This window comes from Aeromicrobium sp. Leaf289, from assembly GCF_001423335.1.
Lineage (GTDB): Bacteria > Actinomycetota > Actinomycetes > Propionibacteriales > Nocardioidaceae > Aeromicrobium.
In genome coordinates this window covers 500700-613406 of record NZ_LMNK01000002.1, presented here as the reverse complement: position 1 = coordinate 613406, position 112707 = coordinate 500700, and the positions used below count along the sequence as shown (strand labels likewise).

Here is a 112707-nt window from a genome sequence, read left to right as displayed (position 1 = left end):
GAGGCCACGTCGGGCTCGGTCATGGCGAACGCGGACCGGATCTCGCCGGCGAGCAGCGGCTTCAGCCACTGCTCCTTCTGCTCGTCGGTGCCGAACATCGTCAGCACCTCCATGTTGCCCGTATCGGGCGCGGCACAGTTGATGGCGGCCGGAGCCAGCTGGATGGATCGGCCGGTGATCTCGGCGAGCGGGGCGTACTGCAGGTTCGTCAGCCCGCCCTCCTCCGGGTGGCCGGCGAGGAAGAAGTTCCACAGACCGCGCTCGCGCGCCTCGGTCTTCAGACCGTCGAGCACGGCCGGCGGGTCCCAGCGGTCCTCGTCGTACAGGGCCTTGATCTGCTGCTCGGCCTCGTGCTCGGCGGGGTAGACCTTCTCGTCCATAAAGGTCTCGAGCTTCTGGATGAGCTCGGTGGTGGTCTCGTCGAAGGCGAAGTGCATCTCAGGCACCGGCCATGACGTAGATGACCTCGGCGATGCACACCGGCTTGTCGGAGCCCTCGCGCTCGACGACCACGTTGACGATGCCCTGGGTGCCGATCGGGATGTCGCGGGTCTCGACGAGGGTGGCGGTGGCCCGCAGCCGTGAGTCGACCGGGACCGGGGCGGGGAAGCGCACCTTGTTGGCGCCGTAGTTCATGCCGAACGCCAGGCCCTGGATCGAGTAGATCTGCTCGACGAAGACCGGCAGCAGCGAGAGCGTGAGGTAGCCGTGCGCGATGGTGCCGCCGAACGGGCCCGACGCGGCACGCTCGGGGTCGACGTGGATCCACTGGTGGTCGCCGGTGGCGTCGGCGAACGTGTTGATCTGCTCCTGGGTGACGGTGACCCAGTCGCTGGTGCCGAGCTCCTCCCCAGCGGCTGCCTTGAAGGCGTCGAGACTGTCGAACACGCGGACCATGGGGGTACCTCCGGAAGTGGCGTCGGGCTAAGCGCTTGCTTAGTTCGCACCCTAGTGCGTGACCCAGGTCCTGGCTAGACCGCCACGAGGAGCACCACCGGGACGGCGGCGAGCAGGGCTCCCCCGACCGCGACGGCCACGTCGAGCCCGGTCCACGGCGCCGGCTCGGCCCACGACCGGCCGTGGGCCGACGCGAAGCCGCGCGCGTCCAGGGCGATGGACTGGCGTGACGCACCGCGCAACGAGGAGACGAGCAGGGCGAAGACCAGGCCGCCGCCGTACCGGGAGCGGGCGACCGGGCCACCGGCCGGCCCCGCGCCCCGGGCCCGGCGCGCTCGCACGAGCTGCTGCCAGGTGACCAGCAGACCGGCGGCCTGCTGCAGCGCCGACGTCACCGCCACCACGGGCCGCGCCGGCAGCCGGAGGTTCTGCGCCAGGTGGTCGCCGAGCCGGGCCGGGTCGACGAACACCGCCACCACGGCGCCCGGCCAGGCGAGCACCACGATGCGCAGGCCCGCGGTGAGGGCGAGCGTCTCGTCGTGCCCGCCGAGACGCCACGTGGAGTAGGCGACCGTGAGGCCCGCGAAGGCCGCGAGCGCCAGGCACAGCAGCGTGTACCGCACCGACGGGACCACCAGCAGGAGCACGACGGCGTAGACCGCCACGGTCACCAGGGCGATCGGCAGCGTCCGCACGGCGAGCGACCCGGGCACGGCAGCGACGCCCACCACGGCGAGCGCCAGCGGGTTCACGTGCAGCAGGAGCGACCGTCGACCGGTGGGAACGCTGTGCCGGGTCGTCATGCGAGCCGCCCTCCGTCGAGCCGGTGGACCCGGTCGGCGAGCGCCACGAGGTCGGCGTCGTGGCTGGCGGCTGCCGCGACGGCCCCGGCGTCCGCGGCGGCACGCCACCAGCCGGCCACGGTCGCCCAGGTGAGCCGGTCCTGGCCGACGGTCGGCTCGTCGAGCAGCACCGAGCCTGGCCGGTGCGCCAGCGCGGCGGCGAGGGCGAGCCGTCGCTGCTCACCACCGGAGAGCCGGTAGGGGTTCCGGTCCGCATGGGCACCGAGCCCGAGGTGCTCCAGCACGGCGTCGACGTCGACGGATCGGCCGAGACGACCCGCCGTGAAGGCGACCTCCTCGCGCACCGTGGTGGTGAGCAGGCCGTGCTCGGGGACCTGCGGCACCCAGCCCGAGACGGCGGCCAGTGCCGACGACCGCATCCGGTGCAGTGGCTCCCCCGCGCGCTCGACCGCTCCCGAGGTGGGGGCCTGCAGACCGGCGCACGCCGCGAGCAGCGTGGACTTGCCCGCCCCCGACGGACCGACGACGGCGTGCGCGGCGCCGTCGACCAGGCGCAGGCCGACGTCGTCGAGGGCGCGGGTGCGGGTGGTGCCGCGCCAGGAGCGACGCACCAGCTCGACCGTGAGCCGTTCGACGTCGAGCGGCACCGCGTCGTCGTCCGGCGCCACCAGCCCCCGGTCCGGGAGCACCGGGACAGGAGTCGCGAGCCCGGGCATCCAGACCCCGGCCGCGCCGAGGGACTCACGGTGCGCGGCCACGAAGGTGGTCGGATCCGTGTCGGCGAGCACGCCACCGTCACGGCCGAGGACGACCACCCGGTCCACGAGGTCGAGCCAGGGCCCGATGCGGTGCTCCACCACCACGAGCGTCGCACCCGTCGACGCCACGGCGTCGGTGACCGCCCGTCGGACCTCGGCGGCCGAGACCTCGTCGAGCATCGAGGTCGGCTCGTCGAGCAGCAGCAGACCGGGGCGCAGGGCGAGGGCGCCGGCCAGGGCCAGACGTTGGGTCTCTCCCCCGGAGAGCGCGTCGGTGGGGTGCTCACGACCGTAGGCCAGTCCGACCGCGTCGAGCGCCGCGTCGACCCGGCGCCACGTCTCGTCGTGGTCGAGACCGAGGTTCTCGGGCCCGAAGGCGACGTCGCGGCCCACGCGGGCCGACACCACGGCGTCGCCGGGCTGCTGCGTCACGAGCCCCCGCACGCCCTCGGCGCGGACCGATCCCGAGAGGTCCCCGGGCACGGACTCGCCCAGCGCACCGGCAAGCGCCAGCAGGAGGGTCGACTTCCCGGCGCCGCTCGGGCCCGCGAGCAGCACCCGCTGGCCCGCTGGGACGTGCAGGTCGAGGTCGGCCACGACGGGTCGGGCGTGACCCACCGGCCGCCACCCGAACCCGTCGAGGCGGACCTCGACGGGTCGGGTGGTGGTCAGGGCGGTCAGGCCTGCACGCCCTCTCCGGCGACGTCGCGACCGGCGCCGAAGGAGTCGAGCGCCCCGGTGCCCGCGAGCGAGCGGACGAGCATCCAGCCGAGCAGACCGGCGACGACCGCTCCCGACACGGCGAAGAAGCCGAGGTGGGCGACCTTGTAGGCGAGGCCCCAGTCGACGTAGTAGAAGTTCCACTCGTAGACGGAGGCGAACACGGCCGACAGCACGCCCGCGAGGACGGCCACGCCGAGACCCCACCGGCGGTAGCGACCGAGGGCGAAGCCCAGCTCGGCGCCGGCGCCCTGCACGAGGCCCGAGAGCAGGACGGTGAAGCCCCACTCGGTGCCGCCGAGCACGAACATCGAGATCGCGGCGGCCACCACCTCGGTGCCGAACGCGGCACCCGGCCGGCGGATGACCAGCCCGCCGACGACCCCGGCGAGGAGCCAGCCGCCGCCGAGCAGCGCGCCGGCCGGCGGGTAGCCGATCGTCGCGGCCAGGTCGAGGAGGCCGTAGAGCTTCCCCCAGGCCCAGAAGATGACCCCGAACGCGACACCGAGCGACGCGATCGTGACGAGGTCGATGGTGCGATAGGACAGACGTGCCCGACCCTCGGTCGGTGTACGCGTGGATGCAGAACTCATCGTGACTCCCTTCGCCGGTGCTAACCGGAGCAGGTTCAAGGGTCTGCGGCTGATCCGCACTCTCAGCGCCCTCTGCGGCGGCGCTCCCCTGTCGTGGTGGTGCCAGCCTAGCCGCCCACGGGCCACCGCGCCCAGCCCGTCCGGGCCGCGAGCCGGGGTCAGGCCAGGAGGTCCTCGCGTCCGAACATCGCCGCGGTCTCGCGGGCCGTCGGGTGACCGGCGTCCGGGTCGGCCCCGGCCTCGAGCAGGACCCGCACCACCGCGTCCTCGCCCTTGAACACCGCACCGGCCAGCGGGCTCTGGCCGCGGTCGTTCAGCGCGTCGACGACGGCGCCGCGGGCGGTGAGCGCGGCCACCGTCACCGCATGCCCGTGGTAGGCCGCGAGCATGAGCAGCGTGTTGCCCGAGGCATCGGTGAGCTCGACCGGGACGCCCGCGTCGAGGTGCTGCACCAACCGCTCGGTGCGACCCTCGCGGGCGTCGTCCAGCAGGTCCTGCGCCAGCGCCACGGCCCGCGGGTCGAGGGCCGTGTGGTCAGGGGTGGTGGCGTCGTCCGACGGGTCCATCCCTCGACCGTAGGGCGGGGTGACGTCGGTCGCAGGTCGGCCTACGCTCGAGGCATGACCGTGGCTCGCGACCTCCTGCTCGTGGCGCTCGACCCGGAGTCGGGCAAGGTGCGGCTGCCGTCGATGGCCGCCGAGCCCGCGCTCGGTGGCGCGGCACTCATCGACCTCGTGCTGCTCGGTCGCCTCGAGCTCGTGGGCACGGGACGGAAGGCCCGCGTGGCCGTCGCCGACCGCACGCCCGTGGACGATCCCGACCTGCAGGCCGCCTTCGAGCGCGTCTGGCAGAAGGGCGACCAGGCGCCGAAGGCGATCGTGACCCGCCTGGGCAAGAAGCAGCGCAAGGCCGTGCTCGCGTCCCTGGAGGCCGGCGGGCTCGTGCGGGACGAGCAGCGCCGCGTGCTGGGCATCCGGCTGGAGCGGTACGAGCTCGTCGACGTCGCACGACGCGACCAGCTCGTCGGCGCGATGCGGCAGGTGCTCCTGCACGACCAGCCGGCCGACCAGGTCACGGGTCCGCTCGTCGGCCTGCTCCTGGCCGCCGACCAGCTCGGGCTCGTGGTGGAGAAGCGGGAGAGGAAGGCCGCGAAGGCGCGGGCCAAGGTCGTCGCCGACGGCGACTGGGCCAGCGAGGGCGTCCGCAAGGCGATCCAGGACGCCCAGGCCGCCATGACCGCCGCGATGACGGCCAGCATCGCGGCCTCCACCACCGCGTCGAGCTCCTGACGAGGGGCCGTCCCGCCGGGGCGGCACGGCTGACGCCCACGCGTGGGGGAGGATGACGCCATGGCGTCCGTCCGCACCCCTGACCCCAATCCCGGCTGGCTCTCCGAGATCGCGCTCGACGAGACCCGCTCGCGCGTGCCGATCCTCTACGTCGAGGGGATCCCCGTCCGGGTGGACGCCCACGGCCAGGTCGAGCACCTGGGTCTGCTGCTGCGTGGTTCACCCACCACCGGGGCCATGACGCGCACCTTCGTCTCCGGACGCGTCACCCACGGCGAGTCGGTGCGCGACGCGCTGCTGCGCAACCTCGAGAAGGACCTCGGCCCCACCGCCTTCCCGCAGCTGTCGGCGTCGATCGTGCCGTTCACGGTGGCCGAGTACTTCCCGCTGCCGGGTGTCACGCCCCTGCACGACCCCCGCCAGCACGCGGTGGCGCTCGTGTACGTCGTGCCGGTCACGGGTGAGTGCAACCCGCGCCAGGACGCCCTCGAGCTCAGCTGGATGACGCCCGAGCAGGCCCTCGACCCGGCCGTCCTCGACGAGATGGAGGGCGGGCGCGGGATGCTCGTCCGGCAGGCCCTCGCCCACGTCGGCGCCCTGGCCTGACCCCCCTGCCGGCACCGGTCGGCGCGGGCGGACCATGGTCCGGTGACCACCCCGAACCGCTGGTTGATGCTCGCGGTCGGCATGCTCGCGCAGGCGTCGGGGACGGTGGCCGCGAACGCCGCCGTCTTCCTCATCCCCTACCTGCACCTCGAGCGGGGACTCCCCCTCCCGCAGGCCGGCGCGCTGGCGTCCGCCTCGCTGCTCGGCACCACCGTCTCGCTCGTGGCGTGGGGCGTCGTCGTCGACCGGTGGGGTGAGCGACTGACCCTCACGCTCGGTCTGGTGGTCACGACCGGCGGCACCGTCGCCGCCGCGTTCGTGGACGGCTACCCCGCCCTGGCGGCGTGCTGGTTCGTCGCCGGCGTGGGCGTGGCCAGCTCCAACGCCGCCAGCGGTCGACTCGTGGTGGGCTGGTTCCCGGCCGAGCGCCGCGGCACCGCCATGGGGGTGCGCCAGACCGCGCTCCCGCTCGGGGTCGGGGCCGCGGCGGTCTTCGTTCCGACGACGGTGCAGGCCACCGACCTGCGCACGACGCTGCTGTGCATCGCCGCTCTCAACGCGGTGGTCCTCGTGGCCTGCGCCCTGCTGGTGGTCGATCCACCACGACGGTCCCGCGCCGACGCCGACGACGCAGGCGAGACGGGCAGCCCCTACCGGGGCGACGTCACGCTCGTGCGCATCCACGCCGCGTCGGCCCTGCTGGTCGTCCCGCAGTTCACCGTGTGGACCTACATGCTCGTCTGGCTCATCGACGAGCGCGGCTGGGCCGCCGGCGCAGCCGGTGTGCTCGTGGCGTCCACCCAGCTGCTCGGCTCTGCCGGCCGCATCGGGGTGGGCTGGTGGTCCGACCGGGTGGGCAGTCGCATGGGACCCATGCGGATCGTCGCGGTCGGGGCGGCGCTGACGATGCTGGCGCTCGGCGTGCTCGAGCCGACGCCCCTGGCCGTGGTTCTCATCGTCGTGGCCACGGTCGTGACCGTCGCCGACAACGGCCTGGCCTTCACCGCCGTGGCCGAGCGGGCCGGGCCGTGGTGGTCGGGCAAGGCGCTGGGCGTCCAGAACACCGGCCAGTACCTGGTGAGCGCGGCCGTCCCGCCGGTCGTCGGGCTCACCGTGGCCGGGCTGGGCTACGGGTGGGCGTTCGCGCTCGTGGCCCTCTTCCCGCTCGTCGCGATCCCGCTCGTCCCGCGCGATCGATGACGAACGACTCACACCACGCCGACAGGACAAGGCGGCGCCGCCCGGGATAGCCTTTACCTACCCACCGGTAACCGACCGCTGACCTGCACGACCTTTGGGTGGCCTTACCCCGCGGACCCGCTCGCGAGGGGCTACTGTCAGCCCAACTGTCACGGTCGTCGCCCCAAGGATTGAGGCTCCATGCAGCTCGTCGCGATCATCGTCTCGTTGGCCGTCACGGCCATCACGATCCCCGTCACGGTCGTCGCCGTGCGCCGGATGACCGCCGTCATCCGTGCCGGTGGCCCGGCACCCGGCCGCACGGACGACCCCGCCGCGCGCACGGTGAACATGCTCAAGGAGACGTTCCTCCACACGCGCATGCTCCAGTGGAGCTGGATCGGTGCCCTGCACTGGTTCGTCTACCTCGCGTTCCTGGTGCTCGCGACGGCCGTCGCCCAGGCGTTCTTCCAGCTGTTCGACCCGGAGTTCGTCTGGCCGATCATCGGCCACTTCTTCCTCTACGAGTGGATCAGCGAGGCCATCGGACTGCTCGGCGCGCTCGCGATCATCCCGCTGGCGGTCTACCGCCAGGTCAAGCACCCCAAGCGCCTCCAGCGCCAGAGCCGGTTCTTCGGCTCGCGGATGGGTCAGGCCTACTTCGTCGAGTTCATGGTCTTCCTCGAGAGCGCCGCGATCCTGTTCATCCGCGGCGCCGAGTACAACCTGCTGCAGGCCCGCGGCGGTGAGGACTCCGAGTACGCCACCGGCTTCCACTTCCCGATCGCCCAGTTCTTCGGCAACCTCTACCCGACCGGCGCCGAGAACATCGACACCCTCGAGAACATCATCGTCGTCATCGCGATGATCAAGGTGACGTCGGCGATGATCTGGCTGCTCGTCATCTCCACCAACCTGACGATGGGCATCGCCTGGCACCGCTTCACCGCCTGGCCGAACATCTGGTTCAAGCGCGAGTCCGACGGTGGCACGGCCCTCGGCGGCCTCGAGCCCATCCGCATCAACGGCAAGGCCCTCGACATGGAGGCCATGGAGGACCTCGAGGAGGAGGACTTCGAGAAGCTCGGCGTCGGCAAGGTCGAGGACTTCTCCTGGAAGGGCCTGCTCGACTTCACGACCTGCACCGAGTGCGGTCGCTGCCAGAGCCAGTGCCCCGCCTGGAACACCGAGAAGCCGCTCAGCCCCAAGCTCCTGGTCATGGGCCTGCGCGAGCACGCCTACGCCAAGATCCCCGCCCTGGCGATCCCCGAGGACGAGCGCACCGAGGAGCAGCAGAAGGAGGTCGAGCGTCCGCTCATCGGCGACGAGGAGATGTACGGCGTCATCGACCCCGACGTCCTGTGGTCGTGCACCAACTGCGGCGCCTGCGTGCAGCAGTGCCCCGTCGACATCGAGCACGTCGACCACATCGACGACATGCGCCGCTTCCAGGTGCTCGTGGAGTCCAACTTCCCGGCCGAGCTCAACAACATCTTCAAGGGCCTGGAGCGCAAGGGGAACCCGTGGGGGATGAACCCCAAGCACCGCATGGACTGGGCCAAGGACCTCGACTTCGAGGTCAAGCAGGTCGGTGTGGACGTGGAGAGCCTCGACGAGGTCGAGTGGCTGTTCTGGGTCGGCTGCGCCGGCGCCTTCGAGGACCGTGCCAAGAAGACCACGCAGGCCGTGGCCGAGCTGCTGAACACCGCCGGCGTCGACTTCGCCGTCCTCGGTGACGGCGAGACCTGCACCGGCGACCCCGCGCGTCGAGCCGGCAACGAGATCGTCTTCATGCAGCTGGCCATGGAGAACGCCGAGGTGCTCAAGGAGACCAAGGCCAAGAAGGTCGTCTCCACCTGCGCCCACTGCTTCAACTCGCTCAAGAACGAGTACGCCGAGTTCGGCGTCGAGCTCGAGGTCGTGCACCACACGCAGCTGCTCAACCGCCTCGTGCGCGAGGGCAGGCTGACGCCGGTGGCCGGCAAGGCCGGTGCCGCCGCGGCCGAGCCCGAGAAGACGATCACCTACCACGACCCCTGCTTCCTCGGCCGCCACAACCAGGTCTACGAGGCGCCGCGCGAGCTGCTCAGCGTCATCCCCGGCGCGAAGTTCGCCGAGATGCCGCGCAACTCCGAGCGCTCCTTCTGCTGCGGCGCCGGTGGCGCGCGCATGTGGATGGAGGAGAACCTCGGGTCGCGGATCAACGTGAACCGCACGCAGGAGGCCGTGGCCACCGGTGCCGACCAGATCGCCGTGGGCTGCCCGTTCTGCCGCGTCATGCTGTCGGACGGCCTGACCGCCCAGCAGGCGGCCGGCGAGGCCCGCGAGGAGGTCGAGGTCCTCGACGTCGCGCAGATGCTGCTCGCCGCCGTGAAGCGGGCTCCCGAGCCGACGGCCGAGGAGTCCGCCGACGTCGTCGACGAGGCCGAGGCGGCCACCGCCGCGGCCGCGGCCGCCGGGTCCTCCGACCAGGCCACGGACGCCGAGCCCGACGCGACCGACCAGGCCGACGACGCCTCGATCAGCGACACCGAGGACGCCGCGCCGGCCGCGGACGCCCACGAGGAGCCCGAGGCGACCGACGTCCCCGACGACGAGCCGCAGGACGAGCCCGCCACGACGTCGCGCGAGGAGGACGCCGAGGTCGCCGCCAAGCAAAACATGGACGTCGACGAGCAGGGTCGCGCCGCCGACACCTCCGGCAACGCCGGCCAGGCGCCCGGTGCGGACGAGGTCGAGGCGGACAACGCCAAGGCCTCTACCGAGAGCGACGAGTCCGGGGACGCGACGCCCGACGAGGCGCCCGCCGCCGAGACGTCGAAGGCCGACGAGACCGGCGCCGACGGTGACGAGGCCGAGACCGAGAAGGACGAGCCCGTCCAGGTCGACGCCCCGCCGCAGCCGGCCAAGCCCGCCACCGACGGCAAGGCCGAGGAGGGTGGGGACGAGCCGAAGGCCGAGTCCACCACCTCGTCCGACGGTGCCCCCGAGCCCGACCCGGAGCCCGAGCCCGGCGACACCACCGACCCCGAGGTCGAGACCGTCCCGAGCAATGGTGCTGGGGGCGACGACGAGGCCAGCCCGGCCACCGCCGACGAGCCCGCACCCGCCGAGGACGAGCCCGTCGACGGCGGTGTGGTCGAGCAGGGGGCCCGCGAGGAGGAGGCCGACGCCGCAGGCGACGTCCAGGCCAAGGCCGACACCGACGGTGAGGAGTCCGAGACCGAGAAGGACGAGCCCGTCCAGGTCGACGCTCCCCCGCAGCCGGCCAAGCCCGCCACCGACGACAAGGCCGAGGAGGGTGGGGACGAGCCGAAGGCCGAGTCCACCACCTCGTCCGACGGCGCCCCCGAGCCCGACCCGGAGCCCGAGCCCGGCGACACCACCGACCCCGAGGTCGAGACCGTCCCGAGCGATGGTGCTGGGGGCGACGACGAGGCCAGCCCGGCCACCGCCGACGAGCCCGCACCCGCCGAGGACGAGCCCGTCGACGGCGGCGCGCGCGAGGAGGAGGCCGACGCCACCGACGTGGAGGCCAAGGCCGACACCGACGGAACCGGCGCGGCCAAGGACGAGGCACCGTCGGAGGTCGTCGCCGTCGAGGACGCGCCGAACGCCGACCCGGAGTCCGACGACGTCGCGCCGCTGAGCGACGCGAACCCGTCGGGCACGGACGTCTCGACCGCGGCCACCGACGCGGCCAAGGACGAGGAGCCCCAGGGCGAGGACGAGCCCAAGGCCTGACGCACGACCGATCCCAGCCGAGAGGGCGCCCGCACCACGCGGGCGCCCTCTCGTCGTCTTCGTCCCCGTGCCACGCCCCGACAGGCGGACGGGAGCCGTCGCACGGTGCCGGCCGCGGGAGGTAGGTGGCCCGCGCAACCCCGGCACCCCGAGGTAGGTGCCACGCGGATACGCGCCTCCTATCCGCGCGCCACCTACCTCTGACGAGTCGATTCCGCGCGCCACCTACCTCTGACGAGTCGATTCCGCGCGCCACCTACCTCTGACGAGTCAAGGCCGGGGGGAGAGGGCCTGGTCGACGGCGTCGCCCAGGGGGCCGCGCCAGGCCGGGCCATGACCGGGGGCGATGGTGTCGGCGTCGAGGGCGCGCAGCCGCTCCAGCGAGCGCTCCGCCTGCACGCCGTCGGCCGTGAAGAAGCCGGGCAGCTGCTGGGGGCCGCGCCGACGCGAGATCGCGTGGCCCGTCACCAGGGCGTCGCCGGTGACCAGCACGCCGGCCGCGGGGAACAGGTACGCCGCGTGTCCGCTGGTGTGGCCCGGCGTGTGCACCGGGACCGGGGCGCCCGGCACGTCGAGCGGCGCACCGTCGGTCCACGCGCGGGCGTGGGCGAAGGTCTGGTGCGACGTCGCGCCCAGCCGGGAGATCCGGGCAGCCCACAGCGCCGTCCGCGGGCGCCAGGCCCGACGCGCGACGTCGAGGGTGGTGGCCGACTCGGCCCGCTCCCCCGTCGCGTTCGGCACCTCGTCGGCGTGCATCAGCACCGGCACCCCGTGGTGCTCCCACCAGCGCGCCACGCTGCCGACGTGGTCGACGTGCGCGTGCGTCACCAGCACGGCCGAGACGTCGCCGGGCACGAGACCGAGCTCCCGCACCGAGGCGTCCAGCCGGTCCGCGTCCCCGGGGTAGCCGGTGTCGACGACCGTCAGGGCGTCGCCGTCCTGCACCAGCACCCAGTTGACGTCCGTGCCGCCGGACAGGTGCACCCCGTCACCGATCTGCGTGAGCATGCGTCGACGCTACCCCCGCAGGCGTCAGCGTTGGCAGCCCCGAGTCGGGACCTTCGTCCCCGTGACCCACCTCACGGTTGCTCGTTGCAACCTGTACCCGCGTACCAGTCGAGGAGCCACCGTGCGTCGAGCCGTCCTGACCGCCCTGTCCGCCGTCCTCGTCCTGGCCGGGCTCGCCGCCGCACCCACCGCCACGGCTGCTGCCGCGCCGTACACCGTCACCTCGCTGTGGTTCCGCGTGACCGTCGGGGAGAAGAACGACCAGAAGTGCACCATCGTGGCCGACCAGTACCTGCCCCGCACGGCCACGGCGAGGAAGCCGGTGCCGGCCATCCTCACGACCAACGGCTTCGGCGGCTCCAAGGACGACCAGGCCGGTCTCGGACGCCTCTTCGCCTCCCGCGGCTACGCCGTCATCAGCTACTCCGGGCTCGGCTTCGGCGGCTCGGGCTGCCCGATCTCCCTCGACGACCCCGCGGTCGACGGCAAGGCCGCCAGCCAGATCATCGGCTACCTCGGCGGCGCCACCGGCACGGCCTACCTCGACGCCGGCCTCACGAAGAAGGCGCCCGCCCTGACGGTCGTGAAGCGCGACGCGAGGAACCAGCTCGGGACGGTCTCGCGGAACGACCCACGCGTGGGCATGGTCGGCATCTCCTACGGCGGTGGCATCCAGTTCGCCACCGCCGCCATCGACCCGCGCCTCGACACGATCGTCCCCGGCGCCACGTGGAACGACCTCAGCTACTCCCTCTCGCCCAACAACACCTCCCAGACCGGGGTCAGCTCGGCCACCCCCGGTGCCGCCAAGCTCGTCTGGGCGCTCGGCTTCGTCGGCAAGGGCGCTCTCGACGGCTTCACCGGAGCGCCGCAGGACCCCTCTCGCATCGCGGGCTGCCCGAACTTCGTGGCGTTCGTGTGCCCGGCCGTGGTCACCGCCGGCGTCACCGGGACGCTCGACCAGGGCACCGTGCAGGAGCTGCGCAGGCGCTCCGTGGCCAGCTACGTGAAGCAGGTGCGCATCCCCACCCTCCTGCTGCAGGGTCAGTCGGACACGCTGTTCAACCTCAACGAGGGCACCGCCACCTTCCAGGCGCTCCGGAAGCAGAAGGTGCCCACCAAGCTCGTGTGGATCAACGGCGGCCACTCCGGCCCCAACGCGCCGGGCGAGATCGACTTCGACGCCCCGAGCATCTCCGGCCAGCACCTCACCGCGCGCCTCAGCGCCTGGTTCGACCACTACCTCAAGGGGCAGAAGACCGACACCGGGCCGCTGTTCTCCTACTTCCGCGACTGGGTCCCCTACACCGGCAACGCCCGTCCGGCGTACGCGACGAGCTCGACGTTCCCCATCGGCTCACGCACGCCGTTCTACCTCTCCGGCACGGCACTCACGCGCTCGAAGGGTGCCGTGGCGAAGGGGTCGCAGACCCTGCTCACGGGACCCGCCGGCGCACCCACCTCCCTCGGCACGATCGACGTCGTCGGCTCGCAGGTGCCGATCGCGCTGCCGGAGCTGGACCTGCCCGGGACGTCCGCGAGCTGGACCACCCCCGCCCTCACGGCACCGCTGACGGTCGTGGGCTCCCCCACGCTCGACCTGTCCGTCACCGCACCCACCGCGGCTCTCACACAGGCCCTCGACGCCGGCAAGGTCGTGGTCTTCGTGAAGGTCCTCGACGTGGGCCCCGACGGCAAGGGCACCGTCGTGCGCGACCTCGTCGCGCCGGTGCGGGTGCCCGACGCCGGGCAGCCGTTCACCGTGACCCTCCCCGGCATCGCGCACCGCTTCGAGAAGGGTCACGCCCTGCGCCTCGTGGTCGCCGGCGGTTCGGTCAACTACCGCGGCGGCCTCGTCTCGGCGCCGGTGACGATCACGACCGGATCGGCGAACCAGGTGCTCACGCTGCCGCTCGTCTGAGCAGGTCAGGCGCAGCCGACGGCACCGAGCGCGGCGAGTCCCACCCGGTCGCCCGGGCCCCACGCGTCCCGCGGGCTGCTCGGGTGCATGAGCTCTCCGAGGTCGTCGACGTGGTCGAGGCCGAGCACGTGGGCCAGCTCGTGCATGAGCACCCCGGTCGCGACGTCGCCACCGTTCCCGCGGCGCACCAGGTCGGGGGCGTCGAGCATGATCTCGCCGGTCACGTAGGTGCGGCGGTCGTCGCGCTCGACCCAGGTGCTGCCGCCGAGACCACCCACGCGACCCTCCAGCTCGGCGACCTCGTCGGCGTCGGTCCAGCTGATCTGCACCGGACGCCAACCCTCCCCGTCCTCGGGGTCGTCCTCATGCGCGAGCGGCGCGTCGGTGGTCGTGCCGACGACCCGCAGGTCGAGCCCGCTGGCGTCCTCCACCTCCGCCACGGCTCTCCGGAGCACCGCGTCGGCGTCGTCGGGGGCGCGTCGCTCGTTGACGACGATCCGCACGGGCGTGCACGGGTCGTAGGCCACCGGCGTCTCACCGTCGGCCTGCGTCTGCAGGAACGCGTACGACCCGCCCCCGGGAGCCGCGCGGGTCTGGCCGGACGTGGCGGAACCCCGGTCGGGGAAGACCGTGCCGGTGGACTCCGGGGCGATCACGATCCACGCCATGAGCACGCCGAGCATTCCCACCAGCACGCTCACCGCGAGGACGGCACGCGAGCGCGGGTCGCGCCGCCACGAGACGCCCTGTCCTGTCACCCGGACAGGATGACACCGCATGGCCCACGAGTCAGGGCGAGTGGTGGCGAGCGACGCTCAGCGCGGGACCAGCGGCACGCCGTCGGCGCCGGCGACGAAGGTGTAGCCGGAGGCCCCGGGGGAACGCTCGAGGATGCTGACGAACCAGTCACCGGGCCCCGGCGCCGCCACGGTCACCCGGTCCGGAGCAGCGTCGTGGTCGGCGTACGTGGTGACGACGCCGCCCCGGAAGTCGCGGGCGTCCTCGGGCGAGCGGTAGTAGGCCACCACGTACACGCGGTGACCGGTGGCGGCCACGTGCTCGGTCCCCTCGACGATCACCCGCCGCCGAACCGGCGCCGAGCGCGGTCCCCGGACGTGGCGGCGTCGAGCCGGCAGCGCGAGCGACATGATCCCCTCCCTCGTGAGGCCGATCCCTGGGCGGTCCCACGGATCGATGAAACCTCAACCACCCGCGTTCTGGCCAGCGATTCTCGAAGAACTGTCACGGAACCGCAATAAATGGCCCGATAGGACTACTGATTCCGCAACTTCCGGGCAAGTTCGCGCCGGATGCTCACCGCGGGGGTCGCGCGCCGAGCGCGGCGATGCACCGCTCCGCGGCCGACCGGCCGGCCTCCAGGGCCGGCACGGGGTCGTGCCGACGCACCCACACCGACAGGAACCCGGCCGCGAAGGCGTCGCCGGCTCCCGTCGTGTCCACGACCGACGTGCGGGGCGCGGTCAGCTGCTCGCGCACGGGTGCACCGTCGACGGAGCCGATGAAGGCCGCGCCCATCGAGCCGAGCGTCACCACCACCGCCCCGAAGCGACCCGCCAGGGCGTCGAGGTCGATCTGCGGCCCGCGCGCGTCGACGAGGACGCGCGCCTCGTCGATGTTGGGGAACGCGAGGTCGGCGCCGTCGACCCAGTCGAGGAACGTCGCCCCGCCGCACGCCCGCAGGAACGACACCGTGCTGGGGTCGATGCTGACCCCGGCGCCTCGTGCCCTCGCCTGCGCCACGAGCCCGAGGGCCATCGACCGGGTGCCCTCGTCGAAGAACGAGTAGCCGGTGAGGTGCAGCCAGGTCACGCCGTCCCAGGCCTCGGGCGGGACGTCGGCCGCCCCCAGCCGCGTGTTCGCACCCCTGTCGACGAACATCGTCCGCTCCCCGACCTCGTCGAGCTGCAGCAGGATGGTGGCGGTCGGCAGCTCGGGGTCGGCCGCCAGGCGGACGTCCACGCCGTGCGCCTGCAGGGCCGCCGCGTGGCGCTCGACCGCGTCGGCGCCGACCCGGCCCACGAACCGGGTCGGGACGCCGAGGCTGCCCAACCACGCCGCCACGTTGGCCGCCGAGCCACCGGGTGCCATCCGGATGGTCGCCGGCGTGTCGCTCGCCGGGGTGACCTCGGCGAGCGGCTGCACGCTGATGTCGTCGACCACGTCGCCGACGACCAGGATCGTCATCGGCTACAGCGCGGCCCAGGCCGACGCGATGTCGGCCGCCACCCTGATGTTGTTCTCGACGATCCGCAGGTTCACGGACAGGCTCTCCCCGTCGGTGAGCTCGACGATGGTCGAGAGCAGGAAGGGGGTGACCTCCTTGCCCTCGATGCCCTTCTCCTCGCAGCGGCGCAACGCCTCGGCGAGCACCCGGTCGTGCAGGTCGGGGTCGAGCTGCTCATCGACGGGGAGCGGGTTGGCCACGACGATCGCGCTGCACAGCTCCAGCTGCTCGCGCGACTCCATGACCGCGGCGACGGCGCCGCCGTCGGGCACCGTCCAGTCCAGCGGCTCGCCGGACGACCGCAGCCAGAAGCTCGGGAACTCCTGCGTGCCGTAGCCGAGCACCGTGATGCCGAGGGACTCCATGCGCTCCAGCGTCGCGCCGATGTCGAGGACCGACTTCACGCCCGCGGAGACGACCGTGATCGGCACCTCCGAGAGCGCCTTCAGGTCGTTGGACTCGTCGAAGGTGCTGCCCGCTCCTCGGTGCACCCCTCCCAGGCCGCCGGTGGCGAAGACCCGGATGCCCGCGTGGTCGGCGATGAACGACGTGGCCGCCACCGTCGTGGCACCGCTGCCACCGCGAGCCAGCACCACGGGCAGGTCGCGCATGCTCAGCTTGGCGACGTCCTCGGACGCGACCCGCTCCAGCTCGGCGTCGGTCAGCCCGGCCTTCAGCTGGCCGTCGAGCACCGCGATCGTGGCCGGGACCACGCCGCGATCGCGCAGCATCTGCTCGAAGTGCCGCGCGGCCACGAGGTTGTCGGGGCGGGGCAGGCCGTGGGAGATGATCGTCGACTCCAGGGCCACGACCGGACGCCCGGCCGACAGTGCCTCGGAGACCTCGGTGCTGATCGAGAGGGGTAGGGACATGGGGGATCGCCCTCGGCTCTAGATGCGTGTCTGGTGGAAGTTGGCGTGGGACCGCGACGCCGTCGGTCCGCGCTGCCCCTGGTAGCGGGACCCGTACTTGGCCGATCCGTACGGGTTCTCGGCCGCTGAGGACAGCCGGAAGAAGCAGAGCTGGCCGATCTTCATGCCCGGGTAGAGCTTGATCGGCAGCGTGGCGACGTTGGCCAGCTCGAGCGTCACGTGGCCCGAGAAGCCGGGGTCGATGAAGCCCGCCGTGGAGTGGGTCAGCAGGCCGAGCCGACCGAGCGACGACTTGCCCTCGAGGCGGGCCGCGACGTCGTCGGGCAGCGTCACGAGCTCGTAGGTGGACCCGAGGACGAACTCGCCCGGGTGCAGCACGAACGTCTCGTCGCCCTCGACCTCGACGGGGCGCGTGAGGTCGGACTGGTCGGCTGCCGGGTCGATGTGCGGGTACTTGTGGTTGTCGAACACCCGGAAGAACTTGTCGAGCCGCACGTCGATGCTCGACGGCTGGATCATCGAGCGCTCGAGCGGGTCCAGACCCACGCGTCCCGCATCGATCTCGGCCAGGATGTCGCGGTCGCTCAGCAGCACGGCAGCAACGTAACCCATCGCGGGAGCGCGAGCGACCAAGGCGCCCGGTCCCGGACGGGGCGGGGCGACGAGCGGCGTCGTCAGGACGCGAGGGGTCGTTGGAGCTCGGCGACCCAGCGGCCGTCGGCAGACAGCGTGCGGGTGTGCTGCAGGTGCGCCCGCTGGGCGAGCCAGGGGACGGCGTCCAGACCGACCACGGCCCACGGGAACGGCTCTCCGAGGGTGCCGTCGACGCGCAGGCGGCGCGACTCCTGCAGGATCGCCCCGTGCTCCTCGACCTCGACCAGCACGGTGCCGCCCGGCACGACGAGCTCTCCGACGCGGCGCAGCAGACGGTCGGGACGGCCGCCGATGCCGATGTTGCCGTCGGCCAGCAGCGCGTGCTGCCAGCCGCCCTCCCCGGGCAGCCGCTCGAACAGGTCGCGCCGCAGCACGAGGGAGCCCCGGGCGCGGGCCAGCCCGATCGCCGAGCGCGAGCTGTCGACCCCGAGCGCGTCGAGGCCCCGCGCCAGCAACGCCTGCACGAGCCGACCCGGACCGCAGCCCAGGTCGAGCGTGGGTCCGACGCACGGGTCCACGAACAGCGTCAGGTCGGCAGCGTCGGCGTCGGCGGCCCAGCGGTGGACCGCCAGACGCTCCTCGGCGCCGTGGTCGTCGACGAAGTGCGAGTCACCGGACGTGAAGACCGGGTCGAACAGCGAGTCGTCGAGCGTCATGCCACCGCCTCCGCGCATCGGGCGACGGCCGCGGCGAACCGCGAGCCGGGCACGTCGGCGGCGACGCGCTGGGCGTCGGGCCACTCGTCGACGTCGAGCAGGGGGCGGAGCAGGTGCACGTCGCCGCCCAGCGCCTCGACCGTCCGGGTGCCCGTGTCGCCGCGCGACATCGGCACCGCACGCAGCGCGTCGGCGTGCGTGGGATCAGGCAGCCCGAGGAGCCACCAGCCACCGTCCTCGGCCGGGCCCAGCACCTGCGTGCCGTCGCGGAGGAGCTCGCCCGCTGTGACCAGGTCGTCGGAGGTGACCTGGGGGGTGTCCATGCCGATCTGCACGGTGCCCCACGCGGGACCGGACGCCGACAGCACGCCGCCGGCGTCGACGTGGGCGTGCGCCAGGCGGGCACCGAAGTCGTCGCCGCGCTGGGGCACCACGGTCACCCGGGCCAGTGCGTCCTGGACGGCACGCGACCGTGCGGCCTGCTCGAGGTCACCGGTCAGCGCGACCACGACCGGCCAGCCGGTCACGTCGTGGGCGGACGAGACGGCGTCGAGGGTGTCGAGCAGGGCGGCGGCGGCCACGTCGGCGGCCCGCTGCGGGCCGGCCACGCGACCGAGCCGCGTCTTGGCCAGACCCGGAACGGGCGCCTTGGCCACGACGAGCAGCACGGGGACGATCGTTCCGCTGTTCATCGCAGCACCTTCGCGAAGTCCTGCACGACGCGCGCGGTGCCCTTGACGGAGCCCGAGACCTTCGAGCGGGTCCCGGCGGCGCGCGGGCGGTAGTCGATGTCGAGCTCACGGACGGTCCAGCCGGCGCGCGAGGCCTTGACCATCAGCTCGAGCGGGTACCCGAAGCGTCGGTCGCGGACGTCGAGGTCGAGCAGGTCCTGGCGGCGGCACACCCGCATGGGCGCGAGGTCGTGGATGCCGAAGCCACTGGATCGGCGGATCCACGTGGCCAGGGCCAGCGTGCCGGCACGGGCGTGCCACGGCCACACGCCGCGGGCGACGGGCCGACGTCGGCCCACCGCCATCGTCACGCCGCCGTCACGCACGGCGTCGAGCATGGGGAGCAGGTCGACGAGCCGCATGGAGTCGTCGCCGTCGATCACGCCGACGTACTCGGCGGTGGCGGCCTCGATGCCCGCGTGGACAGCGGCCCCGTACCCGGGTCGGGGCTCGTGCACGACGCGCGCGCCGAGCTCGCGAGCCACGTCGGCGGTGCCGTCGGTCGAGCCGTTGTCGACCACGATCGGGCGGAGCCCGGCGGGGAGGTCACGCAGCACGAGGGGCAGCGCCGCGGCCTCGTCACGGCACGGGATCACGACGTCGCACGCCCCGAGGTGATCCTGCATCCCCCGAACCTAAGCCGCGCAGGGCCCGCTCGCACGTCAAGGGGTCCTGCGACAGGCGCTCGACCACGTTCCCCCGGGACGGCCATGCGTCCCCTGGGTTCGCCGGATAGCGTGGCGCCATGCTGGCCCGCCCCCGCACGGCCGTGCTCTCGGCACTGGTCGGCCTCGTGCTGGTGATCGCCGCGATGGCGGTCCCGGCCGTCCTCTCCGACGACGTGCGCGTGCACTGGCCCCCGCTCCACGCCTTCTGGGGCCCGCGGTTCGATCCCCTCCTCCTGGTCGCCGTCGCGACGGCCGTGCTGCTCTGGTCGGCGCTGCCCCGGGCGTGCCGCGATCTCCCGTGGCGCGTCGTCGTGGTGCTCGCGACCGTCTCGTCGTGGCTCTGGACGTGCGCGCTCGGGCTCAGCGACGGGCGCTACGGCTTCAGCCGCGTGTACGGACGCAAGAGCGAGTACCTCAACGACGCGACGGAGGTCCGCGACGTCCCTGCCGCGCTGCACGACTTCGTCGAGCGCATCCCCTCGGCCGCCGACGACAACTGGCACACGCACGTGGCCGGGCACCCTCCAGGCGCCTTGCTGTCCTTCGTCGGTCTCGACCGCGTCGGGATCGACGACCCCTTCTGGGTCGCCATGGTCGTCGTGACGATCGGCGCCACGTCGGTGGCGGCGGTGCTGCTGACCCTCGACCTGCTCGGCAGCCGCGACCTGGCCAGGCGCGCTGCTCCCTGGCTCGCCCTGGCGCCGCTGGTCGTGTGGGCGGGGGTCAGCGCCGACTACTACTTCGCCGCGGTGGCGGCCTGGGGCCTGTACCTGCTCGCCCGGGCCGCGGTCGCGGTCGGACCCCGGTCCTGGGCGCTCGGCGTCGGGGCGGGGCTGCTGCTCGGGTGGTGCGTGTTCCTGTCGTACGGGCTCGTGCTGCTCGGCATCCTCGCCCTGGCCGTCCTCTGGCTGGCGCACGGCCGCGACGCTGAGCGACCGCGTGCGGGCTGGCGGGTGCTGCCGTGGGCCGTCGGCGGGGCCCTGGTCGTGACGGCGGCCTTCTCGGCGTACGGGTTCCACTGGTGGGAGGCCTACCCGGTGCTGCGCGAGCGCTACTACGAGGGCATCGCGTCCGAGCGCGCCTACGGCTACTGGGTCTGGGCCAACGTCGCGGCCTGGACCTTCACCGCAGGTCTCGCCGTGTGGGCCGCGTTCCCTGCCGCCGCCGACGCCGCTCGCCGTCGCGTCCCGCTCGCCGTGCTGGCCGGCGCGGGCGTGGCCACGATCGTCGCGGCCACCCTGTCGGGCATGAGCAAGGCCGAGGTCGAGCGCATCTGGCTGCCGTTCACGATCTGGGTCGTCGCGATCCCCGCCCTCCTGCCGGACCGCTGGCAGCGCCCTCTCCTCGCCTCCCAGCTCGTCCTCGGCCTCCTCGCCCAGACCCTGCTCATCACCCGCTGGTGACGGCCGAGCCGGCCCTCGTCTCGGACCGTTGCGGGGCGGTTCGGAGCCCGCGGACGCCCCACAGGTGTCCGAATCGGGGGGCGTAGACCCTCAGCGGCGACGGAGCGGGTCGGTGGCCAGGCGGGCGATGCCGTCCTCGGGCGCGATCTCGGCGCGGAAGCCGAGACCCTCGGCGGCCTTGTCGGGCGAGGCGAGCACGTGCCGGACGTCGAAGACCCGCGCGTCGCCCGTCACCTCCGGCTCGGGTCCGTCGACGGCGCGCGACAGCACCTGCGCCATCTCGCCGATCGTGAACGGTCGCCCCGACGCCACGTTGTAGGCCGTCACGCCCACCGGGTGCTGCGCCACCTGCTCCACGGCCAGCGCGTTGGCCAGCGCCACGTCGTCGACGTGCACGAAGTCGCGCACCTGGGCGCCGTCCTCGAAGACGCGCGGCGCCTCGCCCCGCTCGAGCGCCGACCGGAAGATCGCGGCCACGCCCGAGTAGGGGGTGTCCGCGGGCATCCCCGGCCCGTACACGTTGTGGTACCGCAGGGCGACGGCGTGACCGGACTGCAGCGTGCACCACGCGTCGGCGAAGTACTCCTGCGCGATCTTGGACGCCGCGTACGACGTGCGCGGTCGGATGGGCGCGTCCTCGGTGACCCGGCGCCACGTCACGTCACCACCGCACACGGGGCAGCGCGGGTCGAAGCGGCCGGCCGCCAGGTCGTCCTCGCGGCGCACCGCGGGCGGCACGTCGCCGTGGTCGGGGCAGTCGTAGCGACCGTCGCCGTAGACGACCATCGACGAGGCGAGCACGAGGTCCTGGACCCCTGCGCGGGCCATGGCGGCGAGCAGGCGTGCCGTGCCGAGGTCGTTGTGCTCGGCGTAGCCGGGCAGGTCCTGGGCGTCCACGCCGTTGCCGACCATGGCCGCCTGGTGGCACACGACGTCGACGTCGGCCAGGACGTCGTCGAGGTCGTCGGTGCGCAGGTCGAGCAGGTGCACGTCGGCGGGCGCGTCGTCCCGGGCGTTCGGTCCGTGCGCCATCGGCAGGTACGCGTCGAGCGCGACGACGTCGTGGCCGCGCTCGTCCAGCCGCAGCGCGATCCGCGACCCGATGAACCCGGCCGCACCGATCAGCAGGACCTTCACGGCAGCTCGAAGGGCAGGGTCATGCCGTCCACGGCCGATGCACAGGCGCAGTCGCGCTCGCCGATCGAGCCGACGACCCCGGCCAGCGTCGACTTGAGGGTGTCGGTGTGCTCCCGGAACACCTGGAACACCGCTTCCATGCTCACGGAGTCGCTGGCGTCGACCCCGGCGTCGTGGTCGGTGACCAGTGCCACGGTGGCGTAGCAGAGCGCCAGCTCGCGAGCCAGGATCGCCTCGGGGTGGCCGGTCATGTTGATGACGGCCCAGCCGTTCTCGGCGTACCAGCGCGACTCGGCGCGCGTGGAGAACCGCGGGCCCTCGATGACGACCATGGCGCCGCCGTCGGTCGGGTCGTGGTCGGCGAGACCCTCGAGCAGGTGGCCACGCAGGCGGTCGCAGTAGGGGTCGGCGAAGGAGACGTGCACCGCGCCGGTGTCGTAGTACGTCTGGGTGCGCGCGGTCGTGCGGTCGACCAGCTGGTCGGGGACCACGAAGCTGCCCGGGCCCAGCTCGGGTCGCAGACCGCCCACGGCGCAGGGGGCGAGCACCTGGCGAACGCCCAGCGAACGCAGCGCCCAGAGGTTCGCTCGGTACGGGACCTGGTGGGCGGGGAAGCGGTGGTCGGCACCGTGCCGCGGCAGGAAGGCGACCGTCCGGTCCCCCACCTGGCCGACCGAGATCGGCGCCGACGGCGCGCCGAAGGGGGTGTCGACCTCGACCTGCTCGGGGTCGTCGAGGAAAGTGTAGAAGCCGGAACCGCCGATGACGGCGACGTCGGGTGTGGTCATGACCCCACCCTCCCAGCGCGCGGCGGCGCACGCACGCGGTGGGGTCGAGGAGGGGTCGTCGGACCCTCGCGGGTCGCGCCGGACCGGACTACCGTGGCGACATGTCAGAGACTCCCGGCCCCGAGAACTCGTCGATCGACGTCACGGTCAAGCCCTCGGGCGCGGGGTGCGTGGAGTGCCTCGCGGAGCCCGACGGGTGGTGGGTGCACCTGCGGCGGTGCGCGCAGTGCGGCCACATCGGCTGCTGCGACAGCTCACCCGCCCAGCACGCCACGGCCCACTTCCGCGAGTCCGGGCACCCGGTCGTGCAGAGCTTCGAGCCCGGCGAGGACTGGTTCTGGGACTACGCCTCCGAGACCGCCGCGAGAGGTCCCCGGCTGGCCGACCCGCAGTCGCACCCGGGCGACCAGACCGCACCCGGTCCGGCCGACCGCGTGCCCGAGGACTGGCGCGACCGCATCCACTGACCCTCGGCGGGCTTCTCCCGGCTCAGCGCGTCCCGACGCCGCCGATGCTCAGCACCTCGACCGCAGGTGCTCCGCAGCAGCCACCACCGTCGGCCGACTCGTCGTCGAACGTGCCCGCGCCCCCGCACACCCCGGTGTCCGGGAGCGTCAGCTCGACGCGCGCCGCCGCCTCGTGGTCGCCGGCGAGGGCCGCCGCGACCGACCGGGTCTGCTCGAAGCCGGTGAGCGCCAGGAACGACGTGGCTCGGCCGTACGACTTCATGCCGACCGGGTAGTACCCGACCTCGGGCTGGGCCAGCTCGGCCACGCCGTGCGGGTAGACGGTGCCGCACGAGTGCTCGTTGGGGTCGATGAGCGGGGCGAGGGCGCGCGGTGCCTGCAGCACGGGATCGAGGTCGAGGCGCAGCTCGTCGGTCCACCCGAGGTCGGGGCGGAACCCGGTGAGGGCGAGGACCTCGTCGACTTCCTCGACGACCTGCCCGTCGAACGCGACGAGGTCGAGGCGGTCGTCGTCGCGTCGCCGGACCTCGGCGGTGCGGAAGCCGGTGCGCGTGGTGACGGGGCCACGGTCGACGGCGGCCCGGGCCAGCTGACCGAGGGCGCCGCGCTGGGGCAGCTCGTCCTGGCCCGACCCGGCGAAGGCCGCACCCACGCGGCTGCGGCGCACGAGCCAGGTGATCGTCGTGCCGGGCTCGCTCTCGGCCAGTGCCGTGAGCGCCAGCAGGGCGCCCTTCGCGGAGGCTCCGGTACCGGCGACCACCACGTGCCTCCCGGCGAACCGGGAGCGCTGGACCGCCTGGTCGAGGTCGGGCACGCGGTAGCCGATGCGGTCGGCGCTCTCGCGCTCGCCGAGGGCGACCACGCCGTCGCCGCCCAGCGGGTTCGGCGTGCCCCAGGTCCCCGTGGCGTCGACGACGGCTCGGGCCGCCAGGTGCTCGGTGCCGGCGGAGGTGCGCAGGTGGAGGGTGAACGCCGACCGGTCCCGGCCCGAGCTGACGAGGCGGTCGCGACCGTGGCGGGCGACGGCCGTGACCCGGGTCCCGTAGCGCACGGCCGGAGCGAGCACCTCGGCCAGCGGGCGGAGGTAGTCCTCCACCCAGCGGGCGCCCGTCGGGTAGCGGTCGGGGTGCGGCGGCTCCCAGCCCTGCTCGAGCAGGAGCTCGCGGGCGACCGGGTCGACCAGCTCGCGCCAGGGCGAGAACAGCCGCACGTGGCCCCACTCGGCGACCGCGGCGCCGGGGCCCTCGCCGGCCTCGAGCACGAGGTGCGCCACGCCACGACTCCTGAGGTGCGCCGCCGCGGCCAGGCCGATGGGGCCGGCGCCCACGACGACGACGGGCAGGTCGGACGGTGCGGTGCTCATGTGCGCTCCTTCGGCGGTCCATCGACAAGTATCGATGTGCAGACCCTACCCATCCATCGATGGATGTCAATGGATGACGGATCTCTCACGCCAGCGAGGCGATGAGCTCCTCCACGCGGCCGCGGATCTCGTCACGGATGGGCCGCACGGCGTCGATGCCCTGGCCGGCGGGGTCCTCGAGCACCCAGTCCTCATAGCGCTTGCCCGGGAAGTAGGGGCACTCGTCGCCGCAGCCCATCGTGATGACGACGTCGGAGGCCTCGACGGCCGAGTCGGTCAGCTTCTTCGGCTGCTCGCCCGCAATGTCGATGCCGACCTCGGCCATCGCCTCCACGGCCACCGGGTTGATCGCGTCGCCGGGCATCGAGCCGGCCGACAGCACGTCGATGCGGTCACCGGCGAGATGGTTCAGGAAGCCGGCAGCCATCTGGGAGCGTCCGGCGTTGTGCACGCAGACGAACAGGACGCTGGGACGGGCGGAAGGGTTCACGAGGTCTCCTGGGTGGCGAAGAAGCGGCGCGCCCAGAGGGCGACGTAGACGAGGCCGACGAGCACCGGGACCTCGATGAGGGGACCGACGACACCGGCGAGGGCCTGGCCCGACGTGACCCCGAAGGTGCCGATGGCCACGGCGATCGCGAGCTCGAAGTTGTTGCCGGCTGCGGTGAAGGCGAGGGTCGCGGTCTTGGCGTAGCCGAGGCGCAGCGCGTGGCCCAGCACCATGCCGAGGGCGAAGGTGATCGCGAAGTACGCCAGCAGCGGCAGGGCGATGCGCACGACGTCGAGCGGACGGCTCGTGATGGCGTCGCCCTGGAGGGCGAACAGCACGACGATCGTGAACAGCAGGCCGTAGAGCGCCCAGGGGCCGATCCGCGGCAGGAAGGTCGACTCGTACCAGTCGCGGCCCTTCGTCCGTTCGCCGATCGTGCGGGTGGCCCAGCCCGCGACGAGCGGGATGCCGAGGAAGACGAGCACGCTGACGGTGATCGACCAGATGGAGAACTCCGCCGACGTGGTCTCGAGGCCGAGCCATCCCGGCAGCGTCTGCAGGTAGAACCAGCCGAGGGCGGCGAAGGCGAACACCTGGAAGACGGAGTTGACCGCGACCAGCACGGCCGCCGCCTCGCGGTCGCCGCAGGCCAGGTCGTTCCAGATCAGCACCATCGCGATGCACCGGGCGAGGCCGACGATGATGAGGCCCGTCCGGAACTCGGGCAGGTCGGGGAGCATCAGCCACGCGAGGGCGAACATGAGGGCCGGGCCGACGAGCCAGTTGAGGACGAGGGAGGCCAGCAGGAGCCGCTTGTCGCCGGTCACGCGCGAGGTCTCGTCGTAGCGGACCTTCGCCAGCACCGGGTACATCATCACGAGCAGGCCGATCGCGATCGGCAGCGAGACCGAGCCGATCGAGACCGACTCGAGGGCCTCGTCGAGACCGTCGATCGTGCGGCCGAGCGCCAGGCCGACGACCATCGCCAGGACGATCCACACCGGCAGGAAGCGGTCGAGCCTCGAGAGCCTCGCGATCACGTCCTCGTCGGTCGACGCGTTCTCCATCGCCGTGCGGTCCACTCGTTGCTCCTCGGGTCGCCGTCCGACGCAGACGAACTGCATCGACGTCGGTCTATGTACAGGTCACCGTAGCGGTCGATCCGCGGCGTTGTCAGGCTCGGGGCGGACCACGGCGGTGAACATCGGGTGAACGCGCCCGGGGGTCCGCTCGGGCCGGCCCGGGGTCACCGTGACTGGGGCATACTCGCCTCATGGCCCAGACCGTCCCCGCGCCGCCGAGCGGCTGTGGAACGCCGCTGACGTCGGCACCCATCGAGCGTGACGAGGCCGTCGAGCTGGCCCGCACGTTCAAGGCGCTCGGCGACCCGACGCGGGTGCGACTGCTGTCGCTCGTGGCCGCGCACGAGGGCGGCGAGGCCTGCGTCTGCGACATCACCGAGCCGGTCGGGCTGAGCCAGCCCACCGTCTCGCACCACCTCAAGGTGCTGGTGGAGGCGGGCCTGCTGGCACGCGAGCAGCGCGGCACGTGGGCCTACTACTCGCTCGTGCCGGGTGCGCTCGCGCGCGTGGCCGGCGTGCTCGCCGACGCCGACGTCGACGCGACCGTCTGACCCGCCTCCCCCGTGCAGCGCTCGGAGATCACGCTGGTCCCCCTGACGGAGCGCCACTGGCCGCAGGTCGAGAGGATCTACGCCGAGGGCATCGCCGCGGGCAGCGCGACGTTCGAGACCGAGCCGCCGTCGTGGCGGGACTTCGACGCCTCCCGCCTGCCCGGCCATCGGCACGTGGCCCTGCGCGGCGACGGTGACGTGGTGGGTTGGGTCGCCTGCTCCCCCGTCTCCACCCGCGCCGTCTACGCCGGCGTGGTGGAGCACTCGGTGTACGTCGCAGCGTCGGCGCGGGGCCGCGGCGTCGGCGGGCTGCTGCTCGGCGCCCTCGTCACCTCGACCGAGGCGGCCGGCATCTGGACCATCCAGTCCAACGTGTTCCCCGAGAACGAGGCGAGCCTTCGGCTGCACGCCGCCCACGGCTTCCGCGTCGTCGGCACCCGCGAGCGCATCGGCCGGGCCGCGGTCGGCCCGTACGCGGGACACTGGCGCGACACGGTGCTGGTCGAGCGGCGGAGCCGTAGGGCGGGGCTCTGAAGTCTCGGCGCGATGAAGCCGATGACGAAATCCCTCAGGGGCCACTTCGCGGCGTGGAGCCGATAACGGGATCCCTCGCGGGGCGCCTTCGGCGCGGAGGGGGGCCCGACTCGATTCCCGACATCGGCGAGGGAGCGCCTTCGGCGCGATGGAGCCGATGACGGGAATCGAACCCGCGTGTCTTGCTTGGGAAGCAAGCGCTCTGCCATTGAGCTACATCGGCCGGTGACGTCAGGGTACCCAACCGGCGGGCGAGCGGCGACGATGGGAGCGTGCCCGCCCCGCCGTCAGCCCGCATCCTGGCCGCGGTCGACGCGCTCCCGCTCGAGCCCGGGATGCGGGTGCTCGAGATCGGGTGCGGTCCCGGAGCGGCCGCCCGCGAGGTCGTCCGACGCCTCGGACCCGACGGCTTCGTCCTGGCCACCGACCGCTCCGCGACCGCCGTCGACCAGTGCCGACGTCACGCTGCCGCGGAGGTCGCGGCCGGGCGGCTCGACGTCCGGCAGGTCGCCGTCGAGGACCTCCTGCTCGAACCCGACGAGGCGCCGTACGACCTCGCGTTCGCGCTGCGGGTGGGCGCCCTCGACGGCCGCCACCCCGCTCTCGCGTCGCGGGCTCTTCCTCGTGTCACGGCCGCCCTCCTGCCCGGCGGACTCCTCCTCGTGGGCGACGGCGCCGACCTGCGCGACCCCCGCGGCTGACGCGTGAGACCGCTCACCTGACCTGCGCGATCACCCGACCGTTGCTTCACTTGGTGATCGTGACGACGTTCGACTACTCCAACCTGAGCGATCGGCCGCCCGGGCCGGTGGTCTCGAAGCTCGCGCTGGTGCTCCCCGGCGTGCGCAGCGTCATGGGCCAGGTGGAGCCCTACGCGCGGTGGTGGGAGGACAGCAACCGTCGCGCTCTCGGCTCGGGCCGGCCGTTGTGGGTCGCGCTCGGCGACTCCATGACCCAGGGCATCGGCGCCAGTGCTCCGGACCGCGGCTGGGTCGGCCAGATCGCGGCCGACCCGCCCAGGAGGATCCGCGACGCCGCCGTGCTCAACCTGGCGTTCAACGGTGCACGCGTGCTCGACGTGCTCGAGCGGCAGCTCCCGGCGCTGGATCAGGTCCGCGAGCAGGGCCACGAGATCGCGCTCGTCACCCTGCTCATCGGCAACAACGACCTCATGAGCCCCAAGTGGAGCAGGCTGCTGCCCTCGGCGATCGAGACGCTGCTCGACGCCGTGCCGCACGGCACCGTCGTCGCGACCCAGCCCGGTCTGCAGCGCTCCGCCGCTCGCTTCAACCGGGCCGTCGACGCCCACGAACGGGCCGGGGAGATCGTGATCGCCGACTTCCGGGTCCCCCACATGCGCGACTGGCGCGGGCGCCTCGCCGAGGACCGGTTCCACCCCAACGACCGCGGCTACGCCGGCATGGCCGACGTCATCCGGCACGCCCTCTGAGGCGTCCCGCCGGTACGGTCGCCGCATGTCCTACGTGCTGCTGGAGTCCGACGGTCCGCTGCGGACCATCACGCTGAACGACCCGGAGCGGCTCAACGCGCTCGACTGGCCACTGCTCGACGAGCTGCGTCAGGCGGTGGCCACCGTGGCCGCCGACGAGGAGGCCCGCGCCCTCCTGGTGACCGGCGCCGGCCGGGCGTTCTGCTCGGGCGCCAACGTGGGCAACCTGTTCGGTGACCGCACCCGGCCCGTCGACGAGCTGCGCGACCACCTCATGAAGGTCTACGCCTCGTTCCTGCCCATCCGCGACCTGACGATCCCGACGATCGCCGCGGTCCACGGGCCCGCGGTGGGAGCCGGCCTCAACATCGCGCTCGCGTGCGACGTGATCGTCGCCGGGCCCAAGGCGGGGTTCGGACCGACCTTCACCCAGATCGGCCTGCACCCCGGCGGCGGCTGCACCTGGATGCTCACGCAGCGCATCGGCTCGGCCAACACGGCCGCCGCGCTCTACGCCGGCGACGTGATCGGGGCCGACCACGCGCTGCGGCTCGGCATCGCCCAGGAGCTCGTGGACGACGCGCCGACCCGCGCCCGGGAGCTGGCCCTGAGCTGGTGCGAGCGCAACCCCACCCTGATGGCGCACGTGAAGGAGTCCGTGCGCGTCGCGTCGACGTCGGACCTCGCCGCGTCGCTCGACGTCGAGGCGCAGTTCCAGGCCGAGTCGCTCTCGAGCCCGGAGTTCGAGCGCTTCGCAGCCCGATTCTCGAAGTCCTGACACCTGCACGGTTCGCCTACGTCTGCACGGGAAGCAACCCGTGCAGACGTAGGGGAAACCGTGCGGACCGGAAGATACCCAGGTCGACCTGGGAATCTGCGGTCAGGCGGCGCCGTGGGCGTCGGCGACGAGCCGCGCCTCCTCGCGCAGGGCCTGGACGACGAGGCGGACGGAGGGGCGCTCGAAGCGGTCGGGACGCAGCACGGCGGAGATGTCGCGGCGGGCGCGGACGCCGATGAGGGGGCGGGTGACCAGGCCGTTGCTGTGCTCGCGGGTGGTGAAGCGCGGGAGGATCGCCAGGCCGTGGCCGCCGGCGACCATCGCCTCCACCACCCCGTTGTCGGCGAAGCGCTGCGCCACCCGCACCGGCTGGCCGGTGGCGACCACCACCTGCTCCAGCACCCGGTCGAAGGGATAGCCGGGCGGGACCCCGATCCACGTCTCGTCCACCACGTCGCGGGGCGACAGGCTCGCCTTCCGCGCGAGCGGGTGGTCCTCGGGCAGGGCCACGTCGAGCGGCTCGCTCATGAGCGGCACCACCTGCAGTCCGCGCTCGTGCCACGTGGCCGACGTCGTCGGCGCGTCCGACAGCACCACGTCGTGGTCGGCGGTCAGGTCACCGGCCGCCTCGGGGTCCTCCAGGTCGGTGCACACCAGCTCGACGTCGGGCCGCTCGGCCATGCGGGTCAGCAGGCCCGGCAGCAGCATCTCGCCACCTGTCGGGAAGGTCACGAGGGTGACGCGGCCGGCCGGCTGCTCCATGAAGGCGCGCCAGTCCCCCTCGGCGCGCTCGATGGCCACGGCGATGTCGGTGGCTGCTCGGGCCAGCGCCCGCCCCGCCTCGGTCAGGGCGACGCCGCGGCCGGCGGCCTCCACGAGCGGGTAGCCGGCCTCCTTCTCGAGCGCCTTCAGCTGCTGGGAGACCGCCGACGGTGTGACCCTCATCGCGTCGGCGACGGCCCCGACGGAGCCGCGTTCCGACAATTCCCTGAGAACCATGAGGCGGCGCACGTCCATGTAGAGATGCTACACGTTACATGTAGTTCTCTTCGCTTGTCCTTGACGATGAGCAGGGTCATCCTGAGAGGGAAGAACCACCCCCCGACCCTCCCGAGGAGGCCCCCACCATGCTCGCTCTCTCCGTGCTCGGCGCGATCGTCGTCACCATCGGTGTCACCAAGACCGCCTACCTCGTCGCGACCGACGGCTACGGCCGCATCCCGACCATCCGGCGCTTCTGACGCGGTCGCCGGTCCGCCGCCCGCGTCCCGGCAACCCCCCCACCCACGTCTGACCGCACGACGTCCGCGGCCGGGTCCCGACGCCCCGGCCCTGCGGCCTGCAGGTCAGCATCACTCGCAGCCACCGTCCACCCCTGGGACGGTGGCTGCGTAGTCTTCACGACGTGAGCCGCCTCGTCGTCGGGTTCGACCTCGACATGACGCTCGTCGACTCCCGTCCCGGCATCGGCGCCACCTACCGGGCGCTGTCCGCCGAGACCGGCACCCCCATCGACGTCGACCTCGTGACGTCCCGCCTGGGTCCGCCGCTCGAGCACGAGCTGGCGAACTGGTTCGCGGCCGAGGACGTCCCGGCCGCCGCCGACCGCTACCGCGCCCTCTACCCAAAGCTGGCGATCCCCCGCGTCGAGCTGCTCCCCGGCGCGCGCGAGGCGGTGCAGGCCGTGCTCGACGCCGGCGGCGAGGCGTTCGTCGTCACCGGCAAGAACACCCACAACGCCCGCCTGCACCTGCAGCGCCTCGACGTCGAGCTCGACGTCGTGGGCGACGTGTGGCGCGAGGGCAAGGCCGACGTCTTCCGCGAGCGGGGCGTCGCGGCCTACGTCGGCGACCACGTGCACGACATGGACGCCTGCCGCTCGGCCGACGTCGTCGGCATCGCCGTGCCCACCGGCCCCTGCACCGCCGACGAGCTGCGTGCCGCCGGCGCCACCCACGTCGTGCCCGACCTGCTCGGCGTCGTGGACCTGGTTCCGTCGCTCACGTCCTGATCCGCACAGCAGCGCACGTCCGTCCCCCGGGGGCGTGTCCAAGAACATCGTGCGAGGTGGGCCGAATGACTTGTGTCGAGCCCCTGATCTGCGGATACTTAAGTTACCAGCCGGTAGCACTCACGAGTAATCCTCGCGCACCGGACCCCTGAATGCGTGCACCGCACGCGCCCCCGACCCAGGAACAGGCAGTCATGAGCCACTACAAGAGCAACCTGCGTGACGTCGAGTTCAACCTCTTCGAGCTGTTCGACCGCCAGGACGTCCTCGGCGCCGGCCCGTTCGAGGAGATCGACTTCGACACCGCCAAGAGCATCCTCGGCGAGGTCGACCGCCTCGCCCGCGAGGACCTCGCCGCGTCCTTCGACGACGCCGACCGCAACCCCCCGGTCTACGACCCCAGCGCCATGACGGTGGCGATGAACCCCGCGTTCGTCAAGAGCTACCAGGCCTGGATGGATGCCGAGTGGTGGCGCCTGCAGGTCCCCGAGGAGCTCGGTGGCCAGCGCACCCCCGCCTCCATCATCTGGGCCACCGCCGAGTTCGTGCTGGGCGCCAACCCGCCCATCTGGATGTACGCCGCCGGCCCCGCCTTCGCGCGGATCGTGTTCGAGAACGGCACCGAGCGGGACAAGAAGATCGCCGGCCACATGGTCGAGCGTCAGTGGGGCGCCACCATGGTGCTCACCGAGCCCGACGCGGGCTCCGACGTCGGCGCCGGCCGCACCAAGGCCTTCCCGAACGAGGACGGCTCCTGGAACATCGAGGGCGTCAAGCGCTTCATCACCTCGGGCGAGCACGACATGAGCGAGAACATCATGCACCTCGTGCTCGCGCGCCCCCAGGGCGTCGAGGGTGCCGGCGGCCCCGGCACCAAGGGTCTGAGCCTGTTCCTCGTGCCCAAGATCCACTTCGACCACGAGACCGGCGACCTGACCGGCGAGCGCAACGGCGTCTACGTCACGAACGTCGAGAAGAAGATGGGCATCAAGGTCTCCACCACCTGCGAGGTCACCTTCGGCGACCCGTCCACCGGTGGCGGCGAGCCGGCGAAGGGCTGGCTGCTCGGCGAGGTTCACAACGGCATCAGCCAGATGTTCCGCGTCATCGAGAACGCGCGCATGATGGTCGGCGCGAAGGCCATCGCCACGCTGTCGTCGGGCTACCTCAACGCGCTCGAGTACGCCAAGGAGCGCGTCCAGGGCGCCGACCTCACGCAGGCCTCCGACAAGACGGCCCCGCGCGTGACGATCACCCACCACCCCGACGTGCGCCGCTCGCTCATGACGCAGAAGGCGTTCGCCGAGGGCCTGCGCTCGCTCGTGTTCTACACGACCACGTGGCAGGACGCGATCATGCAGAAGGATGAGTCCGGCGAGGACGCCTCCCTCGAGGAGTCGGTCAACGACCTGCTGCTCCCGATCGTCAAGGGTTACGGCTCGGAGCGCTCCTGGGTGCTGCTCGGCACCGAGTCGCTGCAGACGTTCGGCGGCTCGGGCTTCCTGCAGGACTACCCGATCGAGCAGTACGTCCGCGACGCCAAGATCGACACCCTCTACGAGGGCACCACGGCGATCCAGGGACAGGACCTGTTCTTCCGCAAGATCGTGAAGGACAAGGGTCGTGCGATCGGCTACCTGGCCGAGCAGGTCGGCGAGTTCGTCAAGAGCGAGGCCGGCAACGGTCGCCTCAAGGTCGAGCGCGAGCTGCTCGCGACGGCCCTCGACGACGCCCAGGCCATCCTGGGTGCCGCGTTCACCGACCTCATGGCCAGCAACCCGGCCGACGAGAAGGGTGACGTCAAGAACCTCTACAAGGTCGGCCTGAACACGACGCGCCTCGTGTACGTGCTCGGCGACCTCGTCGTGTCGTGGCTGCTGCTGCGCGGCGCCGAGGTGGCGCTGGCCCGGCTCGACGAGGGCGTCACCGGCTCCGACAAGGCCTTCTACGAGGGCAAGGTCGCCGCGGCGTCGTTCTTCGCTCGCACCGTGCTGCCCCGCCTGACGGCGGAGCGCGCGATGGCCGAGAACGTCGACGCGAGCATCATGGAGCTCGACGAGGCCGCGTTCTGACCTCCACGACGACGCCCCACCCGGTCGCGGGTGGGGCGTCGTCGTGCGTCTGGAGTCAGGCGGACGGGGCGGGTGCCGCAGGCACGGTCTCGCGGCCGCCCGAGCGCGTGGCACCCACGCCGGCCGCCACGACGCAGACGAGACCGAGCACGGCAGCGACGTCGGGCACCTGGTCGAGCACGACGAGCCCGACCACGAGGGCGATGGCCGGCTCCAGGCACATGAGCGTCCCGAACGCGGCGGTCGTGAGGCGGCGCAGCGCCAGCATCTCGAGCGCGAACGGGACCACCGGCACGAGCAGGGCCAGTCCGATGCCGACGACGAGCAGCTCCAGGTCGAGATGGCCGATCGTGGCCGGCCCCGCCACCAGCGTGGCGACCAGACCGGCGACCGGCATCGAGACGCCCAGCCCGACCACGCCGTCCACGGCGTCGCCCACCTTCTGCGTGTAGACGATGTAGGCCGCCCAGCAGCAGGCCGCGCCGAGCGCGTACAGGACACCCCGACCGTCGGTCTCGCCGCTCCACGGCTGGGTCAGCAGGAGCACGCCCGCCGCGGCCAGCGCGGGCCACGCCCACGTGCCGCGCCGACCGCGGAGCACCGCGACGGACAACGGCCCCAGGAACTCCAGGGCGCTGGCCGTACCGAGCGGCAGCCGAGCGACGGCGGCCATGAACAGCATGGTCACGCCGGCCGTCACCACGCCCAGCACCACGCAGGCTCGCAGCGCGGCCGGACTCAGGCGTCGACGCCAGGGTCGGACGAGCAGCAGCATGATGACGCCCGCCCACGAGAGCCGCAGCCACGCCGCGCCCTCCGAGCCGATGCGGTCGAACAGGCCGACGGACGCAGCGAGGCCGATCTGCACGGAGGTCATGGAGCCGAGCGCCATGAGGGCGCCACGTGAGGCGGGCGTCGGGTTCTTCTGCACCCCGCCATCGAACGCCACCGCGCCATCCGTGTCCACGCGACATTGATGGACGGATCGTCCGTCGATCATGGACGATCATGAGGTGAACACCGACCGCCTCGTCGTGCTGCTGGAGCTGGCCCGCCACGGGTCGATGCGCGCCGTGGCCGACGTGCTCATGACGAGCACCTCCACCGTCTCGCAGCAGGTGGCTGCCCTGGCCCACGAGGTGGGCACGCCGCTCGTCGAGCCCGACGGCCGCGGCGTCCGACTCACCCCCGCAGGACGTCGGCTGGCCGACCACGCCGTCTCGATCCTCGCCGCCGTCGAGGCCGCACGCACCGACCTCGACCCCGACGCCGAGCCGGCCGGCACGGTCCGTGTCGCCGGCTTCGCCACGGCCATCCGGTCCACCCTGCTGCCCGTCGTCGAGTCCCTGGCCGGAAGCCACCCCGACGTCCACGTCGTGGTGCACGAGCTGGAGCCCGGGGAGGCCCGCGAGGCGCTCCTCGCCGACCGGATCGACCTCGCACTCGTCTACGACTACGACCTGGCGCCCGTGACCCTCGACCGGGCGATCGATGCCGAGCCCCTGTGGCGGGCACCGTGGGGCCTGGGAGTGCCGACGTCCGACGCGCCGTCGGTCGACCTCGCAGCGCCCGACCTGCTGCGCCGCCACGCCGATGATCGGTGGATCGGGAACTCCCGCAACACGGCCGACGAGGAGGTGCTGCGGGTCCTGGCGTCGATGGCCGGGTTCGAGCCGCGGGTCGAGCACCTCTCCGACAGCCTCGACCTCGTGGAGGACCTGGTCGTGGCCGGGCTCGGCGTCGGGATGCTGCCGCTCTGGCGTGCGCCGCGCGACGGCGTGACCGTGGTCCCCTTCCACGACCCGGGCGTCACGATGCGCACCTACGTCTGGACGCGCCGAGGGCGAGCGACGTGGCCGCCGCTCGCCCTCGTGCTGGAGCGCCTCGCGGGCGCCCCGGGAGTCGTCACCAGCTGACGAGCGCCCCGGTGATCGTGTACGGCGCGAAGTCCGTCGACAGCAGGACGAACAGCGCGAGCGCGCCGCCGGCGAGCGCGACGTTCTTGTTGAACGCGACCATCTCCATCTGCTTGGCCTGGCCGTCGCTCTCCTTCCAGAACGCGTGCATCAGCACGGCGGTCACGAGGAGCAGCACGGCCAGCCCGAGCGCGCCGATGTCGCCCCAGATGCCGAGCAGCACCGACAGGCCGCCGGCGAGCAGCGCGACGCCGCTGATCTGCACGAGCAGCTTGGCGTTGGAGAGGCCGCGCGACTCGGCGTAGCCGGCCATCGCGCCGGTGGCCGTCAGGTGGCCGATGCCGGACCCGATGACGAGGTAGGCGAACAGGATGCGGGAGATGAGGAAGACCTCGTCCATGGCGGACTCCTAAAGAAGATGAATGTTCAACCATCGTCCTCGTTCGACGTGCCGCGGTCAAGCACCGACGCGCGTGGTCACACCGGCACCTCGCCCGAGGTGTGCCAGAGTGAGCGCGTGCGTCTGACCAACCCGCTCTGGTACCTCGCGGCGCTCTTCGTGGTCCTCGGCGGGTGGATGGTCGGCACGATCGTCGCGGCCGGCTCGTGGGACCACGTGCGCGACGCGACGCTGGAGTCCGTCACCGAGCGCGTCGACGCCGGCGGGGGGTCGCTCGCGGTGTTCACCGACGTCCGCCAGCCCGAGCGCGACGTGACCTGCACGGCCACCCCGCCGGGCAAGAGCGCGAAGCCGGTCGAGCTCGAGAAGGCGCCGATCGACCTGACCGTCGCGCGCGACGGCTCCACCTGGTACCTCATCGCGTTCGAGCCCGAGGGTCGTGACGAGGTGGCCATCCGGTGCACCCCGCGCGACCGCGCCGCCGACGCCGCCACCTATCGGGTGGCCGTCGCCGAGGGCGTTCTCGACCGGGCCCGGCTGGGCGCGGGCCTCACCTGGATCGCCACCGCGGTGGGCGTCGTGCTCGCCATCGCCACGTGGTGGACCCGACGCAAGAGCCATCAGGAGAGCTGAATGCTGCAGACCTACATCGACGCCTGGCTCGCCAGCGCCCGCGACACCCTCGCCCTGCTCGAGGACCTCGACGACGCGCAGTGGTCGACGCCCACCGACCTGCCGGGCTGGACGGTCGCCGACGTCGCGTCCCACCTGGCGCACCTCGAGGCGGTGACGGCCGGGCACGTGGTCGACGAGGCACCGACCACCGCCTCGCCAGGAGGTCTCGCGTCGGCCTACACCGAGGCCGGCGTCGAGGCACGCCGCGGACTCTCCCGCGAGCAGGTGCTGACCGAGCTCCGTGCCGGCATCGACGCGCGGGCCCGGAGCCTGGGCGACGCGCCCCCGACCGACGCCTCGGCCCGCGCCGACCACACGCCGGCCGGCGTCGGTTGGACGTGGGACACGATGCTGCGCAACCGCACCGTCGACATCTGGTGCCACGAGCAGGACGTCCGCCGCGCCGTGGGCCGGCCGGGCAACCTCGACTCGCCGGCCGCGGTCGTCACCACGCACACCTTCTCCTTCGCGATGCCGTACGTGCTGGGCAAGAAGGTCGGTGCCACCGCGGGCACGTCGGTGCTGTGGGACCTCACCGGCCCCCTCGCCATGCAGGTGGGCGCCACGGTCGGCGACGACGGTCGAGCCCGTCCCGGCGTCCCCGGGTCGCCGTCGGCCACCCTGACCCTGTCGTCGGACGCCTTCGCCGTCCTGGCGGCGGGCCGACGCGGCCCGGGAGCGGTCGACGTCGGGATCGCCGGCGACACCGACCTGGCCCACCGCGTGCTGGAGCAGATGGCCGTCACGTTCTGACGACCCTGCGGCGTCAGCCGCGCAGCGCGTCGACGTCGTCGAGGAGCTCGCGCCAGCCCAGGCGCAGCCGGTCCCACTCGTCCTCGCAGAGGTCCGCCCGGTCCTGGGTGAGCGGCTCGTCGTCGACCAGGTCCTCCCAGGTGTCCGGGTCGGACCCGTACAGGTAGCAGAGATAGTTGACCGCCCGCGCGGCGTCGGAGGAGTGCTCGTCGTCGGGGTCGGCCTCGTAGGCCGACGCGAGGATCTCGTACTCGAAGGCCGACGACAGGAGCGCGTCGGTCGACGCCTCGTCGCCGGACTCGGCGAGTCGCCAGGCGGCGAACTGGTCGGCCACGTCCTCCTCACGCCCCGTGAAGGGCAGGTCGAGCAGGTCGATCAGGGCGTGCCCGGCCTCGTGGAAGAACGTCTCGCGCCAGATGCCCCGGAGCGTCTCGTCCACGTCGTCGGCGTCCGCGTCCTCCAGCTCGTCGCGGCTCGACTTCACGTCCTGCAGGCAGAGCTCGACGAGCGCCTCGCCCTGGAGGTAGCCGGTGCCGTCCTTGCAGGTCGTCACCTCGACGGTGAGCTCCCGCGGCAGGGCCACGACGGACCGCAGGTCCTTCGCGGCCTCCTCGAGCACACCGCTCTCGCGCACGTCGTCCTGCCAGCCGCGCCACGCCTCGGGCACGTCGGGATAGGCGACGACGACCTTCGCGCCGGCCCCCGCGTCCCCCACCGGGACAGACGACACCTCCTCGGCCGAGGAGGACCCGAGGACGAACCCTGCGACGGCTGCGACGACCACGGACACGACGACGAGGACCCTGCTCACGAGCGGATCATAGGTCCGGCGCGGCTCGCCGGGGGCCGCTACCGTTCATCCCATGAGCTGGAGCGCGCAGGACATCCCCGACCTCACCGGCACCCGAGCGGTCGTCACCGGCGTCACGGGCGGGCTCGGCTTCCACACGGCCCTCGAGCTGGGCCGCAAGGGCGCCGCCCTCGTGGTCACCGCACGGAACCCGAAGAAGGCCGACGCCACCGTCGCGCGGCTGCGGGCCGAGCTGCCCGACGTCGACCTCGAGACGCTCGCCCTCGACCTGGCCGACCTGGCCGACGTCGAGCGCGCCGCCGGCGAGCTCACGTCGCGCCACGACCGGATCGACCTGCTGGTCAACAACGCCGGCATCATGATCCCCCCGAAGAGCGCCACCGCCGACGGCTTCGAGCTGCAGATGGGCACCAACCACCTCGGGCACTTCGCCTGGTCCGCGCGGCTGTGGCCCGTGCTGAAGGCCAGTGACGCGCGCGTGGTCACAGTCTCCTCCCTCGCCCACACCGGTGCCAAGGGCGTCGACCTGCGAGCCCTCACGCCCGAGGGCTCGCCGCGGCGCTACCGCCGCTGGCAGACCTACGCGGAGTCCAAGCTGGCGAACCTGTCGTTCGCCCTCGAGCTCGACCGGCGCGCGAAGGCCGCCGGCCTCGGCGTCGTCAGCGTGGCGGCGCACCCCGGCTACGCCAACACCGAGCTCCAGCAGACCGGCCTCAAGATGGGCAACCCGATGCTCGGCTTCGGGCTGCACCAGATCAGTCGCGTGGTCGGCCAGTCGGCCGCCGCCGGTGCCCTGCCCTCGCTGAGGGCGGCGACCGACGCGAGCTTCACCGGCGGCGAGTACGTCGGCCCGAACCTGCTCGGTCAGATGCGCGGCAAGCCCGTGCTCGTGGGCATGACCCGCGCCGCGCGCGACGAGGAGCTGGCCGACAACCTGTGGACCGCGTCCGAGCTGGCCACGGGCGTCACCTTCGACGTCGCCTGACCGGTTCGGCTAGGCGAGGCCGTCGCGCCAGCGCTCGCGGGCGTCGGGGTCCTCGGCGAGCAGCTCCGCCCGCGTGCGCCGGCGGTAGCGCCAGATCTGCACGATGCCGACGGCCCACAGCACGTACTGCACCGACATCGCCCAGCGGAACGACTCCGCCGAGTAGGCCGTGCTGGCACCGGGCGTGCGCCAGTCGAGGACCAGGCCGATGACCACGACCAGCAGCAACGAGGCAACGAAGCCACCCTGGTTGATGATGCCCGTCGCGGCGCCCAGCCGGTTGGGAGGATTGAACGATCGGCCGAGGTCGAAGCCGATCATCGACGCGGGTCCGCCCACGCCCACCACGACCACGAGCACCACGAGCAGCCAGGCCGGCGCGTCGCCCGGCCACACCAGCACGACCGTCCACACCGCGACGACCGCCCACACGATGCCGAGCACGATGCTCGAGCGCTGCCACGGGTCGCGGGTGATGGCCCAGGCCAGCGTCGGCCCGGCCACCATGACGGCGAGCACCAGGATCGTCAGCAGGGCGCCTGCCTCGGCGGGCGTGCGACCCTCGCCGCGCACGAAGAACGGGTAGCCCCACAGCAGGCCCAGCGTGGTGGCGCTGAACTGGGTCGTGAAGTGCACCCAGAAGCCCAGTCGGGTCCCCGGGTGACGCCACGACGCCGCGAGGCTGGAGCGGACCGTCGTCCACGACAACGGGGCGCCGAGCACCCGCGGCGAGCCGGGCTCGTCGTGCACCACGAGCAGGAGGGCGGCGAGCAGGACGATGCCCAGCGACGCCGCCGACAGGTAGGTGGTGGTCCAGCCGAGCTCGCGCAGCGCCCACGTCATGGGAGCGGCGGCCACGAGGGCTCCCATCTGGCCGAGCACGCCCGTGAGCTGGGTGACGAGCGGGATCCGGCGCGACGGGAACCACGTGGTCACGAGCCGGAGCACGCACACGAAGGTCATCGCGTCGCCCAGCCCCACGAACACGCGGGCGACGAGCGCCACGGCGAACGTGTCGGCCAGGGCGAAGGTCACCTGCGCCGCGGTGAGCACGAGGACGCCGATGGTGAGGATCCGGCGGGGACCGAACCGGTCGAGCAGCAGACCCACCGGGATCTGCATGCCGGCGTAGACCACCAGCTGCAGCATGACGAACGTCGACAGCTGGGCGGCCGAGATGCCGAACCGCTCGCTCGCGGCGAGTCCCGCCACCGCGAGCGACGAGCGGTGGAAGACGGCGAGGAAGTAGAGCGAGAGCCCGACGAGCCAGACCGCCACCGGCCCTCTCCTGCTCGTCGCTCCGCTCACTCGCCCCAGTATGCGCCGGGTGTCGGGCCGTGCCCAGGTCGCCTCGGGGGTTGCGGATCCGCCGGGGGTCTCTAGCGTGGCCGGTGTGCTGACCTTGGTGGACTGGCGGGTGCGCGTGGCCGCGCTCTACGAGCAGGTGCGCGCCGATCCCGACCCCGAACGGGGTCATGCGACGTGGCGGAGCGGTCGCGACGACCTGTTCCGCAGCCACCCCCAGTCACCACTGCCGGCACGCGACCCGCTGCGCGAGACCGGGCTGCCCTACTGGCCCTACGACCCCGCCTGGCGGTTCGAGCTGCCGCTGCTGCCCGCGCCGACCGATGCCGTGGACCCCGACGAGCGGGTCGTCGACGGCGGGGGCGACGGCGACGTGACGATGCAGCGCACCGGGCAGCTGGCCCTGCCATCGGGCTCGACGCTCGACGTGTGGACGCTGCAGCAGTACGCCGGCGGCATCTTCGTGCCCCTGCGGGACGGCACGTCGGGCCGGGAGTCGGAGGCCGGCGGGTCGTACGGTGCGGGGCGCTACCTGCTCGACACCGCCAAGGGCTCCTGGCTGGGCGAGGGTGCCGACGGCAGCACGCTGGTCCTGGACCTGAACTTCGCCTACCACCCGTCGTGCCGCTACGACGACCGCTGGCGCTGCCCCCTCGCGTCGCCGGGCAACATGGTCACCGACGTCGTCGAGGCGGGCGAGCGCCTCTCCTGACTCCCCCCGAGCGGTGAGTTCTCCACCGAAACGGTGCGCATCGCGCAGGGAGGTGTGGATTCCACCGTCTCAGCCCTGAGCCGGTGGAATCCGCACCGCTCGGCCACTCCGCCCGCCCATCGGTGGAGAAGTCACCGCTCGGTGGGTCAGAACGTGAGGGCGAGGGCGGGGTCGCGCAGGAGCGCGGCGACGTCGGCCAGGAACTGCGAGCCCTGCTGGCCGTCGACGACGCGGTGGTCGAAGCTGACGGCCAGGGTGGTCACCCAGCGGGCCTCGACGCGCTCCTGCGGTCCGGCGCCGACGATCCAGGGACGTCGATCGATCTGGCCCACGCACAGGATGCCGGTCTCGCCCGGGTTGAGGATGGGCGTGCCCGCGTCGACGCCGAACACGCCGACGTTGGTGATCGTGAACGTGCCACCGCTCATCTGCGCGGGCTGGGTGCGGCCGGCCCGGGCCGTGGCAGTGAGGTCGCCCAGCGCCTGCGCCAGCTCGACCAGGCTCATCCGGTCGGCGCCCGGGATGTTGGGCACCACGAGACCGCGGTCGGTGGCGGCCGCGACGCCGAGGTTGACCGAGCCCTTGAGCACGATCTCCTGCGCCTGCTCGTCCCAGCTGGCGTTCAGCTCGGGCGTGCGGGCGAGCGCCAGGCAGACGGCCTTGGCCACGACCAGCGTCGGCGAGACCTTGACCTCGCGGAAGCGCCGGTCGGCCTTGAGCCGCTCGACCAGCTCCATCGTGGCGGTGACGTCGAGCGTGACCCACTCGGTGACGTGCGGTGCGGTGAACGCCGAGCTGACCATGGCCTGGGCCGTGGCCTTGCGGACCCCCTTCACGGGGATGCGGGTGTCGCCCTCGGCCGACCTGACGGGTGCCGGCGCGGCGGGTGAGGTCGACGTCGGCACGGTGACCGGCTCCGACCTGCGTCCGGCGATGAACGCCTCCACGTCCGCGCGGGTGACCACGGGGCCGTCGCACGGGACCGTGGTGAGGTCCACGCCGTGGTCCTTGGCCAGCTTGCGCACGGGCGGCTTGGCCAGCGCACGCACGTCACCCGTCGCCGAGCCGGACCGAGCCGGACGCTCGACCGTCGCCACGCCGGCGTTCGGGGCGGCCAGGGGAGCACTCACCTGCTCGTCGCCCTTGCGCCGACGTCGGCGCGTGGACGCCGTGCGCACGCCGTAGCCGACGAGCACGGGCTCGCGCTTGTCCTGCGCCGCCGGCTCCTCCGCGTCGTCCTCGACCGGGCGCTCGTCGGTGAGGTCGCGGGCGTCGTCGGGCACGACGGCTCCCGTCGGACCCCCGATCGCGATGATCGGCGTGCCCACGGGCACGGTCGTCCCCTCGCGCACCAGCAGGGCCGTCACCTCGCCCGCGAACGGGCTGGGCAGCTCCACGACCGACTTGGCGGTCTCGATGTCGACGATCACCTGGTTCACCTCGACGACGTCGCCCACGGCGACGTGCCAGGTGAGCACCTCGGCCTCGGTCAGTCCCTCGCCCACGTCGGGCAGCCTGAACTCACTCATCAGATGTCTCCCGCTCTCAGAACGCCATCGCGCGGTCGACGGCGTCGAGCACACGGTCGAGGTCGGGCAGGAACTCCTCCTCCACCCGACTGGGTGGGTAGGGCATGTCGTAGCCGGTGACGCGCAGCACGGGTGCCTCGAGGGAGTAGAAGCACTCCTCCTGCACGCGGGCGGCGATCTCGGCACCGAGGCCGAGCGTGCGTGACGCCTCGTGCACCACGACGGCGCGGCCCGTGCGTCGGACCGACTCGTGCACCGGGCCCAGGTCGAGGGGGCTGAGGGTACGCAGGTCGATGACCTCCAGGTCCACCCCGTCCTCGGCGGCGGCCTCGGCCGACTCCAGGCACGTGCGCACCATGGGCCCGTAGGCCAGCAGCGTGGCGTGGCGGCCGTCGCGCACCACCTGCGAGGCGTGCAGCGGCGTGCTCTCCTGGCCGACCGGCCCGGCGTCCCAGTAGCGACGCTTGGGCTCCATGAAGACGACGGGATCGTCGCTGGCGATCGCCTGCTGGATCATCCAGTAGGCGTCGTGGGCGTTCGACGGGCTCACCACGCGCAGCCCGGCGGTCAGGCAGAACTGCGCCTCGGGGCTCTCGGAGTGGTGCTCGACCGCGCCGATGCCGCCGCCGAACGGGATGCGGATGACGGCCGGCATCGTCACGACGCCCTGGCTGCGGGCGTGCAGCTTGGCGACCTGGCTGACGATCTGGTCGTAGGCGGGGTACACGAAGCCGTCGAACTGGATCTCCACGACCGGGCGGTAGCCGCGCAGCATCATGCCCACCGCGGCGCCGACGATTCCGGACTCCCCGAGCGGGGTGTCGATCACGCGGTCCTCGCCGAAGTCCTTCTGCAGGCCCTCGGTCACGCGGAAGACGCCGCCGAGCGGGCCGACGTCCTCACCCATGACGACGACCTTGGGGTCGGACTCCATGGCGGCCCGCAGGCCGGCGTTGATCGCCTTGCCGAGGCTCAGCCGCTGGCCGACGGCCGACGTCCTCTGGCTCGTGCTCGTGCTGGTGCTCATGCCGCACCACCCTCGGTCTCGAACGACGCCCGGTACGCGAGGTACTCGGCCTTCTGCTCGGCCAGCTCGGGGTGCGCGTCGGCGTAGACGCCGTCGAACAGCGCGCCGAGGTCGGGCTCGGGCAGGGAGCGGCAGGCCTCGCGCAGGTGCGCACCGAGGTCCTCGGCCTCCGTCTGCAGGTCGGTGAAGAACGACTCGGGGGTGTCGACCTCGCGCAGGTACGTCTCCACGCGGGCCAGCGGGTCGCGGTGCTTCCACGCCTCCACCTCGGCGGTGTCGCGGTAGCGGGTGGGGTCGTCCGACGTCGTGTGCGCGCCCATCCGGTAGGTGACCGCCTCGACGAGCGTCGGTCCCTCGCCGTCGCGTGCTCGCTGGAGCGCCGCCTGGGTGACGGCGTGCACGGCCAGCACGTCGTTGCCGTCGACCCGCACGCCACCGAAGCCGTAGCCGGCGGCGCGCTGCACCAGCGGCACGCGGCTCTGGCGGGCCATCGGCACCGAGATGGCCCAGTGGTTGTTCTGGCAGAAGAAGACGACCGGTGCGTTGAACGACGACGCCCAGACGAACGCCTCGTGCACGTCGCCCTGGCTGCTCGCGCCGTCGCCGAAGTAGGCGAGGGCAGCGGCGTCGCGGGTCTGGTCGCCCGTGCCGACGACGCCGTCGCGCTGCAGGCCCATCGCGTAGCCCGTGGCGTGCATGGTCTGCGCGCCGATGATGATGCTGTAGAGCGCCATGCCGGTCTCGGCGGGGTCCCAGCCGCCGAGCTCGACACCGCGGAACAGGCCGAGCAGCTTGGCCGGGTCGATGCCGCGGCACCACGCCACGCCGTGCTCGCGGTAGGTGGGGAACGCGAAGTCCTGCGCCGCGAGCGCGCGGCCGGAGCCGACCTGCGCGGCCTCCTGCCCGAGGCACTGCGCCCACAGGCCGAGCTCGCCGTGACGCTGCAGGGCGTGCGCCTCGTGGTCGATGCGGCGGACGAGGAGGAGGTCGCGGTACATCGCGCGGATGCTCTCGTCGTCGCCCTCGAAGGCGTAGCGCTCGTGCTCGACCCGACGACCCTCGGGTGTGAGCAGCTGGACGAGCTCGGTGTCGACGGTCGAGGGCGTGGTCACTCGCCGCGACCCGGCGTCCGTGGACGTGGTCGGGGTGTGCAGGGGTACGGTCATGCGCTGTTCCTCTCGCTGCCGGCGCGGGGTCTCCACGTCGGTGGGGCGGTACGGGACCGCTGACCCGCAGTGGTGGCGCGGGCGTGGCGGTCGGTCGTGGCGTGACCGCAGTCACATCACGACGCCACGGTAACGCGTCGGGCCCACGTCGGCCAAGCCCCGCGGCCCCCGTGAGGCGCACGTTCACCGGATCGTCACCGGAGGCGACCGGGGCCTTCCTAGACTTCGAGGGTGGACCACCCCGTGATCCTCCTCGCGAGCAACGACCACGCGTCGCTGCTCGACGACGAGTTCCGCCGCTACCACCGCGACTACGACGTGCGGGTCGCTCGCACGTGCGCCGACGCCACCGCCCTGCTCGAGCGGCTGTGCGCCGACGGCCGCCAGGTCGCGCTCGTGGTGCAGGACGCCGCCCTCCCCGACGCCGACGTGTGGACGTCGTTCGCCACCTGGCGTCGGGTGGTGCCCACCGCGCGTCGGCTCGTGACCGTTCCCTGGGACCGCTTCCTCGACGAGGGCGACCGACTCCGCCCCGGCCTCGCGCACGGCAAGTTCGACGGCTACCTGCTCATGCCACGGGGCCTGCGCGACGAGGAGTTCCACGGCGCCGTCGGGGAGCTGCTGTCGGACTGGGGGTCCACCGTGGCCGCACCGGAGGTCGAGACGATGCGGATCGTCTCGGGCCCGTCCAACCCGCTCACGGCCGCCGTGCGCGACTTCGCCCAACGCATGGGCATCCCCACGGGAGTGCACCACCCCGACAGCGACGTCGGCCGCGCGGTGCTGGCCGAGCTCGTCGAGAACGGCGGCGAGCCCGGGGAGCCGGTGGTCGCCAGCGTGTACCGACCGCCCTTCGTGCCGACGTCGGTGCGCGAGGTGGCCCAGGTCATGTACGGCGGACCCGGCGAGACGGTGGTCGACGACGTCGTCGACGTCGCGGTGGTCGGCGCCGGACCGGCAGGACTGGCCGCCGCCGTGTACGCGGCGAGCGAGGGGCTCAGCACCGTCGTGCTCGAGAGCGAGGCCATCGGCGGGCAGGCCGGCACCAGCTCGATGATCCGCAACTACCTCGGCTTCCCGCGCGGCGTCTCCGGCATGCGACTGGCGCAGCGCGCGCGGTCGCAGGCGATCCGGTTCGGGGCACGGTTCCTCACCGGGTGGGAGGTCGACGCGCTCCGGCCGTGCGTCCCGTCGGCCCCGCACGCCGAGCGTGAGCACGTCATCACCACGGTGGGCGGCGGGCAGGTGCGCGCGCGGTCGGTCGTGATCGCGACGGGCGTGGCCTACCGCCACCTCGACGTCGAGTCCGTGGAGGAGCTCGTGGGTCGCGGCGTGCACTACGGGTCGGCGATGACCGCGGCGCAGGAGGTCGAGGGCCAGCCGGTGGTCGTGGTCGGTGGCGGCAACTCCGCCGGGCAGGCGGCCATCCACCTGGCCCGCTTCGCGTCGTCGGTGACGATCGTCGTGCGCCGCGACCTCGCCGAGACGATGTCGCAGTACCTCGTCGACGAGCTCCGCTGGAACGAGCGCGTCTCGGTCCGGGTCGGCGTGGAGGTCGTCGACGGCGGCGGCGCGGGGCAGCTGGAGTGGCTCGACCTGCGCACCAACGCCACGGGTGAGGTCGAGCGGGTCGTCGCGGCCGGGCTGTTCCTGCTGCTCGGCGCACGCCCGACGTGCAGCTGGCTGCCAGCCGAGGTCACGCGCGACCCCAACGGCTTCGTGCTCACCGGTCGCGACGTGCCGAAGGAGGCCTGGCTCGGCCCCGGCGGCGTGCCCGGCCCCTGGTCGGCCGAGGCGATCGTCCCGCCCGAGACCCTCGCCACCACCGCCCCCGGCGTCTTCGCCGTCGGCGACATCCGCGCCGGGTCGATGAAGCGCGTCGCCGCGGCCAGCGGCGAGGGCTCGTCGGTCGTCCCGCTCATCCACCGCTGGCTGGCGCCGTAGGTCCGGTCGTCGTCCTGCGGCTGGGTCTGGTCCTGCGGCTGCGTCTGGTCCTGCGGCTGCGCTGCCTCGGCTGGGTCTCGTCCTGCGGCTGCGCTGCTCCGGCTGGGTCTCGGCTCGGTCTCCGAAAGGGGCCTCGACCGGCGGATGGGCTCCCGCTCGGCCGAGCCCCGGTGCCGCGGCCGGTCCTGGGTCGTCAGAGGTAGGTCTCGCACCTCATCGGGCCGTCAGAGGTAGGTCTCGTACCGAACCGGGCCGTCAGAGGTAGATCTCGCACCTCAAACCGCCCGGATGCGGTGCGTCACCTACCTCCCACTGCCCAGGCCGAGTGAGAGGTAGGTGGCTCGCCGAACCGGCTCGTCAGAGGTAGGTGGCCCGCGGAATCGGAGCGTCAGAGGTAGGTGAGCCGCGGTATGGAGGTCCGTATCCGCGTGCCACCTACCTCCGCCCTGCGGATAACGCGCGCTACCTACCTCTGACGGCCCCGACCGACACACGACGAGGCAACGAGACGGTCAGGACGACCCGAACGCATCATGCGACCCACGGCCCGACAACCCGGACCGAGCACCCACCCCGCTGCCGGTCGAGGCCCCTTCGGAGCGCAGGACCACTCGCCCCGCAGCAGCGCAGCGGTGCGACCGGCCCCGACCGATTTCCGAGAACCTCCGCCGAGCGCGCACCCCACCGCCGGTCGAGGCCGCTCTTTAGACCCAGGACGACGCCGAGCCGACGCAGCGCAGCCGCAGGACGAGACCCAGCCGACGCAGCGCAGCCGCAGGACCAGACCCAGCCAGAGCAGCGCAGCAGCAGGACGGGACCCGGCTACCGCCCCGTCAGGTGCCGCGCCGCGGCGTCGAGCAGGCGCTCGTTGGCCGCGTCGGTGCCGACGCTGATCCGCACGCCGCCGCCGTCGGGCACCGGGCCGGGGAAGGGACGGACCGAGACGGGCCACAGTGCCTCGGCGAGGGCGGGGCCGTCGTCGGTGGGCAGCCACACGAAGTTCGCCTCGCTGTCGGGGACGGTCCAGCCCTGGCCGCGCAGGCCCTCGAGCAGCGTCGCACGCCTGGCGACGACCGACTCGACGCGCTCGGCCAGCTCGTCGCGCGCCTCGAGCGACGCGACCGCGGCCGCCTGGGCGACGTCCGTGACGCTGAACGGGGGCGTCGCCTTGCGCGTCGCCGAGGCCACGTCGGCGTGGCCCACGAGGTAGCCGACACGCAGGCCGGCGAGCCCGTACGCCTTCGAGAAGGTGCGCAGGACCACCACGTTGTCGAACCGCGCCTGCAGCTCCAGACCACGTGCGGCGGCCGGGTCGCGCACGAACTCCACGTACGCCTCGTCCACGACCACCAGCACCGACGGGGGCAGGGACTCGACGAAGCGCTCCAGCTCGTCATGGCCGACGACCGGGCCGGTCGGGTTGTTCGGCGTGCAGACGACGACGACCTTCGTCCGGTCGGTGACCGCCGCGGCCATGGCGTCGAGGTCGTGCGTGGCGTCCGCGCGCAGCGGCACGCGCACGTGCGTGGCCCCCGTGATCGTGACGGCGATCGGGTACGCCTCGAACGAGCGCCACGCCGTCACCACCTCGTCACCCGGACCGCAGTAGGCGTCGAGGAGCGAGAACAGCACGGCCACCGAGCCGGTGCCCGCGGCGAACGCCTCGGTCGGTCGGTCCAGGTGGGCGGCCAGCGCGTCGTGCAGGAGCGTGACGCCGGCGTCGGGGTAGCGGTTGACGCGAGCCAGCTCGGCCGCGGCGCGCTCGACGACGCCCGGCAGCGGCGGGAAGGGGTTCTCGTTGCTCGAGAGCTTCAGCTCGTCGAGCTCGGCGGCGCGGCCGGCCTTGTAGCCGGGGATGGCGTCGACGACGGAGCGCGGCAGCGGGACGGTCATGGGCCGAGGGTAGCCGCGCGCCGCTGGACCGCGATGATGCTGTCGTGACCAGCGCCCACCTCCCGCAGCCCGTGCGGTCGCCCGTCGTCGGCTACGCGCTGGTCCTCACCGCGGCCGTCCTGTTCGGGCTCAACGCCGGCGCCTCCCGCATCCCCCTGCGCTCGGGCACCGACGAGGCCACGTTCACGACGGTGCGCATCACCGGGGCGCTGCTCGTGCTCGTCGTCGTCGCCCTCGTCGTCGACCGGTCCGCCCTCCGCCTGCCCGCCGTGCGCCGCCTGCCGCTGCTGATCGGCCTCGGTGTCGTCGGCATCGCCGGGCTGCAGGGGTTCTACAACGTCGCGATCAACCGGCTGCCGCTCGGCATCGCCCTGCTGCTGGAGTACACCGGCCCGGTGCTCGTGGTGATGTGGGTGCGCTTCGCCCGACGCGAACCCGTGCACGCCCGGATGTGGCCGGCTCTGGCGCTCACCCTGGTCGGGCTGGCGGTCGTGAGCCAGGTCTGGTCGGGCCTGGTGTTCGACGGGCTGGGCGTGGTGATGGCGCTGCTGGCGGCGGGCTGCTTCGCCGCCTACTTCCTGCTCGGGGAGGACGGTGGTGTCTCGGCCGAGCCGCTGCACCACATCCTGTGGGCGTTCGCGATGGCCGCGGTCCTCATGAACGTCGTCGCACCCGTCTGGGAGGCCGACGCACTGGGCGCGGACGCGTCGATGCTCGGCCGACTCTCCGACCTCACGGTCCCGGCGTGGCTGGCGATGGGCTGGGTCGTGGTGCTCGGCACCGTCACGCCGTTCTTCCTGCTGCTGCTCGCGCTGCGCGCCCTGCCGGCCACCGTCGTGAGCGTGGTGGCCATGCTCGAGCCCGTCGTCGCGAGCGTCGTCGGCTGGGGCTGGTACGCCGAGTCGCTCACCGCCGTGCAGCTGGGCGGCGTCGTGCTGGTGCTGGTCGGCATCGTGCTGGCGCAGACTGCCCGGCGCGACCACCCGGACGAGCTGCCACCTCTGACCTAGCCGCACGGTTCTCCCCGCTCGCGCACGGGAAGCAACCCCTGCAGACGGGGGTTTCCCGTGCGCGGCGGCAGATTCCCAGGTCGACCTGGGAATCTGCGGGACGGGAGGGGCGGAACACGTTCCGCGGCGAATCGCGCCGGGAGCGGGGCGACTGCCATGATCGACGCATGCTCTCTCGACTTCTCACCTCCTGGGTGCTCGGCGCGGCGGCGCTGGCCACGGCCGCGTGGCTGCTCGGCACGCACATGAGCATCGGCACGGCGAGCGACACGACGTCGGACCGGCTCGTCACCCTCGCGGTCGTCGCGGCCATCTTCGCCGTGGTGAACACGTTCATCGCGCCGATCATCAAGGTGCTGTCGCTGCCGTTCATCATCCTCACGCTGGGGCTGGCGCTGGTCGTCATCAACGCCGGCCTGCTGCTGCTGACGTCGCGCATCGCCGACTCCCTCGACGCCCCGTTCTTCATCGACGGCTTCTGGTGGGCGGTGCTGGCGTCGATCGTGATCTCGATCGTCAACGCCGTCCTCGGCGCCTTCGCGGGTGACTGAGCGCATGAGCGAGCGACCCCTGCGCGTCGAGGTCACCTGCCTGGGCAACATCTGCCGCTCCCCCATGGCGCACGTGGTGCTCGAGCAGCGGCTCGCCGACGCCGGCCTGGCCGACGACGTCGTGGTCACGTCGTCCGGCACCGGCGGGTGGCACGAGGGCGAGCCGATGGACGAGCGCGCCGCCACCGCACTGAGCGCCGCCGGGTACGACCCGACCCGTCACCGCGCCCGCACGTTCACCACCGACACGTACGCCGAGGCCGACCTCATGCTCGCGATGGACGCCCGCAACCACGCCGACATGACCGAGCTCGCCCCCACCGTGGCCGACGCCGAGCGCGTGCGGATGTTCCGCTCGTTCGACCCGGAGGCCGCGCCGGGCGACGACGAGGTCGAGGACCCCTGGTACGGCGGGGCCGAGGGCTTCCAGCAGGTGCTCGCCATGGTCGAGCGGACCAGCGACGCCGTCGTGGCCGCCGTACCGCGGCTCCGTGCCGACCTCACCGGGTAACCTCGCCGCCATGGCACGGATGACGGGGACGGCAGCGCGCGCGGAGGCGCTCATCGGGCACGGGGTGGTCGCCACGACCCCCGTGGCGGGTGGCGACATCTGCACGACCACCCGGCTCCGGCTGAGCGACGGCCGCACCGCGGTCATCAAGACCCGCCCGCAGGCCCCGGCCGGGTTCTTCGCCCGCGAGGCCGCCGGGCTGCGCTGGCTGGCCGAGGTGTCCGACGGGGTGAAGGTGCCCGAGCTCCTGGGTGCCGACGACGAGTGCGTGGTGCTGGCCTGGGTCGAGCCCGGCAAGCCGACCGTCGAGGCGGCCGAGCGGTTCGGCCGCGCCCTGGCCCGCACCCACGCCGCCGGGGCGCCCACGTTCGGTGCCGACGTCGACGGCTTCATCGGGCTCGCCCCGCTGCCCAACCGTCCGCTCGAGACGTGGCCGGAGTTCTACGCGTCGCGCCGGGTCATGCCCTACGTACGTGCCGCGGTGCAGCGCAAGGCGCTCACGAAGGAGCAGGCCGGGACGATCGAGCGCACGATGGGCCGCATCCGTGAGATCGCCGGGCCGGCCGAGCCCCCCGCCCGCATCCACGGCGACCTGTGGTCGGGCAACGTCGTGTGGGGCACCGACGGACAGGCCTGGGTCATCGACCCGGCCGCGCACGGCGGGCACCGCGAGACCGACCTGGCCATGCTGTCGCTGTTCGGGCTGCCGCACCTTCAGCGGGTGCTCGAGTCCTACGAGGAGCAGGCCCCGCTCGCCGACGGGTGGCAGGCCCGCGTCCCGCTGCACCAGCTGCACCCGCTGCTCGTGCACGCCGTGCTGTTCGGCGGCACCTACGGCGCCCGCGCCACCGCCGCCGCGCAGGCCGCGCTCCACCCGCCCACCGACTGACCGCACCCGCGGTCCGCCGCAGGACTCGAGGGCGAACTCAGCCGATTCTCACCAGGGTTGGGCACACTGGACCCATGCGCATCCTGGTGGTCGACGACGACCGCGCCGTCCGTGACTCGCTGCGACGCTCGCTGGAGTTCAACGGCTACACCGTCGAGCTCGCCTCCGACGGCGCCGAGGCGCTCGCCGTGGTCCCCCGCACCGACCCCGACATCATCGTCATGGACGTCATGATGCCGCGGCTCGACGGGCTCGAGGCCACCCGGGCGCTGCGCAGCGCGGGCAACGACGTGCCGATCCTCGTGCTCACCGCGCGCGATGCCGTGAGCGACCGCGTCGACGGCCTCGACGCGGGCGCCGACGACTACCTGACCAAGCCGTTCGCCCTCGACGAGCTGCTGGCCCGCGTGCGCGCCCTGCTGCGTCGCTCGGCCCGCCAGGCCGAGCTCGAGGCCGACGAGCAACCGCTGGAGTTCGCCGACCTGACCCTCGACCCGGTCACCCGCGACGTGACCCGCGGCGAGCGCGCCATCTCCCTGACCCGCACCGAGTTCGCCCTGCTCGAGCTGTTCATGCAGCGCCCGAAGCGCGTGCTGGAGCGGTCGTACATCCTCGAGGAGGTGTGGGGCTTCGACTTCCCCACCACCGCCAACTCGCTCGAGGTCTACGTCGGCTACGTGCGCCGCAAGCTCGAGGCCGAGGGCGAGGCGCGGCTCCTGCACACCGTGCGCGGCGTGGGCTACGTGCTGCGCGAGACGCCGCCCTGATGACGGCCTCGTCCCCCGACGCCTCCCGTCCCGCCACGACGAGCGTCCGTCCCTCGGGGGCCGGCGCCGCGAGCGGTGACACCGCGCCCGCCGAGGAAACCTCGCGGACGACCGGCGTGGTCGACGCGGCCAGGCGGCGGATCCACCCGTACACCGCGCGGGCCTCGCTGGCCCTGCGCGTCGCTCTTCTCACCACGGGCGCGGTCGCCGCGGTGCTGGCCGTCGCGAGCGCCACGGTCTACATCACGGTGCGGGCCGAGCTGGAGGGCTCGCTCGACGCCTCGCTGGTGAAGCGGGCCGACGCGGCCGTGTCGGCCGGCTACTCCCCGTCGTCGATGTCGGCGGCCGACGTCGACCTGCTCTCGGTGTTCGGGATCCGGTTCATCTCCGTCGAGGGCGGCAAGATCTTCACGGCGCAGACCCGCTCGAACGTGCCCTACGACCAGCGCGAGATCGCCGTGTCGCTGGGCGAGGAGACGACGTCGCAGCGCACGGCCCGCATCGGTGGCGTGCCGTACCGCATCGTGGCCGTCCAGGCCGGACCCGGGCAGGCCCTGGTGCTGGCGCAGTCGATGGAGTCCACCCAGCGCTCGCTCGATCGGCTGCAGCTGATCCTGCTGCTCACGAGCGCCGTCGGCATCCTCGTGGCCGGCGTGGCGGGCTGGGTGGTGGCCACCAACGGGCTGCGGCCGGTCCGCCGGCTCACCGCCGCCACCGAGCGCGTGGCCCGCACCGCGGAGCTGAAGCCGATCGAGGTCACCGGGTCCGAGCACGACGAGCTGGCCCGGCTCACGTCGTCGTTCAACCAGATGCTCATGGCGCTCGACGCCTCGCAGCAGCGCCAGCGCCAGCTCGTCGCCGACGCGGGCCACGAGCTGCGCACCCCGCTGACCAGCCTGCGCACCAACATCGAGCTGCTGGGCCAGGCCACCGAGCGGCAGGACCGCACCCTGAGCCTGGAGCAGCGTCGCGAGATCATGGACGACGTGCGGGCCCAGCTGGGCGAGCTGACCACCTTGGTCGGCGACCTGGTCGAGCTGGCGCGCGACGAGCCCCTGCACCGCGCCCCCGAGCCGCTCGACCTGGTCGACGTGGTGGAGCAGGCGCTGGAGCGGGTGCGACCCCGCTCGACCGGGCTGACCTTCGACGTCCGCCTGGAGCAGTGGGACGTGATCGGCGAGGCCCACGTGCTCGAGCGCGCCGTGACCAACCTCCTCGACAACGCGGTCAAGTGGAGCCCGGACGGCGGCAGGGTCACCGTGGCCCTGCACGAGGGCGTGCTGACCGTCCGCGACGAGGGTCCGGGCATCGCCGCGGAGGACCTGCCGCACGTGTTCGACCGGTTCTTCCGCTCCACCGAGGCGCGCACCATGCCGGGGTCGGGGCTGGGTCTGTCGATCGTGCAGCAGGCGGCGGTGCGCCACGGCGGTGCCGTGCACGCTGAGTCGCCCGAGAGTGGCGGCACGGTCGTCACGTTCTCGCTGCCGTCGGCGGCCGAGCGCGGCGACGACACGCCGCTCTGACCTGCGGCGTCGGGCCACAGGAACCGCGATCTTCTTCCGCCGCTCACACGCGCCGCTCAGCGCGCTCTCAGTGATCGGGGAGAATGTTGTTCCATGACCGACCAGAACGATCCCTTCGCCGATCGCCCCTACTCCCCCCCGACGCAGCGCGGGGCCGGCGATGCGCCCTCCTCGGGCGCGGAGGGCACCCCTGGCGCTGCCCCCGAGCAGCACCTTCCCCAGCAGCCCGCCGACGCTCAGATCACGCCCGAGCAGGCGACCGGTGAGCCGCAGGCCGGTGGCCACCCGGCCGACCACGAGCCGACGGTGCAGACCCCCGTCGAGCACGGCTCGGCCCCGGACCGCACCACTGAGCAGCCCACCACCGGGCAGCCCACGACCGGGCAGCCCACGACCGAGCAGCCGGCGGCCTCGACCCCCGACCGCACCGGCACCCCGGTCCCCCCGGAGTACGCGCACCGCTACGAGGCACCCGCCGCGCCCGCGGCCGGCCACCCCGGAGCCGAGCCCACCGTCGTGCTCCCGGCCGGCGCCGGTGGCGGCCAGCAGCCGACCTTCGCCGAGCACACCGCGCCGGCGGACAAGCCCCGACGTCGACCCCGCCGGGCCGTGGCCGGCGTCGCCGCCATCGCGCTGCTGGCCGCAGCCGCCGGAGCCGGCGGCGCCGCCCTCTACGACCAGCTCGGTGCCGGCGACTCCGGCACGAGCCCGGTGGTCAGCTCGCTCGACTCGACCAGCGGGAGCGACCAGGCCACGAGTGGCCAGGTCGAGAAAGTCGCGAAGGCCGTGCTGCCGTCCGTGGTCCAGATCAACGTCTCCGGTGGGTCGGAGGCCGGGTCCGGCACGGGCATCGTCATCAGCAGCGACGGCAACATCCTGACCAACAACCACGTCGTGGAGGCGGCGGCCGAGCAGGGCACCATCACGGTGGCCTTCAGCGACGGCACCACGTCCAAGGGCACGATCGTGGGCCGCGACCCGAAGACCGACCTCGCCGTGGTGAAGGTCGAGCGCGACGGCCTCACCCCGGCCACGTTCGGCAAGTCGTCCGACCTCGCGGTGGGCGAGGAGGTCGTGGCGATCGGTTCGCCCTTCGGGCTCGAGAGCACCGTCACGAGCGGCATCGTGAGCGCGCTCAACCGTCCCGTCTCCTCCTCAGACGGCTCGGGCCAGAACACCACCGTGTTCCCCGCCGTGCAGACCGACGCCGCGATCAACCCGGGCAACTCCGGCGGACCGCTCGTCGACCTCGAGGGTCGCGTGGTGGGCATCAACTCCGCCATCCGCTCGGGTGGCACGACCGCCGCGAGCGCCGGTTCCATCGGCCTGGGCTTCGCCATCCCGATCGATCTCGCCAAGAGCGTGGCCGACCAGCTGGTCAAGGGTGAGAAGGTCGAGCACGCCCTCATCGGCGTCACCGTCCGTCCTGCCGTCGACAGCGACGACATCACCGGCATCGGTGCCGAGATCACCGAGGTCAACCCCGACAGCGCCGGCGCCGAGGCCGGTCTGGAGCAGGGCGACATCGTGACCGCCATCAACGGCCAGCCCGTCGGCAGCTCCGACGCGCTCGTGGCCGGCATCCGCGGCTACCGCCCCGGCGAGAAGGTCACGCTGACCTACCTGCGCGACGGCAAGAAGGCCGAGGCGGAGGTGACCCTCGCCTCCGACGGTGGCGAGACGAGCGACTGACGCTCCCCCGATCGGCGGCGCGCCCCTCCCCCCGAGCACTGCGCCGCCCTGCTCCTCCCCGGAACGCGGCACCTGCGTCCGGGGAGGAGCCATGTCTGGCGGCATCTCAGGCCTACGTGTCCGAAAACCGCGCGACGTCAAGGTCCTGCCAGCCCTAGCGTGGAGGCATGACCGTCTCCCCCGTGACCGAACGCGTGACCGAGCGGGACTGGTCGGTGGCCGCGCTCGCCGTCACCGTGGTGCTGTGGGCGTCGGCGTTCGTCGGCATCCGCGCCGTGGCCGACGTCTTCGAGCCCGGTCCGCTGAGCCTCGGTCGGCTGCTCGTGGGAGCGCTCGCGCTCGTGGTGATCGCCCGGCCGTGGCGTCACCGCCTGCCGCGCGGACGCACCCTCGGACTGGTCGTCGTCTACGGCGTGCTGTGGTTCGGTGCCTACAACGTGGCCCTCAACGCAGGGGAGACCTACCTCGACGCCGGCACCGCCGCGCTCGTCGTGAACATCGGGCCGATCCTCATCGCGCTGCTCGCCGGGATCGTGCTCAAGGAGGGATTCCCACGTCCGCTCGTGATCGGCATGGCGATCGCCTTCGCCGGCGTGGTGCTCATCGCCACCAGCACGCGCCACGACACGGCGGTCGAGACGGCCAGCGCCACCGGTGTGCTGCTGTGCGTCGCCGCTGCGGTGCTCTACGCCGTCGGCGCCCTCACCCAGAAGCCGACGCTGCGGACCGTCGCTCCGGCCATGTCGGTGTGGATGGCGTGCACCATCGGCGCCGTGGTCTGCGTGCCGTTCGCGCCGGGCCTCGTGGACCAGCTGGGGTCGGCGTCGAGCGGTGACGTGGCGTGGCTCGTCTACCTGGGGGTCTTCCCCACCGCCATCGGATTCACGACGTGGTCGTACGCGCTGCGCCGGCTCAGTGCCGGCTCGGTCGCGTCGACGACCTACCTCGTGCCGGCCGTCGCGACGCTCATCTCGTGGGCGCTCCTGGGCGAGGTGCCGGCGCCCCTCGCGTTCGTGGGCGGCGCGTTGTGCCTGGCCGGCGTGGCCGTCACCCGCCTGCGTCCTCGACGTGCGCACGTGGGCTGATCATCGCACCCTGAGGTCATGACGAAGAACATCCAGGTCGGTGATCGGGTCAGCTGGGACAGCCCGCAGGGCCGCACGCAGGGCAAGGTCGTGGAGCGCAAGACCAAGGACTTCCAGCTCGACGGCCGGCAGTGGAAGGCGAGCGATGACGAGCCGAAGCTCGTCGTCGAGAGCGAGAAGACCGGCGCGAAGGCGGCCCACGAGCCGTCGGCGCTGAACAAGCTGAAGAGCTAGCCGCGCGACCCCCGCCCCGCCCGCGCCGACAGCTCAGCCGAGCAGGTCGAGGACCAGGTCGCGGAGGATGGCGAACCCGCGCTGGGTCAGCACCGACTCGGCGTGGAACTGGATGCCGTGGAAGTGCGGACCGGCCACGTGGTGGATGTCGCCGGTCGCCTCTTCTCGCTCCACGGAGACGCCTGCGGGCAGGCCCGTCGCACCGACGCGGGCCACGAACGTGTTGTAGAAGCCCACCGTCTCCGGTCTGCCCAGCACGTCGAGCCGCGACTGCGTGCCCTGGAAGACGATGTCCTTGAAGTCGACGTCGAGGCCGAGGTTGCGGCTCAGCACCTGGTGACCCAGGCACACCGCGAGGAACGGCTGCTCCGAGGCGAGCAGGTCGACCACCACGTCGTCGAGGACCGCGATCTTGGCGTCGCCGACGTCGCGCGGGTCGCCCGGGCCCGGACCGACGACCACGAGGTCGTACTCGTCGAGCGCACGCCCGCCCTCGACCCAGGCGCGGTAGGCGTCGTGGCGCACGACGTCGGTGCTCATGCCCAGCACGCCGAACACGTGCGACAGCATGTTGACGAAGTCGTCCTCGCCGTCGACCACCACGACCCTGCTGCCCTGCAGCGACGGCTCGGGCGCGGCACCGGACTGGTCCGACAGCCAGAACTGGCTGAGCCGGGCGTTGCGCTCGCCGAGGGCGATGAGCACGTCGTCCTCCCGGGTGAACGCGTCGAACGTGTCGGGCGCGCCGCCCGTGGCGGGGGCCGGCGCGTCGACCAGGCCGAACGCGCTCAGCACGCCCGAGGCCTTGGCCCACGTCTCGGCGGTCTCGTAGTCGGGGTCGGAGTCGCGCACGAGCGTGGCCCCGGCGGTGACCTTCAGGTTGCCCTCGAGGTCGACGTCGGCCGTGCGGATGAGGATGGGCGCGTCGGCGCGCTGCAGCCCGTCGGCGTCGCGGCCCACGAGGGCGGCCACCGACGCGTAGTAGCCGCGGCCGTGCGCCTCGTACTGCTCGATGAGCCGGCAGGCGTTCTCCACGGGGCTGCCCGTGACCGTGGCGGCGAACATCGAGTCGCGCAGCACGGCGCGCACGTCGCGGTCCGTGCGACCGGCGAGCAGGTACTCGGTGTGCACGAGGTGGCTCATCGGCTTGAGGTACGGCCCCAGCACGAGACCCCCCTCGTGGCAGATGTCGCACATCATCTTGAGCTCCTCGTCGACGACCATGAAGAGCTCGTAGATCTCCTTCTCGTCGCGCAGGAACTCCAGCAGGGCCGACGTCTTCTCGGCGTGGGTCGTGAGCCCCTTGGTGCGGAACGTGCCGCTGATCGGGTTCATCCGCACCTGGCCGGCCTCGACGCTCACGTGCCGCTCGGGGCTCGCGCCGATGAGGTAGCGGTCGCCGGTGAAGATGCAGAACGTCCAGAACGCACCGCGCTCGCGCTCGAGCAGCCGACGGAACACGGCCAGCGCGGCGTCGTGGCCCCAGTCGGCGACCTTCGCCCGGTAGTGCCGCCCGATCACCAGGTTGGCACCCTCGCCGCGGCCGATCTCGTCGTCGATGATCTGGCGCACCATCGAGGCGTAGTCGGCGTCGGACGTCTCGAAGCCGCCGCGGTCGGCCAGCTGCACGCCGCCGTCTGGCAGCGTCGGCAGCAGGTCGGCCAGCGGGACCTCGTGGAGGACGTCGGCGCTCACCACGCGCAGGGGGGTGCCGTCGTCGTGCGCGGCGAACCCGCGCTCACGGGCCTGTCGGAACGGCACCAGCACCAGGTGGTCCCACACTCCGCCACCAGCCGCCCGCGGCCCGGCACCCCCGCCGAGCCGGTCGGGGACACCGGCCGACAGGGGCACGTCGGCCAGGTCCTCGACGTCCTCGAAGGCGCCACCGAGGAGGGTCACCGTGTCGCTGTCGCGCACACGAATCAGCGCGAACGCGGCCTGCTGCTGGAGCTCGCCGACGAGCGGGTGGGTCATGGTGTGTCCTTCGGGTCGCCTCGGCCGACGCCGGGACGGAGAACGCCCAGACCACTCGGCTGAGGGGTCTGGGCGTGGGTCGCGTCGAGGCCTCCTCTAGAGGAGGCGCCACCAGGGGGTGGGAACGACGATCATGGCGCCAGCGTAGTGCCTCGGCTGCGGGGACGGCTGTCACCCTTGCCAGACTGTGCGACGTGGAGCCCTTCGAGATCGACGTCGACCTGATCCGCCGCGACCTCGCGCAGCTCGTCAGCTACCCCAGCGTGGGCGGCAGCGAGTCCGAGGCGTCGGTGCAGCGCTGGTGCGCCGCGACCCTGCAGGGACTGGGGCTCGACGTCGACCTCTGGCCGATCGACCTGGCCGCGCTGCGCGCCGACCCCGACTACCCAGGCGAGGAGGTCGAGCGCGACGAGGCCTGGGGCTGCGTCGGCACCGGCGGAGGCGAGGGTGCGCCCGCGCTCGTGCTCAACGGTCACGTCGACGTCGTGCCGCCGGGCGACCCGGACTGGTGGACCGCGCACGATCCCTGGTACCTGCAGGAGGCCGACGGTCGCTGGTACGGACGCGGCACGTGCGACATGAAGGGCGGCGTGGTCGCCATCCTCGCGGCGGTGCGCGCCGTCGGCGACCGGCTGACCAAGCCGTTCGCGGTGCACGTGGTCGTCGGCGAGGAGGACGGCGGCATCGGCACCTTCGCCACGCTGCGCCGCGGCCACACGGGTCTGGCCTGCCTCATCGCCGAGCCGACGGCGGGTCAGATCGTCTCGGCCAACGCCGGGTCGCTCACGTTCCGGATCGAGCTGCGCGGCCGGGCCACGCACGGGTCGCGCGCTGGGCACGGCGTCAGCGCCGTCGACCTCTTCGAGCACGTTCACGCGGCGCTGCGCCGACTCGATGCCGAGCGCAACGTCGACCCGCCGGCACCGTTCACCGACCGCCCGTGGCCTCTGTCGGTCGGCATCGTGCAGGCCGGCGACTGGGCCAGCACCGTGCCCGACCTGCTCGTCGCGGAGGGCCGGTTCGGGGTCATGCCCGGCGAGTCCTTCGTCGACGCCATGGCCACGTTCGAGGCGGCCGTCGCCTCCGTTGACGACCCGTGGCTGCGCGAGCACCCGCCGCAGGTCACGTGGCCCGGCGGTCGGTTCGCAGCCGGCTCGCTGCCCGACGCCCATCCGTTCGGCGACTCGGTGCGTGACGCCGTGGTGGCCGCCGGGGCCGAGGCGCCGCCGTTCGTGGGCGCCCCGTACGGCTCCGACCTGCGCCAGTACGCCGCCGCCGGCATCCCCACCGTCCAGTTCGGCCCCGGCCACATCGAGCACGCCCATGCGGTCGACGAGTACGTGCCGATCGACGAGGTCGTGCTCAGCGCCCGGGCCTACGCGCACCTGCTCCTGCAGCACTGCAGCTGACCTGCGGGAGGTCTCGACCTGCCGGTGCGCGGCCGCGCGAGGCTCGACCTTGCTGGTGCGCAGCCGCGGCTCGCGCCGGGTGCGGCCCCGGAGGGCCTCGACCGGGCGGCTGGCGGCGCGGTCGGTCGAGCCCTCGCCCTGCGGCCTGGGTGGGCGGTAGGTGACGAGAGGAACGGAGGGGCGGCGGTAGGTGGCACGCACTTCCCGGGCCTCGGCGGTAGGTGTGGCGCGGAAAACGAGCGTGTATCCGCGCGCCACGTACCTTCCCGACGCAGGAAGCGCGCGCCACCTACCTCCACCGCCCACGACCCGCCGCAGTCCGAGAACCCAGCCGACCATGGCGCCGGCCGCCCGGTCGAGGCCTCTTGGAGACCGGCACCTACGCGAGCCGAGGCAACGCGACGGCGAACCCAGGCCAGCGCCGAGCCGTCAGTCCTGGACGGCCTTGGCCACGGTGACGCAGGTCGTCGACCAGTCGCGGTCCCCCGTCGTGAGCGGTCGGCCGAGGCGCTGCGCGTCCTGGACCGCCCAGAGTGCGTTGTGCATCATGCGGACGACGACCCAGTCGCGCGCCCGGTCCTCGTCGAGGCCCGCCGCGTCGACCACGGTGTGGAAGCGTCGACGGACCGCGAACCGGACGTCGCGAGCCGCTAGCACCTCGTCCCAGCGGTTCCACAGCAATGGGGCCGGCTCGTAGTGCGGGTCGCCGCTGATGCCCTTCGGGTCGATCGCCAGCCATGGTTCACGCAGGTCCGCCTCAGCCGGCGCTCCACGACGCGAGGCGAGGACGTTCGCGTCGTGCAGGTCGGTGTGCACCGCCACGCCGTCGGTGTCCGGGTCGGCCGCGAGGTCGCGCCCGAGCGAGACGGCCTGCTGCACGAGACGTCGCGGCGCCGGGACCGTGGCCTCCGCCGCGGCGAGCTCGTCGGTCCAGCGGGCGACCAGCGACGACAGCGCGACGAGCCGACGCGGCGCGGGCCGGTGCAACGTGCCGTAGAGCCCGGCGACCACCTCGCACGCCTCCAGCACCGGGAGCGACGACAGTGCGGCGGGGCCGGCGCGCTCCAGCAGGAGCGCCCCGCGGGCCGGGTCGGCACGGAGCATCCGCACCGCACCGCGGCCGTCCCAGGTCGACAGCGTCAGGTGCTCGTGCCGGGTCTCCTCGTCGACGAACCCGACCTTGAGCACGGCCTCGACCCCGTCGGCGGTCCGCACCGGCAGCACGAGCGCGCACTCACCGTGCATCGCCTCGCCGTCGCGCCGCACCGTCCACTCCGCCAGCAGCGTCTCGACGGTCCGGGGCAGGGCCTCCACGAACGTGGCCCACTCCGGCCCGCGGTCGGCGAAGGCCAGGACGTCCGGCGGGAGCGCGATCACGCCTCCAGACAACCACCCGGCGCCCACCGCGGGTCACGGCTGGACGGGCGCCTCCGGGTCCTCCTCGTCGGCAGTCGGGTCCTCCGTGGGATCCGGCTCGGCCGGCGTCGGAGCCGACGTGAGCGGCAGCGGCGTGTAGTCGCCGACGTCGATCACGCCGGCGGGCGTGAAGGTGACGACCTGCAGACCGACCGGCGCACCGTCGGCGTCGAAGGTGACGAGCGTGACCTGGGCGTCGCGGCGCAGGCTGCTGCCCAGCGCGATCGGCAGCACCGCGCCGCCGGTCGAGCCGGTGGTGAGGCGTGTGGTCGTGGCACCGTCCGGACCCGCGATCGCCTTCGGCCCCACCTGGTAGTGCAGGTGACCGGTGAGCACGAGGTCGACGCAGCCGCTGCCGGCCACCTCCTTCGCCGACGCCCACGAGTGCACCGCGAGCACGCCCACCCGCTCGCCTCGTTCGTCGGCCTCGCACGCCACGTCGCGCAGGGCGGTGTCCTGGTCCGACAGCGCGGAGTCGCGGGTGGCCGCGTCCTCGGTGTAGCCGGTGATCTTCGTGCCGCGCGGGTCGGTCTCGCCCAGGAAGCGCACCCCGCCGACCTCGACGGGCTCGGCGTCGAGCACGGTGAAGCCGTTCTTGCGCATCTGCTCGACGGTGGGGTCGGCGTCGTGGTTGCCGCCGACGGCCACGACGTCGAAGCCGTCGAACTCGCGGGCGAGGGAGTTGATGCTGAAGTTCTCCCACTCCCCGCCCTGCGACGTGTCGTCGCCGAGGTCGATGAGGAGCTCCGCCTGCGCCTGGTCGGCGATGCGGCGCGCGACCGGGTCCATGCCGATGTTGTCGTGCCGGTCGGTGACGACCAGGGCCGTCTTCTCGCCCTCCTCGGGCCGGCGCACGCTCACCTGCTGGGCCTGCTCCTCCAGCGCGCCGTAGAAGCTGACGGAGTCCTGGTAGAGGTAGAGCGCGCCCTCCACGAGGGCCCGGCTGCTCGTCGTGGCGCTGCCCTGCGCCAGCTCGAGCCGGTCGAGCACCGGGTCGGCCGGCAGCTGGGGGAAGATCTCGCGCACGCTCGACCACGTCTGCTCGGGAGCGTCGTCCTGGCGCTCGGGAAGGGTCACCAGCACCAGGGAACCGACCACCACGACCGACGTCGCGACCGCACCCGCCACCTGGCCGCGCGACGGCTGCACGGCGTCGCGGCGGATCCGGCGACGTCGGTCCTCGCCGACCGCCCGCCACGCCAGCACCACCACGGTGACGGCCAGCACGCCGACACCGACGCCACGCAGCGCCGCCTCGGCAGCCATGTCGGTCACGGCTGCCGTGACCTCGCGGATCTCACCCTGGGGCTGCGCCGCGATCGCGGCGTCGCGCTGCAGCAGCTCCTCCAGGCCGACGGCGTCGGAGTCGCCCAGGCGGATGTCGACACCGAGGCCGACGGGTGCATCGACGTCGACCCGGGCCTTCGGCAGCAGCGGCCCGAAGTCGAGGGTCGCGTGCCCGTCGAACGCCGGGCTGACCACCGCCTGGTGCGCGCCGATCGTGAGGTGCCGCTCGCTGTGCACGAACGTCGATGACGCGACGGGGAGACCGGCCAGCACGGCCACCGCCAGCAGGGCCACTCCGACCAGGATCCTTCGCACGGCACCACCCTAGGAGGGACGTGCCGGTCCCACGGGCCTAGGCCATCCGTTTCGGACAGTTCCGGGGCACTGTCGGGGTCCGAACCGCCCCGGAAGTGTCCGAGACGGAGGGACTCAGGAGACGCGGGAGAGCCAGGTCTGCGTGGTGCCGACGGTGGTGAGCAGCTGGGTGGCGCGAGTCAGCACGACGTAGAAGGTGCGCCAGCCGGCCTCGGACTCGGCGACGATCGCGTCGGGCTCGACCACCACCACGGCGTCGAACTCCAGGCCCTTGGTGTCGAGCCCGTCGAGCACCCGCAGCCGGTCGTGTGCGGCGAGCTCGCCGGCGAGCCGCTCCCGCAGACGGGGCAGGTCGGCGCGGGCGGCCACGACCGCCACCGTGCCCTCGACCCGCTCGAGCATAGTGGCGACCTCCGCGGCGGTCGCGTCGAGCAGCACTGCGTCGGCCACCCACTCGTGACGCGGCGCCTCCCCCGTCTTGCGCACCGCCTCGGCGAGGTCGGCGCCGGGGATCGCGACCTGGGCCACGTCGGCCGCGAGCTCGTAGATCTCCGCGGAGTTGCGGTAGTTGGTCGACAGCCGGAACCGGTGCTCGGGCTTGCCCTCCAGCGCGGTGGACCGGGCGGCCGCGGCTTCCTCGGGGTGCGGCCACGACGACTGGGCGGGGTCGCCGACGATCGTCCAGCTGGCGTACCGACCGCGACGTCCGAGCATGCGCCACTGGAGGGGCGACAGGTCCTGGGCCTCGTCGACGAGCACGTGGGCGTACCCGTCGTCGTCGATGCTGGTGGTGGAGCGCAGCTCGTTCTCGACCTCGCGCTCACGTCGCTCGAAGCTCATCAGCTGGCGCGGGACGTCATGGTCGTCGTCGTCCTCCGGCGGGACCTCGCCCACGAGGTAGCGCAGCTCGTCGATGAGGGGCACGTCCTCGATGGCCGGCACACCCGCCTGCCACGACGCGACCATGGCGTCGAGCTCCTCGGCCGAGAAGGCGCCGTTGGCCAGCTCGCGCACCCGCCGGGGCAGGGTGCGCCACAGCTCGACGGCCTCGACCGGCGGCCACCAGGCCTCCACGAAGTCGACGTAGCGGTAGTCGGTCGTGAGCGTGTCGAGGAAGCCCTCCTCGCCCTTCTCGAGCGCCCGCTCGCCCTCGACCTGCTGCCACAGGGCGCGCGCCACGGCGGCCGGGGCCTTCGCGTACGCGCGGTTGCGCGGCAGGTTGGCCAGCAGCCCGCGCCGGATGTTCGCCAGCTTCTTCGCGTCGAGGACGAGCACGTCGTCCTTGTAGAAGTAGCGGAACGACGTGGGCTCGCCCGGCTGGGGCGACGTGGCGAGCCGGCGCAGCACCGGCAGCATGCGCGACGACCCCTTCGCGGCGGCGGCCTTGGGCTCGTCGTGCTGCAGCGCCCGCAGCCCGTCGACGACCTCGCCGAGCGAGCGCAGCGTGACGGCCGTCTCGCCGAGGCTCGGCAGCACCCGCTCGATGTAGTTCATGAACACCGACGAGGGCCCGACGACGAGCACGCCGCCGGACTCGAAGCGTCGCCGGTCGGTGTACAGCAGGTAGGCGGCGCGGTGCAACGCCACGACGGTCTTGCCGGTGCCCGGGCCGCCGCCGATGATCGTGGCGCCGCGGCTGGGCGCCCGGATGGCCTCGTCCTGCTCCTTCTGGATGGTCGCGACCACGGAGTGCATGGTGCTGTCGCGGGCGCGCGAGAGGCTGGCCAGCAGCGCGCCCTCGCCCACCACGACCATGTCGTCGGGGGCGTTGTCGCCGTCGAGCAGGTCGTCCTCGACCCCCACCACGGTCTTGCCCGAGCTGCGGAGCACCCGGCGACGCACGACGCCGGAGGGCTCCTGCGCGGTGGCCTGGTAGAACAGCGCCGCCGCAGGGGCGCGCCAGTCGATGAGCAGGATCTCGCGGTCTGCGTCGCGCACGCCGATGCGGCCGATGTAGCGCGCCTCCCCCTCGAGCAGGTCGAGCCGGCCGAACACGAGACCGTCGTGGGCGGCGTTGAGCGCCGTCAGCCGGCGCGTGGCCTGGAAGACCATCGCGTCACGCTCGACGAGGCCGCCCTCGTTGCCGACGTGGCCCCGCGCGAAGCCCTCGGTGACGAGCGACTGGGCCACCTTCGTCGACTCGTCGAGTCGGCCGTAGACGACGTCGACGTACGCCTGCTCCGCCGCGATCTCGGCGGCGGCCTGCTGCTCGGAGGACACGCTTTCCTCGGCTCTCGTGGGTCTTTCTGCGAACTCCCCATCCTAACGACCTGGGCGCCCAGGAATTCCCTCAGCCCGCAGGTGTTGGCCGAAACGTCATCCGCCCCGGCGCACGCTCAGCGCTTGCGCTGCAGGAAGGCGGTCATCGCCTCGCGGGCCTCGTCGCTGCCGAACAGGCGCGCGGACTGCGCGGCCGCGTCGGCACCGAGCGCGTCGATGCGGGCCACGAGGTCGTGGTTCAGCAGTCGCTTGGTCTCGCGCAGCCCCTGCGGATAGCCCTGCACCAGGTCGGCCAGGACCGACCCGACCGCACCGGCGAGGTCGGCGTCGGGCACGGCCCGGGTGACCAGGCCGGCGGCCTGCGCCTCCTGGGCGCCGAAGGTGCGACCGGTGAGGAACAGCTCGGCCGCGGCCCGGTCGGAGAAGCGCTCGAGCAGCGTGAGCGAGATGACCGCGGGCGCCAGCGCCAGCCGGACCTCCGTGAGGGCGAAGGTGACCGACTCCGCCGCGACGACCACGTCGGCTGCTCCCACGATGCCGAGGCCCCCGGCCCGCACCGGGCCGGCCAGCTCGACCACGACCGGCGTCCCGGCGGTCGCGATCTGGCGCTGCAGGGCGACGATGGCCCGCGCGCCCTCCTCCATGCCGCCGCTCGCGGCCTCCGAGAGGTCGGCCCCCGAGCAGAACACACGGTGCGCGGACCGGACCCGGATCGCCCGGACCGCCGCATCGGCGTCGGCGCGCTCGAGCCGGTCGGCCAGCTCCGTGACCAGCTGCCGGCTGAGCGCGTTGCGGTTGTGCTCGCTGTCGAGCGTGACCGTGGCGACCGCGTCGGCCACCTCCAGGTGCACCAGCTCTGCCATGACCGCTCCTCTCAGTAGGACTTGGGCAGGCCCAGGGAGAACTGGGCCACGAAGTTGAGCGCCATCTCCTTGGACACGGGGGCGATGTTGCTGAGCCGCGACGAGGCGACGGCCTGCACGAGGCCGTACTCGAGCGCCAGGCCGTTGCCTCCGTGCGTCTGGATGGCCTGGTCGACGGCCTTCGCCGCGGCCTCGCCGGCGGCCACCTTCGCCATGTTGGCGGCCTCCCCGGCACCCATCAGGTCGCCGGCGGCGTAGAGCGCGGCAGCCTTCTGGGTGAGCAGACGCGCCATCTCGACGTCGATGTGCAGGCGGGCGAGCGGGTGGCTGATGGCCTGGTGGGCGCCGATCGGCTTGCCCCACACCTCGCGCTCCTTGGCGTAGGCCACGGCCTTGCGGATCGCCCAGCGGGCCGTGCCGGTGGCCATCGACGCCGCCATGATCCGCTCGGGGTTGAGACCCGCGAAGAGCTGCTCCAGACCGGCGTCCTCGTCGCCGACCAAGGCATCGGCGGGCACGCGCACGTCGTCGAAGAACAGCGTGAACTGCTTCTCCGGGCTCACGACGCCCATCTCGATCTGCTGCTTCGTGAAGCCCTCGGCGTCCGTGGGCACCATGAACAGCGCGGGCTTGAGCTTGCCGGTGCGGGCGTCGGAGTAGCGCGCGACGACCAGCAGGTGGCTGGCCTCGTCGACGCCGGAGATGTAGGTCTTGGTGCCGTTGAGCACCCACGTGCCGTCGTCGTCCTTCCGGGCGTTCGTGACGATGTTGTGGGAGTTGGAGCCGGCGTCGGGCTCGGTGATGGAGAAGGCGTAGGTGGCGGTGCCGTCGGCCAGGCCGGGCAGCCAGCGCTCCTTCTGCTCCTGCGTGCCGTACTGCGCGATGGTCGTGCCGACGATCGCCGGGCTGACCACCATGAGCAGCAGCGGGCAGCCGGCCGTGGCCAGCTCCTCGCACACGGCCGCGAGGTCGCCGATGTCGCCGCCACCACCGCCGAACTCCTCGGGGATCGAGACGCCAAGGTAGCCGTTCCGGCCGGCCTCGGCCCACAGCTCGGTGGTCTTGCGTCCCTCCGCCGCGGTCTCGTGGAAGTACTTCTCGCCGTACTTGGCGCCCAGGGACGCGACGGCCTTGCGCAGCTCCTGGCGCTCCTGGGTCTCGGTGAACTGGCTCATGGGAGTTTCCCTTCGATGGTTTCGATGACGGCGAGGACCGCACCGGACTCGACCTGCTGGCCGGCCGTGACGGCGAGCTCGGTCACCACGCCGTCGACGGGCGCGGTGATGGTGTGCTGCATCTTCATGGCCTCGAGGACGACCACGACGTCGCCCTTCGTGACCTGCTGGCCGGCCTCGACGCCGACCTGCACGACGCTGGCCGGCATGGGAGCGAGGAGCGAGCCCTCGGCGACGACGTCGGCCGGGTCGACGAACGTGGGCACGACGTCGAACGACAGCGACCCGGCGGGCCCGTCCACGTCGACGGTCTCGTCGGCCACGGTCACGCGGTACGTCTCGGTGACGCCGTCGACCAGGAGCACCGCGTGCGACGGGGAGGCCTCGACCACGTCGGCCAGGTCGCTCTCGAGCCGCCCGCCCTCGGCGCGGTACTCGACGACGATCTCCTCGTCGCCGACGCGGAGCCGTCGCGTGCGGGGCTGGCTGGGCACGTTGCGGAACGCGGTGGGAATGCGGCCCAGCACGGGTGAGGACGTCGACGCGGTGCGGGCCTGCGCGAGCGCGGCCGCGAGGGCTGCTCGCTGCACCGCGGCGTCGTCGAGGAGGGGCTTCGTCCAGTCGGCGATCCGCTCGGCGAGCAGGGCGGTGTGCACCCGGCCGGCGACGAACTCCTCGTCGGCCAGGACGCCGCGCAGCAGACCCACGTTGGTGGTGAGCCCGTGCACGCGCGTGCGGCGCAGGGCGTCGTCGAGACGTCGGACCGCCTGGGTACGGTCGTCGGCGTAGGCGACCACCTTGGCGATCATCGCGTCGTAGAAGTGCGTGACGACCGAGCCGGACTCCACCGCCGAGTCCGTGCGCAGACCCGGCCCGCTGGGCACCTCGAAGGTGCGCAGGGTGCCGGTCTGGGGAGCCCAGTCGTCGCCGGCGTCCTCGGCGTAGAGGCGCACCTCGATCGCGTGGCCGGTGGGTCCGGTCGGCTCGTCGGTCGGCAGCGCGTGACCCTCGGCGACCGACAGCTGCAGCGCGACGAGGTCGATGCCGAACACCTCCTCGGTGACGGGGTGCTCGACCTGCAGGCGGGTGTTCATCTCCAGGAAGAAGACGCGTCCGTCGTCGGCGTGACCGTCGGACACGAGGAACTCCACGGTGCCGGCGCCGACGTAGCCCACCGCCTCGGCGGCGTTGCGCGCCGCGGTGTGCAGGGTGCGGCGGACGGCGTCGCTGAGGTTCGGCGCGGGCGCCTCCTCCACGACCTTCTGGTGCCGACGCTGGATCGAGCAGTCGCGGTCGCCGAGGATCCAGGTGGTGCCGTGCGTGTCGGCCAGCACCTGCACCTCCACGTGGCGCGCCGTCGGCAGGTACGGCTCGACGAACACGGTGTCGTCGCCGAATGCCGACGCCGCCTCGGCCGCGGCGGCCGTCAGCTCGCCCTCGAGGTCCTCGGCGCGCTCGACCACGCGCATGCCGCGTCCACCACCACCGGCCGACGCCTTCACCAGCAGCGGGAAGTCGCCGGGCTGGGCGGTCTCGGGCTCGATGCTGAGGATCGGCACGCCCGCCTCGGCCATGATCTCCTTGGCGCGGATCTTGCTGCCCATCGCGTCGATGGACTCCGGCGTGGGGCCGATCCAGACCAGGCCGGCCTCGGCGACGGCGCGCGCGAAGTCGGCGTTCTCGGACAGGAAGCCGTAGCCGGGGTGGATCGCGTCGGCGCCGGCCCGACGCGCGGCGTCGATCACGAGGTCGGCGCGCAGGTACGTTTCCGTCGGGCTGTTGCCCACCAGGTGCACCGCCACGTCGGCCTCGGCCACGAACGGCGCGGAGGCGTCGGCGTCGGAGTGCACGGCGACGGTGCGGATGCCGAGGTCACGGCAGGTGCGGAACACCCGGCGCGCGATCTCCCCTCGGTTGGCCACCAGGACGGAACGGATCATGGAAGGACTCCTGTGCTGCTCGCTCGTGCTCAAAGCCTGAACACCCCGTAGCCGCGGGCGCCCTCGACGGGTGCGGTGTGGATCGCGGAGAGGCAGATGCCGAGGATCGCGCGGGTGTCGCGGGGGTCGATCACGCCGTCGTCGTAGCCCATGCCCGACGTGAAGTAGGCGAGGGACTGCTCCTCGATCTGCTGCTCGACGTAGTCCTTGACGCCCTGGAACCCCTCGGCGTCGAACACCTGGCCCTTGGACTCGGCCGACTGGCGCGCCACGATCTCCATGACGCCGGCCAGCTGCGCCGGACCCATGACGGCCGACTTGGCACCGACCCAGCTGAACATGAACCGCGGGTCGTAGGCGCGGCCGCTCATGCCGTAGTGGCCGGCGCCGTACGAGGCGCCCATGACGACCGACAGGTGCGGAACCTTGGAGTTGGAGACGGCGTTGATCATCTGGGCGCCGTGCTTGATGATGCCGCCCTGCTCGTACTCCGCGCCCACCATGTACCCGGTGGTGTTGTGCAGGAAGAGCAGCGGCGTGTCGGTCTGGTTCGCCAGCTGGATGAACTGCGCGGCCTTCTGCGCCTCGGCGCTGAAGAGCACGCCCTGGGCGTTGGCCAGGATGCCGATCGGGTAGCCGTGCAGCTGTGCGTACCCGGTGACCAGGCTCGAGCCGTACAGCGGCTTGAACTCGTCGAACTCGCTTCCGTCGACGAGCCGGGCGATGACCTCGCGCGGGTCGAACGGGACCTTGAGGTCGGTCGGCACGATGCCCAGCAGCTCCTCGGCGTCGAGCACTGGCTCGACGTAGTCGGCGCGGGGGGCCGAGCCCTTCTTGCGCCAGTTGAGCCGCCGCACGATCTGGCGGCCGAGGCGGATCGCGTCGTGCTCGTCGACGGCCAGGTAGTCGGCCAGCCCCGACGTCTTCGCGTGCATCGAGGCGCCGCCGAGCGACTCGTCGTCGGACTCCTCGCCCGTGGCCATCTTCACCAGCGGCGGACCGCCGAGGAACACCTTCGCTCCACCGTCGACCATGACCACGTAGTCGCTCATGCCGGGGATGTAGGCGCCACCGGCGGTCGAGTTGCCGAACACGAGGGCCACGGTGGGCCGCCGGTCCTCGCTGGCGCGGGTGATGTTGCGGAAGCTCGCGCCACCGGGGATGAAGATGTCCTTCTGCGTCGGCAGGTCGGCGCCACCGGACTCGACCAGGTTGATCGTCGGGAGGCCGTTCTCCTCGGCGACCTGCGCCGCGCGGAACCCCTTCTTGACGGTGACCGGGTTCGACGAACCGCCCTTCACGGTCGGGTCGTTGGCGACGATCATGCACTCGACGCCCTCGACGACGCCGATGCCGGTGACGATCGAGCCGCCGACGGTGAAGTCGGTGCCCCAGCCGGCGAGAGCGCCCAGCTCGAGGAACGGGGTGTCGGCGTCGAGCAGCAGCTCGATCCGCTCGCGGGCGGTGAGCTTGCCGCGGGTGTGGTGGCGCTCGACGTACTTCTCGCCGCCACCGGCGAGCGCCTTGGCGTGCTGCTCGCCCAGGTCGGCGACACGCTCCAGCATCTGGGCGCGGTTGTCGGCGAACGTCGCCGTCGTCGGGTCGATCGTGGTCTTCACAGCAGGCCTCTCAGTAGCCCAGGAGCTTCGCGGACAGGTCCTTCATGACCTCGGTGGCGCCGCCGCCGATGCCGAGGATGCGGGCGTCGCGGTAGTGGCGGTCGATCTCGGACTCACGCATGTAGCCCATGCCGCCGAAGATCTGCACGGCCTCGTGCACCACGTGCTCGACGGCGGCCACCGAGACGTTCTTGGCGGTGACGGCGTCGAGGATGAGCGACGGGTCGGTCTTCGGCGTCTCGAGCGAGCGCTCGAGCGCCTGCCGGGTGAGGGCGCGTGCGGCGGCGGTGCGGGCGTGCATCTCGACCAGCTTGTGGCGGATCACCTGCCGGGCGATGAGCGGCTTGCCGAACGTGTCGCGCTCGCGGGCGTAGGCGACGGCGAGGTCCAGCGCGCGCTGCGCGGTGCCGTACGCCTGCACGGCCAGACCGAGCCGCTCGCCCACGAACTGCTGCATGACGAGGTAGAAGCCGCCGTTCTCCTCGCCGACCAGGTTCTCGACGGGGACGCGCACGTCCTCGAAGGCCAGCTCGGCGGTGTCGGAGCAGTGCCAGCCCATCTTCCGCAGGCTCTTGCTCACGGTGAAGCCGGGCGTGTCCTTGTCGATGACGAGCAGCGAGATCCCGGCGTGCCCCTCACCACCGGTGCGGACCGCGGTGGTGACGAAGTCGGCCCGGACGCCCGACGTGATGAACGTCTTGGCGCCGTTGACGACGTAGTGGTCGCCGTCGCGCACGGCGCGCGTGCGGATGTTCGCGACGTCGGACCCGCCGCTCGGCTCGGTCACCCCGAGCGAGCCGATCTTCTCGCCGGCCAGCGTGGGCCGGACGTAGGCGTCGATCAGCGCCGGGTCACCGGCGTCGATGATGTGCGGCACCGCGATGGAGTGGGTGAACAGGCTGGCCTGCAGACCGGTCGAGCCGCCCGCGGCCAGCATGGCCTCGGTGACGACGCACGCGTCGAGCGAGTCGCCGCCCGCGCCACCGACCTCCTCGGCGTAGCCGACCGCGAGGAACCCGGCCTTCGCGGTGGCGGCGTGCAGCTCGCGCGGGAGCTGCCCGTCGTCCTCCCACTGGGGCAGGTGCGGCACGATCTCGCGCCGGGTGAACTGCTCGACGGCCGTGCGCAGCGCCTGGCGCTCGGGGGTCGTCCACAGGTCCGTCATGGTCGGGCTCCTTCGAGGAGGGTCAGGGGGACGGCGGTCACGCGGGCGCGCAGCCACTCGCCGAGGGCCTTCGCCTGGGGGTCGAGCCGGGTCGACGACGACACGCCCTCCCCCAGCAACCCGTGGATCACGATGTTCACGCCGCCGAGGTTGGGCAGCGGGTGCACGTCGACGTCGAGGTCGGCGGCCTCGGGCAGCATCGCCTGGACCCAACCGGGGTTCACGACGCCGAGCAGCCACGCCACGGCGTCGTCACGTCGGGGGTGCTCCGCGGGGACCCACAGCCCGACGTTCGCGTCGCCACCCTTGTCACCCGAGCGCGCGTGCACGAGCTCGCCGAGCGGGACGGCGCGGGTGTCGCCGAGGTCGGGCGCCGGAGCGGGTCGGGTGGACGAGCCCTGCTCGGGATCGGCCGTGCCGGTCGGCGGGGCGATCTCCTCACGCGTCCCGTCCGGGTGCACGACCACGTGGGGCACCTCGGACTGCGGCACGTAGGCCGGGCGGTAGACGCCGAAGGGCGCGCCGCGGCCGGGCGGGGCGGTCAGGGTGAAGCCGGGGTACGACGCCAGGGCCACGTTCACGAACGCGTCGCTGAACGTGCGACCCACCGGCTCGGGCCGGGTGCTCTTGGCCACGCAGCGCAGCAACGAGGTGGCCGCGGCCTGGGTGGGCGGGTCGAACACGTCGGTGCGGTCGAGCGTCCACACCAGCGCGTCGGGCGGGTCGGACTGCAGCGCGTCGGTGACCTGGCGGCGCACCCAGGCGGCCTTCGCCTCGATGTCGAGCCCGGTGAGCAGCAGCTCCACGCTGTTGCGGAAGCCACCGATCAGGTTGAGGCAGACCTTGGTGGTGGCCGGCGGGGGCGTGCCGCGCACGCCCGCGATGCGCACGCGGTCGGGGCCGTCCTGCGTCAGCTCGACGGTGTCGAGGTGCGCGACGACGTCGGGGTTGAGGTACGCCGGGCCCTGGATCTCGTAGACCAGCTGGGCGGTGACGGTGTCGACGGTGACCGCACCACCGACCTCGCGCCCCTCGACCCCCCGCCCCTCGACGCCGGCGTGCTTGGTGACGACGCTGCTGCCGTCGGCGGCGACCTCGGCGATCGGGAACCCCAGCGGCGCGGACGTGTCGAGGCTGCGGAACCCGCTGAAGTTGCCACCCGTGGCCTGCGTGCCGCACTCGATGACGTGACCCGCCACGAGCGCGCCCGCGAGGGCGTCGAGGTCGTCGCGGCCCCACCCGTGGGCGTGGATCGCCGGGCCCATCACCACCGAGGCGTCGGTGACGCGACCGGTGACCACGACGTCGGCACCGGCCTCGAGCGCGGCGGCGATGCCGAACGCACCGAGGTAGGCGTTGACGGTGAGCGCGTCACCGGGCAGGTCCAGCTCGGCCGCGCGGGCCTTGAGGTCATCGCCCTCCACGTGGGCCACGTGCACGTCGAGCCCCTGGGCCGTCGCGATCTCGCGGATCCGCTCGGCGAGCCCCGCCGGGTTGAGCCCGCCGGCGTTCGTGACGACCTTGACGCCCTTCTCGAGCGCGAGCGCGAGACCGTCCTCGAGCTGGCGCACGAAGGTCTTGGCGTACCCGGTGGACGGGTCCTTCATCTGGTCCTTGCCGAGGATCAGCATCGTCAGCTCGGCCAGGTAGTCGCCGGTGAGGTAGTCCAGGTCGCCTCCCTCGAGCATCTCGCGGAAGGCGGACAGCCGGTCGCCGTAGTAGCCGGAGCAGTTGCCGATCCGGGCCGGCCGGTCGAGGGTCATGCGTCCCCGCCGTCGGTGCCCCGCTCGGCCAGGGGTCGGGGGTCGTTGCCGGGCAGCCCGGCGAACGCCTGCACGATGTCGAGCCAGTGGTTGGCGTCCGCGCCCTCGGCACGCACGTCCACGTCGTCACGGTGCCGACGACGGGTGGCGAGCAGCGCGAAGTCCCACGCGTCGCCGGTCACCCGCTGCTCGGCGTCCTCGGGACCCCAGGTCCACGTGTCGCCGCCGGGCGCGACCAGCTCCACCCGCACGTCCGACGTCGGCAGCTCCTCGCCCCGCATCAGGTGGGCGAAGCCGCGGGTGCGCACGCCGATGTGGCACACGTGACGCACGCGGTCGGTGCGCGGGACGTCGACGCCGAGCGCCTCGGCCACGTCGTGCGCGTGGGCCCACGTCTCCATCACGCGAGCCGTGGCCATCGACGTGGGGCTCATGGGCGGGCCGAACCACGGCACCTTCTCGCCGGCGGGCACGGCGCGCAGTGCCTCGGCCAGACGGCGCCGACCGTCGCGCCACTCGTCGATCAGCGTCGGGACGGGCTTGGCGGCCCAGCTGTTCGCGCCGTCGTCGACGAAGCCGCTGGGGTTCTCGGCCGCAGCCTTCATCCCCGCACCGAAGGCCTCGGGGTCGGTGAGGGCCGCGAGCGAGGCCTGGTCCGTCCAGGCCAGGTGTCCCACCTGGTGCGCCACCGTCCATCCCTCGGGCGTGGTGACGGCGCCCCACTCCTGGACCGGCAGGTCGGCGACCCAGCCGTCGAGCTGGTCGCTCTCGGCCGCGAGGTCGGTCAGGACGGCGGCGAGCCGGTCGTCGGGTTCGGTCGGCGGCATGTCAGCGCTCCAGTCCGGCGTCGAGGGTGACGGCCCAGGCGTCGAGCACGGCGGCTCGACGTCGGCTGTCGTCGGTGAGGGTCCCGGCGAGGCCGAGGCCGCGCAGCAGGTCGAGCGTGGCCTGGACGAGGGCCCGGTTGCTGCCGCGGTCCTCGTCGACGCCGAGCAGGTCGACGGCGTAGGCGTGGGTCTCGCGGCCGACGCGGCGCTCCAGCGGGCCGACGGCTCCGCGCAGCTCGGCGTCGGTGCGGGCGGCCACCCACAGCTCGAGTGCGGCGAAGAACACCGGCGACGTGAACTGCTCGGCCAGCACGTCGAGCACGGCCCGGGTGCGGCCGACGTCGGGCAGGGCACGCACCGCGTCGGCCATGGCATGCCGGCGGCGCTCGGTCAGGTGCTCCACGGCGCCGACCACGAGGGCCTGCTTGCTCGGGAAGTGGTGCAGCTGCGCACCCCGGCTCACCCCGGCGCGCTGGGAGACGACCGTCGTCGAGGTGCCGGCCCAGCCGAGCTCCACGAGCGAGTCGACCGTGGCCTCCATGAGCCGAAGCCGCATGGCGGCGGTCCGCTCGGCCTGCGGGGTGCGGGTCGTGGTCACCAGGACATCCTGCGCCGCACCACAACAAACAGTCAAGTCTGTTTGTTAGTTCCTCGGGTGTGACGCAGTCCTGGGACGCACGCCCAGGAACAGGTCCAAGGGCCCAGGACCCGGGCGGCGCGCCGTCGATAGCCTTCGACGGCACACATCCCCCTGGAGGACCCCCATGAGCGACGACACCCCCACCAGCCCCCAGCCCACGGCGCAGCCCACACCGCCTGGGGACGGTGCCGCCGACGCCACCGTCGTGCAGCCCGCGGCGACCGGGACCGAGGGCGCGGCAGCCGGGTCCGGCGGCGCCGGCAAGAAGATCGGGTTCGGCATCGCCGGTGCCCTGGCCGTGGCCGCGATCGGTGGCGGCGCCTACGCCTTCACGCAGCTCTCCGGCGGCGGCACCCAGCCCCACGACGTGCTGCCCGCCGACACCGTCGCCTACGTGCGGCTCGACCTCGACCCGTCCGCCAGCCAGAAGGTGGACCTCTTCCGCCTGGCCAAGCGCGTGCCGGACCTGTCGAAGGAGCTGGGCATCGAGGACGAGGACGACGACCTGCGCAAGCTGGTGCTCGAGGACGCGCTCGGCGACTGCAAGGACGTCGACTACGACCGCGACGTCGAGCCGTGGCTCGGTGAGCGCATCGGCCTCGGCATCGGCTCCAACTTCGAGGACGAGGAGGAGGTCATCCGCATCGCCGTGCAGGTCAGCGACGAGGACGCTGCGAAGAAGGGCATCGCCAAGCTCTTCGCGTGCAACGACGAGGATTACGGCATCGGCTTCCTCGACGGCTACGCGATCGTCACGCCCTCCCAGAAGAGCGCCACCGCCGCCGTGAAGGCCGCGGAGAAGAAGCCGCTCGCCGACGTCGAGCAGTTCACCGCCGCGCAGGACGCGCTCGACGAACAGGGCGTGATGTCCGGCTGGGTCGACGTGAAGAGTGGTGTCGAGGCCGCGAAGACGGCGGGCATCGACGAGGAGCTCGGCGGCGACGCGGCCGAGCTCGACCAGATCACCGACGAGGTGAGCAGCGTGGCGTTCGCGCTGAGCGCGTCGTCCACCTCGCTGCACTTCGACGCCGTCGCCCGACAGGGCGACGAGCCGAGCGAGGTCCCCGAGATCCGCGGTCTGGGCGCCCTGCCCGAGGACACCGTGGTGGGTCTGACCGTCCCCGGCGGCGGCAAGGCCGTGGAGGAGAACTGGGACGAGCTGAAGTCGGGCGTGCAGGACCTGCTCGAGCTCGGCCCGGCGCTCGGCTTCGTGCCCGGCCTGTCCGGCGGTGCCGCCGCCGGACCGGTCGGACCGCCGGTGGAGTTCGACGCGGACGCCTATGCGGCCGACCCCGAGGGCTACCAGCAGGAGTACCTCGACCAGCTCGAGCAGCAGTCGTCCGGCGGCGGCCTCGGCGGCTCGCAGGCCCCCGACGTCGAGGACACGCTGGCCGAGATCGAGCAGACGCTCGACGTGACGCTGCCCGAGGACCTCGTGACGCTGCTCGGTGACGCGTTCACCGTGTACGTCGGCTCCGAGGGTCTGGAGACCCTCGCGAGCGCCCAGGGTCCGTCCGACCCGTCGGAGGTGAGCACCGGGCTGGTCATGGAGGGCGACGAGGCGAAGGCCTCCGACCTGGCCGGGCGCCTCGTGGCGACCGTCCAGAAGCTGGCCGGCGTCGAGATCGCCACGGCCGACGGGGACGACGCAGTCTCGCTGGCCACGTCGCCCGAGGTCGCCGAGTCGCTCGTGAAGGACGGTGGCCTCGGCGGCTCCGACCGGTTCTCCTCGGTCATCGACGAGGACGCGAAGGGCGGCGGCCTGTTCGTCGACGTGAGCACCATCCTCGACACCGTCGAGAACGCCGAGCCCGACCTGGCCGAGGACGAGGTGTTCACGGGCCTGCGCAACATCGAGGCGGTCGGCATCAGCGGCACGCGCCCCGACGACGGGTACCGCGGCTTCTCGCTCGCCGTCGCGTTCACCGAGAAGAAGTAGCACCGGCACGCACGGGCTGGACAGGAGACGGGGGTGCGGCGAGGCTGACGACATGACGTCGTTCGTCTCCCACACCTCCGTCGACTGCGCCGACGCCTATGCGCTCAGCGAGTTCTGGAAGCAGGTCCTCGGCTACGTCGACGTCGAGGGCGACCCCAACGAGCCCGGCCACGAGGAGTGCATGATCCTCGACCCGGGATCAGGCCACCACCTGCTGTTCATCGAGGTGCCCGAGGCCAAGGCCGTGAAGAACCGGATCCACCTCGACCTGCGACCCCGGTCGGGGACGCAGGCCGACGAGGTCGCCCGGCTGGTCTCGATCGGCGCGACCCAGGTCGCCGACCTGCGGGGCAAGTACGGCCCCGGGACGGGCTGGGTGGTGCTGGCCGACCCGGAGGGCAACGAGTTCTGCATCCTGCGCTCGGAGGCGGAGAATGCCGCGCGCGACGAGGACTGAGCTTCCTCGGCGCGTGTCCTAGGTGCCGGGTCGGTCCTTCAGCACGGTCACGCGGTGCAGGAGCGGGGTCCAGCGCGGACGGTCCGCCGTGGTGAGGGCGAGACCCGCGCACACCACCACCGTCGCGGCCCACGCGCCGGTCAACGTCACCGTGACGGCCCCGTGCAGGTCACGCGGCAGCACGTTGATCGTCAGGACGACCAGCGCCACGACGACGAGCCCCGCCAGGGAGAGGTCGATCGCGCGGCCCACCGCGTCGGTCCACGACGCCTGCCGGCGGGTGCCGAGATAGGCCGCCACGGCCAGCAGCACCACGAGGCTCAGCAGGTCGATGCCCCGCGCCAGCGACACGAGCGGCAGCAGCATGATCGCCGCCTGCAGCCATCGGGGTCTCACGGCGCCATCGTCCCAGACGTGGTGCCCCACGACGACCCGTCAGCCGGCCTGGAAGAACCAGCGACGCCGACCCTCCCCCACGAGCTCACCCTCGATCACGTCGTCCTGCGGTGCCGACTGCTCCTCGACGACCTCGCCGGAGATGGACTCCTCGTGCTGCGGGTCGTCGTGCTGGGTCGGATCGGCCTCGTGCTCGGTGGTCGAGGCCTCCCCGACCGCACGCCGGGCGAAGTCGGCGGCGAGCCGCAGGGCCTGCCGGCTCTCCGGCAGGGTGTCCGCCAGGACCGGGAACGCGTGCACCTGGCCGCGCCACAGGTGCGTCTCGACCTCGACGCCGCGCTCGGCGAGCATGAGCGCCATGGCCTCCACCTCGGGCCGCAGCATCTCGTCCTCGACGGCCACGAAGAAGCTCGGCGAGCTGATGTGCTCGACGGCGTCGAGCGGCGACACCTCGCCCTCGATGACCGCGCCCTCGGGGACCCAACGCTTGCGGATGAGCGCCACGCGCCCGACCGGCAGGTAGGCGTCGCGCACGCGCGAGACCCGGGCGACGCCCTCCTTGTCGATGCGGTCGGGGTCGAGGCTCAGCAGCGGCGAGAAGGTGAGCAACGCCGCGGGAGCCGGCAGACCGCGGCGGTGGGCCAGCTCGGCGATCTTCATGGTCAGGTAGCCGCCGGCGGAGTCGCCCGCGACGACGATCTTGTCGGGGCGGTCGCTCATCTCCACGAGCGCCTCGTAGGCGGTGATGGCGTCGTTCACCGAGTCGGCCACCGACCCCTCGGGCAGCTGCACGTACTCGACGGAGATCACCGTGGCGCCGGTGTAGAGCGCGAGCCGCTCGCAGATCCGTCGGTGGGTCTCGATCCCACACGAGAAGAACCCGCCGCCGTGCAGGTAGAGCACGGTCATCTCGCTCTCGGGCCCGTAGCGGTGCGTCATGGACTCCACGTGCACGCCACCCAGCTCGAACGAGACCGGCTCCACGTAGCGCGAGCGCGGGCCGCGGGCCGACAGCCGGTCGAGGGAGCGCAGGGTGGTGAGGGTGCGGTCGTTGAGCGGTGCCAGCCGCAGGAGCGGCTTGAAGACGAGCCGTGCGGTGCGGCCCAGGAACCGGCTCTTGAGGCTGACCGACTCGTGCACCACGGCCTCGTCGTAGACCACGCGCATGGGACGGGAGCCGAGCGGAAGCACGTTCCTCGCTCGTTCGGCGACCGCCACGACCGGTGGCAGCGGACGGGTCCGGGTGGTCTCGTCAGCGGTCGACGACGAGCCGCCGGGCAGGAGCAGGTCGCGCAGGCGACGTGCCAACGAACGCAGGGACATGCCTCCACCGTACTCCCGGTATGGCTTCGGGGCCAGGAGCCCCGTCACACCCGGACGGGATGTTTGCGCAGGTCAGCGTAGGTGCACGCCGAGCCGAGCGGGGAGATCACTCCGCCTGGAAGCGGGCGTCGACCTCCACGCGGATCACGATGTCGGCCGGCACGAGGTCGAGGGTGGCACCGCCTGCGTCGGCCGAGGCCAAGGCGAAGGCACGGGGCTCGCCGTGCCCGGGATCACCGGGCCGGTCGAGCATGCCGGGGTCGGCCAGCTCGAGCGCGGTCACCCGGCCCCGTCTCACTGCGTCGGCGTAGGACTGGGCCTTGGTGACGGCGTCGTCGACCGCCGCCTTGCGCACCTCGGCCTCGTGGACCCGTCGGCTCTTGACCCCGAGGTCCCACTCGAGGCCCTGGACCTCGACCCCGGCCTGGCCCGACCAGTGGTCGACGAAGCCGCTGAGCCGCTCGAAGTCGACGAACTCGGCGAGCACCTGCACCTGGGCGCTGTGCACCAGGTCGTCGGAGCGACGGTCGTCGACCCACGGGTGCCGGCTGAACACCCGCACCTGGTCGCTCGACCACGTCCGCACGGCACCGAGGCTCACGAGCTCGGCGAGCTGGGAGCGCAACGGCTCCTGCAGCGCCACGGCGCGGTCGCGCACGTCCTGACGCTCGGCGCCCTCGACCACGACCTCGAGCCGCACGAGGGCGCGCTCGGCCGGGAATCGCCCCTCGGCGGAGCCTCGGACCGTGATTTGCACACCCATTCCCCCATCGTGCCGTTCTGGTGGTGCCTGCGCGTCCTTTCGCCGAGACCGGACGGCGGCCTTCTCCTTCGAAAGAGGCACGACCACTGGAACTCTGACGCAGGCCGCGTCGCACAAGGCGATCGGCCCGTCCTCACGGGGGCCGCGCTGGCGAACCCGAGGGTTCCCTCACCCTAGGATGGAGCCATGGTGACCCTCGCCGAGCTGCAGGTCCGAACCCTCGGCCCGACCACCGTTCCTTCTCCCCTCGCCCAGTACGTGGGTGGGCGCGCGACCAACGAGTACTACGTGGGCGAGGACGACCGGATCCTCTTCGACGACACCATCTCGCTGATCCAGCAACGCGGCCTCCCGCTCGAGGAGCTGCCCTCCTTCGAGACCGGCGGCCCCCGGGACAAGCTCTTCTTCGACCCCGCCACCGTGCGGGTCGGCATCGTCACCTGCGGTGGCCTGTGCCCAGGGCTCAACGACGTGATCCGGGCCCTCGTCATGGAGCTGCACGAGCACTACGGCGTCAACGACGTGATCGGCTTCCGCAACGGCTACGCCGGCCTCGTGCCCGAGAACCTGCTCGAGCCGGTGCAGCTCACCCCCGGGTTCGTCGCCAACATCCACGAGCGTGGGGGCACGGTGCTCGGCTCGTCGCGCGGCGCGCAGGACGTGAAGACCGTCGTCGACACGCTCCAGCTGCGCGACATCGACATCCTGTTCGTCATCGGGGGCGACGGCTCGATGCGCGGCGCCCACCGCATCGCCGAGGAGGCCCTCGCGCGCGGCGCGCAGATCGCGGTCGTCGGGGTCCCCAAGACGATCGACAACGACATCCCGCACATCGGCCAGAGCTTCGGCTTCCAGACCGCCTACTCGCGGGCCGCGCAGTCGATCAAGGCCGCCAAGATCGAGGCCGAGGCCTCGCTCAACGGCGTCGGCCTGGTGAAGGTGATGGGTCGCCACGCCGGCTTCATCGCGTGCTACTCGGCGCTCGCCGGCCACGACGCCGACTTCGTCCTCATCCCCGAGGTGCCGTTCGAGCTCGAGGGTGAGAACGGGCTGCTCGAGCACGTGCGACGCAAGGTGCAGGCCCAGGGGCACGCCGTGCTGGTGGTGGCCGAGGGTGCCGGCCAGGAGCACCTGCCCAGCCACGACGAGACCGACGCCTCGGGCAACGCCCGCCTGGCCGACATCGGTCGTCTGCTGCGCGAGCGGATCACCGACGACTTCTCCTCGCGGGGCGCCGAGGTGCTGTTCCGCTACTTCGACCCCGGCTACTTCATCCGCTCGGTCCCGGCCGAGCCGGCCGACTCCGTGTACTGCTCGCGCCTGGCGCAGACCGCCGTGCACGCGGCGATGGCCGGTCGCACCGACATGGTCGTCGGGCGACGTCGGCACCGGTTCGTGCACGTGCCCATCCCCTACGTGACGCACCGCCCCCACCACGTCTCGCCCGACGGCGACCTGTGGCTGAGCGTGCTCGAGTCCACCGCCCAGCCCTTCGACATGCGCTGAGTCGACGACTCAGTGCGGTGCGCGGCTGTAGCCGATCTCCGTGGGGAACGGCTCGAACTCGCAGGGCTGCGATCGGCCGTCGGGGCGCCAGCCGTGCCGCTCGTAGAAGCGGCGGGCTCGGGTGTTGGCCTCCAGGACCCAGAGCCGGTCCACCGACTCCGGCACCGACGCGAGCACCTCGGCGGCCAGGCCGGTGCCGCGGTGGCGGGCCACGACGCCGATGTGGCGCAGCGTGGTCGCGTCGTGCGCCAGGTAGCCCACCGCCACCTGGTCGACCACCACGAGCCATGCGCGCACGGCAGGGTCGGTGAGCACCTCGACCCAGCGGTCGCGCACTTCGGTCCACGGGTACGGGCCGTCGAACACGTGGGCCAGGGCGTCGATGTTCGCCGCCTGCTCGACCGAGGCCAGCAGACCCTCGTCGCCGGGGACGGCGGGGCGCAGCTCCATGCCCCGATCGTCGCACGGTCCGGATGGTGAGACCTCTTCTCATCCCTTGGAGGACCTGTCACCGTGGAGGTCCATCGACACCCCGCGCCCCACCTCAGGAGATCCCATGAGCGATCAGTGGTCGTTCGAGACCAAGCAGATCCACGCAGGCCAGACGCCCGACCCCACCACCGGTGCGCGGGCCCTGCCGATCTACCAGACGACGTCGTACCAGTTCCGCGACACCCAGCACGCCGCCGACCTGTTCGCGCTGGCCGAGCCGGGCAACATCTACACGCGCATCATGAACCCCACCCAGGGCGTCGTCGAGGAGCGTCTCGCGGCCCTGGAGGGCGGCGTCGGCGCCCTGCTGTTCGCCTCGGGCCAGGCCGCCACCACCGGCGCCCTCACCAACGTGGCCGAGGCCGGTGACCACATCGTGGCCTCCGCCAGCCTCTACGGCGGAACCGACTCGCTGCTGCGCCACACCTTCCCGAAGCTCGGCATCCAGGTGACCTTCGTCGAGGACAACAACGACCCCGCCGCATGGCGGGCCGCCGCGCAGGAGAACACCAAGGCGTTCTTCGGCGAGACCATCGGCAACCCGAAGGGCGACATCCTCGACCTCGAGGCGATCAGCGCGGTCGCCAAGGAGGTCGGCGTCCCGTTCATCGTCGACAACACCGTGGCCACGCCGTTCCTGCTCAACCCGCTGAAGCACGGCGTCGACACGGTCGTGCACTCGGCCACCAAGTACATCGGCGGCCACGGCACCACGATCGCCGGCGTCGTCATCGACGGCGGCACGTTCGACTACGCCGCCCACGGCGACAAGTTCCCCGGCTTCACGACCGCCGATCCCAGCTACCACGGGCTCGTGTTCGCCGAGGCCCTCGGGCCGGCGGCCTACATCGCCAAGCTGCGCGTGCAGTACCTGCGCAACGTCGGCCCTGCCCTCTCGCCGTTCAACGCCTTCCTCATCGCCCAGGGCCTCGAGACCCTGAGCCTGCGGATGGAGCGCCACATCGAGAACACCCGCAAGGTCGCCGAGTGGCTGACCGCCCGCGAGGACGTCTCGAAGGTCACCTGGGCCTCGCTCGACGGCAACCCCTACAAGGAGCTGGCCGACAAGTACACGCCCCGCGGCTCCGGCGCGGTGCTGACGTTCGAGCTGCCGGGCGGCGTGGACGCCGGTCGCCGGTTCATCGACTCGCTCGAGCTGTTCAGCCACGTGGCGAACATCGGCGACGTCCGCTCGCTCGCCATCCACCCGGCCAGCACCACGCACTCGCAGGGCACCCCGGAGGAGCACGCCGCCACCGGCGTGACCCCGGGCCTGGTGCGTCTGGCCGTCGGCATCGAGGGGATCGACGACATCCTCGCCGACCTCGAGGCGGGACTGCGCGCGGCCAAGTGACCTCACCTCACCTGACCGACCAGGATCTCCCTTCCGTCACCGGCGCGTGGCGTGAGGGAGATCCTGTCGGTTCCCGACAGTTCGTCGACGTCGGCGACGTGACGCTCGAGTCGGGCGCCGTGCTCCCCGACGTGCGGCTGGCGTACGAGTCCTGGGGCACGTTCACGGGCGACAACGCCGTGCTGGTGCTGCACGCCCTGACCGGCGACAGCCACGTGGTCGGTCCGGTCGGCGACGGGCACGCGAGCCCGGGCTGGTGGGACACGCTCGTGGGCCCCGGCCGCCCGATCGACACCGACCGGTACTACGTGGTGGCCGCGAACATCCTCGGCGGCTGCCAAGGGTCGACCGGCCCGTCCTCGACGTCGCCCGCCGACGGCGAGCCGTGGGGCGGAAGCTTTCCCGACCTCACCGTCCGCGACCAGGTGGCGGCCGAGGTCGCGTTCGCCGACCGGCTCGGCATCGACCGCTGGTACGCGGTCATCGGCGGCTCCGCCGGGGGCATGCGAGCCCTGGAGTGGGCCGTCACGCATCCGGACCGCGTGGAACGGCTGTTCCTGCTGGCCACGTCGGCCCAGGCGTCGGCGGAGCAGATCGCCCTGTCGTCGACGCAGCAGGCAGCCATCACCGCCGACGCGCACTTCCACGACGGCGACTACTACGGCGCTCCCCTGGGTCCGACCGCCGGCCTCGACGTGGCCCGCCGCATCGCCCACGTCGCCTACCGCAGCGAGGCCGAGCTGCAGGAGCGGTTCGGACGGACGGTCCAGGACGACGGCCGGTTCGCCGTCGCCTCCTACCTGGAGCACCACGGCGTCAAGCTCGTCCGTCGCTTCGACGCCAACTCCTACCTGGTGCTCACCCGCGCGATGGACAGCCACGACGTCGGCCGTGACCGTGGTGGGGTGGCGGCCGCTCTCGCGCGCATCACCACCCGCACCGTGGTGGCCGGCATCGACACCGACCGGCTGTACCCGATCCACCAGCAGCAGGAGCTGGCCGACCTGATCCCCGGTGCCGACGGACTCGACGTCGTCACGTCGCTGCACGGACATGACGGCTTCCTGGTGGAGTTCGACCAGGTCGGCGCCCTCGCCGCAGCCCTCCTCGCCGACTGAGCTAGAGGCCGACGGTCTCGGCGAGCGCCGCCACGTGGACGTCGAGGAAGGCGGCGGTGTCGGTGAGGGTGTCGGGGCCGTACTGGCCGAAGACGTCGAACGCCACGGCTCCGACGACGGCTGACCACAGGCCCATCCCCCGCGCCAGGTTGGTCGCGGGCAGCGTCAGCCCGTACTCGGCCCTGATCGACTCCAGGTCGGTGCGGACCGATCGCGGCAACGGTCCCGGAACCTCACGAAGTCGTCCGGCGAGGTGCGCCCGCTCGAGGACGCCCGCCAGGGCGACCACGACGCGGGTGCCCGGCTCGTTCGTGACGGTCGCCGGGGCCGCGTAGCCGGGGACCGGCGTGCCGTAGAGCAGCGCGAAGCGGGAGGGCTCACGCCGACCCCAGGTGCGCATGGCCTGGGCCGCCGCCTGCAGCTGACCGGTCCCGGTGCGGCGCGCGGCCGCGGAGACCGCGTCCTCCACCTCGGACCCGAGCTCGTCGTAGGCGTCGACGATGAGCAGCGTGAGCAGCGCGTCGCGGTCCTTCACGTAGCGGTAGACCGCCGACGACACCATGCCGAGCTCGCGGGCAACGGCCCGCAGCGAGAGCTCGGCCGGGGTGACGTGCGCGAGCTGCTCGCGGCCGATCCGGACGATGTCGCGCAGGGTCTGCTCGCGGGCGAGCTCGCGGGGAGTGGGCACCCACTCACCCTAGGGCGTCAGCGGCGCTATGTCGACAACGCGAGCAGTGCTCTTGACATCCCGGCGTGCGAGGCGCACTCTGAACACGACAGAGAGCACTGCTCTCGTTTCGGACAACCAGGAGACATCATGCGCACCCTCGTCATCGGAGCCGGCCAGGTCGGCCCCCACGTCGCTCTTCAGCTCGCCCGTCGCGGCGAGTCCGTCCGTGTCGGCACCCGTTCCGGCTCCGGCCCCGAGCACCCGCTCGTCGAGCGCGTCCGGCTCGACGCCACCGATCCCGCGGACCTCGACCGCGCGTTCGCCGACGTCGACGTCGTGCACCTGTGCCTGCACGCCTCGGCCTACCGGCCCGACGTGTGGGAGCGCGAGCTGTACCCCCTGGAGGCCGGGGTCCTCGCGGCAGCGGCGCGGCACGACGTGCACGTCGTCTATCCGGAGAGCGTGTACGCCTTCGACACGTCGACCGTCCTCGGCGACGATCCCCGCGTCGCTCCCCGATCCTCGATGGGACGCATCCGTGCCGAGCTGCTCGCGCGTCGAGCAGCGTCCTCGGCGCGGACCACGAGCGTGGTGGCGTCGGACTTCTACGGTCCGGGGGCGTCCATGGCGCACGGCGGCGACCGCATGAGGAGGCCGGCGACGGAAGGACGCACGGTCCGCCCGCTCGGTCGCGTCGACCTCCCCCACGCGTGGACCTACCTGCCCGACCTGGCGTCGGCGATGATCGCCGCCGCCGAGCTGCCGGCCACGCCCGACCGGATCGTCCTCGCCCCCGTCGTCCACGCCACCCAGCGCGAGCTGGCCACGGCGTACGCCGTGGCGGCCGGGCACACGTCGGCCCGCGTGCGTCCTGTACCCGCCTGGGTGCTGAGGTCGCTCGCCCCGGTCAGCGCGGACATGCGGGCCATGGCCGCGATGTCCTACCTCTTCACCGAGCCGCTGCTCGTCGACGAGCAGGCGAGCGTCGAGCGGCTCGGCATCGCCGCGACTCCCCTCGAGGCCGCCGTGGGCGCGTCCGTCGCTGTGCCGTGACCTCGTGTCGGAAGGACGTCAGTCGTCCTTCGGCGGACGGCCGGGACGGCGCGGGGCCGCGGCACCCTTCGGCATCCGCCCGGCGTCCTTCAGCGCCCCGCGCAGCAGGTACTCGATCTGCGCATTCGTGCTCCGCAGGTCGTCCGACGCCCAGCGGGCGAGGGCGTCGTGGACCTGCGGGTCCAGCCGCAGCAGCAGCTTCTTGCGCTCGGTGCTCATCGGGACGGGTTCACGGTGTCGGGCTCACAGGGTCGCGGACATGGTCGAGGTCACCCTCTCAGGAGTACAACGAACCGGTGTTGACCACCGGCTGGGCGTCGCGGTCGCCGCACAACACGACGAGCAGGTTGCTCACCATCGCGGCCTTGCGCTCCTCGTCGAGCTGCACGAAGTCCTTGGACTCGAGCCGCTCCAGCGCGGACTCGACCATGCCCACGGCACCCTCGACGATCTCCTGTCGCGCGGCCACGATGGCGCCGGCCTGCTGACGACGCAGCATCGCCTGGGCGATCTCGGGGGCGTAGGACAGACGGTTGATCCGCGACTCCACGATCCGGACGCCGGCGGAGCGGACCCGCTCGTCGACCTCCTCGGACAGCCGGCCGGTGATCTCGTCGGCGTTCTCGCGCAGCGACAGTCGACCGGCGGCGTCGTAGGGGTAGCTGCCGGCGATGTGGCGCACGGCCGCCTCGGTCTGGATGGCCACGAACTCCACGAAGTCGTCGACCTCGAAGCTGGCGCGCGCGGTGTCCTCGACCCGCCACACGACGATCGCCGAGATCTCGATCGGGTTGCCGTCGGCGTCGTTCACCTTGGCCGTGCCGGTCTCGTGGTTGCGGATGCGGGTGGAGATCTTGGTCCGGCCGGTCAGCGGGTTCACCCAGCGCAGGCCCTCCGTGCGGACGGTGCCGGTGTAGGAGCCGCCGAGGATCTGCAGCACGCGCGCCTCGTTGGGCGCCACGAGCGTGAGCCCGCAGGACGCCGCGAACGCGACGAGGGCGAGCAGCACGCCGACCACGATCAGCGGGATGGACTCCTGCACCGCTGCGAGCACCACCAGGCCGACGCCGGCGAGGAACCCGACGATCGACGCGATGGCGATCGTGGCTCCTCCGGTGCTCCAGGCCTCGCGCTCGGCGATGGTCGGCTTCTCGTCGGCCAGCGGCGTCTCGACGGCCGAGGCGGGCTCGGGGACGACGGGTGCGCTCATGATGCTCTCCTCCCAGCTCCCCGGGTCGTCCGGAGTGCTATGAAAGTGATATCACATTATCGGCCGTGGCCCCAACCCCGTCAGACCAGCTTGCGCACGATCCCGCGCGGAGCGTGCTTCATGACCTGGCCGACCGCCGCCCAGGGCCAGCCCGGCGTGGCCGCGGTGTCGACCTCCTTCTGGATGGCCTTGACCATCGAGCGCACGCCCGTCTCGGTGTCGACCATGAGCCTCTGCTCCTGCTCGACCTGCTCGTTCATCTCCGAGGCGATGTAGCCGGGGAAGAGCGTGGTCACGGCGATGTCGACACCCTTGCGCCCGACGAGGTCCATGCGGATCCCCTCGGCCAGGTGCGCGATGCCGGCCTTCGTGGCGGCGTAGGAGGTCATCGACGACGGCATGCCGCGCATGGCCGACATCGACGAGATGACCACCAGGTGGCCGGCCTTGCGCTCGTAGAAGTGCTCCATCGCGGCCTCGCACTGGGCCATCGCGGCGATGAAGTTCGTCTCGGCGGTCTCCTTGTTGGCCGCGAACATCCCGGTGCCGATGCGTCCGCCCTTGCCGAGGCCCGCGTTGACGATCACGCGGTCGAGCCCGCCCAGGTCGCCGATGGCGGCCTTGAAGACGGCGAAGACCTGGTCGTGGTCGTTCACGTCGAGCGCGTGCACGACCACCTGCACCTTCGGGTGCGCCGCAGTGATCTCGGCGGCGAGGGCCTCGAGGCGGTCCACGCGGCGCGCGGTCAGGGCGAGGTGGTGGCCCTGGGCGGCGAGCTGGCGGGCCATCTCGGCGCCGAGGCCCGAGCTGGCCCCCGTGATGAGGACGTTGGTGCGCACGTCAGTCCTTCCGAGCCATGCGGGTGGCCGCCTTGGCCATCTCGCGGTAGTACAGCGGGCGCAGGAAGCGCTTCGCGGTGTACGCGATCCTGCCCTCCCGGTCGGTCAGCACGATGTGGCGACCCTTCTCCACGTCGGCCAGGACGACCGTGGCGATGTCGGCCGCGGTGCGCTTCGAGCCGTCGATCAGCTTGGCCGCAGAGGCCTGCGCCGACTCGTCCTTGCCGCGCATGGAGGCGGTCAGGTTGGTCTTGAAGAAGGTCGGGCAGACGACGCTCACGGCGATGCCGTACGGCTTGAGCTCGTGGAACAGCGTCTCGCTGAGGGCCACGACCCCCGCCTTGACCGCGTTGTACTCGCTCATGCGCGGCGGGTGGATCAGTCCGGCGGCCGAGGCGGTGTTGACGATGGTCGCGGTTCCACCCTGCTGCTTGAAGACCGGCACGAAGGTGCGGCAGCCCCGCACGACGCCGAGCAGGTTGATGTCGACGATCCACTGCCACTGGTCCATCTCGGACAGCTCGATGCGGCCACCTGCGGCGACGCCGGCGTTGTTGAACAGCACGTCGAGGCCGTCCCAGGTCTCGACGACGTGGTCGCGGACCGTCTGCCAGTCGACGTCGGAGGTGACATCGAGCCGGCGGTACTCCACCGTGCCGGGTCCGGCCTCGGCGAGGGCCTGCACGGGAGCCGGGACGTCGGCGTGCACGTCGGTCGCGAGCACCCGGCAGCCACGTTCGGCCAGCTGGGTCACGAGGGCGAGGCCGAGACCGGAGGCGGCACCGGTGACGAGCACACGAGTGCCCGGAGCGAAGTTCGTCATGGTCAGATACTAACGGTATCCGAAATCGAGGGACAGCCCGGCGGGTCGCCCTCGACCGGCTCGACGACCACCCGGCGACGGGCGTGCCGCGGCTTCGTGCACAGGTGTGGACGGCCCTGTGCACGAATCACACCGATGTTGTTCACAGCTGTGGGCAAACCTGGGGAGAACTACACGCGTGTCATTCGTGCCGCAGCGTTCCGGATGACATGACGCAGGTCTCGTCGGGGGCACAACCTAGCGGTTCGACGACGCGCCCACCAGAGCCGTCGGAGCCCCCCGGAAATGGTCCGTGACTCCCGGTCCTCGCCGACGTTGGAGGAATCTGACAGTCCTCTCACGTCCCGCACAGGAGTCGTCCGATGCCCCATCGCCCCTCCCCCCGCCACCGCGACCCGCTTCGAGGGGCGCGTCGGCGACGCCTCGGTGTCCTCGGCGCGAGTGCCGTCGTGCTGGCCGGAGTCCTCCCGACGCTGGGTGCACAGGCAGCCGTCTCCGGCCTGACCGCGGGTCAGGAGATCTCGGGGATCGTCGCGGTGAACGAGGCGCGGGGCGGCGACAACAACTGCATCGCCCAGGACCGCAGCTCCTCCCGGCTGAGCGTCACGCGGGTGGCCGACGGCCAGGTGGTGCACACGGCGTCGCGGAACGGGTCCGGGGCGCTCAGCAGCACTTGGGACACGCTCGGCCAGCCGCTCGGCAGCTACCGGGTGCAGTCGTGGACCCGCGACTCACGACGTTCCGGCTTCGCGAACCTGGGCTGCACGGCCCAGAGCGAGGTGCAGGCCTCCAACCTCGTGGTCACCCTGCGCAACCGCGCCGCGGTGCGGGTGAGCGCTCCCGGGTCCGTGGTGAGCGGCGAGGACCTCGCCGTCTCGGTGACGACGTCGGTGCAGGCGAACGGCGTGACCGACCGTGCGCTGGGTGGTCGCACCGTGACGGTGACCGTCGGCGACGACGAGCGGACCGTGACGACCGACGCCCAGGGCCGCGGCAGCGTGGTCGTGGACCTGCCCGACCTCCCGCGCGGCGCCCTCGAAGTCTCTGCCTCGGTGGCCGACGACGCCTCCTATCTCGGCCTCGACGGCTCCACCAGCACGACCGTCGCCCGTCGCAGCACCGCGCTCCGCTACGACGGCACCACCCGCGTGCAGCCCGGCAGGAAGGCGACGCTCGCCGCGGTCCTGACCGACGTCACCCCGGGCAGCGCCCGTGCCGGCGAGCCCGTGGCCGACCTTCCCGTCGCCCTGTCGATCGGGGACGAGACCACCGACGCCACCACCGACGCCGAGGGCGTGGCCCAGCGCACCGTCACCGTCGAGGGACAGAGCCGGGTCGAGCCCGTCGCTGCCGTCTTCGCGGGAACCGAGATCTGGGGCCCGTCCCGCGACGACGTCAAGCTCTACGTCGGCGATGCGGCCGCAGAGCCCGCACCCAAGGAGCACGGTCTGATCGGCGGTCTGACCCGACTGCTCGGCGGCGTCGTCGCCGACCTCGGCACCGCGGTGGGTGGGCTGACCGGCAGCCTGCCGAACTCCGGGGCAGCCGTCGACCCGCTGCTCGAGCAGCTCGCGGCGCAGCTGGGCGACCTCGGGGACGAGGTCGGGCGGATCGGTGACCCGCTCGACGACACGGTCGACGCCGTGATCGACGGCGTCACCGCCGGCAGCCCGCTGGCCGACCTCGCCGACGCGGCGCGATTCCGCTGGCGGGCCGTGCTCGCCCAGCCCGACGGCACCCAGCGGGCCCGCGAGTTCGCCGCCGTCGTCGGCGTCCCGCAGTACCTCGACGTCACCGGCGACGGCAAGCCCGACGTGCTCGCCCGCGTGACTCTCGAGGGCACCACGCCGGTCATCACGACGCTGCGCGCCGACACGGAGGGCACGCCGTTGCCCCTGAGCCTGCAGGCCGTCGTCGGACTGCCCGGCGACGCGACCCGCTACCGGTTCGGCTTCGACGCCCGGACCAGCGACGCCCCGCGCGAGTTCCGTGCCGCGGTCGTCCTGGCCCCGGGCGGCGCCGCGCTCGAGGTCGCCTCGAGCGGCACCGCGCCCCTGGCCGTCACCGGTGCGATCGTGCCCGAGCAGGCGGAGCCGTCGGACGAGACGCCCGTGGCCTCCGGTGACGACGTCGAGCTCGACGACGCCCCGCTCGAGGCGCCGCAGGACCTCGCACCCCGGGAGCAGCGCTTCGGCATCAGCTTCGACCACGCGCCCGAGGCGGCGCGCCTGGCACTGTCGCTCGGCGGCACCCAGCAGGTGGCCGGCACGTTCACGACCCAGCGGCCCACGGAGATCGGGATCCAGTTCACCGAGGACGCCGGCAGCGACGAGGTCATGGTCGTCGACGGCACCTTCCGCTCGGTCGACGGCGAGGTCGGTGTCGGTCTCACCGGCACCGAGGAGACGGGGCTGAAGGCCTCCGTCACCAGCGACGTCGAGCTCGACGACGTCACGCTGCGGGCGCAGACCCTGGCGAAGGGCCGCACGGCCCAGGACGTCCGCCTCAGCCTGCAGGAGGTGCCGACGTCGATCGACTTCACCCTCGGTGCGGACGGCGCCGGCGGTCTCGAGGCGAGCGGCCCGATCGGGACGTTCGCAGCCGGCTACAGCCGCGGCGGCGAGATCGTCACGCTCGACGACCCCAGCTACCTGCGCCTCGTGGACGAGGGCGGTCACGACTCCGTCGCGGTCCGCCTGCCGGGGTTCGAGGGGATGACGATCGACCTGCAGGAGACGATCTCCCTCGGCCTGACCATCGCGCCGACACCGCTGCGCGCCCTGGTGACGCAGGAGACGCTGACGCTCGACGCCCGGATCGAGGACGCCCCACGCACGTTGACGCTCGGGCTCTCCGACGACGGCGGCGTCTCGGTCCGAGGTTCGGACCCCATCGAGTCCGTGACCGTGGAGGCCACCGACCAGAGCGGTCGACTCCTGGGCGCCGACCAGCTGGACCTGCGCCTGACGGACGTGCCCGAGCTGCTCGCGGTCGAGGTCGGCGACGACGGCGTCAGCTTCGACACCGGCGGCAAGGCGGTGGGCCTCGTCGAGGTCGACGCGCACTCCGGCACGCCGCTGGAGCTGCCGGCCGACAAGGACGGCCTGGCGCTGCGCCAGCGTGAGGACGACACCCGGCTCGCTGCCCGGGTGAGCGGGCTGCGGGCGATCAGGGCGTCGCTCGGCGACCAGCCGGACGTCCTGCTCGACACCGTCGCCGGGAGGGTCTTCGAGATCTCGCTCGACGACGGGGGCGACCCGGTCACGGCGACGATCGACCACCTCCAGCCGAACATGACGCTGCGCCTGGTGGAGGCCGAGGGGGCGACCCGCCTCGAGTACGCGGCCGACGCCAGCACGAACCGTCTGTCCTTCGACCTCGGCGGGCTCTCCGGCTCCATCGCCGGACCCCTGCCCGCGAGGCTGCGGGTCTGCATGGCCGAGGACGAGGCCTGCCTGCCCGGCGCCGGGATCGACGACCCGGGCATCGGGTCGGTGCAGTTCGACGCGAGCGAGTACACGACGCTCGACCTGGTCGACTCCGCCGGTGGGCTGTCGGCCAACGGCCTGCGGCTGCAGCGGCTCGACCTGACCGGTGACCTCGACGCCGACGACGGAGGGCCGGTCTACCTGAACACGACGTCGTTCGGCGGCGAGTGCGGGACCGCAGGGTGCGAGCACCCGATCCGTGGCGGGAACGTCGTGGCCGAGCTCGGCTCGGCACGGCTGACCTTCACCCCGGGCAACGGGTTCTCGGCCGTCGACGCCAGGACCGACCTGGAGACGACGAAGCTCTTCGGCCAGACGACGGGTGTCCGGGCGACGGGCGGCACCGGCATCGTCCGGTGCGTGTCGGCCACCGCGCTGCAGGTCCGGGTCGAGGTGATCGGCATCCCGATCACGCTCAACCTGCGTGACGCGATCTGCAACGTGAACCGCACGCCGCGCTGACCGACCACCGCACCGACCGCGCCCCCTCGCCGCACCGGTGAGGGGGCGCGGTCGTGGTGTGGGCGCTCAGGCCGTGAGCGACGCCGTGCGCAGGGCGACCGCGACCACCACGGCCACCCAGATCCCGGTGAACGCGAGGACCTGCACGAGGGTGCGGCGCTCGCGCGGGGCGTACGCGAAGACGAGACCGAGCAGACAGCCCGCCACGAACCCACCCAGGTGACCCTGCCAGCTGATGTTGCCCGTGAAGCTGATCGCTCCGTTGATCGCCAGCAGCACCAGCAGGCCGCGCACGTCCTGACGGGCCTTGAGCAGCAGCACCAGGGCCATGCCGAAGAGGCCGAAGACCGCTCCCGAGGCGCCGGCGGTGCCGCCGAGCGGGTTCGACAGCCACATGACGAACACGCCCGAGACGACCGCCGTCGTCACGTACGCGGCGATGAACCGCACCGTGCCGAGGGCGCGCTCCACGAACGGCCCGAACAGGTACAGCGCGTACATGTTGAAGGCGATGTGCAGCACCGACAGGTGCAGGAACGCCGAGGTCAGGAGCCGCCAGTACTGCCCCTCGGCCACGCCGAACGGCCACATGGTGCCCTGCTGGTACAGCTCGCTGCGCAGGTCACCGGTGGCCATCTGCAGCACGTACAGGGTGACGTTGACGACGATGAGCGTCATCGACACGATTCCCTCGCGCGTCTGCACCGCGCCGCCGGCGACCGTGCGCGGAGCGCGGACGGCCTTCGCGCCCTTGTTCACGCACTCCGGGCACTGGAAGCCGACCGACGCGTCGCGCATGTCGTCGGGGCAGATCGGCCGCTCGCACCGCTGGCACGAGATGTACGCCTCGCGGTCAGGATGCCGGTAGCACCGCTGCGCGCCGTCGGCGCGCGGTTCGTCCACGGGTCAGCCGCGGTCGATCGTGACCTTCTCGATGACCACGGGGTCGACCGGACGGTCGAAGCCGTCGGTCGGCACGGCCACGATGGCGTCGATGACCTTCTGGCTCGCCTCGCCGTCGACCTCGCCGAAGATCGTGTGCTTGCGGTTGAGCCAGTCGGTGGGCACCACGGTGATGAAGAACTGCGAGCCGTTGGTGCCGGGCCCGGCGTTGGCCATGGCCAGCAGGTAGGGCTTGTCGAAGCGCAGGTCCGGGTGGAACTCGTCCTCGAACGTGTAGCCGGGGCCGCCCGTTCCGGTGCCGAGCGGGTCGCCGCCCTGGATCATGAAGTTGCTGATGATGCGGTGGAAGGTGAGGCCGTCGAAGAACGGGCGGGTGGCGACCTGCCCGGTGGCCGGGTCGAGCCACTCCTTGGTGCCCTCGGCCAGACCGACGAAGTTCTCCACCGTCTTGGGGGCGTGGTCGGGGAACAGACGGATGACCACGTCGCCGTGGTTGGTCTTGAAGGTGGCGCTCAGGGGGGAAGACACGTCGTTCCTCTTCTGGTCGTGCGGGGCGGGACCCTTCCATCCTTCCACGCGGCCTCAAGAGAGGCGCGGCGACGCTCCGCACCGCATGCCGTCGGTACGCCCGCTACGGTGAGCCCATGCGAGAGCACCCCCTGCGCCTGGTCCTGGCCCTGCTCGCCCTGGCGGCGGGCGTCGTGGTCGCCCGCAACCTGACGGCCGACCGGGGTGGGGTCTACGACCCGGCCGGCGACGCCCGATGAGCGCCGCCGCGGGCTCCGACCTGCGGGTCGAGGTGACCCGGGTCGACGGGATCGCCGTCCTGACCTTCAGCGCGCCGCCGGTCAACCTGTACTCCCTGGAGCTGCACGACGCGTTCGACGTCGCGCTCGACGAGGTCGTGGCGGACCCGCCGCGCGCGCTGCTGGTGCGCGCCGAGGGCAAGCTCGTCTCCGGCGGCGTCGACGTGGCCCAGTTCCACGCCCGCACCTCGCAGGCCGACACCAAGGCGCTCTACGACCGGATGCTCGAGCTGCCCGAGCGGATCGCCGCCCTCGACGTGCCCACCTTCTTCGCGGCGCACGCCCTCACCCTCACGTGGGCCCTCGAGGTGGCGCTGGCCTGCGACATCGTCCTCGCGAGCGAGAAGGCGAAGTTCGGGCTCGTCGAGCGCGTGATCGGCCTGACCCCCACGATGGGCGGCACGCAGCGCCTGGCCCAGCGGGCCGGCGTGGCCCGGGCGAAGGAGGTCGTCTTCACGGGCGAGCTCTTCGACGCCGCCACCTTCGAGCGCTGGAACGTGGTCAACCGGGTGCTGCCCGTCGAGGGCTTCGACGACGCGGTCCTCGACGTCGTGCGGCAGGTGGCCGTCGGCCCCACGCGGGCCTTCGGCGCCGCCAAGCGGATCCTGCGGGTGCACGAGTCGTCGGGCGTGCCCGGTGCCGTCGCGGCCACCACGCGCATCGCGTCGGAGCTGTTCGAGACCGAGGACCTGCAGCACGGGATGGCCTCGTTCCTGGAGAACGGGCCCGGCAAGGCGACCTTCTCCGGTCGCTGAGCCGTCGCGTCAGGCGGCGCCGGGGGCGTCGGCCTCCGCGCGCAGCACCCGCGTGGTGCGACGCTCGGCCCAGAAGCTCACGAAGGGCACCGTGGCCAGGAGCATCGTCGTTACGGTGAACGCCGGCTTCCAGCGGTGACGGCTCGACAGCAGGGCGATGAGCACGAGAAGCACCATGAAGAGGAACCCGTGGACCTGGTCGATGACCAGGAAGACGTCCTGGTTGCGGCGCCACCACGAGCCGGGCTCGGTGAGGATCTTGCCGAAGAATCCGGCGAACACGACCAGCAGGTTCACGCCCACGACCCAGGCGAGGATGCGGTAGGCGACAGCGATGCGACTCACGGGGACAGGTTATCGACGGGCTGGTCGTCGGGCCGCTCCGGTGGTGCGGCGTCGTGGCGGGCACGTGCCTCGTCGACCTGGTCGCGGCACATCCGCCACCACATGACCACGGCGAACAGGCCGAACACCCACCACTGGAGGGCGTAGGCGAGGTTCTTCAGGCCCACCGTCCAGGAGACGTCGGGGTCTGGCGGTTCCACGGGGGTCCAACCCTGCGCCAGCGCACCGTCGGGCGCGGGCGTGTCCAGGAGCCCGTAGCCGGACCAGAGCCGGTAGGGCAGCTCGTTCAGCAACGAGGGCGTGGTGATCGCCGTCGTCGTGCGTTCTCGACCGAGGGGCGACCCGCCGCCCTGGCTGGGCTGCAGCACCACCGACAGCTGCTGGCGACCCTCGGGGACCGCCGGGATGGCGGCGTCCCGCTCGGCCGACGGATCGGCGCGTCCGCGCACCACCAGGAGCGCGCCGTCGGAGCCGTCGACGACGAAGGGAGCGACGAGCCACACGTCGCCTCGCGTCATCTCGCCCCGCACCCAGAACTGCTCGTCCACCGGCCCGAACCGTCCTTCGACGGTCACGCGCCGGTCCTGCAGGTCGGTCCGGAACGGCTGGCCCAGCCCCCACACGTCGACGATGGGAGCCGGCGCCGCAGCGGCGGACTCGCGCGCCGCCTCACCCTGGCGCGACTCGTACGCGCCGAGCTGCCAGAACCCGCCGGCCACGCACGCCGCCAGCGCCACCAGCGCGAACAGGTGCAACGGCGTGAGCCGCAGCCACAGCCGCGCGGTGGACGGCCTGGCCGCGGACGTCACGATCAGGAGGTGAAGGGCGTGAGGTGCGGGTAGAGCGGGAACCGCTCCGCGAGCGTCGTGACCCGCTTGCGCAGGCCCTCGACGTCGATGTCGCCCGGCTTGAGCGCCTCGGCGATGACGTCGGCGACCTCACGGAACTCCTCGGCACCGAACCCGCGGGTGGCGAGTGCGGGCGTGCCGATGCGCAGTCCCGACGTGATCATCGGCGGACGCGGGTCGTTCGGGACCGCGTTGCGGTTGACCGTGATGCCGACCTCGTGGAGGCGGTCCTCGGCCTGCTGGCCGTCGAGCTCGCTGTCGCGCAGGTCCACCAGCACGAGGTGGACGTCGGTGCCGCCGGACAGCACCTGCACGCCGGCCTCACGGGCGTCGTCGGCGAGCAGCCGCTCGGCCAGGATCTGCGCGCCCTCGATGGTGCGCTGCTGGCGGTCCTTGAAGTCGGGCTCGAGCGCCATCTTGAAGGCGACGGCCTTGGCGGCGATGACGTGCTCGAGCGGGCCGCCCTGCTGGCCGGGGAACACCGCGGACTGGAGCTTCTTGACCAGCTCGGGGTCGTTGGACAGGATCACGCCGCCGCGGGGACCACCGAGCGTCTTGTGCGTGGTGCTCGAGACGACATGCGCGTGCGGCAGCGGCGACGGGTGCAGGCCGGCCGCGACCAGGCCCGCGAAGTGCGCCATGTCGACCCACAGGTAGGCACCCACCTCGTCGGCGATCTCGCGGAACGCGGCGAAGTCGAGCTGACGGGGGTAGGCCGACCAGCCGGCGATGATGACCTTGGGCGAGTGCTCGCGGGCGAGGCTGCGGACCTCGTCCATGTCGACCAGACCGGCGTCGTCCACGTGGTACGGGACGACCTCGTACAGCCGCCCGGAGAAGTTGATCTTCATGCCGTGCGTCAGGTGGCCGCCGTTGGCGAGGTCCAGACCCATGATCGTGTCGCCCGCGCGGGCGATCGCGTGCAGCACGGCGGCGTTGGCGCTGGCGCCCGAGTGCGGCTGGACGTTCGCGTAGTCCGCGTCGAACAGCTGCTTCAGCCGGTCGATCGCGATCTGCTCGACCTCGTCGACGACCTCGCAGCCGCCGTAGTACCGCTTGCCCGGGTAGCCCTCGGCGTACTTGTTGGTGAGCACGCTGCCCTGCGCCTGCAGGGCGGCGACGGGGGCGAAGTTCTCCGAGGCGATCATCTCGAGCGTCGTCTGCTGGCGCTCCAGCTCGGCGTCGAGGAGACGCGCGACGTCGGGGTCGAACGCGGCGAGCGACTGGTTCAGGTCCATGCCCCCAGGGTAGTGGGCGTCCTCGAAGGGCGGGGGAGTCCGGGTGTGACGTGGGCGGGGGTGGGTGGCGTTCGTTCGTCATGTCCTGCGACTGCGCTGGCTCGACTGGGTCTCGTCCTGCGGCTGCGCTGCCGCGGCTCCGCGTCGACCTGCGCTCCGAAAGGGCCTCGACCGGCGGTGGGGTGCGTGCTCGGCCTGGGTTCTCGGGGCGCGGGGACGTCGATGATGCGTTCGGGGTGTCCTGACCACCCCACTGCCTCGACCCGTGCCTCAACCCGCGTCGGTCGGAGGCCGTCAGAGTCGGAGGCCGTCAGAGGTAGGTGGCGCGCGTTATTCGCCGGGCGGAGGTAGGTGGCGCGCGGATACGGGCCGCCATACCGCGGGTCACCTACCTCTGACGCTCCGATTCCGCGCGCTACCTACCTCTCACCCGTCTTGGGCAGTGGGAGGTAGGTGACGCACCGCATCCGGGCGGTTTGAGGTGCGTCACCTACCTCTGACGGCCTGGTTCGGTGCGAGACCTACCTCTGACGGCCCGATGAGGTGCGAGACCTACCTCTGACGACCTGGTTCGGTGCGAGACCTACCTCTGACGGCCCAGGACCAGCCCTCAGCACCGGAGCTCGGCCGAGCGGGAGCCCATCCGCCGGTCGAGGCCCTTTCGGAGACCGAGCCGAGACCCGGCCGGAGCAGCGCAGCAGCGAGCCGAAGCCCCGCCAGGAGACGCCGCCGCAGGACGAGACCCAGCCGAGGCAGCGCAGCAGCGAGCCGATGACCCGCCGAGAGAGGCAGCCGCAGGCCAGGACTCAGCCCAGCCGGGCCGAAGCAGCCGGGCCGAAGGAAGGGGTCAGTCCCCGGAGAGGCGGTGCTTCTCGGCGAGCACCGCGGCCTGGGTGCGGCGCTGCAGGCCCAGCTTGGAGAGCAGCTGGGAGACGTAGTTCTTGACCGTCTTCTCGGCGAGGTACATCTCGGTGGCGATCTGGCGGTTGGTCATGCCCTGGCCGATGAGGCTGAGGATGCGTCGCTCCTGGGCCGTCAGCTCGGCGAGCGGGTCCTTCGGCGCGGGCGCGTTGCGGATCCGGTCGAGGACCTGGGCGGTGACCGCGGGGTCGAGCAGCGACTGGCCGTCGGCCACCCGGCGGACGGCGTCGACGAGGTCGTTGCCGCGGATCTGCTTGAGCGCGTAGCCGGCGGCGCCGGCCATGATGGCGGAGAACAGCGCCTCGTCGTCGTCGAACGACGTCAGGATGATGACGTTGACCTCCGGGTGCGCGGCCCGGACGTCGCGGCACACCTCGATGCCCGACCCGTCGGGAAGGCGCGCGTCGAGCACCGCCACGTCGGGCAGCAGCGTCGGGATGAGCTCGAGCGCCTCGCCGGCGGTGCCGGCCTCGCCGACGACCGACAGGCCCTCCTGCGCCTCCAGGAGGTCGCGGATGCCGCGTCGGACGATCTCGTGGTCGTCGAGCAGGAAGATCCGTACGGACTCGCTCATGTGGGGGTTCCTTCGTTGGCGGGGATCACGGCATCGACTTCGGGACGCTCCAGCGGACCTGGAGGCCGCCGTGCGACGGCTCCAGGAACTCGCAGCTGCCGCCCAGGTTCTGGGCGCGGTGCCTCATGTTGCGCAGTCCGTTGCCGAACGGCTGGTCGGGATCGAGCCCGAGTCCATCATCGGTCACGGTGAGCACGATGTCGTCGGTGACGTCGAGCTCGATGGCGACCTCACCGGCGTGGGAGTGCCGCACGACGTTCGACAGGATCTCCTTGAGCACGGCCGCCAGCTGCTCGGCCGCCATGTCGGGCACCACGCTCTCGACCGGTCCGATGGTCTCCACCGTCGGGCGGTAGCCGAGCATCCGCTCGGCCTCGCCGACGATGGCGTCGATCTCGAGCCGCAGGTTGGCCGGCACCGTGGGAGAGCTGAGGTCGAAGATCGTGCGACGGATCTCCTTGATGGTCTGGTCGAGCCCGTCGACGGCGTCGGACAGTCGAGCCCCGACCGCCGGCGGGACCGAGGCCGAGGCGCTGTCGAGCGAGAGGCCGATGGCGAACAGGCGCTGGATCACCAGGTCGTGCAGGTCGCGGCCGATGCGGTCGCGGTCCTCGAAGATCGCCAGCTTGGCCTGGGTCTCGCGGGCCCGCACCACCTGCATGACCAGGGCCGCCTGCTGGGTGAAGCCGTTCGGCAGCTCGGGGTCGAGGGCCCACGTGGACGACATCTGCTCGGAGAACCACCCGATGACGAGGACCGCCGTGCCCTCCTCGAAGTGCAACGGGTGCGCCTGCACCGTCTGCAGTCCCGGGAGCGCGGCCAGCGTGTCGTCGTCGATGCGCTCGTCGTGGAGGGCGTCGGCGATGACCACCGCCTGCCCCGACCGGACGACCTCGCGCAGGAACGGGATGTCGGGACGGATTCCCACCGGGTCGGGCTCGATGCCCACCGCGGCCGTGACTACGAACGGCCCGTCGTCGTCGGGCACGACGAGGGCAGCAGCCCCGGCGCCGGCGACGTCGCGGACCCGCTCGACGATGAGCTGGCTGGCGGCCTGGCGGGAGATGGGGCGCAGCAACGCCGTGGCGACCTCGGAGGTGGCGCGCAGCCACCGACGCTGCTGCTCGCTCTGCTCGAACAGCCGGGCGTTCTCGATGACGACGCCCGCGGCCGACGCGATCGCGACCGCGACCTCCTCGTCCTCCGGCGTGAACCCGCCGTCACCCTGCTTGTCGGTGAGGTAGAGGTTGCCGAACACCTGGTCGTGGACGCGGATCGGCACGCCGAGGAACGACGTCATGTCGGGGTGGAGTCGCGGGAACCCCGCGCTCTCGGGATGGTTCTTGAGGTCGTTGACCCGCAGCGGCTCGGGCCGGTCGATCACCAGCCCGAGCAGGCCCTGGCCCTGCGGGAGGCGGCCGATCATGTCCTGGTGCTCGGCGTCGAGCCCGTGCACGGCGAACGTGCCGAGGCGGTGCGAGGAGCGACCGTCGAGCACGCCGAGGAAGCCGTAGGTTGCGCCGACGAGCTCGCTGGCGGAGTCGACGATGCGCTGGAGGACGTTGTCGAGGGAGAGGTCCTGGGACAGCGCGACGACAGCGTCGAGCAGACTGCTCTGACGCTCCGACCCCACTCCGCTCTTCTTCATCGACGACTCCCTCCCGAGGGAGGATAGTGCTGTGGCCGCTCCCACGGAGGGGGTTGAGCCGAACCTGATGGACACATGTCTGCGAGAGTCCCCAGCCGCCCGGTCATGACGCGAGGCCGCGCGCACCGACCGCGTCGTCATCGAAACGCAACCTGCGCGCCCTTCCAGCGGGCGCGAGCCACCACTAGCGTGCCGAGAAGTCCATGATCCGCGCAACCATCGCGCGTGGCACACCTGCTCAGGAAGGCAGCGCATGCACATCCATCGGGGGGCAGCGGTCCTCGCTGCGACGACACTGGCCGGGGTCACCCTGGCCGCCTGCGGCGCAGGCAACTCAGGCGACACGAAGGCCGGCATCCTCGTCGGCACCACCGACAAGGTCGTCTCGATCGACCCGGCCGGTGCCTACGACAACGGCTCGACGCAGATCCAGACCCAGGCCTACCAGTACCTGCTGAACTTCCCGGCGGGCAGCACCGAGCTCACGCCCGACGCCGCCGAGAGCTGCGACTTCGAGACGCCGACCGAGTACGTCTGCACCATGAAGGACGGACTGACGTTCGCCAACGGCAACGAGCTGACCGCCTCCGACGTGGCGTTCTCGTTCAAGCGGATCGTCGACATCAACGACCCGAACGGTCCGGCGTCGCTGCTGGGGGCCATGAAGAGCGTGGAGGCGCGCGACGACAAGACCGTCGTGTTCACCCTCGCGGCCCCCAACGACGTGACGTTCCCGCAGGTGCTCGTGACCTCGGCCGGACCGATCGTCGACGAGGAGACCTACCCCGCCGACAAGGTGCTCGACGACGACGCCGCCGTGAAGGCCCAGGGCTTCTCCGGTCCGTACACGATCGGGTCGTACACGAAGAACGAGCTCGCCGAGTTCACCAAGAACGAGAAGTACGACGGCGCCTACGGCGAGCCCGAGAACGACGCGGTCACCCTGACCTACTACTCGGACTCCAACAACCTCAAGCTCGACGTCCAGAACGGCAAGATCGACGTGGCGTGGCGCTCGCTCACCCCCACCGACATCGCCAGCCTGGAGAAGGCCGACGGCGTGGAGGTGCACCAGGGCGACGGTGGCGAGCTGCGCTACATCGTGTTCAACCTCAAGACGATGCCCGGCGACGACGACGAGCAGAAGACGGCGATCCGCCAGGCCATGGCCAGCTCGATCGACCGCGCCGAGCTGTCGGAGCAGGTCTACAAGGGCACGTTCACGCCGGCCTACTCGGCCGTCCCCGACGGTCAGCCCGGCGCCACGGAGCCGTTCAAGGAACTCTACGGCGAGAAGCCCGACGCGGCCAAGGCCAAGAAGTTCCTCGACGACGCCGGCGTGGACACGCCCGTCGACCTCAAGCTGCAGTACAACCCGGACCACTACGGCTCCAACTCCGACCAGGAGTACGCCATGGTCAAGCGGCAGCTGGAGGCCACGAAGCTCTTCACGGTGGACCTGCAGTCCACCGAGTGGAACACCTACTCCGAGGAGCGGGTGAAGGACGCCTACCCGATGTACCAGCTGGGCTGGTTCCCGGACTTCCCGGACCCGGACAACTATCTGACGCCGTTCTTCGCGCCGAACAACTTCCTGCAGTCCCACTACGAGGACGACACGACGACCAAGCTGCTCGACACCGAGCGGACCCAGGCCGACGAGGCCGAGCGTGAGAAGACGCTCGCGCAGGTCCAGGAGCGGGTCGCCCAGCAGGTGCCGATCCTGCCGCTGCTGACGGGTGCCCAGGTGGCCGTGGCCGGCGACGACGTCGAGGGCGTGGACGACACGCTCGACGCGGCGTTCAAGTTCCGGTTCTCGTCGCTCTCGAAGGGCTGACGCAGACGGAGGGGTGGGCCGGACCGTGAACTCGGTCGGGCCCACCCCCTTCCGCGTGCCCCTCCCCGGTGACACGAGCACCGTGACGCCGACCCTGTGACACCGCACGTCCCTGCACGACCCCACTCCCCGAGGAGTCCCATGTCTTCCGCCGAGGTGCTCGCCGCAGGCGAGCCGCCCGCCACCCCGTCATCGGGGCCCGCGCCCGCTCGACGTCGGGGGCTGCCGCCCCTGGCGCGCTACCTGCTGGTGCGTCTGGCCCTCGTGGTGCCGATGATCTGGGTGCTCGTCACCCTCGTGTTCGTGCTGCTGCGGGTGATCGGCGACCCGATCACCGCAGCCCAGGGCGGACGCCTGACCCCCGACCAGATCGCCCAGCGCAAGGCCGACGCCGGCCTCGACCGACCCATGCTCGTGCAGTACTGGGAGTACGTGTCGGGTCTGGTGCGCGGCGACTTCGGCACCACGCTCACCGACAACCAGCCGATCTCGCAGATCCTCAAGGTCAACGGCGCGGCGACCCTCGAGCTCACCCTCTACGCCCTGGTGGTGGCCTTCGCGATCGGCATCCCGCTCGGCCGGCTCGCCGCCCGGTACCGCGACCGCCTGCCCGACGTGACCCTGCGGCTGTTCGCGATCGTCGCCTACGCGGCGCCGGTGTTCTTCGTCGGCCTGCTGCTCAAGCTGGCGTTCACGCCGTTCGGCTGGCCGTCGTCCGGTCGGGCCTCCACGACCACGCTGCTCACCCTGCAGGACGTGAGGCCCCGGACGAACATCCTGCTCGTCGACGCCATCTTGTGGGGTGACCCGGGCTACGTGCTCGAGGTCCTCCAGTACGCGCTGCTGCCGGCGCTGGCCCTGGGTCTGCTGACCGGAGGCGTGTTCCTGCGTCTCGTGCGCATCAACCTGCTGCAGACGCTGCGCGCCGAGTACGTGACCGCGGCTCGCGCCCGAGGGATCTCCGAGGGTCGTGTGGTGCGCAAGGTCGCGTTCCGCAACGCCCTCGTGCCCGTCGTCACCGTCATGGGCATGCAGATCGCCATGCTGCTGGCCGGCGCGGTGCTCACCGAGACCACCTTCGAGTGGAAGGGCATCGGCTACATGCTCGCCGAGTACCTGAAGGCCCGCGACTTCCTGGCCGTGCAGGGCATCGTCACGCTCATCGCGCTCGTGGTCTGCCTGGCCAGCTTCCTCATCGACGTCATCGTGGCGCTCGTCGACCCGAGGGTGCGGTTCTGATGGCGCGGGCGAGGAACCTCGTGCCCGGTGTGGTGCGGCAGAGCCACGGCCTGCAGCGCTTCATGCTGCTCCTCGGCTTCGCGATCGTGATCGCGTTCGTCGTCGTCGCCGTGCTCGCGCCGTGGATCGCGCCGTACGGCTTCAACGACGACCGCGGTGCCGACGGCGTCGTGTTCGGCACGCAGCAGGCACCGTCGGCCGCGCACTGGTTCGGCACCAACGTCGGCGGCACCGACGTGTTCTCGCGCGTCGTCTACGGCACCCGCACCGCGGTCATCGTCATCGCGCTGGCCGTGGTGCTGTCGAGCCTCGTCGGCGTGCCGCTCGGTCTGGTCTCGGGCTACCTCGGTGGCTGGCTCGACCGCGTGCTCGTGCTCGTGATGGACGCGCTCTACGCCTTCCCGTCGCTGCTGCTCGCGATCGTCGTCTCGATCGTGCTGTCGGGCGGGTCGAGCGGGGCGTTCGGCGGCATCATGTCGGCCGCCATCTCGATCACCGTGATCTTCGTGCCCCAGTACTTCCGGGTGATCCGCAACGCCACGCTGTCGGTGAAGACCGAGCCGTACGTCGACGCCGCTCGCGTGGTGGGTGTGCGGACTCCGCGCATCATGTTCAAGCACGTGTTCAGCAACGTCGCGCAGAACCTGCCGATCATCGGCACCCTCAACGCCTCCGAGGCGATCCTCACCCTCGCCGGCCTGGGTTTCCTGGGCTTCGGCATCGAGCCGTCGGCCGCCGCGGAGTGGGGCTACGACCTCAACAAGGCGCTGCCCGACGCCACGAACGGCATCTGGTGGACGGGCGTGTTCCCCGGCCTGGCGATCGTGCTGGTCGTGCTGGGCGTGACGCTCGTGGGCGAGAGCCTCAACGACGTGCTCAACCCGCTGCTGCGCACGCGCGGTGGCGACGGCGGATCCGGCACCACCGAGTCCGAGATCGAGCTGGACGAGCAGGCCTTGGCCGAGCTCGACGCGAGCGGTGGCGTCGAGGAGGTGCCGGACGACGTCCGGAGGGCCGCGGTCCTCTCGCTGGGGGACCTCACCGTCTCGTTCGCGACCGACGGTGGAGCCGTGCGTGCCGTGCGCGGCCTGTCGTTCGACGTCGCCCCCGGCGAGGTGCTGGCCGTGGTCGGCGAGTCCGGGTCGGGCAAGTCCGTCACCGCGCGTGCGGTGCTGGGCCTGCTGCCGTCGACGGCGACGGTCTCGGGATCGGCGATCCTGCGGTCGGGGCAGGACCCGTCGCGTGGCGGGACGGCCCCTGTGGGCACGGAGCGGGAGCTGGTCGGGCGCAGCGCCAAGGAGCTGCGGCCCATCCGCGGTGACGAGGTGTCCATGGTGTTCCAGGAGCCGTCGACCGCCCTCGACCCCGTGCGCACCGTCGGCTGGCAGATCGTCCAGGGCATCCGCGCCCACCGCGACGTCAGCGCCAAGGCCGCCCGCGCACGGGCCGTCGAGCTGCTCGAGATGGTGGGCCTGCCCGACCCCGAGCAGCGTGTCGACTACTACCCGCACCAGCTCTCGGGCGGGCAGAAGCAGCGCGTCGTCATCGCGATGGCCATCTCGTGCGACCCCGACGTGATCGTGGCCGACGAGCCCACGACCGCGCTCGACGTGACCGTGCAGGCGCAGATCCTCGACCTGCTGCTCAGCCTGCGCGACCGGCTGGGCACCGCGATCGTGCTCATCACCCACAACATGGGCGTCGTCGCCGACGTGGCCGACCGCGTCGTGGTCATGTACCGCGGTCGGCTGGTCGAGACCGCACCCGTCGACCGGTTGTTCGCGGCTCCGCGGCACCCCTACACCCGGGCCCTGCTCGACGCGGTGCCGCACCTCGGCCGCGAGGACGGTCCGTCGCTCGTGTCCGAGGAGGCCGACGTCGTGCTCGACGTCGACGACCTGGTCGTCGAGTTCCCCGGGCGTCTCGGGCAACCGGCGTTCACCGCGGTCGACCACGTGTCGCTGAAGGTGCGTCGGGGCGAGGTGCTCGGGCTGGTGGGCGAGTCGGGTTCCGGGAAGTCGACGATCGGACGCACCGCGGTCGGGCTGCAGCAGCCCACGAGCGGGACGATCTCGGTGTCGGGCACCACGGTGTCGGGACTGTCCGACGCGCGGCTGCGGCCCCTGCGGTCGCGCTTCGGCTTCGTGTTCCAGGACCCGGCGGCCTCGCTCAACCCCCGGATGAGCATCGGCGACTGCATCGCCGAGCCGCTGCGGGTGCAGACCGACCTGTCCTCCGCCGACGTGGATGCGAAGGTCGCGTCGCTGCTGGAGTCGGTCGAGCTGCCCGCGTCGTACGCGACGCGGTTCGGCCACGAGCTGTCCGGTGGCCAGCGCCAGCGCATCAGCCTGGCCCGCGCCATCGCGTTGGATCCCGACCTGCTGATCGCGGACGAGCCGACGTCGGCGCTGGATGTGTCGGTGCAGGCGCGGGTGCTCGAGCTGTTCGCCGAACTGCAGCAGCGGGTGGGCTTCGCGTGCCTGTTCATCAGCCACGACCTGGCCGTGGTCGACTCCCTCGCGAACCGCGTGGCAGTGCTCCAGCACGGCCGTCTCGTCGAGGTCGGCCCGCGCGAGGACGTGCTGCGTCGTCCGCAGCAGGACTACACCCGCCGCCTCATCGCGGCCGTCCCCGTCCCCGACCCCGTCGAGCAGCGGGCCCGCCGCGCGACCCCCACCCCCTGACAGGGTGAGAGATTCCCAGGTCGACCTGGGAATCTCCGGCCACGCACGGCTTCCTCACGTCTGCACGGATTGCTTTTCGTGTCTTCGTGAGGAAGCCGTGCGCGGGTGGTCCGCCGTTCCCGGTCGGCGGGTGGAACGCCGCACCCCGGGTGACACTGGAGCGATGAAGCCGCTGACCTCCGCACGCTCGACCCTCGGAGCGACGATCTTCGCGCGAGTCGCGGGCGACGAGGGACCGGCCCGACGCGAGCGGATCATGTTCGCGCCCGGACCGCGCCGATTCGCTCCCGACTCCGCGATCGCGACGGTCCACGGCGACGCGTCGATGTTCGTGGGTGGCATCCGTGCGCTGCTGCTCCAGTCGCTGCACCCGCTCGCGATGGCCGCGGTCGACCAGCACTCCGGCTTCCGCGGCGACCCTTGGGGCCGGCTCCAGCGCACGAGCGGCTTCCTCGCGGTCACGACCTTCGGCACCGACGCCGACGCAGCGCGGGCCATCCGCGCGGTGCGCGCCGTGCACGACACGATCTCCGGCGTCGCTCCCGACGGCCGGCCGTACCGGGCGTCGGACCCGCACCTGCTGCGCTGGGTGCACGTGGCCGAGGTCGACAGCTTCCTTCGCGCGCACGACCGGTACGGCCACCAGCCGCTGGACGCCGAGGGGCGCGACGCCTACGTCCGCGAGGCCGCCGTGGTGGCACGCGAGCTCGGGGCGAGCGACGTCCCGGAGTCGGTCGCCGAGCTGGAGGCGGCCCTCGAGGCGTTCCGGCCGGAGCTCGAGAGCACCGAGGCGGCCCGACGAACCGTGCGGTACCTGCTCGTCCACCCACCCGTGCCCCTCGCCATCCGCGTCCCGTACGGCGTGCTCGCGGCGGCCGGGGTCGGACTCATGCCGCGCTGGTCGCGCTGGCCGCTTCGCCTGCCCTGGCTCCCGGTGGCCGAGGCGAGCGCCGTCCGGCTGGGCGGCGAGGTCGTCACGCGGTCCATCCGCTGGGCCATGACGCCGCCCGAGCACCCGGTCGAGGCCTGACCCAAGCCTGCTGCACGGCTTTCCCACGTCGGCACGGAAAGCAACCGGTGCAGACGTGGGGAACCCGTGCGGACCAGGAGATTCCCAGGTCGACCTGGGAATCGCCGGGACGTGCGGTGATCGGGGGGCCTGGCAGGATCGGAGGGTGGACCAGAAGAGCTTCGAACCTGACGTGATCGTGGTGGGTGCCGGACTGGCGGGGCTGGTGGCGACGCACGAGCTGGTGCTGGCCGGCCGCAGCGTGCTGGTCGTCGAGCAGGAGAACCGGTCGAACCTCGGCGGGCAGGCCTTCTGGTCGCTCGGCGGGCTGTTCCTCGTCGACTCCCCGGAGCAGCGGCGCATGGGCATCAAGGACTCGCCCGAGCTCGCCCTGCAGGACTGGTTCGGCTCCGCGGCATTCGAGAGCCCGGCCGACGACGCGACCGGGCACGACGCCTGGGGCCGACGCTGGGCGGAGGCGTACGTGCACTTCGCGGCCACCGAGAAGCGCCAGTACCTGCGCGACCTCGGCCTCAAGGTCCTGCCGATCGTGGGCTGGGCCGAGCGCGGCAGCGGCAGCGCGAGCGGGCACGGGAACTCCGTCCCGCGGTTCCACCTCACGTGGGGCACCGGTCCCGAGGTCGTGCGCGTGTTCGCCGAGCCCGTGCTGGCAGCCGAGCGCGCCGGGCGGGTGCGGTTCGCCTTCCGCCGCCAGGTCGACGACCTGGTCGTCGAGGGCGGATCGGTCGTCGGCGTGCGCGGCACCGAGCTGGAGCCGGACGAGTCCGACCGTGGCGTCGCGTCGTCGCGCACCCCGGTCGGCACGTTCGAGGAGCGCGCCGCCGCCGTGGTGGTCACGTCCGGCGGCATCGGCCACAACCGCGACCTGATGCGCGAGTCCTGGCCCACCGACCGCCTCGGACCCGCGCCGGAGCACATGATCCTCGGCGTGCCCGCCCACGTGGACGGCCGCATGCTCGCCATCACCGAGTCCGCCGGCGGACGCGTGGTCAACCGCGACCGCATGTGGGCCTACACCGAGGGCGTGCACAACTGGGACCCGATCTGGCCCGACCACGCCATCCGCATCATCCCCGGCCCGTCGTCGCTCTGGTTCGACGCGACCGGGCAGCGTCTCCCGGCGCCGAACTTCCCGGGGTTCGACACGATGGGCACGATGAAGGAGATCCTGGCCACGGGTCACGACTACTCCTGGCTCGTGCTCACCCAGTCGATCATCGAGAAGGAGTTCGCGCTGTCGGGCTCGGAGCAGAACCCCGACATCACCGGCAAGGACCTGAAGTTCCTCGCCCAGACGCGGCTCGCGAAGGGCGCACCGGAGCCGGTCGAGAAGTTCAAGCAGCACGGCGAGGACTTCGTCGTCGCGCACACGCTGGCCGAGCTGGTCGAGGGGATGAACGCGAAGAGCCGCGGCGGGGCCACGATCGACCTCGCCACGCTGGAGCAGCAGGTGGTGGAGCGGGACCGTGAGATCGACAACGCGTTCAGCAAGGACCTGCAGCTCATGGCCGTGCACAACGCGCGGCGCTCGCGCACCGACAAGATCGTGCGCGTGGCCAAGCCGCACAAGATCCTCGACCCCGAGCACGGTCCGCTGATCGCCGTCCGGCTGAACATCCTGTCGCGCAAGACGCTGGGCGGGCTGCAGACCGACCTCGAGTCCCGCGTGCTCGACGACAGCGGCATGCCCGTGCCCGGGCTCTACGCGGCCGGCGAGGTCGCGGGCTTCGGCGGTGGCGGGGTCCACGGACACAACGCCCTGGAGGGCACCTTCCTCGGCGGGTGCATCTTCTCCGGCCGTGCGGCGGGGCGATCGCTCGGTCGACGTCTGTCCTGAGGCCCCCTCGACGAGCTCGGGGAGCGGCGTGGGGTGGTCCGAGTGGCTGGCCACGGCGGAGTGGAGCAAGATGGACGGACCACCACCGAAGGAGGGTCCGACGTGAACAAGCTGCTCATCGCGGCTGCTGGCGTCGCCGGCTACGTGCTCGGCACGAAGGCCGGCCGCGAGCGCTACGACCAGATCCGTACCCAGTCCCAGAAGGTCTGGAACTCTCCCACCGTCCAGAGCGGCGTGGACCATGCCGCCGACGCCGCCAAGAGCGCCGCCGGTGCTGCCGGCAGCGCTGCCGCCGACGCCGCGTCCAGCGCCGCGAGCGCGGCCGGCTCCAAGGTCGTCGACGCGGTCAAGAGCCACCGGTCCGACGACGCGTCCTCCGACGGCGTCTCGGCCGACCCGGCCGACCCCTCGTTCGCGATCGACGAGGTCGCCGACCCCCAGCTCGACGCCGACCTGGCCGAGGCCGACACCGAGGTCCCGAGCTCGCCCTCGGTGACCACGCCGCCCACGGCGGCGGACCTCGCCGAAGACCGCCTGGGTCGCCCGTGACCGCGGCGCCGCAGGACGAGTCCACCGGCCGCCTGATCGCGCAGGCCACCGAGGACATCTCGACCCTCATCCGCGCCGAGATGGCCTTGGCCAAGGACGACCTCGCGCAGGCCGGCAAGCGGGTCGGCGTGGGTGCCGGTCTGTTCGGCGCCGCCGGCGTGATCGCGCTCTACGGCCTCGGCGTGCTGCTCAGCGCCGCCGTGCTGGGTCTGGCCAACGTGACCGACCCGTGGCTCGCCGCGCTCATCGTGGCGGTCGCCCTGTTCGTGGTGGCCGGCGTGGCCGCCCTGCTGGGCAAGAGCAACGTCTCGAAGGTCGCGCAGGCTCCTGCCGCGCGCGTCGAGAGCGTGCAGGCCGACGTCGCCGCAGCGAAGGGGAACCCGTCATGAGCGAGCGCGACCAGCTGGAGGCCGAGATCGCGGCCACCCGAGAGCACCTGGCCGAGACGGTCGACGCCCTGGGCGACAAGCTCGACGTGAAGTCGCGCGCGCAGGACGCCGTGGCCGAGGCCGACAAGGGCCGTGTCGCCGTGCTGGCCGGGGCCGCCGTGGCCGCGGTGGTCGGCATCGTGCTGCTGCGTCGCGGCTGAGCCACCTCGCTCAGGTCGCACGCACCCGCTCGACGAACTCGAGCACCCGCGAGCGCAGGTCGTCCACCCGCAGGTCGGGCGCGCCCGTGACCGACTTCTCGTGCGGCTTGAGCGGTCGGCGTACGCGCTTCCAGCAGGCGAGGTCGCCGCACACGTACTGCCCGACCGTGTCACCGGCCCGGCCCCGTGCGCCCGCCCGTCGGGCGACCAGCAGCCGCGCCGTGGACGTGCCGTCGTCGGTGCGGCACCAGTCGCACAAGGTCGTCCGCGCCGGCCCGGCGGACGTGCCGACCCGCAGCTCGATGCCCACGGGCTCGTCACTGATGTCCTCACCCAGCACCACGTAGGCGCGCTGCGGGGCCTTGGCGTCGACCCAGCCGAGGTAGTCGCGCTCCTCGAGGCGGTCGGGCGGCCACGGCGCGGGCAGCGTCATGGAGGCGACCTTGCTGCGCGAGCTGTTCACGAAGCAGGCGCGGACCTGGTCGACGGAGAGCGGTTGCATGGTGCGTCCCTTCATTGCTTCCTAACACCCTTAGGTATACACCTAGCGGTGATAGGTTGGTCGCGTGCCCCGTGCCGGACTCACTCGCTCGCTCGTCCTCGATGCCGCCGCCGACCTCGCCGACCAGGTCGGCTTCGAGGGGGTGACGCCGTCCGCCGTCGCGCGCGCCGTGGGCATCCGCACGCCGAGCCTGTACGCGCACGTCGACGGCGCCGGGGCCCTGCGCGACGGCATCACGGTGAGGGCGCTCGACGAGATGGCCGACGCGGCGTCGAGGAACGTCGCCGGCCGCTCCGGGGGGTCGGCGCTGCGCGCCCTGGCCGACGCCTACCGCGACTACGCGCGCGTCCACCCCGGCCGGTACGCAGCGACCCGACGCCGGCTGGCCCCCGACCACGACGGCGTCGAGGCGGGGCGACGCCACACCGAGCTGCTCGCCTCGGTGCTGCGGGGCTACGGCCTGCCGGAGGAGGACCACGTGCACGCCGTGCGGCTGATCGGCAGCACCGTCCACGGGTTCATCGCCCTCGAGGCCGCCGGGTCCTTCGACCACAGCGACCCCGAGACCGACGTCAGCTGGGACCGAGTGGTCGACGTTCTGCATGGCGCACTCGACGCCTGGCCCGCCGTCTGAGCCCGCGACAGGCTCAGTGGCCTCGGTCGATCCAGTCCTGCAGCTGGGGCGCCTCGTCACCGATCCGCGTGTCGTCGCCGTGGCCGGTGTGCACGACGGTGTCGTCGGGCAGCGTCAGCAGGTGTTCACGGATGGACGCGACGATCGTGTCGAAGCTGGAGTAGCTGCGTCCCGTGGCACCGGGCCCGCCGTTGAACAACGTGTCACCGCTGAACAGGACGCCGAGGTCCTCGCTGTAGAGGCAGGTACTGCCGGGGGAGTGGCCCGGGGTGGCGACGGCCCGCAGCGTGCTGCCGGCCACCTCGAACGTCGTGCCGTCGGTGAGGTCGTGGTCCGGTCGCACGTCGGTGCCGTGCTCGGCCTCCCACAGCATCGTGTCGGCCGAAGGGAACCAGATGGGGGCGCCGGTGAGCT

The 112707-nt window shown here is 72.4% G+C and carries 107 protein-coding genes, 1 tRNA gene and 1 riboswitch (2 of these 109 running past the window's edge); of the genes, 48 read left to right on the top strand and 60 right to left on the bottom strand.

The window, feature by feature from the left end; all coding sequences use genetic code 11:
- From ASF37_RS06895 to ASF37_RS06870, 6 genes are all read right to left on the bottom strand, one after another.
- On the bottom strand, window positions 1-437 hold the 5' end (the start) of the coding sequence (locus ASF37_RS06895; protein ID WP_056579633.1) for an acyl-CoA dehydrogenase family protein. 787 nt of this gene lie to the left of the window's left edge; only the first 437 of its 1224 coding nucleotides appear in the window; its start codon is at window positions 435-437; its stop codon lies beyond the left edge, outside the window.
- A gap of 1 nt (window position 438) precedes the next feature.
- The gene (locus ASF37_RS06890) at window positions 439-897 is read right to left on the bottom strand and encodes a MaoC family dehydratase (RefSeq protein ID WP_055962769.1); all 459 of its coding nucleotides are present in this window, start codon (window positions 895-897) and stop codon (window positions 439-441) included.
- Window positions 898-971: 74 nt separating this feature from the next.
- Entirely contained in the window at window positions 972-1700 is a 729-nt protein-coding gene (locus ASF37_RS06885; protein WP_056579631.1) for an energy-coupling factor transporter transmembrane protein EcfT, read from the bottom strand.
- Complete coding sequence (locus tag ASF37_RS06880; protein ID WP_235499965.1) at window positions 1697-3076, bottom strand: ATP-binding cassette domain-containing protein; 1380 nt, start codon at window positions 3074-3076, stop codon at window positions 1697-1699. Before ASF37_RS06880 ends, ASF37_RS06885 begins: the two co-directional genes overlap by 4 nt.
- 59 nt (window positions 3077-3135) lie before the next feature.
- Window positions 3136-3771 carry an ECF transporter S component gene (locus tag ASF37_RS06875; protein WP_056579629.1) on the bottom strand — a complete coding sequence of 212 codons (636 nt, stop codon included), beginning with the start codon at window positions 3769-3771 and terminating at the stop codon, window positions 3136-3138.
- A riboswitch (TPP riboswitch) is annotated at window positions 3761-3871 on the bottom strand. It overlaps the preceding gene by 11 nt.
- 58 nt (window positions 3872-3929) lie before the next feature.
- Complete coding sequence (locus tag ASF37_RS06870) at window positions 3930-4337, bottom strand: ankyrin repeat domain-containing protein (protein ID WP_056579627.1); 408 nt, start codon at window positions 4335-4337, stop codon at window positions 3930-3932.
- A gap of 54 nt (window positions 4338-4391) precedes the next feature.
- Between ASF37_RS06870 and ASF37_RS06865 the strand changes: the two genes are divergently transcribed.
- The 4 genes from ASF37_RS06865 to ASF37_RS06850 all read left to right on the top strand — a co-directional run bounded on the left by ASF37_RS06865 (window position 4392) and on the right by ASF37_RS06850 (window position 10589).
- Window positions 4392-5060 carry a GPP34 family phosphoprotein gene (locus ASF37_RS06865; protein ID WP_056579625.1) on the top strand — a complete coding sequence of 223 codons (669 nt, stop codon included), beginning with the start codon at window positions 4392-4394 and terminating at the stop codon, window positions 5058-5060.
- Window positions 5061-5120: 60 nt separating this feature from the next.
- A complete protein-coding gene (locus ASF37_RS06860) occupies window positions 5121-5666 on the top strand; it encodes an NUDIX hydrolase family protein (protein WP_055962753.1) in 546 nt (181 codons plus the stop codon).
- A 42-nt stretch (window positions 5667-5708) separates the two neighbouring features.
- Window positions 5709-6866 carry an MFS transporter gene (locus tag ASF37_RS06855; RefSeq protein WP_235497389.1) on the top strand — a complete coding sequence of 386 codons (1158 nt, stop codon included), beginning with the start codon at window positions 5709-5711 and terminating at the stop codon, window positions 6864-6866.
- A gap of 180 nt (window positions 6867-7046) precedes the next feature.
- Window positions 7047-10589, top strand: coding sequence for a (Fe-S)-binding protein (locus tag ASF37_RS06850; protein WP_056579623.1), 3543 nt, complete (start codon window positions 7047-7049; stop codon window positions 10587-10589).
- Between the two features lie 270 nt (window positions 10590-10859).
- On the opposite strand, the gene ASF37_RS06845 is transcribed toward ASF37_RS06850, so the two are convergent.
- A complete protein-coding gene (locus tag ASF37_RS06845; protein ID WP_056579621.1) occupies window positions 10860-11597 on the bottom strand; it encodes an MBL fold metallo-hydrolase in 738 nt (245 codons plus the stop codon).
- A gap of 121 nt (window positions 11598-11718) precedes the next feature.
- On the opposite strand from ASF37_RS06845, the gene ASF37_RS06840 reads away from it, so the two are divergent.
- On the top strand, window positions 11719-13518 hold the full coding sequence (locus tag ASF37_RS06840; RefSeq protein WP_056579619.1) for a CocE/NonD family hydrolase: 1800 nt from the start codon (window positions 11719-11721) through the stop codon (window positions 13516-13518).
- Window positions 13519-13523: 5 nt separating this feature from the next.
- Here ASF37_RS06840 and ASF37_RS06835 read toward each other — a convergent pair whose 3' ends face one another.
- The 8 genes from ASF37_RS06835 to ASF37_RS06800 all read right to left on the bottom strand — a co-directional run bounded on the left by ASF37_RS06835 (window position 13524) and on the right by ASF37_RS06800 (window position 19302).
- Entirely contained in the window at window positions 13524-14276 is a 753-nt protein-coding gene (locus ASF37_RS06835) for a hypothetical protein (RefSeq protein ID WP_055962741.1), read from the bottom strand.
- Window positions 14277-14333: 57 nt separating this feature from the next.
- Window positions 14334-14666 (bottom strand): hypothetical protein, encoded by a 333-nt coding sequence (locus ASF37_RS06830; RefSeq protein ID WP_156367939.1) that lies wholly within the window; start codon window positions 14664-14666, stop codon window positions 14334-14336.
- Window positions 14667-14832: 166 nt separating this feature from the next.
- Window positions 14833-15723, bottom strand: coding sequence for a carbohydrate kinase family protein (locus tag ASF37_RS06825; protein ID WP_055962735.1), 891 nt, complete (start codon window positions 15721-15723; stop codon window positions 14833-14835).
- A gap of 3 nt (window positions 15724-15726) precedes the next feature.
- Window positions 15727-16635 (bottom strand): pseudouridine-5'-phosphate glycosidase, encoded by a 909-nt coding sequence (locus ASF37_RS06820; RefSeq protein WP_055962731.1) that lies wholly within the window; start codon window positions 16633-16635, stop codon window positions 15727-15729.
- 18 nt (window positions 16636-16653) lie between these two features.
- Window positions 16654-17229, bottom strand: coding sequence for a dCTP deaminase (dcd, locus tag ASF37_RS06815; RefSeq protein ID WP_055962728.1), 576 nt, complete (start codon window positions 17227-17229; stop codon window positions 16654-16656).
- A gap of 80 nt (window positions 17230-17309) precedes the next feature.
- Entirely contained in the window at window positions 17310-17945 is a 636-nt protein-coding gene (locus tag ASF37_RS06810) for a class I SAM-dependent methyltransferase (RefSeq protein WP_055966121.1), read from the bottom strand.
- On the bottom strand, window positions 17942-18637 hold the full coding sequence (locus tag ASF37_RS06805) for a DUF2064 domain-containing protein (protein WP_056579617.1): 696 nt from the start codon (window positions 18635-18637) through the stop codon (window positions 17942-17944). The genes ASF37_RS06810 and ASF37_RS06805 overlap by 4 nt, the downstream gene beginning before the upstream one ends.
- Window positions 18634-19302 (bottom strand): glycosyltransferase family 2 protein, encoded by a 669-nt coding sequence (locus ASF37_RS06800; protein WP_055962721.1) that lies wholly within the window; start codon window positions 19300-19302, stop codon window positions 18634-18636. Before ASF37_RS06800 ends, ASF37_RS06805 begins: the two co-directional genes overlap by 4 nt.
- A 119-nt stretch (window positions 19303-19421) precedes the next feature.
- Between ASF37_RS06800 and ASF37_RS06795 the strand changes: the two genes are divergently transcribed.
- A complete protein-coding gene (locus ASF37_RS06795) occupies window positions 19422-20747 on the top strand; it encodes a hypothetical protein (protein WP_235499964.1) in 1326 nt (441 codons plus the stop codon).
- Between the two features lie 90 nt (window positions 20748-20837).
- On the opposite strand, the gene ASF37_RS06790 is transcribed toward ASF37_RS06795, so the two are convergent.
- Both ASF37_RS06790 and ASF37_RS06785 read right to left on the bottom strand, forming a co-directional pair.
- Window positions 20838-21884, bottom strand: a complete 1047-nt coding sequence (locus tag ASF37_RS06790) for an NAD-dependent epimerase/dehydratase family protein (protein ID WP_056579615.1) — start codon at window positions 21882-21884, stop codon at window positions 20838-20840.
- Window positions 21881-22672 (bottom strand): S-methyl-5'-thioadenosine phosphorylase, encoded by a 792-nt coding sequence (locus ASF37_RS06785; protein WP_056579613.1) that lies wholly within the window; start codon window positions 22670-22672, stop codon window positions 21881-21883. The genes ASF37_RS06790 and ASF37_RS06785 overlap by 4 nt, the downstream gene beginning before the upstream one ends.
- Window positions 22673-22773: 101 nt before the next feature.
- Between ASF37_RS06785 and ASF37_RS06780 the strand changes: the two genes are divergently transcribed.
- A complete protein-coding gene (locus ASF37_RS06780) occupies window positions 22774-23139 on the top strand; it encodes a UBP-type zinc finger domain-containing protein (protein WP_056579611.1) in 366 nt (121 codons plus the stop codon).
- Window positions 23140-23161: 22 nt separating this feature from the next.
- Here the strand turns inward: ASF37_RS06780 and ASF37_RS06775 are convergent, their stop codons facing one another.
- The 3 genes from ASF37_RS06775 to arsB form a co-directional block, all read right to left on the bottom strand.
- A complete protein-coding gene (locus ASF37_RS06775; RefSeq protein ID WP_056579609.1) occupies window positions 23162-24502 on the bottom strand; it encodes an NAD(P)-binding domain-containing protein in 1341 nt (446 codons plus the stop codon).
- Window positions 24503-24587: 85 nt separating this feature from the next.
- Window positions 24588-24992, bottom strand: coding sequence for an arsenate reductase ArsC (locus tag ASF37_RS06770; protein ID WP_156368138.1), 405 nt, complete (start codon window positions 24990-24992; stop codon window positions 24588-24590).
- Window positions 24989-26059 (bottom strand): ACR3 family arsenite efflux transporter, encoded by a 1071-nt coding sequence (gene arsB, locus ASF37_RS06765; protein ID WP_056580486.1) that lies wholly within the window; start codon window positions 26057-26059, stop codon window positions 24989-24991. The genes ASF37_RS06770 and arsB overlap by 4 nt, the downstream gene beginning before the upstream one ends.
- Before the next feature lie 206 nt (window positions 26060-26265).
- Here arsB and ASF37_RS06760 point away from each other — a divergent pair, with 206 nt between their 5' ends.
- Together ASF37_RS06760 and ASF37_RS06755 are read left to right on the top strand one after the other, a co-directional pair.
- Window positions 26266-26625 (top strand): helix-turn-helix transcriptional regulator, encoded by a 360-nt coding sequence (locus ASF37_RS06760; protein ID WP_055962702.1) that lies wholly within the window; start codon window positions 26266-26268, stop codon window positions 26623-26625.
- 12 nt (window positions 26626-26637) lie between these two features.
- Window positions 26638-27159 carry a GNAT family N-acetyltransferase gene (locus ASF37_RS06755; protein WP_235499963.1) on the top strand — a complete coding sequence of 174 codons (522 nt, stop codon included), beginning with the start codon at window positions 26638-26640 and terminating at the stop codon, window positions 27157-27159.
- Between the two features lie 149 nt (window positions 27160-27308).
- Here the strand turns inward: ASF37_RS06755 and ASF37_RS06750 are convergent.
- Window positions 27309-27382 (bottom strand) — tRNA-Gly (locus tag ASF37_RS06750).
- A gap of 49 nt (window positions 27383-27431) precedes the next feature.
- Here ASF37_RS06750 and ASF37_RS06745 point away from each other — a divergent pair.
- The 3 genes from ASF37_RS06745 to ASF37_RS06735 are packed head-to-tail and all read left to right on the top strand — an operon-like array spanning window position 27432 to window position 29387.
- A complete protein-coding gene (locus ASF37_RS06745; RefSeq protein ID WP_056579607.1) occupies window positions 27432-27860 on the top strand; it encodes a cyclopropane-fatty-acyl-phospholipid synthase family protein in 429 nt (142 codons plus the stop codon).
- Between the two features lie 59 nt (window positions 27861-27919).
- Complete coding sequence (locus tag ASF37_RS06740; RefSeq protein ID WP_235497395.1) at window positions 27920-28609, top strand: SGNH/GDSL hydrolase family protein; 690 nt, start codon at window positions 27920-27922, stop codon at window positions 28607-28609.
- Window positions 28610-28634: 25 nt separating this feature from the next.
- Window positions 28635-29387 carry an enoyl-CoA hydratase gene (locus tag ASF37_RS06735; protein ID WP_056579605.1) on the top strand — a complete coding sequence of 251 codons (753 nt, stop codon included), beginning with the start codon at window positions 28635-28637 and terminating at the stop codon, window positions 29385-29387.
- Window positions 29388-29489: 102 nt separating this feature from the next.
- Here the strand turns inward: ASF37_RS06735 and ASF37_RS06730 are convergent, their stop codons facing one another.
- The gene (locus ASF37_RS06730; RefSeq protein ID WP_055962690.1) at window positions 29490-30404 is read right to left on the bottom strand and encodes a LysR family transcriptional regulator; all 915 of its coding nucleotides are present in this window, start codon (window positions 30402-30404) and stop codon (window positions 29490-29492) included.
- A 388-nt stretch (window positions 30405-30792) separates the two neighbouring features.
- Between ASF37_RS06730 and ASF37_RS06725 the strand changes: the two genes are divergently transcribed.
- Window positions 30793-31398, top strand: a complete 606-nt coding sequence (locus ASF37_RS06725; protein ID WP_235493071.1) for an HAD family hydrolase — start codon at window positions 30793-30795, stop codon at window positions 31396-31398.
- Window positions 31399-31592: 194 nt separating this feature from the next.
- Window positions 31593-33470: an acyl-CoA dehydrogenase gene (locus ASF37_RS06720; protein ID WP_056579603.1), complete on the top strand. Its 1878-nt coding sequence runs from the start codon at window positions 31593-31595 to the stop codon at window positions 33468-33470.
- A 55-nt stretch (window positions 33471-33525) separates the two neighbouring features.
- Here ASF37_RS06720 and ASF37_RS06715 read toward each other — a convergent pair whose 3' ends face one another.
- Window positions 33526-34401 carry a DMT family transporter gene (locus tag ASF37_RS06715; protein WP_200931189.1) on the bottom strand — a complete coding sequence of 292 codons (876 nt, stop codon included), beginning with the start codon at window positions 34399-34401 and terminating at the stop codon, window positions 33526-33528.
- Between the two features lie 82 nt (window positions 34402-34483).
- Here ASF37_RS06715 and ASF37_RS06710 point away from each other — a divergent pair, with 82 nt between their 5' ends.
- On the top strand, window positions 34484-35386 hold the full coding sequence (locus tag ASF37_RS06710; protein ID WP_055962684.1) for a LysR family transcriptional regulator: 903 nt from the start codon (window positions 34484-34486) through the stop codon (window positions 35384-35386).
- On the opposite strand, the gene ASF37_RS06705 is transcribed toward ASF37_RS06710, so the two are convergent.
- Complete coding sequence (locus ASF37_RS06705) at window positions 35376-35786, bottom strand: DoxX family protein (protein WP_055962679.1); 411 nt, start codon at window positions 35784-35786, stop codon at window positions 35376-35378. The two genes, ASF37_RS06710 and ASF37_RS06705, sit on opposite strands and share 11 nt — an antisense overlap.
- 117 nt (window positions 35787-35903) lie before the next feature.
- On the opposite strand from ASF37_RS06705, the gene ASF37_RS06700 reads away from it, so the two are divergent.
- A complete protein-coding gene (locus ASF37_RS06700) occupies window positions 35904-36419 on the top strand; it encodes a hypothetical protein (protein ID WP_156367937.1) in 516 nt (171 codons plus the stop codon).
- On the top strand, window positions 36420-37214 hold the full coding sequence (locus tag ASF37_RS06695; RefSeq protein WP_056579601.1) for a maleylpyruvate isomerase family mycothiol-dependent enzyme: 795 nt from the start codon (window positions 36420-36422) through the stop codon (window positions 37212-37214).
- A 13-nt stretch (window positions 37215-37227) separates the two neighbouring features.
- Here ASF37_RS06695 and ASF37_RS06690 read toward each other — a convergent pair whose 3' ends face one another.
- Window positions 37228-38025: a DUF4344 domain-containing metallopeptidase gene (locus ASF37_RS06690; protein ID WP_056579598.1), complete on the bottom strand. Its 798-nt coding sequence runs from the start codon at window positions 38023-38025 to the stop codon at window positions 37228-37230.
- A 52-nt stretch (window positions 38026-38077) separates the two neighbouring features.
- Here ASF37_RS06690 and ASF37_RS06685 point away from each other — a divergent pair, with 52 nt between their 5' ends.
- Window positions 38078-39010: an oxidoreductase gene (locus ASF37_RS06685; RefSeq protein ID WP_056579596.1), complete on the top strand. Its 933-nt coding sequence runs from the start codon at window positions 38078-38080 to the stop codon at window positions 39008-39010.
- 9 nt (window positions 39011-39019) lie between these two features.
- Here ASF37_RS06685 and ASF37_RS06680 read toward each other — a convergent pair whose 3' ends face one another.
- Entirely contained in the window at window positions 39020-40288 is a 1269-nt protein-coding gene (locus ASF37_RS06680; RefSeq protein WP_056579594.1) for a nitrate/nitrite transporter, read from the bottom strand.
- A gap of 115 nt (window positions 40289-40403) precedes the next feature.
- Here ASF37_RS06680 and ASF37_RS06675 point away from each other — a divergent pair, with 115 nt between their 5' ends.
- Window positions 40404-41027 carry a DUF1684 domain-containing protein gene (locus ASF37_RS06675; protein WP_200931188.1) on the top strand — a complete coding sequence of 208 codons (624 nt, stop codon included), beginning with the start codon at window positions 40404-40406 and terminating at the stop codon, window positions 41025-41027.
- A 146-nt stretch (window positions 41028-41173) separates the two neighbouring features.
- Here the strand turns inward: ASF37_RS06675 and ASF37_RS06670 are convergent, their stop codons facing one another.
- From ASF37_RS06670 to pdhA, 3 genes are read right to left on the bottom strand one after another with little or no spacing between them, the layout of a single operon-like run.
- Window positions 41174-42556: a dihydrolipoamide acetyltransferase family protein gene (locus ASF37_RS06670; RefSeq protein WP_056579592.1), complete on the bottom strand. Its 1383-nt coding sequence runs from the start codon at window positions 42554-42556 to the stop codon at window positions 41174-41176.
- 16 nt (window positions 42557-42572) lie between these two features.
- Entirely contained in the window at window positions 42573-43583 is a 1011-nt protein-coding gene (locus ASF37_RS06665) for an alpha-ketoacid dehydrogenase subunit beta (protein WP_055962655.1), read from the bottom strand.
- Window positions 43580-44749, bottom strand: a complete 1170-nt coding sequence (gene pdhA / locus ASF37_RS06660; RefSeq protein WP_082480373.1) for a pyruvate dehydrogenase (acetyl-transferring) E1 component subunit alpha — start codon at window positions 44747-44749, stop codon at window positions 43580-43582. Before pdhA ends, ASF37_RS06665 begins: the two co-directional genes overlap by 4 nt.
- 231 nt (window positions 44750-44980) lie before the next feature.
- On the opposite strand from pdhA, the gene ASF37_RS06655 reads away from it, so the two are divergent.
- Window positions 44981-46693 (top strand): FAD-dependent oxidoreductase, encoded by a 1713-nt coding sequence (locus tag ASF37_RS06655; protein ID WP_056573977.1) that lies wholly within the window; start codon window positions 44981-44983, stop codon window positions 46691-46693.
- An 822-nt stretch (window positions 46694-47515) separates the two neighbouring features.
- Here the strand turns inward: ASF37_RS06655 and hisC are convergent.
- Window positions 47516-48586, bottom strand: a complete 1071-nt coding sequence (hisC, locus tag ASF37_RS06650) for a histidinol-phosphate transaminase (RefSeq protein ID WP_056579590.1) — start codon at window positions 48584-48586, stop codon at window positions 47516-47518.
- Between the two features lie 44 nt (window positions 48587-48630).
- On the opposite strand from hisC, the gene ASF37_RS06645 reads away from it, so the two are divergent.
- The 9 genes from ASF37_RS06645 to ASF37_RS06605 all read left to right on the top strand — a co-directional run bounded on the left by ASF37_RS06645 (window position 48631) and on the right by ASF37_RS06605 (window position 56848).
- A complete protein-coding gene (locus ASF37_RS06645; protein WP_056579589.1) occupies window positions 48631-49596 on the top strand; it encodes a DMT family transporter in 966 nt (321 codons plus the stop codon).
- A 167-nt stretch (window positions 49597-49763) separates the two neighbouring features.
- The gene (locus ASF37_RS06640) at window positions 49764-50147 is read left to right on the top strand and encodes a phage holin family protein (RefSeq protein WP_055962641.1); all 384 of its coding nucleotides are present in this window, start codon (window positions 49764-49766) and stop codon (window positions 50145-50147) included.
- Between the two features lie 4 nt (window positions 50148-50151).
- Window positions 50152-50658, top strand: coding sequence for a low molecular weight protein-tyrosine-phosphatase (locus ASF37_RS06635; RefSeq protein ID WP_055962638.1), 507 nt, complete (start codon window positions 50152-50154; stop codon window positions 50656-50658).
- Between the two features lie 10 nt (window positions 50659-50668).
- Window positions 50669-51547: a fructosamine kinase family protein gene (locus tag ASF37_RS06630; RefSeq protein ID WP_055962635.1), complete on the top strand. Its 879-nt coding sequence runs from the start codon at window positions 50669-50671 to the stop codon at window positions 51545-51547.
- Window positions 51548-51621: 74 nt separating this feature from the next.
- Window positions 51622-52314, top strand: a complete 693-nt coding sequence (locus ASF37_RS06625) for a response regulator transcription factor (RefSeq protein ID WP_055962632.1) — start codon at window positions 51622-51624, stop codon at window positions 52312-52314.
- Complete coding sequence (locus ASF37_RS06620) at window positions 52314-53837, top strand: cell wall metabolism sensor histidine kinase WalK (protein WP_082506430.1); 1524 nt, start codon at window positions 52314-52316, stop codon at window positions 53835-53837. Before ASF37_RS06625 ends, ASF37_RS06620 begins: the two co-directional genes overlap by 1 nt.
- A gap of 93 nt (window positions 53838-53930) precedes the next feature.
- Window positions 53931-55529, top strand: coding sequence for a S1C family serine protease (locus tag ASF37_RS06615; RefSeq protein ID WP_056579587.1), 1599 nt, complete (start codon window positions 53931-53933; stop codon window positions 55527-55529).
- A gap of 167 nt (window positions 55530-55696) precedes the next feature.
- Window positions 55697-56614, top strand: a complete 918-nt coding sequence (locus tag ASF37_RS06610; RefSeq protein ID WP_056579585.1) for a DMT family transporter — start codon at window positions 55697-55699, stop codon at window positions 56612-56614.
- Between the two features lie 18 nt (window positions 56615-56632).
- On the top strand, window positions 56633-56848 hold the full coding sequence (locus ASF37_RS06605; protein ID WP_055962621.1) for a DUF2945 domain-containing protein: 216 nt from the start codon (window positions 56633-56635) through the stop codon (window positions 56846-56848).
- 33 nt (window positions 56849-56881) lie between these two features.
- On the opposite strand, the gene ASF37_RS06600 is transcribed toward ASF37_RS06605, so the two are convergent.
- Window positions 56882-58822, bottom strand: a complete 1941-nt coding sequence (locus ASF37_RS06600) for an anthranilate synthase family protein (protein ID WP_056579583.1) — start codon at window positions 58820-58822, stop codon at window positions 56882-56884.
- Between the two features lie 194 nt (window positions 58823-59016).
- On the opposite strand from ASF37_RS06600, the gene ASF37_RS06595 reads away from it, so the two are divergent.
- Window positions 59017-60231, top strand: coding sequence for an ArgE/DapE family deacylase (locus ASF37_RS06595; protein ID WP_235499962.1), 1215 nt, complete (start codon window positions 59017-59019; stop codon window positions 60229-60231).
- A gap of 429 nt (window positions 60232-60660) precedes the next feature.
- Here ASF37_RS06595 and ASF37_RS06590 read toward each other — a convergent pair whose 3' ends face one another.
- The 11 genes from ASF37_RS06590 to ASF37_RS06540 form a co-directional block, all read right to left on the bottom strand.
- A complete protein-coding gene (locus ASF37_RS06590; RefSeq protein ID WP_055962612.1) occupies window positions 60661-61608 on the bottom strand; it encodes an aminoglycoside phosphotransferase family protein in 948 nt (315 codons plus the stop codon).
- Between the two features lie 33 nt (window positions 61609-61641).
- Window positions 61642-63249 carry a metallophosphoesterase gene (locus ASF37_RS06585; protein ID WP_156364899.1) on the bottom strand — a complete coding sequence of 536 codons (1608 nt, stop codon included), beginning with the start codon at window positions 63247-63249 and terminating at the stop codon, window positions 61642-61644.
- A 114-nt stretch (window positions 63250-63363) separates the two neighbouring features.
- Window positions 63364-65469, bottom strand: a complete 2106-nt coding sequence (locus ASF37_RS06580; RefSeq protein ID WP_056579581.1) for an AAA family ATPase — start codon at window positions 65467-65469, stop codon at window positions 63364-63366.
- A gap of 116 nt (window positions 65470-65585) precedes the next feature.
- Complete coding sequence (locus tag ASF37_RS06575; RefSeq protein WP_056579580.1) at window positions 65586-66332, bottom strand: enoyl-CoA hydratase-related protein; 747 nt, start codon at window positions 66330-66332, stop codon at window positions 65586-65588.
- Between the two features lie 11 nt (window positions 66333-66343).
- Complete coding sequence (locus ASF37_RS06570; protein ID WP_055962600.1) at window positions 66344-67507, bottom strand: acyl-CoA dehydrogenase family protein; 1164 nt, start codon at window positions 67505-67507, stop codon at window positions 66344-66346.
- Window positions 67504-69447, bottom strand: coding sequence for a biotin carboxylase N-terminal domain-containing protein (locus ASF37_RS06565; protein ID WP_056579578.1), 1944 nt, complete (start codon window positions 69445-69447; stop codon window positions 67504-67506). Before ASF37_RS06565 ends, ASF37_RS06570 begins: the two co-directional genes overlap by 4 nt.
- 29 nt (window positions 69448-69476) lie before the next feature.
- Window positions 69477-71012 carry an acyl-CoA carboxylase subunit beta gene (locus ASF37_RS06560; RefSeq protein WP_156368172.1) on the bottom strand — a complete coding sequence of 512 codons (1536 nt, stop codon included), beginning with the start codon at window positions 71010-71012 and terminating at the stop codon, window positions 69477-69479.
- Window positions 71013-71076: 64 nt separating this feature from the next.
- On the bottom strand, window positions 71077-72231 hold the full coding sequence (locus ASF37_RS06555; protein ID WP_082506429.1) for an acyl-CoA dehydrogenase family protein: 1155 nt from the start codon (window positions 72229-72231) through the stop codon (window positions 71077-71079).
- Window positions 72228-73994: an acyclic terpene utilization AtuA family protein gene (locus tag ASF37_RS06550; RefSeq protein WP_056574010.1), complete on the bottom strand. Its 1767-nt coding sequence runs from the start codon at window positions 73992-73994 to the stop codon at window positions 72228-72230. Before ASF37_RS06550 ends, ASF37_RS06555 begins: the two co-directional genes overlap by 4 nt.
- Window positions 73991-74821, bottom strand: coding sequence for a TIGR03084 family metal-binding protein (locus ASF37_RS06545; protein ID WP_056579576.1), 831 nt, complete (start codon window positions 74819-74821; stop codon window positions 73991-73993). Before ASF37_RS06545 ends, ASF37_RS06550 begins: the two co-directional genes overlap by 4 nt.
- A 1-nt stretch (window position 74822) precedes the next feature.
- Complete coding sequence (locus tag ASF37_RS06540; RefSeq protein WP_235493072.1) at window positions 74823-75419, bottom strand: TetR/AcrR family transcriptional regulator; 597 nt, start codon at window positions 75417-75419, stop codon at window positions 74823-74825.
- 166 nt (window positions 75420-75585) lie between these two features.
- Here ASF37_RS06540 and ASF37_RS06535 point away from each other — a divergent pair, with 166 nt between their 5' ends.
- Window positions 75586-77400: a DUF3352 domain-containing protein gene (locus tag ASF37_RS06535; protein ID WP_056574015.1), complete on the top strand. Its 1815-nt coding sequence runs from the start codon at window positions 75586-75588 to the stop codon at window positions 77398-77400.
- Window positions 77401-77452: 52 nt separating this feature from the next.
- Window positions 77453-77857 carry a VOC family protein gene (locus tag ASF37_RS06530; RefSeq protein WP_056556773.1) on the top strand — a complete coding sequence of 135 codons (405 nt, stop codon included), beginning with the start codon at window positions 77453-77455 and terminating at the stop codon, window positions 77855-77857.
- 18 nt (window positions 77858-77875) lie between these two features.
- Here ASF37_RS06530 and ASF37_RS06525 read toward each other — a convergent pair whose 3' ends face one another.
- The 3 genes from ASF37_RS06525 to ASF37_RS06515 all read right to left on the bottom strand — a co-directional run bounded on the left by ASF37_RS06525 (window position 77876) and on the right by ASF37_RS06515 (window position 80339).
- Window positions 77876-78253 carry a hypothetical protein gene (locus tag ASF37_RS06525; protein WP_056579574.1) on the bottom strand — a complete coding sequence of 126 codons (378 nt, stop codon included), beginning with the start codon at window positions 78251-78253 and terminating at the stop codon, window positions 77876-77878.
- Window positions 78254-78292: 39 nt separating this feature from the next.
- The gene (locus ASF37_RS06520) at window positions 78293-79576 is read right to left on the bottom strand and encodes an alpha/beta hydrolase (RefSeq protein ID WP_055962578.1); all 1284 of its coding nucleotides are present in this window, start codon (window positions 79574-79576) and stop codon (window positions 78293-78295) included.
- 106 nt (window positions 79577-79682) lie between these two features.
- The gene (locus ASF37_RS06515) at window positions 79683-80339 is read right to left on the bottom strand and encodes an SIMPL domain-containing protein (protein ID WP_055962575.1); all 657 of its coding nucleotides are present in this window, start codon (window positions 80337-80339) and stop codon (window positions 79683-79685) included.
- 186 nt (window positions 80340-80525) lie between these two features.
- Here ASF37_RS06515 and ASF37_RS06510 point away from each other — a divergent pair, with 186 nt between their 5' ends.
- Window positions 80526-81845 carry an ATP-dependent 6-phosphofructokinase gene (locus ASF37_RS06510; RefSeq protein ID WP_055962572.1) on the top strand — a complete coding sequence of 440 codons (1320 nt, stop codon included), beginning with the start codon at window positions 80526-80528 and terminating at the stop codon, window positions 81843-81845.
- A gap of 9 nt (window positions 81846-81854) precedes the next feature.
- Here ASF37_RS06510 and ASF37_RS06505 read toward each other — a convergent pair whose 3' ends face one another.
- The gene (locus ASF37_RS06505; RefSeq protein ID WP_056579572.1) at window positions 81855-82295 is read right to left on the bottom strand and encodes a GNAT family N-acetyltransferase; all 441 of its coding nucleotides are present in this window, start codon (window positions 82293-82295) and stop codon (window positions 81855-81857) included.
- A 106-nt stretch (window positions 82296-82401) separates the two neighbouring features.
- Here ASF37_RS06505 and ASF37_RS17120 point away from each other — a divergent pair, with 106 nt between their 5' ends.
- Together ASF37_RS17120 and ASF37_RS17115 are read left to right on the top strand one after the other, a co-directional pair.
- Window positions 82402-83691 carry a bifunctional o-acetylhomoserine/o-acetylserine sulfhydrylase gene (locus ASF37_RS17120; RefSeq protein ID WP_055962563.1) on the top strand — a complete coding sequence of 430 codons (1290 nt, stop codon included), beginning with the start codon at window positions 82402-82404 and terminating at the stop codon, window positions 83689-83691.
- Window positions 83688-84809, top strand: coding sequence for a homoserine O-acetyltransferase (locus tag ASF37_RS17115; RefSeq protein ID WP_255353925.1), 1122 nt, complete (start codon window positions 83688-83690; stop codon window positions 84807-84809). The genes ASF37_RS17120 and ASF37_RS17115 overlap by 4 nt, the downstream gene beginning before the upstream one ends.
- Window position 84810: 1 nt before the next feature.
- Here ASF37_RS17115 and ASF37_RS06490 read toward each other — a convergent pair whose 3' ends face one another.
- A complete protein-coding gene (locus tag ASF37_RS06490; protein WP_055962560.1) occupies window positions 84811-85497 on the bottom strand; it encodes a TetR/AcrR family transcriptional regulator in 687 nt (228 codons plus the stop codon).
- A gap of 129 nt (window positions 85498-85626) precedes the next feature.
- Here ASF37_RS06490 and ASF37_RS06485 point away from each other — a divergent pair, with 129 nt between their 5' ends.
- Window positions 85627-86532, top strand: coding sequence for an NAD-dependent epimerase/dehydratase family protein (locus tag ASF37_RS06485; protein WP_056579569.1), 906 nt, complete (start codon window positions 85627-85629; stop codon window positions 86530-86532).
- 18 nt (window positions 86533-86550) lie between these two features.
- On the opposite strand, the gene ASF37_RS06480 is transcribed toward ASF37_RS06485, so the two are convergent.
- From ASF37_RS06480 to ASF37_RS06465, 4 genes are all read right to left on the bottom strand, one after another.
- Entirely contained in the window at window positions 86551-86751 is a 201-nt protein-coding gene (locus ASF37_RS06480; protein WP_055962552.1) for a hypothetical protein, read from the bottom strand.
- 58 nt (window positions 86752-86809) lie between these two features.
- Window positions 86810-87742 (bottom strand): SPFH domain-containing protein, encoded by a 933-nt coding sequence (locus tag ASF37_RS06475; RefSeq protein ID WP_082506428.1) that lies wholly within the window; start codon window positions 87740-87742, stop codon window positions 86810-86812.
- Window positions 87743-87822: 80 nt separating this feature from the next.
- Window positions 87823-88581 (bottom strand): SDR family oxidoreductase, encoded by a 759-nt coding sequence (locus ASF37_RS06470; protein WP_082495340.1) that lies wholly within the window; start codon window positions 88579-88581, stop codon window positions 87823-87825.
- A gap of 1 nt (window position 88582) precedes the next feature.
- Complete coding sequence (locus ASF37_RS06465; RefSeq protein ID WP_056579567.1) at window positions 88583-89404, bottom strand: SDR family NAD(P)-dependent oxidoreductase; 822 nt, start codon at window positions 89402-89404, stop codon at window positions 88583-88585.
- Window positions 89405-89766: 362 nt separating this feature from the next.
- On the opposite strand from ASF37_RS06465, the gene ASF37_RS06460 reads away from it, so the two are divergent.
- A complete protein-coding gene (locus tag ASF37_RS06460) occupies window positions 89767-93354 on the top strand; it encodes a hypothetical protein (RefSeq protein WP_156368137.1) in 3588 nt (1195 codons plus the stop codon).
- A gap of 66 nt (window positions 93355-93420) precedes the next feature.
- Here ASF37_RS06460 and ASF37_RS06455 read toward each other — a convergent pair whose 3' ends face one another.
- Both ASF37_RS06455 and ASF37_RS06450 read right to left on the bottom strand, forming a co-directional pair.
- Window positions 93421-94257, bottom strand: a complete 837-nt coding sequence (locus tag ASF37_RS06455) for a rhomboid family intramembrane serine protease (protein ID WP_055962539.1) — start codon at window positions 94255-94257, stop codon at window positions 93421-93423.
- A gap of 3 nt (window positions 94258-94260) precedes the next feature.
- A complete protein-coding gene (locus ASF37_RS06450; RefSeq protein ID WP_055966091.1) occupies window positions 94261-94785 on the bottom strand; it encodes a peptidylprolyl isomerase in 525 nt (174 codons plus the stop codon).
- Between the two features lie 116 nt (window positions 94786-94901).
- On the opposite strand from ASF37_RS06450, the gene ASF37_RS17650 reads away from it, so the two are divergent.
- Together ASF37_RS17650 and ASF37_RS06445 are read left to right on the top strand one after the other, a co-directional pair.
- On the top strand, window positions 94902-95024 hold the full coding sequence (locus tag ASF37_RS17650) for a hypothetical protein (protein WP_255353803.1): 123 nt from the start codon (window positions 94902-94904) through the stop codon (window positions 95022-95024).
- On the top strand, window positions 95021-95818 hold the full coding sequence (locus tag ASF37_RS06445) for an enoyl-CoA hydratase/isomerase family protein (protein ID WP_055962537.1): 798 nt from the start codon (window positions 95021-95023) through the stop codon (window positions 95816-95818). Before ASF37_RS17650 ends, ASF37_RS06445 begins: the two co-directional genes overlap by 4 nt.
- A 9-nt stretch (window positions 95819-95827) precedes the next feature.
- Here ASF37_RS06445 and ASF37_RS06440 read toward each other — a convergent pair whose 3' ends face one another.
- The 5 genes from ASF37_RS06440 to ASF37_RS17110 all read right to left on the bottom strand — a co-directional run bounded on the left by ASF37_RS06440 (window position 95828) and on the right by ASF37_RS17110 (window position 101392).
- Window positions 95828-96163, bottom strand: a complete 336-nt coding sequence (locus ASF37_RS06440; protein ID WP_055962534.1) for a DUF3817 domain-containing protein — start codon at window positions 96161-96163, stop codon at window positions 95828-95830.
- Entirely contained in the window at window positions 96160-96972 is an 813-nt protein-coding gene (locus ASF37_RS06435) for an SURF1 family protein (RefSeq protein ID WP_056579563.1), read from the bottom strand. The genes ASF37_RS06440 and ASF37_RS06435 overlap by 4 nt, the downstream gene beginning before the upstream one ends.
- A gap of 2 nt (window positions 96973-96974) precedes the next feature.
- The gene (glyA, locus tag ASF37_RS06430; RefSeq protein ID WP_055962529.1) at window positions 96975-98249 is read right to left on the bottom strand and encodes a serine hydroxymethyltransferase; all 1275 of its coding nucleotides are present in this window, start codon (window positions 98247-98249) and stop codon (window positions 96975-96977) included.
- Between the two features lie 847 nt (window positions 98250-99096).
- Window positions 99097-99744 carry a response regulator transcription factor gene (locus ASF37_RS06425; protein WP_055962527.1) on the bottom strand — a complete coding sequence of 216 codons (648 nt, stop codon included), beginning with the start codon at window positions 99742-99744 and terminating at the stop codon, window positions 99097-99099.
- Between the two features lie 25 nt (window positions 99745-99769).
- The gene (locus tag ASF37_RS17110) at window positions 99770-101392 is read right to left on the bottom strand and encodes a GAF domain-containing protein (RefSeq protein ID WP_056574039.1); all 1623 of its coding nucleotides are present in this window, start codon (window positions 101390-101392) and stop codon (window positions 99770-99772) included.
- A 253-nt stretch (window positions 101393-101645) separates the two neighbouring features.
- Between ASF37_RS17110 and ASF37_RS06415 the strand changes: the two genes are divergently transcribed.
- The 8 genes from ASF37_RS06415 (at window position 101646) to ASF37_RS06380 (ending at window position 111157) form a co-directional block, all read left to right on the top strand.
- Entirely contained in the window at window positions 101646-103229 is a 1584-nt protein-coding gene (locus ASF37_RS06415; protein WP_056579559.1) for an ABC transporter substrate-binding protein, read from the top strand.
- A gap of 141 nt (window positions 103230-103370) precedes the next feature.
- Window positions 103371-104468 carry an ABC transporter permease gene (locus ASF37_RS06410; protein WP_082482068.1) on the top strand — a complete coding sequence of 366 codons (1098 nt, stop codon included), beginning with the start codon at window positions 103371-103373 and terminating at the stop codon, window positions 104466-104468.
- Window positions 104468-107152: a dipeptide ABC transporter ATP-binding protein gene (locus ASF37_RS17725; RefSeq protein ID WP_082506426.1), complete on the top strand. Its 2685-nt coding sequence runs from the start codon at window positions 104468-104470 to the stop codon at window positions 107150-107152. The genes ASF37_RS06410 and ASF37_RS17725 overlap by 1 nt, the downstream gene beginning before the upstream one ends.
- Window positions 107153-107315: 163 nt before the next feature.
- Complete coding sequence (locus ASF37_RS06400; RefSeq protein WP_056579557.1) at window positions 107316-108182, top strand: oxygenase MpaB family protein; 867 nt, start codon at window positions 107316-107318, stop codon at window positions 108180-108182.
- Between the two features lie 145 nt (window positions 108183-108327).
- Window positions 108328-110019: an FAD-binding dehydrogenase gene (locus ASF37_RS06395; protein ID WP_056579554.1), complete on the top strand. Its 1692-nt coding sequence runs from the start codon at window positions 108328-108330 to the stop codon at window positions 110017-110019.
- A 102-nt stretch (window positions 110020-110121) separates the two neighbouring features.
- Window positions 110122-110568, top strand: coding sequence for a hypothetical protein (locus ASF37_RS06390; RefSeq protein WP_055962513.1), 447 nt, complete (start codon window positions 110122-110124; stop codon window positions 110566-110568).
- The gene (locus ASF37_RS06385) at window positions 110565-110957 is read left to right on the top strand and encodes a phage holin family protein (RefSeq protein WP_055962510.1); all 393 of its coding nucleotides are present in this window, start codon (window positions 110565-110567) and stop codon (window positions 110955-110957) included. Before ASF37_RS06390 ends, ASF37_RS06385 begins: the two co-directional genes overlap by 4 nt.
- Window positions 110954-111157: a DUF3618 domain-containing protein gene (locus ASF37_RS06380; protein ID WP_056556826.1), complete on the top strand. Its 204-nt coding sequence runs from the start codon at window positions 110954-110956 to the stop codon at window positions 111155-111157. Before ASF37_RS06385 ends, ASF37_RS06380 begins: the two co-directional genes overlap by 4 nt.
- 10 nt (window positions 111158-111167) lie before the next feature.
- On the opposite strand, the gene ASF37_RS06375 is transcribed toward ASF37_RS06380, so the two are convergent.
- The gene (locus ASF37_RS06375; protein ID WP_056556829.1) at window positions 111168-111674 is read right to left on the bottom strand and encodes an FBP domain-containing protein; all 507 of its coding nucleotides are present in this window, start codon (window positions 111672-111674) and stop codon (window positions 111168-111170) included.
- Window positions 111675-111723: 49 nt separating this feature from the next.
- Between ASF37_RS06375 and ASF37_RS06370 the strand changes: the two genes are divergently transcribed.
- The gene (locus ASF37_RS06370; protein ID WP_056579552.1) at window positions 111724-112293 is read left to right on the top strand and encodes a TetR/AcrR family transcriptional regulator; all 570 of its coding nucleotides are present in this window, start codon (window positions 111724-111726) and stop codon (window positions 112291-112293) included.
- A 13-nt stretch (window positions 112294-112306) separates the two neighbouring features.
- Here ASF37_RS06370 and ASF37_RS06365 read toward each other — a convergent pair whose 3' ends face one another.
- On the bottom strand, window positions 112307-112707 hold the 3' portion of the coding sequence (locus ASF37_RS06365) for an MBL fold metallo-hydrolase (protein WP_056579550.1). It continues 232 nt past the right edge of the window; 401 of the gene's 633 nt are visible here — the last part of the coding sequence; its start codon lies off the right edge, out of view — the gene reads right to left on this strand; it ends in the stop codon at window positions 112307-112309.

Excerpts from the sequence above, each read along its gene's own strand:
- ASF37_RS06795 (WP_235499964.1), top strand. The coding sequence starts at position 19,422 with ATGCTGGCCCGCCCCCGCACGGCCGTGCTCTCGGCACTGGTCGGCCTC.
- ASF37_RS06635 (WP_055962638.1), top strand. The coding sequence starts at position 50,152 with ATGAGCGAGCGACCCCTGCGCGTCGAGGTCACCTGCCTGGGCAACATC.
- ASF37_RS06670 (WP_056579592.1), bottom strand. The coding sequence starts at position 42,556 with ATGAGTGAGTTCAGGCTGCCCGACGTGGGCGAGGGACTGACCGAGGCC.
- ASF37_RS06510 (WP_055962572.1), top strand. The coding sequence starts at position 80,526 with ATGGTGACCCTCGCCGAGCTGCAGGTCCGAACCCTCGGCCCGACCACC.
- ASF37_RS06570 (WP_055962600.1), bottom strand. The coding sequence starts at position 67,507 with ATGAGCCAGTTCACCGAGACCCAGGAGCGCCAGGAGCTGCGCAAGGCC.
- ASF37_RS17120 (WP_055962563.1), top strand. The coding sequence starts at position 82,402 with ATGAGCGATCAGTGGTCGTTCGAGACCAAGCAGATCCACGCAGGCCAG.
- ASF37_RS06485 (WP_056579569.1), top strand. The coding sequence starts at position 85,627 with ATGCGCACCCTCGTCATCGGAGCCGGCCAGGTCGGCCCCCACGTCGCT.
- ASF37_RS06410 (WP_082482068.1), top strand. The coding sequence starts at position 103,371 with ATGTCTTCCGCCGAGGTGCTCGCCGCAGGCGAGCCGCCCGCCACCCCG.
- ASF37_RS06505 (WP_056579572.1), bottom strand. The coding sequence starts at position 82,295 with ATGGAGCTGCGCCCCGCCGTCCCCGGCGACGAGGGTCTGCTGGCCTCG.
- ASF37_RS06665 (WP_055962655.1), bottom strand. The coding sequence starts at position 43,583 with ATGAGCACCAGCACGAGCACGAGCCAGAGGACGTCGGCCGTCGGCCAG.
- ASF37_RS06805 (WP_056579617.1), bottom strand. The coding sequence starts at position 18,637 with ATGAACAGCGGAACGATCGTCCCCGTGCTGCTCGTCGTGGCCAAGGCG.
- ASF37_RS17650 (WP_255353803.1), top strand. The coding sequence starts at position 94,902 with ATGCGAGAGCACCCCCTGCGCCTGGTCCTGGCCCTGCTCGCCCTGGCG.
- ASF37_RS06545 (WP_056579576.1), bottom strand. The coding sequence starts at position 74,821 with ATGCCGCCGACCGAACCCGACGACCGGCTCGCCGCCGTCCTGACCGAC.
- glyA (WP_055962529.1), bottom strand. The coding sequence starts at position 98,249 with ATGGACCTGAACCAGTCGCTCGCCGCGTTCGACCCCGACGTCGCGCGT.
- ASF37_RS06625 (WP_055962632.1), top strand. The coding sequence starts at position 51,622 with ATGCGCATCCTGGTGGTCGACGACGACCGCGCCGTCCGTGACTCGCTG.
- ASF37_RS06870 (WP_056579627.1), bottom strand. The coding sequence starts at position 4,337 with ATGGACCCGTCGGACGACGCCACCACCCCTGACCACACGGCCCTCGAC.
- ASF37_RS06515 (WP_055962575.1), bottom strand. The coding sequence starts at position 80,339 with ATGGGTGTGCAAATCACGGTCCGAGGCTCCGCCGAGGGGCGATTCCCG.
- ASF37_RS06615 (WP_056579587.1), top strand. The coding sequence starts at position 53,931 with ATGACCGACCAGAACGATCCCTTCGCCGATCGCCCCTACTCCCCCCCG.
- ASF37_RS06535 (WP_056574015.1), top strand. The coding sequence starts at position 75,586 with ATGAGCGACGACACCCCCACCAGCCCCCAGCCCACGGCGCAGCCCACA.
- ASF37_RS06415 (WP_056579559.1), top strand. The coding sequence starts at position 101,646 with ATGCACATCCATCGGGGGGCAGCGGTCCTCGCTGCGACGACACTGGCC.
- ASF37_RS17725 (WP_082506426.1), top strand. The coding sequence starts at position 104,468 with ATGGCGCGGGCGAGGAACCTCGTGCCCGGTGTGGTGCGGCAGAGCCAC.
- ASF37_RS06610 (WP_056579585.1), top strand. The coding sequence starts at position 55,697 with ATGACCGTCTCCCCCGTGACCGAACGCGTGACCGAGCGGGACTGGTCG.
- ASF37_RS06605 (WP_055962621.1), top strand. The coding sequence starts at position 56,633 with ATGACGAAGAACATCCAGGTCGGTGATCGGGTCAGCTGGGACAGCCCG.
- ASF37_RS06720 (WP_056579603.1), top strand. The coding sequence starts at position 31,593 with ATGAGCCACTACAAGAGCAACCTGCGTGACGTCGAGTTCAACCTCTTC.
- ASF37_RS06780 (WP_056579611.1), top strand. The coding sequence starts at position 22,774 with ATGTCAGAGACTCCCGGCCCCGAGAACTCGTCGATCGACGTCACGGTC.
- ASF37_RS06460 (WP_156368137.1), top strand. The coding sequence starts at position 89,767 with ATGCCCCATCGCCCCTCCCCCCGCCACCGCGACCCGCTTCGAGGGGCG.
- ASF37_RS06825 (WP_055962735.1), bottom strand. The coding sequence starts at position 15,723 with ATGACGATCCTGGTCGTCGGCGACGTGGTCGACGACATCAGCGTGCAG.
- ASF37_RS06520 (WP_055962578.1), bottom strand. The coding sequence starts at position 79,576 with ATGTCCCTGCGTTCGTTGGCACGTCGCCTGCGCGACCTGCTCCTGCCC.
- ASF37_RS06560 (WP_156368172.1), bottom strand. The coding sequence starts at position 71,012 with ATGCTGGAGCGTGTCGCCGACCTGGGCGAGCAGCACGCCAAGGCGCTC.
- ASF37_RS06885 (WP_056579631.1), bottom strand. The coding sequence starts at position 1,700 with ATGACGACCCGGCACAGCGTTCCCACCGGTCGACGGTCGCTCCTGCTG.
- ASF37_RS06445 (WP_055962537.1), top strand. The coding sequence starts at position 95,021 with ATGAGCGCCGCCGCGGGCTCCGACCTGCGGGTCGAGGTGACCCGGGTC.
- ASF37_RS06845 (WP_056579621.1), bottom strand. The coding sequence starts at position 11,597 with ATGCTCACGCAGATCGGTGACGGGGTGCACCTGTCCGGCGGCACGGAC.
- ASF37_RS06785 (WP_056579613.1), bottom strand. The coding sequence starts at position 22,672 with ATGACCACACCCGACGTCGCCGTCATCGGCGGTTCCGGCTTCTACACT.
- ASF37_RS06730 (WP_055962690.1), bottom strand. The coding sequence starts at position 30,404 with ATGGACGTGCGCCGCCTCATGGTTCTCAGGGAATTGTCGGAACGCGGC.
- ASF37_RS06800 (WP_055962721.1), bottom strand. The coding sequence starts at position 19,302 with ATGCAGGATCACCTCGGGGCGTGCGACGTCGTGATCCCGTGCCGTGAC.
- ASF37_RS06860 (WP_055962753.1), top strand. The coding sequence starts at position 5,121 with ATGGCGTCCGTCCGCACCCCTGACCCCAATCCCGGCTGGCTCTCCGAG.
- ASF37_RS06620 (WP_082506430.1), top strand. The coding sequence starts at position 52,314 with ATGACGGCCTCGTCCCCCGACGCCTCCCGTCCCGCCACGACGAGCGTC.
- ASF37_RS06820 (WP_055962731.1), bottom strand. The coding sequence starts at position 16,635 with ATGTCCCTACCCCTCTCGATCAGCACCGAGGTCTCCGAGGCACTGTCG.
- ASF37_RS06810 (WP_055966121.1), bottom strand. The coding sequence starts at position 17,945 with ATGACGCTCGACGACTCGCTGTTCGACCCGGTCTTCACGTCCGGTGAC.
- ASF37_RS06705 (WP_055962679.1), bottom strand. The coding sequence starts at position 35,786 with ATGGACGAGGTCTTCCTCATCTCCCGCATCCTGTTCGCCTACCTCGTC.
- ASF37_RS06875 (WP_056579629.1), bottom strand. The coding sequence starts at position 3,771 with ATGAGTTCTGCATCCACGCGTACACCGACCGAGGGTCGGGCACGTCTG.
- ASF37_RS06530 (WP_056556773.1), top strand. The coding sequence starts at position 77,453 with ATGACGTCGTTCGTCTCCCACACCTCCGTCGACTGCGCCGACGCCTAT.
- ASF37_RS06865 (WP_056579625.1), top strand. The coding sequence starts at position 4,392 with ATGACCGTGGCTCGCGACCTCCTGCTCGTGGCGCTCGACCCGGAGTCG.
- ASF37_RS06475 (WP_082506428.1), bottom strand. The coding sequence starts at position 87,742 with ATGAGCGCACCCGTCGTCCCCGAGCCCGCCTCGGCCGTCGAGACGCCG.
- ASF37_RS06380 (WP_056556826.1), top strand. The coding sequence starts at position 110,954 with ATGAGCGAGCGCGACCAGCTGGAGGCCGAGATCGCGGCCACCCGAGAG.
- hisC (WP_056579590.1), bottom strand. The coding sequence starts at position 48,586 with ATGACCGTCCCGCTGCCGCGCTCCGTCGTCGACGCCATCCCCGGCTAC.
- ASF37_RS06375 (WP_056556829.1), bottom strand. The coding sequence starts at position 111,674 with ATGAAGGGACGCACCATGCAACCGCTCTCCGTCGACCAGGTCCGCGCC.
- ASF37_RS06640 (WP_055962641.1), top strand. The coding sequence starts at position 49,764 with ATGCTCTCTCGACTTCTCACCTCCTGGGTGCTCGGCGCGGCGGCGCTG.
- ASF37_RS06760 (WP_055962702.1), top strand. The coding sequence starts at position 26,266 with ATGGCCCAGACCGTCCCCGCGCCGCCGAGCGGCTGTGGAACGCCGCTG.
- ASF37_RS06695 (WP_056579601.1), top strand. The coding sequence starts at position 36,420 with ATGCTGCAGACCTACATCGACGCCTGGCTCGCCAGCGCCCGCGACACC.
- ASF37_RS06630 (WP_055962635.1), top strand. The coding sequence starts at position 50,669 with ATGGCACGGATGACGGGGACGGCAGCGCGCGCGGAGGCGCTCATCGGG.
- ASF37_RS06425 (WP_055962527.1), bottom strand. The coding sequence starts at position 99,744 with ATGAGCGAGTCCGTACGGATCTTCCTGCTCGACGACCACGAGATCGTC.
- ASF37_RS06400 (WP_056579557.1), top strand. The coding sequence starts at position 107,316 with ATGAAGCCGCTGACCTCCGCACGCTCGACCCTCGGAGCGACGATCTTC.
- ASF37_RS06830 (WP_156367939.1), bottom strand. The coding sequence starts at position 14,666 with ATGTCGCTCGCGCTGCCGGCTCGACGCCGCCACGTCCGGGGACCGCGC.
- arsB (WP_056580486.1), bottom strand. The coding sequence starts at position 26,059 with ATGGAGAACGCGTCGACCGACGAGGACGTGATCGCGAGGCTCTCGAGG.
- ASF37_RS06775 (WP_056579609.1), bottom strand. The coding sequence starts at position 24,502 with ATGAGCACCGCACCGTCCGACCTGCCCGTCGTCGTCGTGGGCGCCGGC.
- ASF37_RS06550 (WP_056574010.1), bottom strand. The coding sequence starts at position 73,994 with ATGACCCTCGACCGGCCGGCCCGGATCGGCAACTGCTCCGGCTACTAC.
- pdhA (WP_082480373.1), bottom strand. The coding sequence starts at position 44,749 with ATGACCGTACCCCTGCACACCCCGACCACGTCCACGGACGCCGGGTCG.
- ASF37_RS06735 (WP_056579605.1), top strand. The coding sequence starts at position 28,635 with ATGTCCTACGTGCTGCTGGAGTCCGACGGTCCGCTGCGGACCATCACG.
- ASF37_RS06565 (WP_056579578.1), bottom strand. The coding sequence starts at position 69,447 with ATGATCCGTTCCGTCCTGGTGGCCAACCGAGGGGAGATCGCGCGCCGG.
- ASF37_RS06555 (WP_082506429.1), bottom strand. The coding sequence starts at position 72,231 with ATGACGGACCTGTGGACGACCCCCGAGCGCCAGGCGCTGCGCACGGCC.
- ASF37_RS06600 (WP_056579583.1), bottom strand. The coding sequence starts at position 58,822 with ATGACCCACCCGCTCGTCGGCGAGCTCCAGCAGCAGGCCGCGTTCGCG.
- ASF37_RS06685 (WP_056579596.1), top strand. The coding sequence starts at position 38,078 with ATGAGCTGGAGCGCGCAGGACATCCCCGACCTCACCGGCACCCGAGCG.
- ASF37_RS17110 (WP_056574039.1), bottom strand. The coding sequence starts at position 101,392 with ATGAAGAAGAGCGGAGTGGGGTCGGAGCGTCAGAGCAGTCTGCTCGAC.
- ASF37_RS06850 (WP_056579623.1), top strand. The coding sequence starts at position 7,047 with ATGCAGCTCGTCGCGATCATCGTCTCGTTGGCCGTCACGGCCATCACG.
- ASF37_RS06575 (WP_056579580.1), bottom strand. The coding sequence starts at position 66,332 with ATGGCAGAGCTGGTGCACCTGGAGGTGGCCGACGCGGTCGCCACGGTC.
- ASF37_RS06465 (WP_056579567.1), bottom strand. The coding sequence starts at position 89,404 with ATGACGAACTTCGCTCCGGGCACTCGTGTGCTCGTCACCGGTGCCGCC.
- ASF37_RS06480 (WP_055962552.1), bottom strand. The coding sequence starts at position 86,751 with ATGAGCACCGAGCGCAAGAAGCTGCTGCTGCGGCTGGACCCGCAGGTC.
- ASF37_RS06890 (WP_055962769.1), bottom strand. The coding sequence starts at position 897 with ATGGTCCGCGTGTTCGACAGTCTCGACGCCTTCAAGGCAGCCGCTGGG.